The following is a 112,815-nucleotide window of genomic DNA, read 5'->3' on the forward strand; positions in this document are numbered from 1 at the left end:
AGGCCTACACCGAACTGCTGCGCGCGCAGCGCGTCGACGTGGTCAACGCCCACTACAGCCTGTTCGGCGCGGACATCTGCGCTGGCCTGGGCATTCCTTTCGTGCAGACGGTGCACAACTCGTACGTCTGGCTGGGTCCCGACGACGTGCACGCGCACCTGCAGGCGGATCCGGACACGGACTCCTATGTATGCGTTTCCGCCACGGCAGCCCGCTATGCCGACCTGGCGCTGGGCCTGGACGTGACGCGCATCAAGGTGATTCCCAACGGCATCGATCCCCGCACGATCGACCGCAGCCACGTGGCCGAGAACCGCGCCCGCCTGCGGCAGGCCTGGGGCATCGGCGACGACGTCCCCGTATACCTGAACGTCGCGGCCATCATGCGGCCCAAGGCGCAGTTGCAACTGGTACGCGCCTTTGCCGCGGTGGTCCGCCAGTCGCCGCAGGCGCGCCTGCTGCTGCTGGGGCGCGCGGTGGAAGAGGACTACCTGGCCGAGATCCAGGCGGCGATTGCCGAGAACGGCCTGCAGCAGAACGTGGTGCTGGCCGGTTTCGATCCGGACGTGGCGTCCTACTACCAGGCGGCCGACTGTTTCGTCCTGCCGTCGTTCTGGGAAGGCTGGAGCCTGTCGCTGGGCGAAGCCGTGGCCAATGGCCTGCCTTGCGTGATCACCGACGTGGGTTCCGCGTATGAGTTCTATGACCACCCGAACGTCGAGGTGGTGATTCCGCCGTTCGGCGACATCGTCGAACTGAACTGCACGAATCTGGGGGCCTACCTGGATGCGCGCGACCCGGCCTTCGAGCAACGCCTGGGCGAGGCCATGGTGCGCGTGCTGCAACGTCGCGGCTCGGGCCTGGACGAGCGCTTCCTGGAGCGCGCGGATCGCGCCGTGGCGTACCGCAGATATGCCATTCATTTCGCGGACCTGGTCAGCCGCCGCCAACGTTCGGCCGAGCGCGCACGCGCCGCCTGACTGCCATGTCCGGCTCGCGGGTGGCGCTCGCGGGCAAGGTCCGCGGGGTCGACAGGCGTTCCGGCGGGCAATGCCCGCTTCGCATTGCGCGTTGAGCGCCCGCGGCCGGATTTTCTAGAAGGTCTGGCGCAGGCGTTCCAGGATGCGGGCGCTCGCCTGCCCATCGCCGTACGGATTGTGGGCCACGCTCATACGGCGGTATTCGTCCTCGTCGGTCAGCAGCAGCGCCACCTGTGACGTGATGACGTCGACGTCGGTGCCGACCAGCCGCACCGTGCCCGCGGCGACCGCTTCGGGGCGCTCGGTGGTGTCGCGCATGACCAGCACCGGCTTGCCCAGCGAGGGTGCCTCTTCCTGGATGCCGCCGGAGTCGGTCAGGATGATGTGCGAGCGGTTCATCAGGTAGACGAACGGCAGGTAGTCCAGCGGCTCGACCAGGTGGACGTTGTCCAGGCCCTTGAGCAGGCGGTTCACCGGCTCGCGCACGTTGGGGTTCAGGTGCACGGGGTAGACGAAATCGGCGTCGGGGAACCGCGCGGCCGACTGCGCGATGGCTTGACAGATGCGCTCGAAGCCGGCGCCGAAGCTTTCGCGGCGATGGCCCGTGATGAGCACCACGCGGCGCTTCTGGTCCAGGTAGGAGAATTGCGGGGCCAGGCGATCGCGCAGGGCCGTGTCGGTGTCGAGCTTCTGCTTGACCCAGATCAGCGCGTCGATGACGGTGTTGCCGGTGACGGCGATGTCGGTGTCGGCGACGCCCTCGCGCAGCAGGTTCTGGCGCGACGTGTCGGTGGGAGCGAAGTGCAGCCGCGCCAGCGCGCCGGTCAGCTTGCGATTGGCTTCCTCGGGCCACGGGGAATACAGGTCGCCCGTGCGCAGGCCGGCCTCGACGTGGCCCACGGCCACTTTCTGGTAGTACGAGGCCAGGGTGGTCGCCAGGGTCGTGGCCGTGTCGCCGTGGACCAGGACGCAATCGGGGCGGAAGTCGCCGAACACGCCGCGCATGCCGTTCAGGATGGCGCAGGTGACGTCCGTCATGTCCTGGCCCGGCTTCATGATGTTCAGGTCGAAATCCGGCTTGATCTCGAACAGGTCCAGCACCTGGTCGAGCATCTCGCGGTGCTGGGCCGTGACGCAGACCTTGGCTTCGATATCGGCAGCCTGGGCCAGCGCGTGAACCACCGGCGCCATCTTGATTGCTTCCGGGCGCGTGCCGAATACCGTGAGGATTTTCATGTGTTCTGGGGAAAGTGTGTCAGGCCGGGGTGGCGCGGAGCAGGAGAGGGGGCCGCAGCGACGCCTCGTCCAAAACCCTGGATTTTAACGCGCGTAACCTGGGCGGCCGGCACGCAGGCGCATGTCTTGTTGTACATTCGCTGAAATTTATCGCGTTGCCGTCCCTAGATGCCTCTTCGCATTCTCATCGTCCGCACCTCTTCGCTCGGAGACCTGGTACACATGCTGCCAGCGATCTCGGACATTGCGCGTCACGTTCCGGGCGCGCAGATCGACTGGATCGTCGAAGAGGCGTTCGCCGACATCCCCGGCTGGCATCCGACCGTGAGCGGTGTCATCCAGGTGGCGCATCGCCGCTGGCGCAAGGCCTGGTGGTCGGAGCAGGTGCGGGCCGAGCGCCGCGCGCTGGCGCAGCGCCTGCGCGCCGAAACCTACGACGTCGTGCTGGACATGCAGGCGCTGATGAAGTCGGCCTGGCTGGTGCGGCAGACCCAGGGCGTGCGCCACGGGTTGGATTGGCGGTCGGCGCGCGAGCCGCTGGCCTCGCTGTTCTACAACGTGCGCCATCGCGTGGAGTTCTGGCAGCCCGCCGTCATGCGCCAGCGCAAGCTGGCCGGGCTGACGTTCGGCTACGAGCCCAGCGGCAAGCCCGACTTCGGGCTGGAGCAGTTCGCGCGCCAGGCGGCGCAGGCCCAGCAGGACGCCGGGGCCGAGGCCGCCGGCGGGCGCGTGCACCTGGGCAGCCGCGATCCGGGTTATGCGGTGATCATGCCGTCGGCCAGCCGCGACGACAAGCTGTGGCCCGAGGAAGACTGGCGCGCGGTGTTCCGCCGCCTGCGCGACGCGGGCTGCGTGCTGCGGCTACTGGCCGGCAACGAGCAGGAAGCGCAGCGCGCGCGGCTGCTGGTGGCGGGCATGGACGGCGTCGAGGTGATGCCCCGCATGGACCTGACCTCGGTGGCGCGCCTGCTGGCCGGCTCGCGCATGATGGTGGGCCTGGACAGCGGCCTGACGCACCTGGCCGCGGCGCTGGGGCGCCCGACCATCGGCATCTATCGTGCGTCCACTCCCGTGCGCACGCCGCTGGTGGGATCGAACTACACGGCCAGCCTGGGCGACCGCGGCGCCTCGCCCTCGCGCGAGGCGGTGATGGCGTCGGTGGAACAGGCCCTGGCGGCCGTCTGAGATGACCCCTCGCGCGCGCCTGTCGCCGCGCCGTGGCGCGGTTTGCTGCCGAGGGCGCGGCTGAGATGGGCCGCGGCGTCTACACACTGGTATTGCGCCTGCTGGCGCCGCTGCTGTGGCTGCTGATGTGGCGCCGCGCGCGAAAGGCCGGGGGCCAGTGGGGCATCCTGTCCGCGGGGCGGTTCGGTGGAGCGGACGCGGCGTCGGCAGGGAGCGGTCCGTCGGAGGGCGCTCTGGGTGATTCCGCGGGTGGTGCGTCGGGTGAGGCTTCGTCGGACGGCAACCCGCTGGCCGGCACTCAGGCGGCCGGTTCCGCGCCGATTGCGCCCGTCTGGGTGCACGCCGTCAGCCTGGGCGAGACACGCGCGTCCCAGCCGCTGGTGCAGGCTCTGCTGGCACGCGGCCTTCCCGTATTGCTGACGCACACCACGGCCACGGGCCGGGCCGAGGGCGCGCGCCTGTACGCCGATGCCCTGGCCAGCGGGCAACTGCGCCAGGCGTGGCTGCCCTACGACCTGCCGGGTTCCGTCGCCCGCTTCCTGGACCGTTACGCGCCGCGCTGCGGCCTGCTGGTCGAGCGCGAGGTGTGGCCCAATCTGTTGGCCGGGGCGCGCGCGCGGCGAGTGCCTATGGCACTGGTCAGCGCGCGTTTCTCCGAATCGTCGTTGCGCCAGGCGCGCTGGCTGGGCGGCGCGCTGCGCCAGGCGCTGGCAGGATTGGACGTGGTGCTGGCGCAGACCGACGACGACGCGCGCCGGCTGCGCCAGGCCGGTGCGCCGGCCGCCACCGTCACCGGCAACCTGAAATTCGATCTGGACCTGCCCGCCGCGCAGGTCGCGGCCGGCCACGCCTGGCGCCAGGCGCTGGGCCGCCCGGTGATCGCGCTGGCCAGTACGCGCGAAGGCGAGGATGCGCTGTTCATCGAGGCCTTGCTGGCGCGCGGGCTGCACCGGGCGCCGAGTGAGACCGCTGAACTGGGCGGGGCTAAGCATGTCGAGGCGGCCGCGTCGGGCGAGATCGCTGCATCTGGCGAGACCGCTGCGTCCGGCGAAACCGCTGTGCTCGGCGAGACCGTTGCATCTGGCGAGACCGCTGCGTCCGACGAAACCGCCGCGCTCGGCGACAGCGCGCCGCTGTACCTGCTGATTCCCCGCCACCCACAGCGTTTCGATCAGGCCCATGCACAGCTGCGCGCCGCGGGCCTGGCGACGGTGCGGCGTTCCGCGGGCGGTTCGCCGCCGGGCGCGGATACCGCCGTGCTGCTGGGCGACTCGCTGGGCGAGATGCCGTTCTACTACGCGGCGGCGGACGTGGCCGTGGTGGCCGGCAGTTTCGCGCCGCTGGGCGGGCAGAACCTGATCGAGGCCAGCGCCGCGGGCACGCCGGTGATCGTCGGCCCGCATACCCGCAATTTCGCGCAGGCGGTGGACGATGCGCTGGCGGCCGGCGCGGCGCTGCGTGCGCAGGACGCGGCCGAGGCCGTGGACATGGCGCTGGCCCTGCTGGCCGACGCGCCGCGTCGGCAGGCGATGCGGATCGCGGCGCGGTACTGGACCGAGGCGCACGCCGGCGCCACGCAGCGCACCATGCAGGCTTTGCAGGGCTGGTTCTAGCCGCGCCGAGGCCGCATCGGGGCTGCATCGGAGCCGCATCGGAGCGACTCGGGACCGCGTCGGAGCCTCGCCGGGCCTGGGCTACTATCGATCGGGCGGTGGCGCCTCATGCCCGCCGCGTTCGACGATGGCAGGTGTCCGGGGAGGTGCGCGTGATTTCCAGGAAGACGTGGGTTCTGGCGTATGCGGTAATGATTTCAAGCCTCGGTATGGCGGCCGGCCCGGTGTCCGCTGCGTCGGCAGCGGCATCCGGTGCAGGGCCAGCGGTCGCGCCCGCCGCCGCGCATGCGACTGAACCCGCCGCTGCCGCCGCACCCGCCGCCACGCCCGCCACCCATTGGCAACTGACCGGAGAGCAGCTCATCTCGGCAGGCATCGATGGCTCGCTGGCGCCCGAATTCCACGACGAGAAGCGGCCCGAGCTGCAGGTGATGGTCTCGGCCAGCCGCGCCGCGGCTTTCGTGCTGGGCGTGGCCAGCTATACGCACGGCACCCGCTGGTGCAAGGCGGAGGGATTGGGCCCGGACGATTTCCAGAAGGTGGTGGGCGCGCTGGGAGACCTGCCGGACGAGCGCCTGACCACGCCGGCGGCGCCGCTGATCGCGGAGGCGCTGGCCAAGTTCTTTCCCTGCAAGCGCTGAGCGCGCGTCATGGGCGACGCGTCGCGGGGTTTTCGCCCCATGGACGACGCTCGGCCCGTCAAAACCGATGCCTGAGGCCGCCCCGCGGCGAGATCGTCGGGATAGGCCGGACCGTCGCGGCGGATCGCGGATACCGTCCGTGCGGCTATTTGCCGCGCGGCAGCACCGTGACGCGGTCCGCGTTCAGTTCCTGGTCCATGCGGCTGGGCGTGCGGCCCTCGTCGTTGGGCGGCTGGCCCAGCCAGCCCTGGTTCATGGCGTAGGCCCAGAGGTTGGCCAGCAGGATCAATACGAACAGGATGCGCATGGTCGGGCCTTGTTATGCCTGGGTATCCGGTTGCGCCATCGCCCAGGCAGCCAGGCCGTCCAGCACGGGGCTTTCCAGGTAGACCGGGGTAGGCGCGGGGCCGAGCGCCGAGCAGGCCTGCGCCAGCAGGCGTTCGGTCTCGGCCTGCACTTCGGGCCAGCCGCCGCCGGCCACGTAGATGTCGGGCATGCTGCCGTAGCGGTCGCAGCCCGCCAGCCACTGGCGCACCACGGCGCCGGCCTGTGCGGCGGCGATGCCCGTGGCGATGGCCTGGTGCGTGTCGACGGGGTAGGCGCTGACCTGGCCCTCGGCCAGCGGCAGGTTGGCGGTGCCCTTGTTCAGCGCGTTGCGCATCATGGCCGGGCCGGGGAGGATCAGGCCGCCCGGGAACACGCCGTCGTCGCCCACGGTGTCTATGGTGGTGGCCGTGCCGAAGCTGGCCAGCACGAAAGGCTTGTGCGGCTGCGGCAGGCGCGTGTGGGCGCCCAGCATCGCGGCCCAGCGGTCGGCGCCCAGCTGTTGCGGGCGGGCGTAGCCGTTGACCAGGCCCAGCGCGCGCGGCTGGGCGTGCAGCCAGGTGACGGGGCAGCCGCCGGGCAGGGCCGCGGCGATGGCCTGTCCGCGCGCCTGGCCGGCCACGTTGACGCCCACCGCGCGGCGCGGCGCCTGCGGCTGGCCAGCCAGCCAGTCGCGCAGCGCGTCGGGATCCAGGTTGTCGAAGGCGACGGCCATGGGTTCGCGCCGCGGATCGGCGGGATCGAGCCAGCCGACCTTCAGGCGGCTGTTGCCGGAGTCGATGAGCAGAATCATGCTTGCGGCCGGATGGAGATTTCGCCGACCGTGATCGGCAGGAGGCCCGTCGGCGTGGCGACCAGCAGGCGGCCCTGCGCGTCGATGCCCTGCGCCACGCCGCTGTTGAGCACCGCGCCCTGGTCCAGCACGTTGACCGCGCGGCCGGCCAGCGCGTCGACGCGGCGATAGCGCTCGGCGAAGGCGCCGGCCAGGATGTCGGCCGCCTGCCCGAAGGTCTCGTGCAGGGACGACGCGACGGCGCAGACGATGTCGGCGGCCGAGGTGGCCGCGTCCGCGCCGGCCGCTTCCGAGGCCTCGGCGATCTGGCTCCAGTCGGCCACCTGGCGCTGCAGCGCCTGCGACAGCAGGGCGGCATCGTGCAGGTTCACGCCGATGCCGGCGACGACAGTGTGGCCCGCCTCGGGGCCGCCGGCGTTGCGGGAAGATTCGATCAGCACGCCGACCAGCTTGCCTTCGCGCCATTGCACGTCGTTGGGCCACTTGACGCACAGGTCCGCCGCGGCGGCGCCGGCCAGCGGGCGCAACGCCTCGCACAGGGCCATGCCGGCCAGCGGCGACAGGGCGGGCAGGGCGGCTGGCGGCAGATGCACGTCGAACGCGCACGAGAACACCAGCGTGGCGCCGGGACGGCTTTTCCAGGGGCGGCCGGCGCGGCCGCGGCCGCTTTCCTGCACGTGGGCGCCCAGCAGCCAAGGCTTGTCGATGGCCCGTGCCTGGCGCGCGCGCGCCAGCAGATCGGTGTTGGTGCTGCCGGTGCGGTCGACCCATTCGACGTGCCGGAAGGCCGTCAGGCGGTCGGACAGCGTGCGCGCGAACGCGTCGGGCGCGGGCAGGTCGGCGGGGAAAACATGGACTGACATGGCGGCGATTGTAGGCCACGCCCGCCTTGGCCAGTGCCTGTTCCGGTGCCCGTTCATACGGCGGCGTTTATCATCGGGGAATCGTCATCGTCCGGCTGCCCATGCCTCGTCCGCTTTCCACCGCCACGCACCCCCTGCCGCCCGTCCGCCTGGACGGCGGCGCCTGCTATCTGGCGGGCGACTGGAGCATGCAGGCGCTGGCCGAGCCCGGCGTGGCCACGGCGCGGCGCCAGGCGCTGGAGCGGCTGGGCACCGAGCTGCGCTGGGACCTGAGCGCCGTCGAGCGCCTGGACACCATCGGCGCCCACCTGATCTGGCATGCCTGGGGCTACCAGCTGCCCGAGCGCCTGCGCTGCACCGACGGCCAGCGCGCGGTGTTCGACGCCCTGAACGCCAACCGCGGCGAAATGCGTCCGCCCGAGCCGCCGGAGCACGACAGCCTGGAATGGGTGCGCGGCATCGGCGACGCGCTGGGCCGCGGCCTGCACAACGGCATGGCGCTGCTGACCATGCTGGGCCAGCTGGTGCTGGACGTGGGCGGCCTGCTGCGCCATCCGCGGCGCGGCCCGTGGCGCGAGATCTCGGCGCAGATCTACCGCACGGGCGCGCAGGCGCTGGGCATCACGGCGCTGGTGGGCTTCCTGATCGGGGTGGTGCTGTCCTATCTCTCGGCCCAGCAATTGCGCACCTTCGGCGCCGACCGCTTCATCGTGCAACTGCTGGGCGTGTCCATCGTGCGCGAACTGGGCCCGGTGCTGGCCGCGATCCTGGTGGCGGGCCGATCCGGCTCGGCCATCACCGCGCAGATCGGCGTCATGCGCGTCACGCAGGAACTGGACGCGATGAGCGTCATGGGCATCGCGCACGGCCAGCGGCTGATCCTGCCGCGCGTGGTGGCGCTGGCCGTGACCATGCCGCTGCTGGTGCTGTGGACGGATGCGCTGGCGCTGCTGGGCGGCATGCTGGCCGCCAAGGCGCAGCTGGGCATTTCGCTGGAATGGTTCATCGATGGCCTGTCGCGCGCGATCTCGCTGCCGAACTACGGCATCGGGCTGCTCAAGGGCGCCACCTTCGGCATGGTGATCGCGCTGGTGGCGTGCCATTTCGGGCTGCGCATCGAGCCCAACACCGAAAGCCTGGGCCGCGGCACGACCACGTCGGTGGTCACGTCCATCACCGGCGTGATCCTGGTCGACGCGGTGTACGCCATCGTCTTCAGTTCGGTGGGCATCTGATGGGCGCCCTGGCCAACGCCATGCCGCATTCCGACGTCGCCATGACGAAGGCGCCGGTCATCGCCGTCAACGGCCTGCGTACGGCCTTCGGCGACCACGTCGTGCACGACGACCTGAACCTGGCCGTGCTGCCCGGCGAGATCCTGTCGCTGGTGGGCGGGTCCGGATCGGGCAAGACCACGCTGCTGCGCCAGATCATCGGCCTGGACCGCCCGGCCGCGGGCAGCGTGCGCGTGCTGGGCCGCAACCTGCACGAGCTGTCGCCCGCCGAGTTCCACAGCCTGTCCCAGCACTGGGGCATGCTGTTCCAGGCCGGGGCATTGTTCTCCGCGCTGTCCGTGTTCGACAATGTGGCCTTGCCGCTGCGCGAATTGCGCGCCTTGCCCGACGACCTGATCTGCGACGTGGTGATGTGCCGGCTGGCCATGGTGGGCCTGACCGCCAAGGACGCCGACAAGCGGCCGTCCGACCTGTCGGGCGGCATGATCAAGCGAGTCGCCCTGGCACGCGCGCTGGCGCTCGATCCGGGCCTGCTGTTCCTGGACGAGCCCACGGCCGGGCTGGATCCCTTGCGGTCCGACGAGTTCGTGGCCCTGGTGCGCTCGCTGCACGCGCAGCTGGGCTTCACGGTGGTCATGGTCACGCACGACCTGGACACGCTGGTGGCGCTGTCCTCGCGCATCGCCGTGCTGGCCGAAAAACGGGTGATTGCCTGCGACACCATCGACCAGGTGGTGCGGGTCGATCATCCATTCATCCACGAGTTCTTCCTGGGCGAGCGGGGCCGCCGCGCGCTGGGAGACTTGGTACCGAAGGAATCGGGTCATGGAAAACCGTAGTCATGCCTTGCTGGCGGGATTGTTCACGCTGGTGCTGCTGGCCGCGGCGGCGCTGGTGGCCGTATGGCTGAGCCGCGATCGTTCGCAGCAGGCCATCTACGAGATCATCTCGTCCACGGCCGTCACCGGCCTGACGGCGCAGTCGGCCGTGCGCTACCAGGGCGTGCCGGTCGGCAAGGTGCAGGCGCTGGCGCTCAATCCCGAGCGCCCGGGCCAGGTGCGCATCCGCATCGGCGTGGCGCCGAACACGCCCATCACCGAATCGACGTGGGCCGAGCTGGGCGTGCAGGGCATCACCGGCGGCGCCAACGTCGAACTGCGCGACGATGGCATGCAGCCCACGCTGCTGACCACCTCGGCCGACCATCCCGCCGCGATCCCTTTGCGGCCGGGCTTCTTCGATCGCATCCAGCAGCGCGGCACGGCGGTGCTGGAGAACGTGGACCGCGCCACGCAGCAGCTCAGCCAGTTGCTCAGCCAGCAGAACGTGCAGGCCATGACCGCGGTGCTGCAGAATGCCGCCGACATGTCGTCGCAGTTCAAGCAGGCCAGCCAGGAGCTCGGCCCGCTGGTGCGGCGCCTGGACGCCGTGGCGGGCGAGATGAGCGGCGCGGCCAAACAGGCCAATGGCCTGATGATAGACGCCCGCCAGGCGCTGGCGCGCCTGGACGGTCCCAACGGTCCCCTGGCCGCGGCCACGCAGAGCATGCAGCAGATCACCTGGGCGGCCGCGCGCCTGGACAACGAGACATTGCCGGCGCTGTCGCGCATGGCCACCGGCGTGAACGGCGCCGCGCGCACGGCCTCGACGGCGCTGCGCCGCGTGGGCGACACGCCCCAGTCGATCCTGTTCGGCCCGCCGCCGGTGCAGGCCGGCCCGGGCGAGCCGGGATTCGCCGGATTCGGGAAGGAATGAAGATGAAACAGCCATTGCGTACCCATGCGTCCCGCGCACCCGTCTCGTTGCCCGGCGACGGCCCGGCCCGGTCCGGCGTGAAGCGGCCCCTTGCCATCCTGGCCGTGGCGCTGGCCCTGGGCGGCTGCAGCCTGGGCAAGACCGGCCCCACGCCGACGCTGTACGACCTGGGCGCCGACCAGCGCTCCGCGCCGGCGCTGGCCGCGCGCGCGCCGCTGTCGCTGGGCTTCACCGCGGTGCCCACGCTGGCGGACCCCGGCATGGTCTGGCGCATCGGCGACAGCGCCAGCCCGCGCGCCTACGCGCAGGCCCGCTGGGCGGCCGCGCCGTCCGAGCTGGTGCGGCAGCGGCTGGCCGAGCGCCTGTCGCGCCAGGGCGCCGTGCTGGCCGAGGCCTCGACGGGCGTGCCGCAGCTGCAGGTCACGCTGACCCGTTTCGAACAGGTCTTCCAGCCTGATGGCAGCGCCAGCACCGGCCAGCTGGCCCTGCAGGCGGTGCTGCTGGCTGACCGCCGCGTGGTGGCGCAGCGCCGCGTCGAACGCGCGGTGCCCGCCGCCTCGCAGGACGCCGCCGGCGGCGCGGCCGCGTTGCGCCAGGCCACCGACGAGGCGGCCGACGAGCTGGCGCAATGGCTGGCGCAGGCCATGCCGGCCTCGTCAGCCGCCGCGACGCCCGAGGCGGCCTCGGGCCGCGCCCGCCCGCGTTGACGATTTCCGTGGCCGCCGCCCTCCACGAGGCGGCGGCCGTTCCTTTTTTCCTAGCCACGCATCCATCATGTCTGCTCGTACCGAGATCGAAGGTTTCACTGGCGCCGCGGGGCGCATCGACTGCGCGCTCGACTGGCCCGAAGGCCAGCCGCGCGGCTGGGCGCTGATCCTGCACCCGCATTCGCTGCAGGGCGGCGCGCGCGACAACAAGGTCGTCACGACGCTGGCGCGCGCCTGCGTCCAGCACGGCCTGCTGGCCGTAAGGCCCAACCTGCGCGGCGTGGGCGAGTCCGCCGGCGCGTTCGACAAGGCCATCGGCGAGACCGAAGACATGCTGGCGCTGGTGGCGCAGGTGCGCGAGCGCTTTCCCGACCTGGCCGGCAAGCCCTGGGCGCTGGGCGGCTTCTCGTTCGGCACGGCGGTGGCGGCGGGCGTGCATGCGGGACTGGCGCAGGGCGGCGACACGCAGCTGCCGGCCGCGCTGATGCTGATGGGCGCCGCGGTGCAACGCTTCCAGCCGGCCGACCTGAAGGTGCCGGAAGACACGCTGCTGGTGCACGGCGAGCAGGACGAGGTCGTGCCGCTGGCCGAAACCATGGACTGGGCGCGCACGCGCGGCCTGCCCATCGTGGTGGTGCCGGACGCCTCGCATTTCTTCCACGGCAAGCTGCTGGTGCTGCGCCGCCTGGTGGCCGAGCGCCTGCAGGTGGCGCTGCCCTGACGCCGCGCCGCGCCCGCGTCGCAGGCCTTCGTATCGCCCCTACATTGCGTTGTATTTTGCGGGGCCCGGGAACATTTGGCGCCCAGGCCGATCGCATAGGCTGCCATAATTGCAGGCACTTTTGCCGCAAGGCCCGCTCTACCTCCGGATATCGTTGCCGATGAACAAACCGTCCCAGACCGCCGTTGTTTCCGTTGCATTCGCGCGCCGCGCATTGGCCGGCGCCATCGCGTCGGCCGTGCTGGCCGCCGCGCTGCCGGCCGCCGCGCAGCAACAGCAGCCGGCTGCCGCCACGCAGCAGGCCAACCCGCCGCCCGCCACGGCGTCCAAGACCACGTCGCCCACCTCGCTGCCCTTCACCGATCCGGCGGCCCCGCAGGTCGGCGACCTGGCGTCGGTGCCCGCGCCCACCATCGCGGCCAAGGCCTGGATCACGGTCGACGTCAACAGCGGCCAGACGCTGGCCTCGTCCAATCCGGACATGAAGATCGAGCCGGCCTCGCTGACCAAGATCATGACGGCCTACGTGGTGTTCAACGCGCTGGAAGAAAAGCGCCTGACGCTGCAGCAGCAGGTGCCCGTGTCCGAGCACGCGTGGCGCACCGGCGGCTCGCGCATGTTCATCGAGCCGCGCAAGCCCGTCACGGTCGACGAGCTCAACCAGGGCATGATCGTGCAGTCGGGCAACGACGCCTCGGTGGCACTGGCCGAGGCCGTGGGCGGCAGCGAAACCGCCTTCGCTGCGCTGATGAACCAGGAAGCGCAGCGCCTGGGCATGCGCAACACGCACTTCATGAACGCCACGGGCCTGCCAGACCCGCAGCACGTCACCACCGCGCGCGACCTGGCGGTGCTGGCGTCGCACCTCATCGCCGACCACCCCGATTTCTTCCACTACTACAAGCAGAAGGAATACTCGTACAACAAGATCACGCAGCCCAACCGCAACCGGCTGCTGTGGGCCGATCCGTCCGTGGACGGCATGAAGACCGGCCACACCGATTCGGCCGGCTACTGCCTGGTCACCACGGCCATGCGCGGCGACCGCCGCATCCTGACGGTGCTGGTCGGCGCCGACAGCGAGGCCACCCGCGCCGAGGAAAGCCTGAAGCTGCTGAACTGGAGCTTCCAGAACTTCGACACGGTCAAGCTGTACGGGCAGAACCAGCCCGGCCTGGATGCGCGCGTCTGGGAAGGCAAGGCCGAGTCGGTCAAGCTGGGCCCGCCCAATCCCGTGTGGCTGGCCGTGCCGCGCGGCAAGGGCGCCGAGATCAAGCCCGTGGCGCAGCGCACCGATCCGCTGGTCGCGCCCATCGCCAAGGGGCAGCAGGTCGGCACCGTGCAGCTCACGCTGGACGGCAAGACGCTGCGCACCGAGCCGCTGGTGGCCCAGGAAGACGTCGAGCGCGCCGGCTTTTTCGGCCGCATGGGCGACATGGTCAAGCGCTGGTTCCAGTAAGCGCACGGGGACACGGGTGGAGAACGCCATGATTCCGGGCATGCCGGGCGACAGCCAGGTGTATCTCAACGGCGCGTACCTGCGCGTGGACGAGGCCAAGGTCTCCGTCCTGGATCGCGGCTTCATCCTGGGCGACGGCATCTACGACGTCGTCCCCGTCTACCAGGGCAAGCCGTTCCGCATCGACGGCCACCTGGATCGCCTGCAGCGCAGCCTGGCCGCCCTGCGCATCGCCGCGCCCATGGACCGCGCCGGCTGGACCGAGGTGGTGCGCGAGCTGGCCGCGCGCTGTCCGCATCCGCATTGCATCGTCTATCTGCAGGTCACGCGCGGCGTGGCCAAGCGCGACCACGCCTTTCCGCTGGTCGCCATCGAGCCGACGGTGTTCGGCATGGCCACTCCGTTCACGCCGCCGTCGGCCGAGGTGCTGGCCCGCGGCATGCGCGCCATCAGCGTCGCCGACGAGCGCTGGCTGCACTGCGAGATCAAGTCGATCTCGCTGCTGGGCAACGTGCTGGCCAGGCAGCAGGCGGCCGAGGCCGGCGTGGACGAGGCGGTGCAGTTCCGCGACGGCTGGCTCACCGAGGGCTCGTCGTCCAACATCTGGGTGGTGGCCGGCGGCACGCTGCTGGCGCCGCCGCGCGACAACCTCATCCTGGAAGGCATCCGCTACGGCCTGCTGGCCGAGCTGGCGCAAGAGGCCGGCGTGCCGTTCGAGGCGCGCCGCATCTCGCGCGAGGAAGTCCACGCCGCCGACGAGCTGCTGGTCACCTCGGCCGCCCGTGAAGTGCAGCCGCTGCTCGAACTGGACGGCAAGCCCGTGGGCGACGGCAAACCCGGCCCTGTTTTTGCCAGGTTGCGCGCGGGTTATGATGCCCGCATCGCCGCGCTCCAGGCCACCGCGCATTAGCACCGGCCGCGTCGCGCGGCCCGCCGCGAAGGCGCCTGGGCTCTCGCCCTGGCCCGCCCCGCGGCCTCGCCAGGCAGAAGCAACATGAACATCCCCCCTGAAGATTCCCTGATCGAATATCCGTCCGACTTTCCCATCAAGGTGATGGGCAAGCAGCATCCGGAATTCGCGCAACGGCTGACCGACGTCGTGCTGCAGTACGACCCCGGCTTCGACGCCACCACCGTCGAGATGCGCCCCAGCAAGGGCGGCAACTACATGGGCCTGACCTTCACCGTGCGCGCCACCTCGCGCGAGCAGCTCGACGAGCTGTACCGCGCGCTGCATGGCCATCCGATGGTGTCGATCGTCCTGTAGGCGTCCAGGCTGTGCAAGCCGTCACCAAATGGCTGGACCGCCCGGCCGACTACCTGCCGGTGTGGCGTGCCATGCGCGACTACACCGAAGAACGCACCGCCGACGCCGCCGACCAGATCTGGCTATGCGAGCACGCGCCGGTCTACACGCTGGGCCAGGCCGGCCTGCCAGGCCACCTGCTGAACGCCAACGGCATCCCGCTGGTGCATTGCGACCGCGGCGGCCAGATCACTTATCACGGCCCCGGCCAGCTGGTGGCCTACGTGCTGCTGGACCTGCGCCGCGCGCGCCTGTACGTGCGCGAGTACGTGGCCCTGCTGGAAGACGCCGTGATCGGCACGCTGCGGGAGTTCGGCGTGCGCGAGCCCTGCAGGAAGCCCGGCGCGCCCGGCGTCTACGTGCCCGATCCGAACGGCGGCGGCGAGCTGGCCAAGATCGCGGCGCTGGGCATCAAGGTGCGCAACGGCTACGCGTACCACGGCCTGTCGATCAACGTGGACATGGACCTGGCGCCGTTCCTGGGCATCAATCCCTGTGGCTACGAGGGCCTGCGCACCGTGGACATGGCTGCCTGCGGCGTGCGCGCCGATCTGGCGGACGTGGGGAACAGCGTGGCCAGCCGGGTGGCGCCGCACATCTGCGGCGAAGGCCTGTGCGGGTGAGGCCGGGCCCGGTCCGCACGGCGCGTCATGCGCGTCCTGCGGTAAGCGGCTGAGCGCCCGCCGGCCCGCGCGGGGATGCGCCCGCCGACCCGCGTGCGTCGCGGCCGAACTCCGGTCCGCACCGCTCATCGAGGCACGTGCACCGACTCGCGCGGCGTCAGCCAGCCCCGGTAGCGCACGATCCTGCCCGTCCACGGATGCGCGATCTCCACGTCGAAGTGGAACCGGCCGTCCGCCTCGTACTCGATGGCCTTGCCGCCCGGCGCCAGGAACAGCGGCATCGGGATGCCCAGCAATGTCCAGCGCCGCACCACCAGCCTCAACCGGCCGTCTTCCACCAGCACGGCCAGCGATACCGCGACTGGCCCGAAGCGCTCGGTGACCAGATGCGCCGACGGGCCGTCGCCTTCCTCCTGCACGCTGCTGAACGTCTTGCCGCCGAAGGTGCGGCGCCATACCTCGGCCGTGCCGCGCGGCTGCAACGACACCTGCACGGGTACGTCCGCGGCCGCTTCGGGAAAGCCGTACAGCGACGCCAGCAGGCGGGCCAGCGGGCTGGCGCCGCGCTCGACGGTGGCCCGGCCCGAGGCCATCACGCCGGGGCCGATGTCGTGCATGGCGCGCAGCGTGGCGGGCAGGGCATGCCAGGCGTCGCCCAGCACGCGTCGGTACAGCGGCAGGGCGGCATCGCCCTCGCGCCGCTCGCGCCGTCCGGTGTGGATGGCCCGCGCCGCGAATTCGGTGTCGTAGTCGGACAGCGAGACCGATCCCGTGGCGGCCCGCGCGCCCACGGGCGGCACGATGCCGGCCAGGTATTTGCGCACCAGCGCCGCCACGGCCATGGCCGGAATGAAGGGGCCGTCGTTGCCTTCGGCCAGCAGATGCCATTCGCGCACGACGGCCCGGCCATCGGCATCCCGGCCCGCCAGTTGCACGAACATGCCGCCGCGGTGCTCGCCCCAGCGCAGCAGGCGGGTGGCCCGGTGGAACAGGGGGGAGGCGGGTTCCAGCGTGCGCACCAGTTTCCAGCGCACCAGCCAGGCCAGCCCGCTGAGCATGCGGTGCAGCAGCCCGGGCGCGGGGGCGGCGCTCATCCAGGCCGTGCGCAGGCCCGGATGCAGGGCCGGCAGCACCTGCAGGTCGGGCACGTCCACCAGCGTGAAGCGCCGGCTGTGCAGCGGCAGACGGCCCGGCGGCGCCACCGTGTAGCGCATGGCGTCCGTCAGGGCATGGCCCACGGCGGGCCGGCCGTCGCGCTTCATGGAGACCGGCCGGCCGGCGTAGCCGGCGATGGCCCGGATCACGTTCAGCCCCACGCCCGCGCGGGGCGACGGCGCAATGCCCGCATGCACCGCGTCCAGGTGCGCCAGGCCCTCTGACAGCGCGTCCACCACCGCGGCCGTCAGCACGGGACAACTGCTCAGCCCCGACAGCGCGAACACGCCCTGGCTGCGCGCCTGCGCATCGAAGGCCGAGATGCCGTGCACGAAGCCGCTGCCGTCGGCCAGGTCCAGATAGTGGATGCCCTGGTCGATGCAGGCGCGCACCACGCGGTACGGATCGCTGCCATAGCCCTGGAAAGGCCCCGTGGCATCGACCACGATGCCCGCCGCGGCGCCGGCCAGCTGGCGGGGCACGTCGCCGTCGCGATCGAAGCGCATCGGCACCAGCCGTGCGCGCGCCGGCAATGCATTGCAGAACGCCGCGGCCTTGGGCAGCGAACGGCCCGCGACGACGAGGGTCAGGCGGGCATCGTCGGCCAGCAATCGCGCCAGCCTGCCGCCGAAAGTGCCGTAGCCACCGATGATGAGCAGGGTCGTGCGCGGATCGTTCATGTGCATCCTTTTTTCTTGTGTGGGAACGAACGCCCGGCAGTCCGCGCCGGGCAGACGGCAATCAGGGGGCGCCGCCCGCCGGCTTGCGGCGCGCGCGGCCAAGCGCCGCGCTTTCCTTGACCAGCGGGCGCCCCACCGGACAGAAGGTGGCGATGAAGCTGTGCAGCGTGGCGATCATGTTGTCGTCGGCCAGGCTGTAGTGGACGAACTGGCCCTTCTTCTCGCTGCGCACCAGCCCGGCATGTTCCAGCACCTTCAGGTGCTTCGACAGGGCGGGCTTGCTCATGTCGAAGCGCTGCGCGATCTCGCCCGCCGTCAGCGGGCTGTTCGACAGATACGCCAGCACCTTGCGGCGCGGCGCGGACGCCAGGGCTTCGAAGACGGCATCGATCTGCATAGTTAATTAACTAATTAGCTAAATATTCACGTACTATATCACCGTGCGCGGCCATCCGGCGCCGCGCGCAGGCCCGGTTTCATGCAGGGGAGCCCCATGCAGACGCACTCGCGCGATGGCGACATCTGGCTGGTCTACGACGGCGAATGTCCGCTGTGCCGCACCTATTGCAAGGTCGTCCGCATCCGCGAGGCTGCCGGCCGCCTGCACCTGGTCGACGCGCGCCAGCCCGGCCCCCTGATGGACGAGATCACCGCCGCCGGCCTGGACATCGACCAGGGCATGGTGCTGAAGATGGGCGACCGCCTGTACTACGGGGCCGACGCGATCCACATGCTGACGCTGCTGAGCACTCCCTCGGGCCTGTTCAACCGCATCAGCTACCTGTTCTTCGGCTCGGAGCGGGCTGCCAGCATCTCCTACCCGATCAGCAAGGCGGTCCGCAATGTCGTGTTGAAGGTGATGGGGATCCGGTATATCGAGAACTTGAAGCGTTCTTGAGATTTGCTTCTGTGAGCGCCGATCTATGACGTTCAGGGTTCTTCAGCCGCCAGGGCCATGACTGCGTACTCTCGTCCTCGCGCTCTCGCGCTGCGGGCGAGAGTCCTCCGTCATGGCCCAGGCTCCCTGCAACGCCATGCCACGGCTCTTCGATCAGCCACGAATGGTTTTCGTCCGATCCACCGTTCCTGCGAGCCGCAGACGTGCCGGAGAAGTCCCGCCCGCAGCGCGAAAGCGCGAGGACGGGACTTCGCAGGTACGGCTGCGGCGTCTCAAGAACCCAAATCGCCAAAGCACTGAATCGCCAGCAAGCACCGAATGTCAGTAGCAACCCAGCCGCCAAGGACATCGCCTGTCCACCCGTAGTCCGTCCCCCATTGAAACGCCACTCAGAGCCCACCCCCGGGAAGACCCTGTAAACTCTCCTTTTTGCATGCCGGCACAGGCGCCCGCAGCGCCCGCCCTGAAGGTACACAATGTCCACGACTGGCGAATCCCCCTCTTCCGTAGATCCGCAGGCCGCCGCGCCCGCCGCCGCCTACGACGCGACCCAGAAGCAGAAGTCCCAGGCCAAGACCGCGCGCATCCCCATCAAGATCGTGCCGGCCGAGCGCCTGAAGAAGCCCGAATGGATCCGCGTGCGCGCGGCGTCGCCGGGTTCGCGGTTCTACGACATCAAGCGCATCCTGCGCGAGCACAACCTGCATACGGTCTGCGAAGAGGCCTCGTGTCCGAACATCGGCGAGTGCTTCGGCAAGGGCACCGCCACCTTCATGATCATGGGCGACAAGTGCACGCGCCGCTGCCCGTTCTGTGATGTGGGCCATGGCCGCCCCGATCCGCTGGACACCAACGAGCCCGCCAACCTGGCGCGCACCATCGCGGCGCTTAAGCTGTCCTATGTGGTCATCACCTCGGTCGACCGCGACGACCTGCGCGACGGCGGCGCGGCGCACTTCGTGGACTGCATCACGCAGATCCGCGAGCAGTCGCCCAGCACCCGCATCGAGGTGCTGGTGCCCGACTTCCGCGGCCGCCTGGACCGCGCGCTGGCCATCCTGAACAGCGGCCCGCCGGACGTGATGAACCACAACCTGGAAACCGTGCCGCGCCTGTACAAGCAGGCGCGCCCGGGGTCCGATTACGCGCATTCGCTGAAGCTGCTGGCCGAGTTCAAGCAACTGCACCCCGAGGTGCCGACCAAGTCGGGCCTGATGCTGGGCCTGGGCGAAACGGACGAAGAGATCCTGCAGGTGATGCGCGACATGCGCGCGCACAACGTCGACATGATCACCATCGGGCAGTACCTGCAGCCCTCCGAGCACCACCTGCCGGTGCTGCGCTACGTGCATCCCGACACCTTCGCGATGTTCGAGCGCGAGGCCTATGCCATGGGCTTCTCGCACGCCGCCGTGGGCGCCATGGTGCGCTCGTCGTACCACGCCGACGAACAGGCGCACGCGGCCGGGGTCAACTGAGGACTCCCACGTCGAGCGCGGCCCAGGCCACGCGGCGCATGCCTGAAAGCGCGGCCCGGCCGCGCTTTTTTGTTGCCTGCGCGCCAGCCGATGAAGGTGCCCGGACGCCGATGCCACGGGCCTGGGCCATGGTTACTGGCACGTCAGCCCGGATAGCCCTCGGCCTCGTTCAGCAGCGGCGCGACGCGGTCTTTCCCCGACAACGTAGGGGGGCCGTCCAGCGGCCATTGCACGCCGATCGCGGGGTCGTCCCAACGCACGCCCCGGTCGAATTCCGGCGCATAGTAATCGCTCACCTTGTACAGCACCTCGGCCCAGTCCGACAGCACCAGCAGTCCGTGCGCGAATCCTTCCGGGATCCACAACTGCCGCCGGTTGGCCGCGGACAGCACGGTGCCGATCCACTGACCGAAGGTATGGGAATCGCGCCGCAGGTCGACCGCCACGTCGAACACCTCCCCCGACAGCACCCGCACCAGCTTGGCCTGCGGCTTGCGGACCTGGTAGTGCAGGCCGCGCAGCACGTTGCGCGCCGAGCGCGACTGGTTGTCCTGAACGAAGCGCAACGGCCGGCCGACCGTCTCTTCGAGCGTGGCGAGTCGGAAGCTCTCGTAGAAATAGCCGCGTTCGTCCTCGTGCACCACGGGCTCGATCATCAGGACGCCGGGCAGGGTCGTAGGGGTGAATTTCATAGTCTGGGCAGAGGGACTCGAGAACTGAGTGTCCACTGTAGCGCAGCCCCGTGCGTGCCGACCGCCCGAACAGGCGTATGCTGCATGGCGATGTTTTCCTCTTCCGCCGGTCCGCGCGTACGCCGCCTTGGACCGGCGTGGCCATGCAAAAGGACGATATGCCATGAAATACCGCCGACTGGGCAGCAGCAACCTGAAGGTATCCGAACTGTGCCTGGGCACCATGATGTTCGGGGAACAGACGCCTTTCGACGAGGCCAGCGCCATCGTTGCCTCGGCGCGTGAGCACGGGCTCAATTTCATCGACACCGCCGACGTCTACAACCAGGGCCGCTCGGAAGAGGTCGTGGGCAAGCTGCTGGCGGGCCAGCGCGACCAGTGGGTGCTGGCCAGCAAGATCGGCAACGTATTCACCAAGGCGCCCAACCAGTCGCACTATTCGCGACAGTGGCTGGTGAAAGGCGTCGAGGGCAGCCTGGCGCGCCTGGACACCGACTATCTGGACATCCTGTACCTGCACCGCGATTTCCATGGCGAGAACCTGGAAGAGGCCGTCCAGGCGCTGGGCGACCTGATCCGCGCGGGCAAGCTGCGCAGCTTCGGCGTGTCCAATTTCCGCGGCTGGCGCATCGCGGAAATCATCCGCCTGTGCGAACAGCTGGGCGTGCCCAAGCCTGTGGTCTGCCAGCCGTACTACAACATGCTCAACCGCAACCCCGAGGTCGAGATCCTGCCGGCCTGCGCGCACTACGGCCTGGGCGTGGTGCCCTACAGCCCCATCGCGCGCGGCGTGCTGACGGGCAAATACCAGCCGGGCCAGGCGCCGGCCGCCGACACGCGGGCCGGACGCGGCGACAAGCGCATCCTGGATACGGAGTTCCGTGAAGAGTCGCTGCTGATCGCCAGGCAGTTGGTGGATCACTGCAAGGACCGCGGCGTGCTGCCTGGCCATTTCGCCACGGCGTGGGTGCTGGCCAATCCGGTCATCAGCGCGGTGATCGCCGGGCCACGCACGCTGGCGCAGATGGAGGATTACTACGGGGCGCTGGACGTGACGATCTCCCCGGAGGAAGAGGCCATGGTCGATGGTTGGGTCGTGCCGGGCCACGCGTCCTCGCACGGCTACAACGATCCCAGCTATCCGTTCTTCGGGCGACCGGTGCAGAAGTAGTTCCCTGGGCGCGGCGCAGGGCGTTCTTTCCAGGCAGGGGCGCCCGCGCCTCGGCCTGGAACCCATCATCGCTGCAGGCCTGGGAACGGCGAGACGGCGGTCCGTACGGCCGCCGCGCCGTCACGGCTGCGTCAAGGCATCGACGACGGCGTCCAGGTCGACCCGCCAATCCGGCAGCTCGACGGCCAGCGCCCTCGACAGGGCCGTGCTGTCCAGCACGCTGTTGCGCGGCCGGCGCGCCCGGGACGGATCTTCCGGCGTGGCGACGGGCGCTATGCGTTCGGGCGCGAGCCGCAGTGGCGTCCGGGCGCCTGCGCGCGCCACGATGCGGCAGGCCAGCGCGTGCCGGTCGACTTTCCCCGCGGCCGTCAGGTGATACAGGCCGGACGCCAGGCGGCCGGCCTGGTGGGCAGCGATGGCCTGCGCGGTGACGTCTGCGACGCGCGAGGCCGACGTGGGCGCGCCGACCTGGTCCGAGACCATCCGCAACGTGTCCTGCCGGGCGGCAAGCGCCAGCACCGTCCTGACGAAATTCTCGCCGTGCGCGGCGTAGACCCAGCTGGTACGCAGCACCAGGGCGCGGCAGCCGCTTGCGTGCACGGCCTGTTCGCCGGCCAGCTTGGAGCGGCCATAGGCATTCAAGGGGCGCGCGACGTCGTCTTCCAGATACGCGCCCGCCTTGCTGCCGTCGAACACATAGTCGGTTGAATAGTGCACCAGCAGCGCTGCGCGTTCGCGGGCAAGGTCCGCCAGCACGCCGACCGCGTCGGCATTGATGCGCTGGGCGATGGCCGGCTCGTGCTCGGCCCGGTCCACCGCGGTGTAGGCGGCGGCGTTGACGATGACGTCCGGCGCGTGGGCGCGGACGACGTCCCGCAGCGCCCCGGCATGGTCGAGGTCCGCCTGCGCGCGGTCCAGCGCCGTCACGTCGCCCAGGCTGCCCAGCGGCGCTGCCAGCGCCCGGCCCAGTTGCCCCGCGGCGCCCAGCAGCAGCAGCTTCATGGCGTGTATTGCTGCGCCACCCAGTTGCGGTACGTGCCGCTGGTGGCGCGCCGGACCCATTCGGGATGGTCCAGGTACCACTGCACCGTGCGGCGCAGGCCTCCCGCGAAATCGTAGGCAGGCGTCCAATCCAGTTCGCGCGCCATCTTGCGCATGTCGATGGCGTAGCGGCGGTCGTGGCCGGGCCGGTCTTGCACGAACGTGATGAGCCTGTGGTACGGCCGGGCTTGCGGGTCGGGACGCAGCTCGTCCAGCAGGGCACACAGGCTGTTCACGAGGTCCAGGTTGGCCTGCTCGTTGTTGCCGCCGATGTTGTAGGTCTGGCCCGGCTCGCCCGCCTCGAGCACGCGGCGCAGGCCGCTGCAATGATCGCCGACGTACAGCCAGTCGCGCACCTGCCGACCGTCGCCATAGATCGGCAGCGGCTTGCCGGCCAGCGCATTGTGGATGGCCAGCGGGATCAGCTTCTCGGGAAACTGGAACGGCCCATAGTTGTTCGAACAGTTCGTGGTGAGCACCGGCAGCCCGTACGTGTGATGGTACGCCCGGGCCAGGTGGTCGCTGGCGGCCTTGCTGGCCGAATAGGGGCTGTTCGGCTGGTAGGGATGCGCTTCGGTGAACGCCGGATCGCCGGGCAGCAGGGAGCCATACACCTCGTCCGTGGAGATGTGCACGTGGCGGAACGCGGCGCGCGGCGCGCCTTCCAGGCTGCTCCAGTACGCGCGCACGGATTCCAGCAACTGGAAGGTGCCGACGACGTTGGTTTGTATGAATTCGCCCGGGCCGAGGATCGAGCGATCCACGTGCGACTCCGCCGCGAAGTGGATCACCGCGCGGGGGCGGTGCTCCGCCAGCAGGCGCTGCAGCAGGGCGGCGTCGCAGATGTCGCCATGCACGAAGCGGTGGCGCGGATCGTCGCGCACGCTGGCCAGGTTGTCCAGGTTGCCCGCATAGGTGAGCTTGTCCAGGTTGACGAGGGGCTCATCGTTGGCCGCAAGCCAGTCCAGGATGAAATTGGAACCGATGAAGCCGGCGCCGCCGGTGACCAGGAGAGTCATGGTGTGCAAGGGAATGCGACAGGAGCCCCATTGTAAGGGGGGGGCAGGCCGGGCCATGCCCGCCGCTGGCGGCATCCCGGCCAGCCTTGGCGCCGATCTCGCAGGGAGGCCTGAGCCGGTGGGTAGCGTTCGCCGCCAGCTTCAAGCGTGGCGACGAGGTCCGCGGCGCCATCAAGTCGATCTCCGACCGCCGCCATTGCATGGCGGCGCAAGCGTGCGGTGCAGCGTGGGCGGCGGCCCCGGGCCTGTCCTGCCGGCGTTGCAGGGCTACCTTCAGTCCGCTTGGCGCGCGTTGGGGCTGGTCCACAGCACGTCGGGCTGGCCGGCCGCGCGGTTCAGGTGCCGCGCCAACACGAACATCAGGTCCGACAGGCGGTTCAGGTACTGGCGCGACGCGGCCTGCACCGGTTCGGTGTGGGCCAGCGCGACCACGGCCCGCTCGGCGCGGCGCGCCACCGTGCGGGCCACGTGGGCCAGCGCGGCGGCGCGGCTGCCGCCGGGCAGGATGAATTCGCGCAGCGGCGGCAGGGCGGCGTTGTAGTGCGCCAGCCGCGCGTCCAGGCGCGCCACCTGCGCCTGCGCCAGGGCCACGTGGCCGGGAATGCTCAGTTCGGCGCCCAGGTCGAACAGGTCGTTCTGGATGGCGCGAAGATCCGCCGCCACGTCATCGGGCAGGGTCTCGGCGCACAGCACGCCCAGCGTGCTGTTGAGTTCGTCCACGTCGCCCAGCGCGGCGATGCGCGGCGCGTCCTTGCCGGTGCGCGACCCATCGCCCAGGCCGGTGGTGCCGTCGTCGCCGGTGCGGGTGGCGATCACGGAAAGACGGTTGGCCATGCGGGTCTCCTGGTGCGGCGGGGAAGGGGGACATCCTAGCACCCGGCGATGGCCGCGCGCCGTCGCAGCGAAGTGCCCGGGCGGTCGAGGACGGAGGTGTGCCGGTTGCGTATTCAGGCGTGCGCGACCGCCCGCTGTAATCACCTGTAGCGCCAGGATCGGACCCGAAGCGGACCGCGGCGCGCAGGGTGCGCTATGCTGAATGCTGACATGCAGGAGGTATCACGCATGAAGTATTCATTCCGACAACGCGCCGCCACGGCGGCGATCCTGGCGGTCGTGGCCATGGCGCCCGCGGCCTACGCCCAGCAGGCCAGCGCCAGCGGCGAGGTGCGCCGCGTGGATCAGGCGGGCGGCAAGGTCACGCTGAAGCACGACGCCATCTCCGCGCTGGAACTGCCCGCCATGACGCTGGTATATCAGGCCGATCCGGCCATGCTGGCCGGCATCAAGCCGGGCGACAAGGTGAGCTTCACGGCCGAACGCAAGGACGGCAAGTACGTGGTCACCAAGATCTCGAAGTAGTCCGCAAGCGCCATGGCTGGCGGCCTCCCTGGCTTGCCACGCCGAGCCATCGGCCGAAGGCCGCCCGGCGACGCGCGCATTTTCGCACCGACATCGAACGGCTGACGATGCGTCCGATGCATTTCTTCTGAATGCACAACGGGCCCGGGTTTACGCCCGGGCCCGTGGTCTGTGCGGTAGATCGGCCGCCCGCCTGGGGCGACGGTGGCCTAAAGCACGTAGCGCGCCAGATCCTGGCTGCCTGCCGTCTCGGCCAGTTGCTCGTCCACGTAGGCCGCGTCGATCTTCACCGTGATCGCGCCTCGCGTGCTGGCGTCGAACGACAGGTCTTCCAGCAGCTTTTCCATCACCGTGTACAGGCGGCGCGCGCCGATGTTCTCGGTGCGCTCGTTGACCGAGAACGCGAGCTCGGCCAGGCGCGCGATGCCGTCGTCCGTGAACTCCAGCGTGACGTCTTCCGTGGCCAGCAGCGCCGTGTACTGCTTGATCAGCGACGCATCGGTGTCGGACAGGATGCTGATGAAGTCCTTGGCGGTCAGCGAATCCAATTCGACGCGGATGGGGAAGCGGCCCTGCAGTTCGGGGATCAGGTCGGACGGACGCGCCAGGTGGAACGCGCCCGAGGCGATGAACAGGATGTGGTCCGTGCGCACCATGCCGTAGCGCGTGTTGACCGTGGTGCCTTCCACCAGCGGCAGCAGGTCGCGCTGCACGCCCTGGCGCGACACGTCGGCGCCGCCCGTTTCCTGGCGCGCCGCGATCTTGTCGATCTCGTCCAGGAACACGATGCCGTTCTGCTCGACGTTGGCCACGGCCACGGCGCGCAGGTCTTCCTCGTTGACGCGCTTGGCGGCTTCTTCCTCGACCAGCAGCTTGAAGGCTTCCTTCACCTTCATCTTCTTCGGCTTTTTCTTTTCCTTGGCCAGTCCGGCGAACATGCCGCGCAGCTGCTCGGCCATCTCTTCCATGCCGGGCGGCGTCATCACGTCCATCTGCGGCATGGCCTGGGCGACCTCGATCTCGATCTCCAGGTCGTCGATCTTGCCTTCGCGCAGACGCTTGCGGAAGGTCTGGCGCGCCGTGCCGTCCTCGCCGCGTTCGGGATCGCCGGTGGCGGTGCGCGCCGGCGGCACCAGCGCGTCGAGGATGCGGTCCTCGGCGGCGTCTTCCGCGTGGCTGCGTACGCGGCGCATCTCGATCTCGCGCGTCTGCTTGATGGAGTATTCGGTCAGGTCGCGGATGATGGTGTCGACGTCGCGGCCCACGTAGCCCACCTCGGTGAACTTGGTGGCCTCGATCTTGATGAAGGGCGCGTTGGCCAGCTTGGCCAGGCGGCGCGCGATCTCGGTCTTGCCCACGCCGGTGGGGCCGATCATCAGGATGTTCTTGGGGTGGATCTCGTGGCGCAACGGCTCGGCGACCTGCTGGCGGCGCCAGCGGTTGCGCAGCGCCACCGCCACCGCGCGCTTGGCGCGGTTCTGGCCGATGATGAACTTGTCGAGTTCGGAGACGATCTCTCCGGGAGTCATGGTCGATGCGGACATGTGGAATTCCAGAGTGGCAGGCAGCGCGCGGGCATGGGCCGCGAGCCGGCGGGCGGCCGGGGCTTATTCGCCCAGCTTTTCGATCACGTGGTTCTGGTTGGTGTAGATGCAGAGGTCGCCGGCGATTTCCAGCGATTGCTTGACGATGTCCTCGGGCGACAGCTCGGTGTTGCGCAGCAGCGCCAGCGCGGCGGACTGCGCATACGCGCCGCCCGAGCCGATGGCGGCCAGGCCGTGCTCGGGTTCGAGCACGTCGCCGTTGCCGGTCAGCACCAGCGTGTGGTCGGCATCGGCCACGATCAGCATGGCTTCGAGGCGGCGCAGCACGCGGTCGGTACGCCAGTCGCGCGTGAGTTCGACGGCGGCGCGCATCAGGTGACCCTGGTGCTTCTCGAGCTTGGCCTCGAAGCGTTCCTGCAGCGTGAATGCGTCGGCGGTGGCACCGGCGAAACCCGCCAGGATCCTGTCGTGATACAGCCGGCGGATCTTGCGCGCCGTGCCCTTGATGACGATGTTGCCCAGCGTGACCTGTCCGTCACCGCCCAGCGCAACGCGATTGCCGCGGCGGACACAGACGATGGTGGTAGCGTGAAATTGTTCCATGCGCTTTCCTTCCTATGAGGGAAGTACGTGGGGATGGCGCGGGGGATTTCAAGCGCTTGCGCCGGTGAACGCCATCCGCGCTGCAATGACGAACGTGGCAAGCTCGCGGGAGGCCGTATCCGGGGATTCGGCGACCCCGGGCGCCCCTGGTCTAACGGAACCGACGGGAAGGATTGCCGAGGATGTCGCGAATCTTCGCCATGATCTGCTCACGGCTCGCGTCGGAGTTATTCAACGCCGCTTCCAGATCGAGTGATTCCTGGACCCGACGAGCGGGCTGCTCGGGACCCACGAAGCCTTCCGGCACGTGGCGGGCGGAGACGGCAAAGCCGAGGTTCGACTGGCGCCAATCGCCGGTCTCGACCGTCCTGGTGCCGTGCTTGTCATGGATTCTTATAGCCATGAGAATGCCCTCCGGGCCAGATTGCCCAAATCGTTCCTGCTGATGAAGTTTAACGCAGATCGATGTATGCCGTCGGCCAGCATCCTGAGCTGAATTTCGTTACTGATCAACGCCTTATCCAATTCTATGGGCGAGTCGATGATGGCGACCACCGCCAGGTTGGCGTCGACCTCATCATGCACGCCGCCGGCATCCGTCATGGCTTCGACAGGCAGCAGGATCATCCATTTGCTGTCTGGATACAGTCTGTCGTTCGACGCGGCGTCGTCCCGGAAAATTTCCATGTTCGTGTCTTTTGCCGCGCGTTCTTGCCATGCCAGGCCGACGCCCGATTGCAGCGCCAGGTGAAAGGATGAAGGCTGACCCGTATGGCCGACTTCATAGGCGATGGTCAGAGTCATCTTGCTCGTCGGCTTTTGTATGGCCAGCGCGATGCGCAGTTCCCAGTCGCGGTTCAAGGGCGCGGGGGCGATTCGGGCGGCGACGTGCTCCAGGGTTTTTTCGAGCAGTGCCCGCATCCGTCGTGGAATCTCCGTCATTTCCAGCGCCAGGCGATAACTGGCTGTCTGGCGAGCCAGTTCGATGTTCTCGCTGAAGCGGGCAAATCCCGCGTCGAAGTCCAGCAGGTGCAAGGCGCTGGGCAGCCGGATGTGCACGAGCCGGTTTACGCCTCTCATGTGCAATTCCGGAGGACCGGCAACCACCGTGTTGATCGCTGCCAGCAGCCAATGTCGTGAATGTGCATCGCGGGCGGCAGGCGGCTCCAGGCCGAAGGCAATGGTGGCTGCGCCAGGATCCAGCAAACGCTCCTCGTCGAATGGCCAGACCGGGAGGTTGGACATCACGCCGCCGTCGAGGTAACTGCGCATGGCAGCCTGGCCGTGCGCCATGGAATGAAAGCGCCAGATCCTGAAAATGAACGGCAGGCAGATGGAAGCCGCTACCGCATCGGCAACGGCGACACCGGGAGTGGTTTCATGGCAAAAGAGCGCCAACGATTGATCGCTCAGGTTGGTGGCGACCAATTTGAGCGGCAGTTTGCCGTGGTCCGTCAATTGCTTGAATGTGATGTCGCGCTGGTTCGGCGTGCCGATCGCCTCCGCCAGGGCCTCATCCACGAGGTTGCGTATCCTGTCCAGGGGAGCAAGACCGGAATGGATCCGGGCGATCACGAGCCCGGTGGTGCCCATGATGCCCAGCAATAGCGCGAAGGAGGTGCTTGGCGCCCAGTGACCGCCGGCCAACACGATGACGGCGGCCAACAGGCGTCCGCAGATGCGTAGGCATCGCGGCAGCAGGCGCCAGGTATTCAGCGCGATCGATGAGCAATGTCCCATCGTGCGCAGGCTGGATATCGTCCACTAGCCCCGACGCGTGAACAATCTGGTCGGGTTTCGATATCGGCCGCCAGCGATCCGCTGCAACAGGTGCGACTTTTCTGCGATGTTCAGCATCTGGCAGCTGCTGTATCCCGCGGCGACCAAGGCTGCCACCAGAGCGCCAGCCGAGGTGCCTGACACGCCCTTGATCGGCAAGCCGAGGGATTCGACCGCGGCCAGACCGCCCACGTGTGCGATGCCGCGTGCGCCGCCTCCCTGGAAGGCGAGATAAACCGGTGTCATGGCGGGCATGCCGTTTCCTTGAGATGAGGCGTCCCGATGCTACCTGCTGCAAGTACGACGCACATGTCGCAAGTGCCGGTTTTCTCACGGTCACGCCCGCGCCTCATGGAGGCTGCCGCCAAACAAAAGGCCATGCAAAAAGGCCATGCCGATGCGGCATGGCCTTTCAGGGGCGTAGGGCAGCGGATACGGCGATCAGTCGCCGTACAGCTTCTGGCGCATTTCGCGGCGTTCCTGGGCTTCCAGCGACAGGGTGGCCGTGGGGCGGGCCAGCAGGCGCGGAATGCCGATGGGTTCGCCGGTTTCTTCGCACCAGCCGTATTCGCCGCTGTCGATACGGGCGATGGCCTGCTGCACCTTTTTCAGCAGCTTGCGTTCGCGGTCGCGCGTGCGCAGTTCCAGCGCGTGTTCTTCCTCGATGGTGGCGCGGTCGGCCGGATCGGGGACGAATTGCGTTTCGCGCAAGTGTTCCGTGGTTTCGCCGGCGTTGGCCAGGATGTCTTGCTCGAGTTGCTTGAGCCGTTCCTTGAAGAACGCCAATTGGCGGTCGTTCATGTAATCGGCCTCGGTCATGGCCAGCAATTCTTCTTCGCTGGGCAGATCAATCGCCGTTTCGTTCGCCGACTTGCTTGATTTCTTGGTTGCTGCCTTGGTAGCCATGAAAACACTCCAAATGAGCGGTCCGGGCGCGGCGCTGATGTTGCACCGGCTGGACCGTATAACCTGTTGTAGCGGCGCTAAGCGATCCTCGCACTACGTTCTTGTACTTTGCGTTGCGGTGTTCGCAATGCATGCCCGGGCGGGATCAGCCGGCCAGGCACTGCTCCAGGCCACGGGTGAAGATTTCCTGGGGCAGCTTGCGACCGATGAAGACCATCTTGGTATTGGGCTTCTCGGAAGACGTCCAGGGTTTGCCGGGTTCGGCGCCCATCATCATGTGCACACCCTGGAACAACATGCGGCGGTTGATGCCCTTCATGTACAGGATGCCCTTGTAGCGCAGCAGGTCGGGGCCGTAGACCTGCACCACGCCGCCCAGGAATTCCTCGAGGCGGGCCGGATCGAACGGTTTGTTCGAGCGGAACACGAACGCGCCGATGTCGTCGCTGTGATGATGGTGGTGCTGGTGATGCGCGTGATCGCAATCCTCGCCATGTTCATGGTCGTGATCGTGGTCATGCGCGGCGTCGGGGTGTTCGTCGGCCAGGAAGTCGGGGTCGATGTCCAGGATCGAGTTCAGGTTGAAGCCGCTGATGTCGATGATGGACTTGAGGTCGGCTTCGCCGAAATGGACCGGCGTGATCGGCGCGCGCGGGTTGATCTTCACCAGGCGCGCGCGCAGCGCTTCGTAGTCGACGTCGTTGACCAGGTCCTTCTTGGAGACCAGGATGCGGTCGGCGAAACCGACCTGCTTCTGGGCCTCGTCCTGCTCGTCCAGCGTGGCCATGCCGTGCTTGGCGTCGACCACCGTGACGACCGCGTCCAGGCGGTAGTACTCGGCGATGTCGTCGTCCATGAAGAACGTCTGGCACACCGGGCCCGGGTTGGCCATGCCGGTGGTTTCGATGATGACGCGCTCGAACGTGAGTTCGCCGGCCTGGCGCTTGGCGCGCAGGTCGGACAGCGTGCGCATCAGGTCGCCGCGCACGGTGCAGCAGACGCAGCCGTTGGACAGCTCGATGATTTCCTCGTCGCGCTCTTGCACGAGCAGGTCGTTGTCGATGCTTTCCGGCCCGAATTCGTTCTCGATCACCGCGATGCGGCGACCGTGGTATTCGGTGAGGATGCGTTTGAGCAGGGTCGTCTTGCCGGCACCGAGAAAGCCGGTGAGGATGGTGACGGGAACCATTTTGTCCACACTGCGCGGGGTATTCATGGCGAAGCTGCAAGCTAGTGTCGGAAGCACGCGGGAAAGGCGTGCCGCCGAGTGGTGGGACCGACTAATCGCCGACCGGACGCAGGATTACAGCACAGTCGGGGGCACTGGGCAAACCCCTGGAAGACCCTGCAAGGCCAGACGGCAAATTGCGGCAATATCCGGCCACATTTAGCGCCGGATGCCGGGAGAACACGGCAAATGGGGGCGGAGTGCGAGAATTCAAGAGTGACGTTTTCCCCGCTTCTCACCCATCCGGCGGTAGCCGTTCGGGCAGTAACGGCAAGCACCGTGCCTGGACCGGCCGCAGCGGGATTACGCCACCTGCGCCGCGGCGGAAGGCGGCGCTCAGTGCGCGTGGGCGTGGCCGTGGTGATGGCCGTGATCGGCCGCCGCCTCTTTCTGGCATTGGGGGCACAGGGCGCGGATCTCGGTCTCGTGCGTGGCCAGGGCGTAGCCGGTCTGCGCCACGCGTTCGGCCAGCTGGCGGCTCATGGCGGGGTCGCTCAGTTCGGCCACGGCGCCGCAGCGCGTGCATACCACCAGCAAGTCGTGCGGCGCGCCGGCCGCGTCGTGACAGGCGCTCCAGGCATTGACCGCGTCCAGCCGGTGCACCAGGCCTTCCTCCATCAGGAAGTCGAGGGCGCGGTAGACCGTGGGTGGGGCGGCGCCGGGATGCACCGCGCGCATGGCCTCCAGCAGTTCGTAGGCCTTCAGGCTGCGGCCATGGCGCAGCAGCAGCTCGAGCACCTTGCGGCGGATGGGCGTCAGGCGGCGGCCCCGTTCGGCGCACAGGGTCTCGGCCAGCGCGAGCTGGTCGCTGACGGCATCGGGCCGGGTGGTATCGGACGGGGCTGACATGGCTGAATGAGTGGCGTGAAGGTGCGGCGCGGAGGGCGCCGCCAAAGCCGGACGGTAGCAGAAATACCGGGGTGGCGGGAAGCGGGCCACGCCGCTAACTTGTTATGATATAACATAAAATTCCCTGCCAATACTTTCTTCGCCGTCCTTGCTCATGGCCCTGGCTTCGTTCATTTCCTATTCGGCGCTGGCGGACGCGGGACGTCCCTGCCGTTCCTTGGAGCGGGTCGGCGGCATGATGCGCCGCCGCCTGGCCGCCCTGGCTGCCGCCCTGTGCGCCGCGCTGGCCGCGCCCGCCGTGTCGGCGCATCCCCACATGTGGATCGACGGCCGCGCCAGCGTGGTATTCGACGCGCAGGGCCGGATGTCGGCCGTGCGGCAGCAGTGGCGCTTCGACGAGATGTTCGCCGCCTACGCCGCGCAGGGACTGCCCACGGAACCCGACGGCAGCCTGTCGGCCAAGACCATGCAGGCCATGGCCGACGACTGGATGCAGGCGCTGGGCGCGCCGATATCGCATTACTTCACCACCGTCGAGGTGGACGGCCGCAAGCAGGCATTCGGCAAGCCGCGCGATGCCCGCGTCACGCGCGATGCCAAGGGGTTGCTGACGCTGTCCTTCGTGCTGCCGCTGGCCAAGCCCGCGGCGCCGGGCGCGCAGGGCGTGAAGGTTGACGTGTTCGACCCCACGTATTTCGTGGCCTACGCCTTCGACCAGCCCGATGCCGTCTCGCTTCAGGCTGCGCCGGCGGGCTGCAGGCCGTCCTATCGGCCGCCCAGGCCGCTGGATTGGAAGACCATGCAGGAATTGGCCGCCATTCCCGCCGACGCCGACGGGTTGCCCGAAGAGCTGATGGCGATCACCAAGGGCCTGACGCATCGCATCGAGGTCGCATGTCCGTAGGCCGCCGCGGTCGTGCCGGCGCATGGGTGGCCGGCCTGGCTCTGGCGTGGCTGGCCGCATGGCCGCTGGTCGCGCTGGCCGCGCATCCCTTCGGCGTGCCGGAGGCGGGCGGCGCGGGCGGGGGCGGGCCGGGATGGCTGTCGGGCGTGTTCGCGCAGGTGGCCATTTGGCAATCCCATTTCTACCGCCAGCTGACCGGCGCGCTGCGCGCCTGGCAGGCCGAGGGCGGCGCGGGATGGACGCTGGTCGGGCTGTCTTTCGCCTACGGCGTCTTCCACGCGCTGGGGCCGGGGCATGGCAAGGCGGTGATCTCGGCCTACGTGCTGGCCAATCGGCAGACCGCCCGCAACGGCGCGGTGCTGGCGATGATCTCGGCGCTGATCCAGGCGCTGGTGGCGATCGCGGCGGTGGCGGTGCTGGCCTGGCTGCTGAACGTCACCGCGGCCACGATGAACCGCGCCACGCAGTGGCTGGAGACCGCGTCGTTTTCGCTGATCGTGGCGCTGGGGGGCTGGCTGGTGTGGCGCAAGGCCGTGCGGCCGTTGCTGGCGGGACGGCGGTGGGGGCACGGGGAGCATGGCCGCCATGATGCGTCCCCCGACTCTTTCCGCCATGCGCAGGGGCACGGAGGCTCGCGGGACCATGCGCACGATGGGCGCGTGCACGGCCATGCGCACGATCACGCTCATGGTCACGCGCCGGGGCAGGCGCGCATGCACGATCGCGGCCACGGCCACGATCGCGGCCTTGCCCACGAAGACGTTCGTGGCCACGATCACGGCCCGGCCCATGTGCCCCTCGTGCATGCGCACGATCATGCCCACGTCCACGTCCACGACGACGACTGCGGCTGCGGCCATGCCCACGTGCCCGATCCTCGCGACGTCGAGGGCAAGCCCACGCTGCGCCGTTCCCTAGCGGCATTGCTTGCCGTGGGCTTGCGGCCCTGCAGCGGGGCGCTGATCGTGCTGGTGTTCTCGCTGTCGCAGAATTTCTTCGGCGCCGGCATGGCGTCGGCCCTGGCGATGGGGCTGGGCACCGGACTGACGGTGGCCGCGCTGGTGATGCTGGCCGTCCTTGCACGCGATACGGCCGGGCGATTCGGTTCGGCCCTGTCGGCCGCATGGGCGGCGCGCCTGCGATATTTCATCGAGGCGGCCGCCGCGTTCGCCGTGCTTGCCCTGGGGGCGCTGCTGTTGGGTGGGCAACTGGCCGCGGCCTGATTTGCCGCGATCAAGGCCCACCGATGGCCTGTGATGACATTCCGGCCATTGTTTCAGAGTCAGTATGTTATATCATTACTTAAATTGACCTGAAACAACATAACAGAAAGAGGAATCCCCATGCATCGCAGTCCCCAACGCTTCGGTCTGGCGCTGGCCGTGGCGCTCAGCGCCCCGCTGGCCGACGCCCAGACGGTCGACAGCGCGGAAGCGGCCGGTGGCGCAGCTGCCCGCCGCCCGTCCGAAGTCATCGAACCGGACGGTCGGGCCGCGATCGGTCGGGCCGCGATCGGTCGGGCCGCGAACGGTCGGGCCGCGGACGGCCGGGCCGCGGACGGCCTGCGCACCACTACGCTGGCGCCGGTCACCGTCTCGGCCAATCCGCTGGGGCAGGACGCGGACAGCATGGCGCAGCCGGCACTGGTGCTGGATGCGGCCGAGCTGGCGGTGCGGCGCCAGGGCACGCTGGGCGGCACGCTCGACGGTTTGCCGGGCGTCCATGCCGACACGTTCGGCGCGGGAGCGGGGCGTCCGGTGGTGCGCGGGCAGACCGCGCCGCGCGTGAAGGTGCTGTCCGACGGCAGCGAGGTGATGGACGCGTCGGGCATCTCGCCCGACCATGCCGTCACCGTCGAGCCCCTGCTGTCCGAGCGCATCGAAGTGCTGCGCGGCCCGTCGACACTGCTGTACGGCGGCGGCGCCATCGGCGGCGTGGTGAACGTGATCGACCGCAAGATCCCGACCGAGGTGCCGGCCAAGGGCATCGACGCGGAAGTCGAGGTGCGCGGCGCCACCGGCACCAAGGAACGCGCCGGCGCGGCCGGCATCACCGCGGGCGCGGGCGATTTCGCGGTGCGGGTCGAAGGCCTGAAGCGCCGCACCAGCGACTACCGCGTGCCGGACTGGTCGGACAGCAAGGTGCTGGGCTCGTACAGCGAATCGTCGCAGGGCTCGGTGGGCATGTCCTGGATCCGGCCGCGCGGCTACATCGGCGTGGCCTTCACCGCGCTGGACAGCAAGTACGGCCTGCCCGGCCACAGCCACGAGTACGAAGGCTGCCATCCGCACGGCACGCACCTGCATTGCGGCGGCCATGATGACCACTACCATGGCGAGGAAGAGGAAGGCCACGAAGGGCACGACCACGACCACGACCACGCGCATGAAGACGCGCCCTACGCCAAGCTGCGCAGCCGCCGCGTCGACCTGCGCGGCGAATACCTCGATCCGTTCGCCGGCTTCGAGAAGGTGCGCTTCCGCGGCGGCCTGACCGATTACCAGCACGACGAGATCGAGGGCGGCACGGTCGGCACGCGCTTCAAGAACCGCGGCTACGATGCGCGCCTGGAGCTGACGCACAAGCCGTGGATGGGCCTGCACGGCGTGGTCGGCCTGCAGTCGTCGTACAGCGACTTCCGCGCCGAAGGCGAGGAGGCCTTCCTGCCGCGCAGCAAGACGCGCAGCACCGGCCTGTTCGTGCTGGAGGAGTACCGCATCGGCCAATGGCGCTTCGAGGGCGGCGCCCGCCAGGACTGGCAGCGCGTCAAGCCGGATGGCGACCTGTCCCACTCCGACAAGTCGGCCACCTCGCTGTCGGCCGCGGCCATCTGGGACTTCGCGCCGCAGTACTCGCTGGCCCTGTCCGTGTCGCGCTCGCAGCGCCTGCCGTCGGCACAGGAGCTGTATGCCGACGGCGTGCACCTGGCCACCAACACCTATGAGCTGGGCAATGCGGACCTGAAGAAGGAGACCTCGCGCAACATCGACCTGACGCTGCGCAAGCATGCGGGCGACACCACCTTCACCCTGAGCGCCTTCCACAACCGGGTGCGCAACTACATTTATGCCAACACGTTGGACCGCTACGAGGACTTCCGCCTGATCGAGTACACGCAGCGCGACGCCGAGTTCGTCGGGGTCGAGGGCGAGGTGCGGCATCGCTTCACCAACGTGCTGTCGGCGGCCGTGTTCGGCGACTACGTGCGCGGCAAGCTGACCAGCGGCGGCGGCAACCTGCCGCGCATTCCGGCGGCCCGCCTGGGCGCGCGGGCCGATGCGCACTGGCAGCAGTGGTCGGGTGGGGTCGAGTACTACCACGTGTTCCGCCAGGACGACATCGCGTCGTATGAGTCGGATACGCCGGGGTACGACATGGTGAATGCCTCGCTGGCCTACCGCACCAGGCTGGGCGCGGTGGACTACGAGATCTACCTGCGCGGCAACAACCTGCTGGACAAGCTGGCGTACAACCACGCGTCGTTCATCTCGCGCGCGGCGCCGCTGGCGGGCCGCAGCGTGCTGCTGGGCGTGCGCGCGACGTACTGATCAGGACTTGCGGCCGGCGCGCGGATGCGCCTGGTCGTAGGCGCGGGCCAGGTGCTGGAAATCGAGCCGCGTGTAGATCTGGGTGGTGGAAATGTTGGCGTGGCCCAGCATCTCCTGCACCGCGCGCAGGTCCTGCGCGGATTGCAGCACGTGGCTGGCGAAGCTATGGCGCAGCACGTGGGGATGCACATGCGCGGGCAGTCCGGCGGCCTGCGCCAGCGCGGCCAGGCGTGCCTGCACCACACGCGGCGAAATGCGCTTGCCGCGCGCGCCCACGAACAGCGCCGCCGCGTCGTCCGGCGTGCCGCCGGCGGCCAGCTGGCCGCGCACGTCCAGCCATTTGCGCAGCGCGTCCAGCGCGGCGCGCCCCACCGGCACCGAGCGGCGCTTGCCGCCCTTGCCCAGCACGATGACTTCGGCCGAGGCGGCGTCGAGCCAGCCTGAGGATTCGTAGCCGGCATCGCGCGTGTACTGCAGGTCCAGTCCGGTGAGTTCGGACAGGCGCAGGCCGCTGGAATAGAAGAGTTCGAACATGGCCGTGTCGCGCGCCGCCGCCGGATCGTTGGACGGATGGGTGGCGGCGTGGTCGAGCAGGCCCTGGGCCTGTTCGACCGACAGTGCCTTGGGCAGGCCGCGCGGCGCCTTGGGCGCACGCACGCCCGCGGCAGGATTGCCGGGCAGGTTCGCCTGGGGCGCCCACCATTGATAGAAGCCGCGCCACGCGGCCAGCAGGCGCGCCAGGCTGCGCGGACCGAGGCCCTGGGCATGCAGGCGCGCCACGAACTGGCGGATGTGGCCGTTGGACAGGTGTTCGATGGGCTGGTTGGCCTGCCGGGCCAAGTCGGCCAGGCGGCGCAGGTCGCGCGCGTAGCCGTCCAGCGTGTGGGCGGCATAGCGGCGGTTGGCCTGCAGGTGGCGCAGCCACGCCTGCATGGGATCGGCCAGGGCGGCGGACGGTTCGGTCGTCATGGGCGCGCCCGGCGGTCGGGCATTCAGTCGGCGGGCGCGGCCAGGCGGTTCAGCGCGGCCGACGCCAATTGGCCGATGGATTCGAGAAAGGCCGTGCCCATCTCGGGGTCGAAGCGTGCGGGGTCGTCGGCGCCCAGCACCAGCAGGCCCACGCTGGCCGCGTCCTCGGACTGGCGCAGCGCCACCAGCGCCAGCGAGCGCGGCTTGGCGGGCAGCCATGCGGCAGCCTCGAATTCGGCGTCGTTGCCGCAGTAGGGCGTCTTCAGGCTGTCGGCGAACGTGCGTACGTCGGCGGAGACGGCCTCGGCATAGCCGTTGTCCTGCGCCAGGCCGGGCAGGTTCCAGAGCCGCAGCGCGATGTGGTCGACGTCGAACTGTTCGGCCAGGCCCATGGCGATGGCGCCGGGCAGCAGCTGCGCGTCGCGCTCGGCCAGCAGCCGCTGGCTCCAGCGTGTGATGCGCGTGCCGATGGATTCGTTGGCGGTGGCGTTGCGCACCAGTTCGTTGATGCGCCATTCGAGGTCGCGCACGCGTTCGCGTAGCGTGAGGATCTGCCGTTCGCCCAGCGATATGGTCTGCGTGCCGTGCGGATGCGGCACGCGCAGCAGGGCGAAGACCTCTGGGTGCTGGTCGGGGAAGTCGGGATGCTCGCGCAGGAAATCGGCGACGTCCTGGGCGGAAAACGTGGATGAGGTCATGGGTGCCGGGTCAGCGGTTCAGGGCCAGGGAGAAGACCAGCTTGTCGATGTCGACCTGGCCGGCGAAGACGGATTCGGCGGGGCCGGTCATGCGCAGCTGCGCGCCGTCCCAGGCCACGGTGAGCACGCCGCCGCGGGTCTGCACGCGCACCGGGCTGGCCAGCAGGCCGCGGCGGATGCCGGCGGCCACCGCCGCGCAGGCGCCCGTGCCGCAGGCCAGGGTTTCGCCGGCGCCGCGCTCGTACACGCGCAGGCGGATGCTGTGCGGATCGACCACCTGCATGAAGCCCGCGTTGACGCGCCTGGCGAAGCGCGGATGCGACTCGACCAGCGGACCGATGATGCCCACCGGGGCGGTGTCGACGTCGTCGACCACCTGCACCGCATGGGGGTTGGAGATGGCCACCAGCGACAGGTCCACCTGGCGCGGCAGGCCGGCCGGCGTGTCCAGGTCGAGTTGCCACAGCGTGTCGTGGTGCTGCCGGCGCGAGGCCAGGCCGGCCGTGTCGAATGGCAGCGCGGGCGCGTCGAAGCGGGTGGTGCCCATCTCGACCGTGACCTGCGCGTCGTCGCCCTCGTCCAGCACGATGATGCCGGTGGCGATCTCGGCGCGCAGCGGGTTGCGGTCGGACAGGCCCTGTTCGTGCACGAAGCGCACGAAGCAGCGCGCGCCGTTGCCGCAGTGCTCGACTTCGCTGCCGTCGGCGTTGAAGATGCGGTAGCGGAAATCGGCGTCGGGACGCGTGGCGGGCTCGACCAGCAGGATCTGGTCGGCGCCCACGCCGAAATGGCGGTCGGCCAGGGCGCGGGCGCGCTCGGGCGTCATGGCTATGGTTTGACGCACGCCGTCGAGCACGACGAAGTCGTTGCCCGCGCCATGCATCTTGGTGAAGTTCCAGATCATCGCAGGATTATCGCTCAATCCGGCCGGGGGGATGCCGGCTGGCGGCCAGTCAGTACAGCTTGGGTTCGCCTTCGGGACGCGTCTTGAAGCGCCGATGCACCCAATAATATTGGGACGGGCATTCGCGGACCCACGATTCGATCTCGCGGTTCAGGCGCGCGGTGGCCTCCTCAAGCGAGCCCTCACCAGGGAAATCGGCCAGCGCCGGCAAGACGCGCACCTTGTACTTGCCAGTGGCGGGGTCCCAGAAATCGACGATGGGCAGCACGGCCGCATTCCACTTGCGCGCCAGTTGCGCGGTGGCCAGCAGCGTGGCGGCCGGCACGCCGAAGAACGGCGCGAACACCGAGCCCGCGCGGCCGAAGTCCATGTCGGGCAGGTAATACACCGGACGCAGTTCGCGCAGGTGGCGGATCAGGTCGCGCACGCCATCCTTGCGGTTGACCAGGTGCACCTCGTTGAAGCGGGCCCGACCCAGGCGCACGATGGCGTCGATGGCCGGGTCGCGCTGCGGGGTGTACATGGTGGCGCCCGAAGGCACGACCATGGTCAGCCGCGTGGCGGCGGCGTCCAGCGAGGTGAAGTGCGGCGCCAGCAGGATGACCGAGCGGCCCTGCGCATGCAGGTCGGCGATCTGCGCTTCGCCTTCCAGCGCCACGGTGTCGCGGATGACGGCAGGGTCGCCGTACCACAACAGGCCGCGGTCGACGATGGACTGGCACAGTGCGCGGAAGTGATCGCGCAGCCATTGCTCGCGCACGGCGTCGGGCTGCTCGGGAAAGCACAGCTGGAGATTGCGGCGCACGATGCCGGCGCGCCGGCCGGCCAGGCGCAGCGCGGTCCAGGTCAGCACCGCGCCGGCGCGCTGTCGGCCGGCGGGGCTCATGCGGCCGAACCAGCGGAACAGGGCGGTCAGCGCCCAGGTCTTGAATGCGGTCATGGGATCAGGAGGCGTCGGGCGCAGAGGCGGCGGGCGTCGACACGCCGGGCGTCGATACGCCGGGCGTCGCTGCGTCGGGGGCGGGCGGCGCGCCGCGCGGGGTCTTGTAGCGGTTGTAGCCCCACAGGTATTGGTGCGGGAAGCGGCGGATCAGCTGTTCCATCACGCTGTTGAACAGCGCGGCCTGCGCGGCGGGGTCGGCGGGCAGCGGCTCGGGCACGCGCATGTGGTGCACGCGCCAGCCGCGGCCGCCGGGCAGGCGTTCGCCGGCCGACAGGATCACCGCCACGCCGGTCTGCGCGGCCAGCTTGCCCGGCAGCGTCATGGTGTAGGCGGGGCGGTCGAAGAAGGGCACCCACACGCCGTCGCCCACGCCGGGGGCCTGGTCGGGCAGCAGGCCCACGGCCTCGCCGCGGCGCAGGGTGCGCACGAACTCGCGCACGCCCTGCATGGTGGCGGGCACGGCCTTGATGCTGGACGTGTTGCGGGCGGTCTCCAGCACGGGGGCCAGGATGGCCTTGCGCGGCGGGCGGAACATGACCGTCAGCGGCAGCAGCTGCGCGGTGTGGCGCGCCGCGATGTCGAAGCTGCCCAGGTGGGGCGTCAGGAACAGGATGCCGCGGCCTTCGGCCAGCGCGTCGCGCACGACGTGGTCGTCGTCCGACACGACCTGCCGCATGCTGGCGTCGTGGCGGAACCAGACGCGTGGCAGCTCCAGCATCATGGCGCCGATCTCGCCCGCGGCGCGGCGCGCGAAGGCGGGGTCGGGATAACCGGCCTGCGCGGCGTTGGCGCGCAGGCGCGCGCGGTATTTGCCGGGCCAGGCGTAGATCAGCCGTCCGGCCAGGCGGCCCGCGGCATGCAGGACGGGCAAGGGCAGGGCGGCGATCAGGCGGACCAGGGAGAGCAGCATGCGGACAAGGGCAATCGGGTAAAAGAATGACCCACCGCCGCGCGCGGGGCGCGGGCGGCGGTGGCGACAAGCATGAGACTGTCATTTTCGCCTAAAATGCCCAGTAGTCGCCGAGTTAACCGACAACTTGCGGAGCGACGGCAGGCCCTGCTTCGGCGCGGCCGGCCAAAATCCGCTAAAGCGTCGCGCCCAGATCGATGTCGTCGCAGGTAGCGGTCCGGGGCGCAGCGCGCCTCGTTCAACCTGCAAGCGCCGGTGCCGCATCGGCCGCTTCAAAGGAATATCTGTGGCCAACAACGATTTTCTCTTCACCTCCGAATCCGTCTCTGAAGGGCACCCCGACAAGGTCGCCGACCAGATCTCCGATTCCATCCTCGACGCCATCTTCACGCAGGACCCCAACGCCCGCGTCGCGGCCGAGACGCTGTGCAACACCGGCCTGGTCGTGCTGGCCGGCGAGATCACCACGACCGCCAACGTCGACTACATCCAGGTCGCGCGCGACACGATCCGCCGCATCGGCTACGACAACACCGAATACGGCATCGACTACAAGGGTTGCGCGGTGCTGGTCGCCTACGACAAGCAGTCGCCCGACATCGCCCAGGGCGTGGACCGTACGTCCGAGGACTACCTGAACCAGGGCGCCGGCGACCAGGGCCTGATGTTCGGCTATGCCTGCGACGAGACGCCCGACCTGATGCCCGCCCCGATCTGGTATTCGCACCGCCTGGTGCAGCGCCAGAGCGAACTGCGCAAGGACGGCCGCCTGCCGTGGCTGCGCCCCGACGCCAAGTCGCAGGTCACGTTCCGCTACGTCAACGGCCGCCCGGTCGAGGTCGACACGGTGGTGCTGTCCACGCAGCACGCGCCCGAGATCAGCCAGGCCGAGATCCGCGAAGCGGTCATCGAGGAGATCATCAAGCCTTGCTTCCCCGAAGGCCTGGTCACGTCCTCGACCAAGTTCCTGGTGAACCCCACCGGCCGCTTCGTCATCGGCGGCCCGCAGGGCGATTGCGGCCTGACCGGCCGCAAGATCATCGTCGACACCTACGGCGGCGCGTGCCCGCACGGCGGCGGCGCGTTCTCGGGCAAGGACCCCTCGAAGGTCGACCGCTCGGCGGCCTACGCCGCCCGCTACGTGGCCAAGAACGTCGTGGCCGCCGGCCTGGCGCGGCAGTGCCAGGTGCAGGTCAGCTACGCCATCGGCGTGGCCGAGCCCATCAACATCACGGTCTACACCGAAGGCACCGGCGTCATCCCCGACGACGAGATCGCCAAGCTGGTGCGCGAGCACTTCGACCTGCGTCCGAAGGGCATCGTCAACATGCTGGACCTGCTGCGCCCCATCTACGCCAAGACCGCCGCCTACGGCCACTTCGGCCGCAGCGAGCCCGAGTTCTCGTGGGAAGCCACGGACAAGGTGCAGGTGCTCAAGCGCGCGGCGTGATGCCGGCTGCATGAGCAGGCCCGCCGTGCAATGCGGCGGGTGTAGGGGGGCGGACCTTTTGGGGTTCGCCCTTTTTTGATTTTTATTGCATGGGCGGGGTTGTCTACCTACCAGAATTGCTAGCTGTCATGTGTTGACGGCGATGGATATGCTTATGTGTTCTATATCACTAAGTGGCATAATGATCCGTCGATGCGACCCGTCATGCGTATCTACAAAACCCGGCCATTCGCCAGATGGGCGCGCCAGGAAGGATTGAGGGATTCCGCGCTGGCTGCCGCGGCGGCTGAAATACAGGCTGGATTGATCGACGCCGAATTGGGTGGGCACGTGGTGAAGAAGCGTGTGGCGCTACCGGGCCGTGGCAAGCGCAGCGGTGCGCGCACCTTATTGGCCTATCAGCGCGACGATCGTTTTTTCTTCCTTTATGGCTTCGCCAAGAATGAAAAGGACAACATCGACGAACGCGAGTTGCAGGCTTTGAAGCGGTTATCAGGAATCTTGTTGGGATGGGAGCCAGCACAATTGCGGCTTGCCGTCGCCGCAGGCAGATTGATCGAGGTGAACAACGATGGCTAGTCGACTGTTGAAGACGCTGCAGGAGACGGCACAGGATTTTGCGGACGTAGGCCTTATCGACGCACAGACCATGCGCGAATTCGATCCCGCCACCCTGCCTCCCGTTCCGTCCTACTCCGCAGCGGAAATCAAAGCATTGCGGTTGCGGCATCGAGCCAGCCAGGCCGTGTTCGCGGCCTATTTGAATACCAGTGCGTCGACTGTCCAGAAGTGGGAGCGCGGGGACAAGCATCCCAATGGCCCCTCGTTGAAGCTGCTCGACCTGGTCTGCCGCAAGGGCCTCGACGTCCTGCTTTGACGCCTGCCCCTCACCACGCCGCGCTGCCCGCCACGCGGCGCAGGTGGCCGGCCAGGCGCTGCGACAGGAAGTCCACGAAGGCGATGGTCTTGGCGGGCAGGTTCAGGCGCTCGGGGTACAGCGCGTAGATGTCGGCGGGCGGCGTGGCCCAATCGGGCAGCACTTCCTGCAACTGCCCGCCGCGCAGGTACGCGGCCGTTTCCCATTCCGAGCGCATCACGATGCCGTGGCCGTCCAGCGCCCATTGCAGGGCGCTCTGGCCGTCGTTGGCGCTGAGCGCGCCGCGCACCTTCACCGCTTCGCTGCGCTGGCCCGATTGCAGGTGCCAGGTGCCATAGGCCACGTTGTCCTCGCGCACCACGATGCAGCGGTGGCGTGCCAGGTCGCCCGGCGCGCGCGGCTCGCCGTGGGCGCGCACGTAGGCAGGCGAGGCGCACAGCAGGCGGCGGTTGGAGGCCAGCTTGCGCGCGGTGAGCCGCGCGTCGGGCATCTCGCCGAAGCGCACGCCGACGTCGTAGCGCTCGTCCAGCAAGTTGATGGGACGGTCCGTCAGCTGCATCTGCACCTCGACCTCGGGATACTGCCGCACGAAATCCGACACGGCCGGCACGACGTACGCGCGGCCGAAGCCGAACGTGGCGTTCAGCCGCAGCAGGCCCTTGGGTTGGGCGCGCGTGCTGGCCACGCTGCGCTCCAGCGCCTCGAGCTCGGCCAGGATGCGGCCGCCGCCGGCCAGGTAGATTTCGCCCTCGTGCGTGACGCTGGCGCGCCGCGTGGTGCGGTTCAAGAGCCGCACGCCCAGCCGCCGTTCCAGGTTGGCCAGCCGGGTGCTGACGGCGGGCGGCGTAACGCCCAGCTCGCGCGCAGTGGCGGAGAGGCTGCCGTGGCGCACCAGCAAGGAAAAGAACGCGAGATCGGAGAGACCGTCCATGCCCGGGATTCCTGTGCGCGGATTATTAAATTGGATTGAATAAAGGTTTATTCAAGCATTAATTATAAGAATCCACTACGCCTATACACTGCCCTGGACCACCCAAGCCGCCGGAAGAACAGGCGGTCCATCGAAGAGGAGACAACGTATGGCCCCCGCTTTCCTGCCGTCCCGTCGCATCCTGGCATCGACCGCCTGTGCGGTCTCCACCGCGGCCGCGTTGGCCGCCGCGCCCGCGCAAGCCGCCGAGGCCTTTCCGCAACGTCCCATCACGCTGGTCGCGCCGTTCGCGCCTGGCGGCAGCGTCGATATCGCCGCGCGCCTGATCGCGGATGCATGGGGCAAGGCGCTGGGGCAGTCCGTCGTGGTGGAAAACCGCGCCGGCGCCTCGGGCAACATCGGCATGGCCGCGGTGGCGCGGGCCAGGCCGGATGGCTACACGCTGGCCATCAACACCATGTCGCTGGCGATAAATCCCTCGCTGTTCAAGGACATGCCGTTCGACACGCTGAAGGACCTGCGTTCGGTCGGCACGGTGGCCACCTCGCAGCACGTGCTGACGGTGACCAACAGCCTGCCCGTCTCCAACGTGGCGGAGTTGCTGGCCTATGTGCGGGCGCGGCCGGACAACGAACTGAGCTTCGGCTCGGCGGGCTCGGGCAGCACCTTCCACATGGCCGCCGAGCTGTTCAAGTCGGTATCGAAGACGCAGATCCTGCACGTGCCCTACAAGGGCGGCGGCCCCGCCATGGTGGACACCATCAGCGGGCAGGTGCAGATGAGCTTTCCGGTGCTGTCGGCCGCCAAGCCGCAGGTCGACGGCGGCAAGCTGAAGGCGCTGGGGGTGACCGGCAAGACGCGCTCGCCGCTGCTGCCCGAGGTGCCCACCATCGCCGAGTCCGGCCTGCCGGGCTACGAGTTCAACACCTGGTTCGTCGTCAGCGCCCCGGCCGGCACGCCTCAGGCGGTGGTGGACACGCTGAACGCCAAGCTGGCGCAGGCGCTGCGCACGTCCGAGATGACGCAGCGGCTGGGCAAGGAAGGTTTCGAGGCCTGGATCTCGACGCCGTCGCAGACCGACCAGATGGTGGCCGGCGAGCTGACGCGCTGGGCCGGCGTCATCAAGGACGCCGGCATCACGCCCAACTGATGGGCATCCGCCCGCCGCGCGGCACGGCCGCGCGCGGGCCGCACGAAGGAATCGATCATGCCCGCCATGACCCTGTACGACAAACTGGTGGCCAGCCACACCGTGGCCCGGCTGGATGCGGAGCACGTGCTGCTGTACGTGGACCTGCACATCATGAACGAATACACCAGCCCCCAGGCCTTCAGCGGCCTGGCGGCGCGCGGCCGGCGCACGCTGCGGCCGGGCCAGCAGATGGCGGTGGTCGATCACATCATCCCCACGCATCCCGTGCCGGCAGCCCTGCGCACCATCCAGGACGAGGCGTCTGCATTGCAGGCCACCAACCTGGCGCGCAATTGCCGCGAACACGGCGTGGCGCTGTTCGACACCAACGATCCGCTGCAGGGCATCGAGCACGTGATCGCGCCGGAGCACGGCATGATCCGGCCTGGCATGGTGGTGCTGTGCGGTGACAGCCACACCACCACCTACGGCGCGCTGGGCGCGCTGGGATTCGGCATCGGCACGTCCGAGGTCGAGCACATCCTGGCCACGCAGACGCTGGTGTACCGCGTGGCGCGCAACCTGCGCATCCGCGTGGACGGCCGGCTGGGCGCGGGCGTCACGGCCAAGGATCTGGTGATCCACGTGGTGCATCGCATCGGCGCCCAGGGCGCGCGCGGCCACGCGGTGGAGTACAGCGGCACGGCCATCGACGCGCTGTCGGCCGAGGCGCGCATGACCCTGTGCAACATGACGGTGGAAGCCGGCGCGCGCGCCGCGCTGATCGCGCCGGATGCCACCACCGTGGACTACGTCTGTGCGCATGCCCCCGACCTGCGGGGCGCAGCCGGCGAGGATGCGCGCCGATACTGGCAGTCGCTGCATTCCGACGACGAGGCCCGTTTCGACGTCGAACACCGCATCGACGCCGCGGGCATCGCGCCTTACGTCACCTGGGGCACCAGCCCCGACCAGGCCATGCCGGTGGACGGCAGCGTGCCCGATCCGCAGGCGGCGGCCGACGCGCTGGCGCGCATCGCCTTGCAGAAGGCGGTGGACTACATCGGGTTGGCTCCCGGCACGCCCATCGCCGGGGTGCCGGTGGACCGGGTGTTCATCGGCTCGTGCACCAATGGCCGCATCGAGGACCTGCGTGCCGTGGCCGACGTGGTGCGCGGCCGCAAGGTGGCGGACGGCGTGCGCGCGATGGTGGTGCCCGGCTCGGGCGCGGTGCGCAGGCAGGCCGAGGAAGAGGGCATCGCCGCGCTGCTGGTCGAGGCCGGCTTCGAGTGGCGCCAGCCGGGCTGTTCGATGTGCCTGGCGATGAACGACGACGTGCTGCGCCCCGGCGAGCGTTGCGCATCGACCACCAACCGCAATTTCGAGGGACGGCAGGGGCGGGGCGGACGCACCCACCTGATGAGCCCGGCCATGGCGGCGGCGGCCGCGCTGACGGGCCGCATCGTCGACGTGCGCGAGTTGCGGACGGACGCGTAGTCGATCCGGGCCCCGCCGGCGCGACGCATCGCGGCATGCACGACCCTACACTGAACACCATCGAGGCATATCCATGAACAACCCTGCCCGCATCGAGGCCGTGGCCGCGCCGCTGCCCTACAGCAATCTTGATACCGACCAGATCATGCCCAAGCAGTTCCTGCGCATCATCGACAAGGCCGGGCTGGACCGCGGCCTGCTGTACGACCTGCGATTCGACGAGACCGGCGCGCCGCGCGCCGACTTCGTGCTGAACCAGCCCGCGTGGCGCGACGCCGGCATCCTGGTGACCGGTCCGAACTTCGGCTGCGGCTCCAGCCGCGAGCATGCCGTGTGGGGCTTGCAGCAGTCCGGCATCCGCGCCATCATCGCGGCGAGCTACGGCGAGATCTTCTACTTCAATGCCTTGAACAACGGCCTCTTGCTGATCACGCTGGAGCCGGCGGAAGTGGATGCCCTGCTGGAGCAGGTCGGCGACCCCGCGCGCAACCGCATCGCCATCGACGTGGCGGCCGGCCAGGTGCACGGCGCCGACGGCTGGCAAGCGGGTTTCACGCTGGCCGAACGCCACCGCCGCATGTTCGCCGAAGGCCAGGACATGGTGGGCGCCACGTTGGCGCAGCTGGCCGACATCGAGGCTTTCGAGACCGCGCATTGGCGGCGCCACCCCTGGATGAAGGACGTGGCCGCGCAGGTGCGCCATCGTTTGGATCAACAGATTTTTGCATGAGCCCGCCGGGCCGCCCCAAGGGCGAATACCGCAGTGCGGAGCACGGAGGTGCAGTATCAGCCCGCCGGGCCGCCCCAAGGGCGAATACCGCAGTGCGGAGCACGAAGGTGCAGTATCACCCGCCGGACCGATTACCGCAGTGCGAAGCACGAAGGAACACCAATGACCTCGCTTTTCGATCTGCCCCTGCAACGCCTGCGCGCCAACGGCATCGAGCTGGCCGCGCGCATCGGGGGCGAAGGCCCGCCGATGCTGCTGCTGCACGGCCATCCGCAGACGCACGTCATCTGGCATCGCATGTGGCCGACGCTGACGCGGCACCGTACCTGCGTCGCCGTGGACCTGCGCGGCTACGGCGACAGCGCCAAGCCGGCGGCCTCGGCGGACCACGCCGCGCATTCCAAGCGGGAGATGGCGCGCGACGTGGCCGAGCTGATGCGCGGTCTGGGCCACGAGCGCTACGACGTGCTGGCGCATGACCGCGGCGCGCGCGTGGCGCATCGCCTGGCGCTGGACCACGCGGACAGCGTCGATCGCATGATGCTGCTGGACATCGCGCCCACGCTGGACATGTACGAAGGCACCACGCGGGCCTTCGCGCAGGCGTACTACCACTGGTTCTGGCTGATCCAGCCCGCGCCGCTGCCCGAGACCATGATCGAGCGCGACGGCGAATTCTACGTGCGGTCCATCATGGGCGGCCGGCCCGGCGGCCTGGCGCACTTCACGGACCAGGCGCTGGCCGAGTACACGCGTTGCGCGCAACTGCCCGGCTGGGCCACCGGCATCTGCGAAGACTATCGCGCGTCGGCCACCATCGACCTGGAGCACGATCGCGCGGGGCGGCAGGCCGGCGAACGCATCCGCGCGCCGCTGCGCGTGCTGTGGGGCGAGCGCGGCGCGGTGGGCAGGAATTTCGACGTGGTTGGCCTGTGGGCGGCCGTGGCCGATACGGTGTCCGGCCGGGCGCTGCCCTCGGCCCATTACCTGCCCGAGGAAGTGCCCGACGCGGTGCTGGCCGAGGCGGGCGAATTCTTCGGATGGCCCGCCTCGTCGTGATCACCCCGGCCGGCCGGCGCAATACCCGTCGCGCGGCTACTGCAGCGACACCCCCGCGTCCTTCACCACCGTGCCCCACCGCTGCGTCTGATCGCGCATCCATTGGGCCAGTTCCGCCGGCGTCCGGCTGACGGGTTCCGAGCCCAGGTCGGACAGCTGTTTCCTGAGTTCGGGACGGCTCAGCACCGCGTTGACGTCGCGGTTGATCTGCGCCACGACGTCGGGCGGCGTGCCGCCGGTGGTCATCAACCCTTGCCACGAGCCGGATTCGAAGCCTGCCGTGGTCTCGCCCACCGTGGGCGTATCCGGGATCAGCCCGAAGCGCTGGGCGCTGCCCACGGCCAGCAGTTTGATCTTGCCCGCCTTCACCAGCGGATAGGTGGCCAGGAAGCTGTTCATGGTGGCGTCGATCTGGCCGCCCGTCAGGTCGGACAGCACCTGCGCGCCGCCCTTGTAGCCGATGTAGTTCCAGCTGTAGCCCATGCGGCGCGCCAGGTCGATGCCGGCCAGGTGCGTGATGGCGCCGGTGGTCTCGCCGTAGTTCAGTTTGTTCGGATGGGCCTTGGCATAGGCGGCCAGCTCTTTCACGTTGGACACCGGCAGGTCATTGCGCACCACCAGGATGTGCGGCGAGTAGGCCACGAAGGACACGGGCGACAGGTCCTTCTCGGGGTCGTAGCCCAGCTTGGGATACAGCGCGGGCGAGATCGCCAGGCTGCTCAGGTCCATCAGCAGCAGGGTGTGGCCGTCGGCCTCCGAACGCGCCACCAGGGTGGCGCCGATGTTGCCATTGGCGCCGGGCTTGTTCTCGACCACCACGGGCTGGCCCCACAGCGTGCCGAGCTCCTTGCCCAGCAGGCGCGCCAGCACGTCGGAGGCGCCGCCGGCCGGATTGGGCACGATCAGGCGCACGGGCTTGTCGGGCCAGCCGGCCGCGGCCGCCAGCGAGGGAACGGCGCCGCACAGCAGCGCCAGCGTGGTCGCGGCCAGTGCGCGCAAGGCGGCACGCCGCATGGCGCGCGGGGCGCCAGCAGGAAGGGTACGCATCGGTGTTGTCTCCAGGATTGTTCGAATGTTCGTCGCCCGTGCTGCCGGGCTGCGCACCGCGTGTCGTCAGTGACCCGCGCGCACGACGTTCTCCAGGGGTTCGCCGGACTGCAATCGGCGGATGTTTTCAGCCATGAAGCGATAGCGGCGGTCCAGCAGGCCCGGCGTCATGGCGGAAATGTGGGGCGTGCCGCGTACGTTCGGCAGGCTGTGCAGGGGCAGGCTCGCCGGCGCGGTGGGGGCGCCGCCGGGGGCGGGGTATCGGTACCAGACGTCCAGCGCGGCGCGGCCCAGCCGCCGCTCGCGCAAGGCGTCGTACAAGGCCTGTTCGTCGACCACCTCGGCGCGCGCGACGTTGACCAGCAGCGCGTCCGGCGGCATCCGGGCCAGCGCCTCGTGGCCGATCAGGCCGCGCGTGGCGTCGTTCAACGGGCAGCACAGCACCAGCACGTCGGCCGAGGGCAGCACGTCGTGCAGCGCCGCGACCGGGCGGTGCCGCACGCCGTGGGCCGGGTCGCCCTGGCCGCCGCGGGTCAGCGCCACCACGTTCATGTCCAGTGCGCGCGCGCGGCGCGCCACTTCCTGGCCGATGTGGCCGTAGCCGACGATGACCACGGTGCGGCCGGCGGCCTCGCCGTGCATCGCCCGCCTCGCATAGGCGCGCGGCCAGGCGTCCTCGTCCAGCACGGCGGGGTACGCCCACGGCGTCAGCGCGTGTTCCAGGATGGCGTGGATGACGAACTCGGCGATGGGCACTTCGTGGCCGTGCACGTTGCACACCCAGCTGGAGGAGGGCAGGTCCGCCACCGCAACCTGATCGACGCCAGCGCCGGGCACCTGCACCAGGCGGCCGCGGATGCGCCGCGCGTCGCGCGGCGCGATGCTGTTGGCGATGACGACGTCCGCGCCGATGTCGCCCGTGGCGGCGAAGGCCGCGCGGCCCTCGACCTGATAGTCATTGCCCAGCAGCTGCTGCAGCCGCGGGGCGTGTCCTGCATGCAGGCCGACGATTTCGATGCGCATGTGCGTTCTCCGGGATCAGGCCTTGCGGCTTTCGCGTACGGTGGTGTCGGCCGCCAGCCGGAAGGCGGGTATGAGCGCCGTGCCCAGCCCGGCGGCCGTGGGCGCCAGGGCGCGGCCGTCTTTCAGCACCGGCAGGTCGGTGACCAGGTCGCGATACCAGGTGGCCAGGGTGGCGCGCACCACTTCCTGGAAGATGGCGGTGGGCGCATGCAGGGCCATGTGCAGGCCGGCCATCAGCGTCACGGGGCCGGTGCAGTCGTGCGGCGCCAGCGGCCTGTTGTAGGCCTGCGCGAAGGCGGCGATCTTGCGGCCTTCGGTCACGCCGCCGCACCAGGCCAGGTCCAGCATCACCACGTCCAGCGCGTCGGCGGCCAGCAGGTCGCGGAACTGCCGCACGCCGCCCAGGGTCTCGCTGCCGCAGATCTGCGTACGTGTCTGGCGGCGCAGGTCGGCCAGGCCATGCGCGTCGTCCATCTTCGACAGCGGGTCCTCGGCCCAGAACACGCCGTAGTCTTCCAGCGCGCGGCAGATGCGCAGCGCGGCGTGGCTGCCCCACAGGCTGTGCAGCTCGCACATGATCTCGATGCGCTCGCCCACCGCCGCGCGGATCCTGCGAAACGGCTCCAGGCCCGCCTTCAGGTCGGCCAGGCCGATGGTGTGTCCGCCCGTGGCCGGCGCATAGATGTCGAACGGCCAGATCTTCATCGCGCCATAGCCTTCGGCCAGCAGGCTTTCGGCCAGCGCGCCCGCGTCGCGCATGAAGGCGACCTGGTCGTCGTACGGCCCGGCGCTGCGGTCCTCGCTGCCGATGTCGCGCCTCGTGCCCGTGGTGTTGTAGGCATAGCCGGCGCAGGTGTTGTAGACGGGCACCGTCTGCCGCGCGCCGCCGCCCAGGGCCACGTAAAGCGGCACCTGGGCGCGCTTGCCGGCCAGGTCCCACAGGGCGATGTCGACGGCGCTGGCGGCGCGCACCTCGGCGCTGGAGCCGCTGAAGCCCACGTAGGGGTTCAGCAGATGGCGCGAGATGGCCTCGATGTGTTCGGCGTCGCGGCCCAGCAGCCACGGCGCGATCTCGTCGTGCAGCAGGGTCTCGACCGTGGCCGCGCCGCGGAAGGTCTCGCCCAGCCCGACCAGGCCGTCCTCGGTTTCCAGTTCCACCCAGACCAGGCTGGGACGTTGCGGCGTGCGCAGGGTGCGCAGGCAGGTGATCTTGGGCATCGTGTCGTCGTTGTGGGCGCGACAGCCGGAGGGCCGCCGCCTTGGACCGCATCATGGCCCCGAGCTGTAAGCGCTGTCAATATCTGTGAGACAGATATCTGTTATTCTGCCAATGCTGTCATACAGCATTGTTTGTGCAGCCACCTGGCTTGCGGCCCTCCGTCCCTTTGACGCACACTGCGCCCCATGAAAACTTCTCCTGCCGACCGGCTGTTAAGCGACAGGGCGTACGAAGAACTCCTGGCCCTGCTGGGCACCGACGAGTTCGCGGTGGGCGCGCGCCTGCCGGCGGAGAACGCCCTGGCCGAACGCTTCGCCGTGTCGCGCCCGGTGCTGCGCCAGGCGCTGGCCCGGCTGCGTGCCGAGGGCCGCATCCAGTCGCGCAAGGGGTCGGGCCATTTCGTGGACCAGCCCCGGCCGCAGGCCAGCATGGTCAGCTTCGGACACCTGACCAGCATCCCCGACGTGCGCAGCTTCCTGGAGTTCCGCTGCAGCGTGGAGGGCGAGATCGCCGCCCGCGCTGCCCTGCACCATACGGAAGACGACCTGGCGCGGATCGCCGGGCGGCGCCAGGATTTCGAGCGCGCCCTGCTGGCCGGCGCGTCGGGCGTCGACGAGGACATCGCCTTCCACCTGGCCATCGCCCAGGCCAGCGGCAACCGCTTCTTTTCCATGACCATGCAGGCGCTGGTGGCGCAGACGCGCTTCAGTATCGAACTGGTGCGCAGCCTGTCCGGCCGGCCGACGGCGGAGCGGTTTGACGAAGTCTGCCGCGAACACGCCGCCATCGAGTCCGCCATCGCCACGCGCGATGCGCGCGTGGCCCGTGATGCGATGCTGGCGCACCTGCATGGCGGCATTTCGCGGCTGTTCGGGTCGCCAGCGCAGCCCTCGGCCTGAGGCCGGGCCGGAGGCGGCGTTCCCCAACTTGAAAGCGGCGCTTTCAAGTGATCGTACAACTTGTTGTGCGAAAGCCCTGCGATGTACAGGTGATGGACGGGACGCGTTGGATTTTTGAAATTTAAGTTGTATGATGACTGACAGATCGCCGTGCCACAGTCAGTGGTGGACGGCGAGCCTCACCCGTCTTCCGGCATCGCCCCCTGGCGCGGTCCCCACCTCCGAATCCGATCCTCCCCTGGAGACTGAATTGACCACCCCGATTGAACTTCGCGAAATCCTGTCCGATGGTCTGCTGTCGTTCCCCGTGACCGACTTCGATGCCGAGGGCCGCTTCAATGCGCGCACCTACGCCCAGCGCCTGGAATGGCTGGCTCCGTACGGCGCCAGCGCGCTGTTCGCCGCCGGCGGCACGGGCGAGGTCTTCTCGCTGTCGGGCAGCGAATACGGCGACGTGATCCGCACCGCGGTGCAGGGCGCGCGCGGCCAGGTGCCGATCCTGGCAGGCGCGGGCGGCCCCACCAACACGGCCATCGCCATGGCTCAGGAAGCCGAGGCCGCGGGCGCCGCGGGCCTGCTGCTGCTGCCGCACTACCTGACCGAAGCCAGCGAAGAGGGCATCGCCGCCCACGTGTCGCAGGTCTGCCAGTCCACCAAGCTGGGCGTGGTGTTCTACGCGCGCGCCAACTCGCAGCTCAACGCCGAGACGCTGGCCCGCCTGGCCGACAGGCATCCCAACCTGATCGGCTTCAAGGACGGCCTGGGCGACATCGAGAAGATGGTCCGCATCCGCCGCAAGCTGGGCGACCGCTTCTCGTACCTGGGCGGCCTGCCCACCGCCGAGGTCTACGCCGAGGCCTACCGCGCCCTGGGCGTGCCGGTGTACTCGTCGGCCGTGTTCAACTTCATCCCCAAGACCGCCGTCGAGTTCTTCCGCGCCGTGTCGACGGGCGACACCGCCACCACGGGCCGCCTGCTGGACACGTTCTTCCTGCCCTACCTGGACATCCGCAACCGCCGCAAGGGCTACGCGGTCAGCATCGTCAAGGCCGGCGCCAAGCTGGTCGGCCACGACGCCGGCCCGGTCCGCGCCCCGCTGACCGACCTGACGGGCGAAGAGATGGAGCAGCTCAAGGCCCTGATCGACAAGCTCGGCCCGCAGTAACCCACCCCGCGGATTCGCGGGAATGCAAGCCCTGTCTGCCGTATGCATGCGGCAAGCAGGGCTTTGTCATTGGGGGCGGCCCCCCGGTGGTAAGCTGCGGAAATGCCTGACGTTTTCTCGCCCGACGACGCCGCCGACGCGTCGTCCCGCGCCTTCACCGCCTCCGATTCCCCCTGCGTGGCCATCTGCTCGACCCTGTTCGACGAGGTCTGCCGGGGTTGCGGCCGTACGGCCATGGAGGTCGCGAATTGGGTCTTCCTGGACGAGCAGGAGAAGCGCGTGATCTGGGCGCGCATCAAGTCGCAGGGCTACCCCCGGCGCGGCTGACGCCGCGTTGCGCGGCCTCCATTGCGGATGGGCCCGCTGTGGGCGGCCCCACCTAGGCGGCCCCGTGCCAACCCTGTCTTGGACATGTCATGTAATGCAGGCTTAATGCGGGCATTGTTCATCGCCGGGGCCCTGCCATGCAGATCGTTCTCGTCACGGACGCCTGGCGTCCTCAGGTAAACGGGGTGGTCCGCACCTGGACCACGATGCTGCAACTGCTGCGCGAATGGGGCCACGAAGTCATCGTGATCAGCCCGGAAGGCGGCCGCACCATTCCCGCGCCCTCCGAACCCGATCTGCGCCTGTGCCTGCAACCCGGCCGCCAGTTGCGCCGCCTGCTGGGCGACGTGGTACCCGACGTGCTGCACATCGCCACCGAGGGCCCGCTGGGCCTGGCGGCGCGCCGCATGGCCCTGCGGCGCGGCTGGCGCTTCACCACGGGGTTCCACACCATGTTCCCCGACTATCTCGAAGCGCGCATGGGCATCCCGGCCTCGCTGCCGTGGCGCTTCATGCGCTGGTTCCATCGTCCCTCGCAATGCGTGCTGGTGCCCACCCCCACGGTGCGCGACATCGTGGCCAGCCGCGGCCTGAAGAACCTGCGCGTGTGGTCGCGCGGCGTGGACGGCAGGAAGTTCCAGCCGGGCCCGCGCGATTTCCTGGCCGACCTGCCGCGCCCGATCTTCCTGTCGGTGGGCCGCGTGGCCAAGGAAAAGAACCTGGACGCGTTCCTCGAGCTGGACCTGCCCGGCAGCAAGGTGGTGGTGGGCGCTGGGCCCGACGAGGCCCGCCTGCGCCGCAAGTTCCCGAACGCGCACTTCGCCGGCCCGCAGCCGGACGACATGCTGCCCAAGTACTACTCGGCGGCCGACGTGTTCGTCTTTCCCAGCCTGACCGACACTTTCGGCCTGGTGATGCTGGAGGCCATGGCCTGCGGCACGCCGGTAGCGGCGTTCCGCAGCGAGGCGCCGCTGGCCGTGGTGCAGCAGGGCCTGACGGGCTGCCTGGACGACGACCTGGCGCGCGCCTGCCGCGGCGCGCTCGAACTGGACTGCGGCGCCGTGCGCGATCACGCCGTCACGCGCACCTGGGACGCCATCGCGCACGACCTGCTGGCGGCATTCGTGCCGCTGACGCCCGCCACGGTGTTCGCCGATCCCAAGCCGCACAACGCCACCTGACGGCAGGCCGCCGCGGCAGGACGCGCGTCCGCCGCCGGTGTCGCCCGGCGCGCGGGAAAACAGGGAATTTTGCCCAGCACGCCTTGCCGCGTTTACAATACCTTCCAATCCTGAGGAGCGCTGCGACGATGCCGCCCCGCGGCCCTTGCGCCGCACGGTTCGCCAGGCTCAGGAATCCTTGTCTCAGGCGTTGCGTTCGCGCGGCGCCCAGCAACGGCGCTCACCTCTGTCGCATCGGACGGCAAGGTGGGCACCTATCTCCCCCATGGTGTTCCGCGCGTCCGGCCGGTTGCGCGCCGTTCGTTTTTTCCCGTCGCCGGGCCGCCCCCAGGCACACGCGCTTCTCAGCGAAGCAGCATGCCGAAGGCGCGGCTGGGTGGCCAAATCTGGAGCCATGACACCATGAACGCAATTACCGAAAAACCCGCCGATGCCATCGTCGCCGACATGTCGCTGGCCGGCTGGGGCCGCCGCGAGCTGGCCATCGCCGAAACCGAGATGCCCGGCCTGATGGCCATCCGCGAAGAGTTCGCCGCCAGCCAGCCGCTGAAGGGCGCGCGCATCGCCGGCAGCCTGCACATGACCATCCAGACCGGCGTGCTGATCGAGACGCTGGTGGCCCTGGGCGCCGAAGTGCGCTGGGCTTCGTGCAACATCTTCTCGACCCAGGACCACGCCGCCGCCGCCATCGCCGCGGCCGGCGTGCCGGTATTCGCCATCAAGGGCGAGACCCTGGCCGAATACTGGCAGTACACCCACAAGATCTTCGAATGGCCGGGCGAGCAGGCCAACATGATCCTGGACGACGGCGGCGACGCCACGCTGCTGCTGCACCTGGGCGCCCGTGCCGAGAAGGACATCTCGGTGCTGGCCAAGCCGGGCAGCGAGGAAGAGCGCGTGCTGTTCGCGGCCATCAAGGAAACGCTGCAGCGCGACCCCAAGTGGTACTCGACCCGCCTGGCGCAGATCAAGGGCGTGACCGAAGAGACCACCACCGGCGTTCACCGCCTGTACCAGATGTCGCAGAAGGGCGAGCTGGCCTTCGCCGCCATCAACGTCAACGACTCGGTCACCAAGTCCAAGTTCGACAACCTGTACGGCTGCCGCGAATCGCTGGTCGACGGCATCAAGCGCGCCACCGACGTGATGGTCGCCGGCAAGATCGCCGTGGTCGCCGGCTACGGCGACGTGGGCAAGGGCTGCGCCCAGGCGCTGGTCGCGCTGCGCGCCCAGGTGTGGGTCACCGAGATCGACCCCATCTGCGCCCTGCAGGCCGCCATGGAAGGCTACCGGGTCGTCACGATGGACGAAGCCGCCAAGCACGCCGACATCTTCGTCACCGCCACCGGCAACTACAACGTCATCACGCGCGCCCACATGGACGCCATGAAGGACCAGGCCATCGTCTGCAACATCGGCCACTTCGACAACGAGATCGACGTCGCCGGCATCGAAGACCTGCAGTGGGAAGAGATCAAGCCGCAGGTCGACCACGTGATCTTCCCCGACGGCAAGCGCATCATCCTGCTGGCCAAGGGCCGCCTGGTGAACCTGGGCTGCGCCACCGGCCACCCGTCGTTCGTGATGTCGTCGTCGTTCGCCAACCAGACCATCGCGCAGATCGAGCTGTACACGCGCAACGACGCCTACACCAGCGGCCAGGTCTACGTGCTGCCCAAGCACCTGGACGAGAAGGTGGCGCGCCTGCACCTGAAGAAGCTGGGCGCCAACCTGACCACGCTGAGCAAGCAGCAGGCCGACTACATCGGCGTGTCGGTAGAAGGTCCTTTCAAGTCGAACCACTACCGTTACTGATCGTCGCCGCGCCCTGTAGCAAAATAGGGGAACGTACCCGCGCCGTGCCTGGCGCGGGCGTTCTACCGATGACTGGAGCCCGCTCATGCTGACCTTGATACTCGTCTGGATCCTGAATGCCGTCGCGCTGCTGGCGGTGGCCTATCTGCTGCCGGGCGTCACGGTGGCCAGCTTCGGTTCGGCGCTGGTCGCGGCCGTGGTGCTGGGCCTGCTCAACATGCTGGTCAAGCCGGTGCTGACGCTGCTGACCCTGCCCATCACCATCGTCACGCTGGGCCTCTTCCTCATCGTGCTCAATGCCCTGCTGTTCTGGTTCGCCGGCTCCATCCTGCGCGGCTTCCAGGTCAACGGCTTCTGGTGGGCGGTGGCGGGCGCGATCCTGTACAGCCTCATCTCCGGCCTGCTCTCCAGGCTGATTCCCTCCTGATGAACGACAACACTACCCCGGCATTCAGCCTGGAGTTCTTCCCGCCGCGCGACATCGCGGCGCAGGAACGCCTGGTGCGCGCGGCCAAGCAGATGCTGGCCATCCAGCCGCGCTACGTCAGCGTCACCTTCGGCGCGGGCGGCTCGACCCGCGAAGGCACCGCCGACACCGTCCGCACGCTGCGCAACCTCGGTTGCGACGCGGCGCCGCACCTGTCGTGCGTGGGCGCCTCGCGCGAGCAACTGCGCGAGATCCTGCAAGCCTACCGCGACGAAGGCGTGCGCCGCGTCGTGGCCCTGCGCGGCGACCTGCCGTCCGGCATGGGCGGCGGCGCGGGCGAACTGCGCTACGCGCGCGATCTGGTCGAATTCATCCGCGCCGAAACCGGCGACTGGTTCCACATCGAAGTCGCGGCCTACCCCGAGATGCATCCGCAATCGGGCAGCGTGCGCGCCGACATGCAGCACTTCGTCGACAAGGTCTCGGCCGGCGCCGATGCGGCCATTACCCAGTACTTCTTCAACGCGGATTCGTACTTCGACTTCGTCGACCGCGCGCAGGACAAGGGCGTCACCATCCCCATCGTGCCGGGCATCATGCCCATCACCAACCACAGCCAGTTGCTGCGCTTCTCGGAAATGTGCGGCGCCGAAGTGCCGCGCTGGATCCGCCTGCGGCTGGCCGAATACGGCGACGACAAGGCGTCCATCCGTGCCTTCGGCATCGACGTCGTCACCCGCCTGTGCGAAACCCTGCTGGAAGGCGGCGCCCCGGGCCTGCACTTCTACACCCTGAACTCGGCGGAAGCGCCGATGGGCATCTGGCAGTCGCTGGGCCGCTGACCCCCGCTTTTTCTCTCCAAAAATAGGCCTGCTGACGCAGGCCTATTTTTTTCGGAGAACGATAATGAGCCCGACGACTTGGCCGGCGCGGCCACTGGGCACGGATCGGGGCGACTCAAGAACCCCCCACATCCGCCAACAGAAACCTCAGATCTCCTTCAACAACACGTCGGTGGTCCGTAACGTCACCGCCACCCCCGTCAGCGTAGGATTCACGCACCCCATCGCCGGCATCACGTTCGTTCCCACGATGAACAGATTGCCGTGGTCATGCGCGCGTCCGCCCTTGTCCACCACCGAGTTCGCCGGATCGGCTCCCATGATCGTCGTGCCCATGATGTGCTGACGGTCTTGGTGTCCCGTGTCCATCTTGTCGATGCGGCCGTTGATCAGTCCCGCCATCTTCTGCAGGTCCTTCACCGCGAAGTCGCGCCCCGCGTTCCAGTAGTCGTCCACGCTGTAGTAGATCTCGGGCAGCGGCAAGCCCAGCGCATCCCGCCTCGTCTTGCTGGGCGTGACGCGGTTCTGCGGCAGCGGGTTCGTCTCGAAGTCCACCGCGAAGTTCAGCGAACGCGCCGATTGCAGGCGGATCTGCTCGTCCAGCTTCGAGCCGTAGATGCCCTTGCCCATCAGGCTGGAGGCGATCGACGACGTGGCGACCGTGTTGCGCAGCTTGGTCTTGTAGCTGGGGATGGTCTTGCGGAACTCGCCGTCGCGGTAGTTCATGTACACCAGCAGCTCGGTCGGGCCCTGGCCGGGCCACAGGTCTTCCGACGCCATCACATTCATGGCGATGCCGGTGTGGCCCATCAAGTTGCGGCCCACCTGGTCCGAGGAGTTGGCGATGCCGTTGGGGTACTTCTCCGACGTCGACATCAGCAGCAGCTTCGGGCTTTCGATGCCGTAGGCGGCCAGCACGAAATAGCGCGCCGTCATGCGATGTTCCGAACCGTCGGGCTTCTTGTAGCGCACCGCCACGATCTTGCCGCGGTCATCGGCCTCGATCCGGTAGACCACGCTGTTGTCCAGTACGCGCGCGCCGTGGCGCTCGGCCTCGTCCACGTGGCGGGTGCCGTCGTACTTGGCGCCGCTGGGGCAGACCGGGTTGCAGTTATTGTTGCCCGAGCAGATCGGACGGTCCTTGTAGGCGCGGGTGGCGCGGCCGTTCGGCTCGTAGATCGGGTGGTAGCCGCCGACCTTCAACTGCTCGGCCAGGCGCGTCTGGAAGTACGGGATCGGCAGGCCTTCCATGGGAAAGGGCCTCGAGCGCGGTGGAAACTGTTCGTCGCGGCCCCAGCCGCCTTCGTCCTGGCCGTCCATGCCCGAGACGCCCAGTTCCTCTTCGGCCTGGCAATAGTAGGGCTCCAGTTCATCGTACGTCATGGGCCAGTCGCGGCCCTGGCCATACAGCGTCTGGATCCTGAAGTCGTTGGGGATCATGCGCCACAGCGCCGAACCGAAGTGCCAGGTGGTGCCGCCGACCACGCGCAGGTACTTGGTCGGGTATTTCACCGGGCCGCTTTGCTGCAGGTAGTCGCCGTAGGTGGAGGGGATGTGCGGCGGGTTCGGGAAGGGCGAGCCCGCGCCCTGCAGCTTGATGTTGGTCAGCGACAGCTTGATCGGGGCGTTGCGGAAACGCTCGACGATCTCGCCGCGCGTGACGCGCGGGCCGGCTTCGAGGATGGTGACGGATTTTCCGGCTTTCGCGACGCGCGCGGCGAGCACGGCGCCCATCACGCCGGAACCGATGACCAGCAGATCAGTATCGTAGTCCATTATTTTTCAACCTTGACAGTGACGGACACGGGTTTTGGACCCCAGCTGTTGGGGCCGCGTCCGTACGTCGGCACGACCAGGACGTCCCGGGTCGGGTCGTACATCAGCGCCTCTTCGTAGGCGAACAGTTCGGCCTTCTCGTCCTGGCCCACCACGCCCAGGTACAGGGCCTGCACGATGTCCTTGGCCTTGGCGTCCAGGTCCTTGTCCAGGCCCTCCAGTGCCAGGTAGTCGTCCATGTGGTGCAGTTGCCGGTCGGCCACCAGTTCGTTGATGGCGGCCGCGACCTGGTCCAGGTCCGGGATGCGCTTTTTCAGCGCGTCGTGGCAGCGCTGCGCCAGCATCGGGCTGACCTCCTTGGACGTCAGGAAGCGCGAGGCCCGCAGGAAGGCCGCGGCTTCGGGCGTCGCGGCGGCGGCGCCGACAGGCGCGCTGGCCGGCGCGGCGGCCATGAGGCGGCGCATCGGCACGCTGGCCAGCGCGCCGCCGAGCACGCTCCAGGCGATGGTGTACTTGACCAGCGCGCGGCGCCGGGCGTTGCTCGGGGTCTCGCTCTCGGCGAACCCGTTCCGGGTGAAATCTTTCATGGTTCAGGCCTTCTTGTGCGTACGGCGATGGCGGGCGATGAGCAGGATCACGATCAGCAGCAGGACCACGGCGGCGGCCGGCACGCCGATGCGCGCGATCCCCAGCAGCGGCGAGGCAGGACCGCCGGCACGCGAGGTGGCGACGTCCTGCGCGGTGACCGGCTTCTGGCCGGGCTGGCCGAAGCTGGCCAGCACGTAGTTGCTGACGTCCGCGATCTGCTGGTCGGTCAGGCGTTCGGTGTAGGACGCCTGCGGGCCGAAGCCCGGCATCTCGATGTCGCTCTGGCCTTCGATCTTGCGGTGCACGCCGTACAGGATCGTGGCGACCAGGTTGTCGGGCCGCGCCGCGCCGACCGCGCTGTTGCGATACAGCGAGGGGTAGGAACCGGTGCCTTCGCCGCGCGCGCCGTGGCAGGTCGCGCAGGTGGCGGTGTAGACCTTCCAGCCCGGGTTCGCGTCCTGCACCATGTTGCCGCGCATGCGGGTCTCGGCGTCCGACGGCTGGCCGAGGCTGTCGCGCGCCGGCGCGTCGTCCGTCTTGATGGGTTGCGTGTCCTTCAGGTAGGCCACGATGGCGCGCAAGTCGCCGTCGGACAGGAACTGCAGGCTGTTCTCGACGGCCTCGGCCATGGGACCGGCGGCCTGGCCGCGGCCTTCGGCGTGGCCGGTGCGCAGGTACTGGTACAGCTCCTGGTCGCTCCAGCCGCCAATGCCGGCGGTCTTGTCCGACGTGATGTTGAGCGCGTACCAGGCGCCCACCGGGCCGCCGGCCAGCGGCAGCGAGGTGTCGGGCCCCATCAGCGCGGTGCGAGGCGTATGGCACTCGGCGCAGTGCGCCAGCGCATTGGCCAGGTAATTGCCGCGGTTGATCTCCTGCGGCTTCGACGGGTCGGGCGTGAACGGCTTGACCGAGTTGTAGACGAGGTTCCAGCCCACCATCGACGCGCGCATGCTGAACGGGAACGGCAGGTCCGTCCTGGGCGTCGCCTTCTCGACCGGCTTCACGTCGTTCATGAAGTAGGCGTACAGGGCCGAAACGTCCTTGTCCGTCAGTTGCGCGTACGAGGTGTACGGCATGGCCGGATACAGGTGATGGCCGTCGCGCGCGATGCCTTCGCGCAGGGCGCGGGCGAATTCACGCTCGGTGTAGTCGCCGATGCCGAATCGTTTGGAGGGCGTGATGTTGGTCGACCAGATCTGCCCCATCGGCGATTCGATGGCATAGCCGCCCGCGTAGGGCGCGCCGCCCTTTGCGGTGTGGCAAGCCACGCAGTCAGCCGCGATGGAAAGATACTTGCCGTCCAGGAGTTTCTGCTGGCTGGCCGGTGCGGGCGCATCGGCGGCCGCGGCCAGCGGACCGGCGGCCAACGCCAGCAGCGCACAGGAAATATTGAGGATTTGCCGTTTGGACTTCCACATGGGATAGACAACCAATCTTGGTGGTAAGGCAACGGGCGAAGCGTTACAGCAGGCAGGGCTTGCCGGCGATGGGGCGCTACACCGGTGCACGAAGAGGGCGCAAAATGTTTGGCATGTCAATTATTAGCATGCGATGCATTTTGTCGTGAGGGGAGTCTATCGGGGGAAGCTGACGGGTTCCCTAAAAGGCGTTTCTATTTATAAGTTGTCAATACGTGAATCCATATATCTCGGGATTCACGCCTGGGGTGGGGGGATTGCGACGTGGGGTGTCTGCCGCTGACGATTCGAGCTCTCGAGCGTCGGTGCCATGACCGCGAATTCCCGCCCTCGCGCTGCGGGCGGATTCCGCCGTCATGGCGCCGACTCAAGGTGTCTCGGTTGGGCGGTGGGACGAAAACAGGCCGGAGTGGGTTGCGACCCACGCCGGCCTTCGATGACTGCGAAAGACGTAGAACCGCGCCCGGTTCAGCGGATCAGTCCGCGTAGACCCCCGCCTTGCGGATCAGCGGGCCCCACTTGTCGATTTCCGACTTCAGCCAGGTCTGCAGGCCTTGCGGGGTCTGTTTCTGGGCCGGCACGATCTCGGCGCCCAGGTCGGCCATGCGCGTGGCGAACGGGGGATCCTTCAGGGCGGTGCGCAGGGCTTCGTTGAACTTGGCGATGACCGGCTCGGGCGTGTTCTTGGGGGCGTACACCCCGTGCCACACCTTCATCTCGAAGCCCTTCAGACCCTTTTCGTTCAGGGTGGGAGCATCGGGCAGGGCCTTGATGCGATCCAGCGTGGTGACGCCGTAGAAACGGACCTTGTTGGCCTGGATGTGCGGGATGGTCTGCGTGGTCTGGTCGCACAGCACGTCGACCTGGCCGCCCAGCAGCGCGGTCAGCGCCGGCGCCGTGCCGGAATAGGGCACCGTGGTGAACTGCGTGCCCAGGGACTCCTGCAGCAGCATGCCGCACAGCTGCGAGACCGCGCCCAGGCCGGCATTGGCCAGGTTCAGCTTGTTGCCTTGTTCCTTGGCGTAGGCCATGAAGGCGGGCAGGTCGTTGGGCGGCAGGTCCTTGCGGCCCAGCAGCGTCATCGGCACGTCGGCCACCTGGCCCACGTATTCGAAGTCCTTCAATGGGTCGTACGGCAGCTTGCGGTACAGGGCGGGCGCGGTGGCCATGCCGTTGTGGTGGATGAGGAAGGTGTAGCCGTCGGGCGCGGCCTTGGCCACATAGCTGGCGGCCAGGGTGCCGCCGGCGCCCGTGCGGTTCTCCACCACGATGGGCTGGCCCAGCGTCTTGGACATGGAGGCGCCCAGCGTGCGCGCCACGACGTCGGTGGGGCCGCCCGCCGCGAACGGCACGACCAGCGTGATGGCATGGTTGGGATAGTTTTGCGCGGAGGCCTGGAAGGCCACTGCGCAGCCGGCGGCCAGCAGTGCGGCGCGCAAGGTTGCGCCGCGGAAGGGAAAGCCCATGTCTCGCTCCTGTTGTTGATCGTGGCCGAAGGACACGGCGGCGTCGTGATCCGCGGCCGTGTGGCGCTGCACCAAGTCTAGGGGCTGCAGGGGCGGTGGTGGAATTCGGCGCTTTCTAAGCCCGTCTTCGGTTCCGGATAATCGGGGAAAACGACTAGGACGCGGGCCGCTGCGGCCCGGTGCCGCGATGGCGAGGGCGCCGCGCCGGGGTCATTGCGCCTGCGGATGCCCCGCGTCGTCCTGCGCCAGCACCTGCGGCGCCTGGTAGGCGGCTACGGCCTGCGGCGCGGGGGCGACGCGCACCGGCTGGTGCACGCGGTCGGCGGGCGCCAGCGAGTCGGGGCCGCTGGGCGAGGTCCAGGCCGGATCGGGGATTTCCGCGAACACCTGGCGCAGCCGGTCGCCCCAGGTCGAGCGGATCATGTCGAAGTACTCGTTGTCCTCGTCGATGTTGGCGAAGTGCGTGACGCGCAGCGCGCCGGTCTCGTACACCAGCAGGTCCAGCGGCAGCCCCACCGAGATGTTCGAGCGCAACGTGGAATCCATCGAGATCAGCAGGCACTTGGCGGCCTCGTCCAGCGAAGTGTCGGGGTCGAGCACGCGGTCCATGATGGGCTTGCCGTACTTGGCCTCGCCGATCTGGAAGTACGGGCATTCGGGGCTGGCCTCGATGAAATTGCCCGCGGCGTAGATCTGGAACAGGCGGCAGGGTTCGTTGCCGATCTGGCCGCCGAAGATGATGTGCACGTTGAATTCGACGCCCTGGCCGGCCAGCGCCTCGGCGTCGCGCCTGTGGACCTCGCGCACGGCCAGACCCACGCGGCGCGCTGCCTCGAACATCGTGGGCGCCTGCCACAGCGAGTCGGGGTGGCTGCCGTCGAACTGCGCCAGCGTGCTCAGCACCGCCTGGCTGATGGCCAGGTTGCCCGAGGTCATCAGCACCATGACGCGTTCGCCCGGCTGCTCGAAGACCTTCATCTTGCGGTAGACGCTGATCTGGTCCACCCCCGCGTTGGTGCGCGAGTCGGAAAGGAATACCAGGCCGGAATTCAGGCGGGCGGCGACGCAGTAGGTCATGGCGGCACGTAAGCAGGGCTCGAAAATGCCGCCATTTTAGGCACAAGGGACTAAGCAGTCGTGACGCTGTTGCATGGGCGTCACGGCGCGGCGGGCATGCGGGCCCGGGCAGGCCGGGCCCGCAGGTCAGGAAGCCCCGGGCGGGTTCGTGGCGTCCTGGTCCGGCGATCTCTGCCCGGATGCCGGCGGCTCGGGCGCGGCTGCCGGGTTGGACGCGATGGCCGGGTCGGCCGGCACAGGCTGGTCGGGCGCGGCCGGCGCGGGCGCCGCCACATTGACCGTCGACGCCGCCTTCACCACCCGATGCACGAACTGCAGCTTGCCCACCACCACGGCGGGCAGCACGAAGGGATAGAAGTCGCGCTGGCCCATGCTGCGCGCCAGCTCGTTCATCACGGCGGTCAGCTCCACCCAGGCGTTGACCAGGCCGAGGAACTGCTCGCCGCCCGGATCGGTGGGGTCGTACAGCGCGCCCTCGGTGAAGGGCTCGTAGGGCAGCTCGACCGTGTTGCGCGCCACGCCGAAGCTCAGCGCGGTGTCCAGCGTGTCCATCATGTGCAGGTAGTGCGCCCACGTCTCGGCCCAGTCTTCCCAGGGGTGCGCCGATGCGTAGGTGCTGATGAAGCGCGTGTCCCAGTCGGCGGGCGGGCCCTGGTCGTAATGCACCTTCAGCGCTTCGCCGTAGTCGGCGCGTTCGTCGCCGAACACCTGGCGGAAGCTGTCCAGCCACGGCGTGCCCGCCACCAGGCGGTCCCAGTAGTAATGGCCGATCTCGTGGCGGAAGTGCCCGACCAGCGTGCGGTAGGGTTCGTGCATCTGCTCGCGCACGCGCACGCGATAGGCGTCGTCGGCTTCCAGGATGTTCAGCGTGATCAGGCCGTTGGCGTGGCCCGTCATGGGCGGCTTGCCGTCGGCATCGGGCGCCAGGAAATCGAACATCACGCCGCCGTCGCCCTGCTCGACGCCGCGCTGCACGGGCAGGCCCAGCGTCAGCAGCTGTGCGACCAGGCGGCGCTTGGCCGCCTCGATCTTGAACCACAGCAGCCCGTTGTCGCCCTCGGACAGATTGGGGATGGTGCGGTTCAGCACGCAGGCGGCGCACAGCGTGTCGGGCGATTCCGCCGGTACCAGCCAGTTGCACAACGCGGGACTGGCGAAGTTGGCGCAGCGGCGGTAGGCCTTGCCGCGCTGGCGGTTGGCCGGCCGCCAGGTGTCGGGCCTGGCGCCGGGCGCCAGCGCCAGCACGCGGCCGCGCTCGGGCTCGTAGCCCAGCTGGTTGTGGCAGTTCAGGCACTCGGTGTTGTCGAAGAACACGGGCTGCCCGCACGTGCATTGGTACAGCCGCGAGCGCGTGGGACGGCCCTGTCCGCGCCGCCCGCCGGCCAGCTGCTGGCTGATGGAGTCGAAGAAGCTGATCATGATGCCGCCTGGGCCTCCGGTGCGCCGCGGCCACGGGACGTGTGCCGGCAGGAGCACTGTATCGCAGCGCCGGAAAAATTCAGGTGACGGCTGTAGTCAACTCGTGATCGACGGTGACCGCGGCCGGCAGATCCAGGCCCTCGGGCAGGTCGTCCCACGGGGCCACGGTGACGCGCACCGCGAGCTCGTGGCCGCCGCCGCCGTGGATGACCCCGCGCATGGGCGTGACGTCGCCGTAGTCGCGGCCCAGGGCCAGGATGACGTGGTCGAAGTCCGGCACCACGTCGTTGGTGGGGTCGAGATCGAGCCAGCCGCCGTTGACGGCCAGGCCCGGGCAATGCACCGACACCCACGCATGCGACGCGTCGGCGCCCACCAGGCGGGGCTTGCCCGGCGGCGGCCGGGACACCAGATAGCCGCTGACGTAGCGCGCGGCCAGGCCCAGCGCGCGCAGGCAGCCGATCATCACGTGGGCGAAGTCCTGGCACACGCCGGTGCGCTGCGTATAGGCGTCGAGCACCGGGGTGCTGATCTGCGTGCTGGCGGGCACGTAGGCGAAGTCGGCGTGGATGCGATGCATCAGGTCCAGCGCGGCCTCGGCCACCGGACGGCCCGGCGTGAAAGAAGGCAGGGCGTACTCGCGCAGCTCGGCGTGCAGCGGCACGAAGGGCGAGGGGAAGGAGAATTCGGCCTCGGCCGCATAGGGCGCGCCGGCCAGATAGCGCAGCCGCAGCGCCGCCTCTTCCCACGAGGCGCAGCCCCGGGCATCCAGGCCGGCGTGGCGGTCGGCCACGGTGACGCGGCTGCAGGCGCGCACCAGCAGCGCCTCGTGGGGCGCGTACAGGGCGAAGACGTTGCGCCAGTTGCCGAAGGCGTCGGGTCCCGCCTGCGGACGGCCGGGCTCGGGTTCGACGCGCAGCAGGTGGCTGTCCAGCGACTGCCAGGCGTCGTGCCGCGGGCGCAGGTAAGCCAGGTGATGGGCCAGCTCGACCGGCGCCTCGTAGCGGTAGGCGGTTTCATGCACCACGGCCAGGGTGCGGGAAGCGGCGGATGGAGAAGTCATGGGTGTTTCATGCCGACAAGGACTGCACCGCCTCGGCCGAGTGGCTGAAATACCGCCGGCCAATCTCATCCGACAGCAGACTCGACGCCACCTCCAGCTGGTGCGCCAGCGTCAGCACGGTGTCGTAGCGGCCGTCGTCGCCGCGTTGGCATAGCGCGGCCAGCGTACAGCCGGTGTCGGGCGGCGGCAGCAGGCCCAGCAGGTCTTCCGCAGGCCCCGCCGCGCTGGCGGGCAGCCGTGGCAAGTGGTCGTGCAGGCGGCCCAGCGTGCAGGCGGCCGAGCGCGGGTTGGCGGGATCGAGCACCAGCAGGTTCAGCAGCGCCGGAATCTCGTGGCGGCCCTGGTAATAGGCCCGGTATGTGATGGCGCTGTCGTACAGGTTCAGCAGCAGGCTGAAGCCGCCTTCGCGCAGCACGGCGTTCTGCACGAACAGGGCCTTGAGCACGCCGGCCATGACGCCCAGCCGCTCGGTGTGGCGGCCGATGGTCAGCAGGCGCCAGCCGTCGTCGCGCGTCATGTGGTCGCTCTGCGCGCCGGTGATGGCCGACAGCTGGCGGCTCAGGCGCCGCAGGCCGCGCATCACATCCGAGGCGGTGCGCTGCGGCTGCATCGGCGCCGCGTCGTCGCCCGCTTCGGGCTCCACGCCGTCGGCCGGCGCGTCCTCCTCGGTCAGGCGGCTGCGGTAGCGCTCTCCCGCCTTCATGATCAGGTTCCAGTGTTCCGGCGACAGGCGGTCGCGGATCTGGCTGGCGGCATGGCCCATTGCCGCCAGGTTGCGGCCGAAGCCGCGTTGCGGGTCTTCCGAGGCCAGTTCGGCCACCAGCGTGTGCTCGAACACGCGCAGCGACCGCGGCAGCGCCGCCGGCACCAGTCCGCCCCGCACGCACAGGCCGGCCAGCGCGTCGAAGACCGGCTCGGGATTGTCCAGGTCGCCGTTGATCCAGGTCAGCGTCTGCGCGGCCAGCCGCACATCGCATTCGATGCGCTCGGCATAGCGGCCCATCCAGAACAGGTTCTCGGCCGCGCGGCTGGAGACCGGACGGCGCGCGTGCACGATGTCCTCGGGATGCATGCGCGCCGGCAGCATCGAGAACAGGTCGACCGTGCCCGACGTGGTGACCCAGGTGTCCAGGCTGCTGCCGCCGCGCTGCATCGACACCACCTGCTGCTGGCGGCTGGCGATGCGCGTCAGCCCGCCGGGCAGCACGCGCCAGCCGCCTTCGCCGTCGGCGATGGCGAACACGCGCACCATGGCCGCGCGCGGCACGATGTGGCCGGCCGTCCAGGTGGGCGCCTGCGACAGCGGCAGGTAGTCCTGCACGGTGTAGGCGTCGGGATCGAGTTCGATGCGGGCGCGCAGCGCTGCCAGTTCCGCCGCGTTGGCATCGCTGCCGATCAGCGGTTCGAAGGCAGCGCGCTGGCGGCTGCCGGGATACGAGGCCTTGATGACGCTGCGCCCCAGCAGCGGCAGGGCCTGTTCGCGTGCGGCCGTCTCGCCGCACCACCATGACGGCAGCGAGGGCAGCAGCGGCTCCTCGCCCAGCAGGCGGCGGCCGATGGCGGGCAGGAAGCCGTTGATGGCGGGCGATTCCAGGAAGCCCGTGCCCAGCGAATTGGCCACCAGCACGTTGCCCGCGCGCATGACCTGCAGGAGGCCGGGCACGCCCAGCGCCGAATCGCTGCGCAGTTCCAGCGGATCGCAGAAGTCGTCGTCCAGCCGGCGCACGAGCGCGTGCACCCGTTCCAGGCCGTGCAGCGTCTTCAGGAACAGCTGGTCGTCGCGCACCGTCAGGTCGCTGCCCTCGACCAGCGTCAGGCCCAGGTAGCGTGCCAGGTAGGTCTGCTCGAAATAGGTTTCGTTGTAGGGGCCGGGCGTCAGCAGGACGATGCGCGGCGGGGTGCGGTCCGCGGGACTCAGCCGGTGCAGCATGTCGACCAGGCCGCGATAGCTGGCCGCCAGGTGCTGCACGCGCAGTTCCTTGAAGGCGTCGGGAAACTGGCTGGAAATGCTCAGGCGGTTTTCCAGCAGGTAGCCCAGGCCGGACGGCGCCTGCGTGCGCTGCGACACCACCCACCAGCCGCCGTCGTGGGCGCGTGCCACGTCGAAGGCGGCGATGTGCAGGTAGATGCCGCCCGGCGGCAGGTGGCCGCGCAGCGGGCGCAGGTAGCCGGGATGGCCGTGCACCAGCGCGGGCGGCAGCAGGCCTTCTTCCAGCAGGGTCTGCGGGCCGTACACGTCGGCCATCAGGCGGTTCAGCAGGCGCGCGCGCTGCGCCAGGCCCTGTTCGATGACGCGCCAGTCGGCGTCGTCGATGATGAAGGGCAACAGGTTCAGCGACCACGGCCGCGCGCGGCCGTTGGCGTCGGCATACACGTTGTAGGTGATGCCGTTCTCGCGGATCTGGCGGGCGACGCTGTCGGCGCGATGGTCCAGCTGGCCGAAGCCGTCGGTGCCCAGCAGCTCGAAGAAGAGCGCCCAGGGGGCGCGCAGCCGCGTGGCGCCGCCGCTTTCCGCGTCCAGGGGCGCGCGCAGTTCGTCGTAGTGGCCGGGGCGCGGCGGCAGAGCCGCGTGCGCCGCCAGGGAGGCGACGTCGCGCGAGGGATCGGTCTGGAAAAGCAACTGCGGCATGGGCGGTACGTAAGTCGTCAGGCCGGGCGTATCGGGCCCGGCCCGGATCAGTCGTGCCGCAAGTCCAGCGTGAAGGGAAACTCGCGGCCCGCTACGGCCGGCTCGGGGTTCAGGCGTCCCGGCGTGTGGCCCATTCTCTGGAACCGCGCCAGCCGCCGGCTTTCCGCCTCGTAGGCGTTGATCGGCAGCACGCCCGGGTTCAGCCCGCCCGGATGTTCGACATGATACTGGCAACCGCCCAGGGAGCGCTGCGACCAGGTGTCGACGATGTCGAAGGTCAGCGGCACGTGCACGGGCACGGTGGGATGCAGCGCCGAGGGCGGCGACCAGGCCTTGTAGCGCACCCCGGCGACGAATTCGCCCGCGCGGCCGGTGGGCTGCAGGGGCAGCGCGCGGCCATTGGCGGTGACCACGTAGCGGCTGTCGTTCAGGCCCGTCACGCGCACTTCCACGCGTTCCGCGGACGAATCCACGTAGCGCACGGTGCCGCCGATCATGCCTTCCTCGCCCATCACGTGCCAGGGTTCCAGCGCGCCGCGCAGTTCCAGCTGGATGCCGCGCGCCGCGATGTCGCCATACAGCGGGAAGCGGAACTCGAAGTGCGGCGCGAACCAGGCCGCGTCGAAGGCGTAGCCGGCCTCGTTCAGGTCAGCGATGACGTCCTCGAAGTCCATGCGCACGAAGGCCGGCAGCATGAAGCGGTCGTGCAGCGCCGTGTTCCAGCGCGACAGCTTGGCCGTATAAGGCGTCTTCCAGAAATGCGCCAGCAGGCCGCGCAGCAGCAGTTGCTGCGCCAGGCTCATCTGGGCGTGCGGCGGCATCTCGAAGGCGCGCAGTTCCAGCAGACCCAGGCGGCCCGTGGGGCCGTCCGGCGAATACAGCTTGTCGATGCAGAACTCGGCGCGGTGCGTGTTGCCCGTGACGTCGATCAGCACGTTGCGCAGCGCCCGGTCGATCATCCAGGGCGGCACCTGGCCGCCGTTGCCGTCGAGCTGCTTGCGGATCTCCTGGATGGCGATCTCCAGCTCCAGGACCTGGTCGTTGCGCGCCTCGTCGATGCGCGGCGCCTGGCTGCTGGGCCCGATGAACAGGCCTGAGAACAGGTACGACAGCGAGGGATGGTTGATCCAGTAGGTCAGCAGGCTGACCAGCACGTCGGGCCGGCGCAGGAAGGGGCTGTCGGCCGGCGTCTTGCCGCCCAGCACGAAGTGGTTGCCGCCGCCGGTGCCGGTGTGCTTGCCGTCCACCATGAACTTCTCGGGGCACAGGCGCGTCTGGAAGGCGGCCTCGTACAGGAACTCGGTGTGGTCGACCAGCTCGTCCCAGTTGGACGCGGGATGGATGTTGACCTCGATGACGCCGGGGTCGGGCGTGACCTGCAGCACCTTCAGGCGCGGGTCGCGCGGCGGCTGGTAGCCCTCGAGCACGATGCGCAGGTCCAGCGCGGCCGCGGTGGCCTCGATGGCCGCCAGCAGCTCCAGGTAGTCTTCCAGGCGCTGCAGGGGTGGCATGAAGATGTACAGCACGCCGTTGCGCGCCTCGGCGCACAGGGCGGTGCGGGTGATCCACGAGGCGGACTCGAAGCGGTCGGGGCGGCGCTCCAGGGGGATGTCGCTGCCCGCCGCCGGGCCCGGGCCGTTGCCCGGATTGTGGCCGTTGCCCGTCCGCGCGCCGCGTCCGGCCGCCGCGCCAGCCGCCGCGCCGCCCGGCATGCCGCCGTTGCCCGGCCTGACGGCGGTGGACGCGCTGTCGCGGCCCGCGCCCGCCGCCATGCCGCGCTGCTGGGGCCGCAGTTCCGCGGGACCCGGCAGGCCGCGCCGCGCGTCGAAGGGATCGCGTTCCAGCACCATCGGGCGGTCGGTGTCCGACACCCAAGGCAGAGAATCCAGCGGCAGGCGGTACCCCATGGGCGAATCGCCCGGAAACAGGTACATGCGCTCGTCGCGGAAGAACCACGGGCCCGTCACCCACGAAGGGCCGCCCAGCGCCGGGCCGTCGCCGCGCTTGAGTGGCAGGGCATACCCCACCACCTTGTCCAGCTTCTGCTCGAACACGCGGCGCAGGCGGTCGCGCTCCAGTTCGTCGTCCAGGCGGGCGTCGAAGGGGTCGACGTTGACCGGCAGGCGGCGCTCGCGCCACAGGAAATAGAAGACGTCCTCGTAGCCGGGCTGCACGTGGTCGGCCGGCAGCCCCAGCTGCGCGCACAGTTCCTGGATGAAGCGGCGCGCGTCGGCCTCGGTGTGGCGGCCTGGCTTGCGCTCGTCGGCGAACAGCGAGGGATCGGTCCAGCAGGCCTGGCCGTCCTCGCGCCAGTACACCGACAGCGCCCAGCGCGGCAGCTGCTCGCCCGGATACCACTTGCCCTGGCCGAAGTGCAGGAAGCCGTTGCTGCCGTAGCGTTCGCGCAGCCGCTGCACCAGTTCGGTGGCGTAGCCGCGCTTGGTGGGGCCCAGCGCGGCGGTGTTCCACTCGGCCGCGTCGCGGTCGGTGGTGGCCACGAACGTGGGCTCGCCGCCCTGGGTCAGGCGCACGTCCTGGCGGTCCAGGTCGTCGTCGATGCGATGGCCCAGGTCCTTGATGGCCTGCCATTGGTCGGCGGTATACGGCTTGGTGACGCGCGGCGACTCGAAGATGCGCGTCACTTCCATCGTATGGTCGAATTCGACCTCGCATTCGTCCACCGCGCCGGTGACGGGCGCGGCGCTGCCCGGCTCGGGCGTGGCCGCCAGCGGAATGTGGCCTTCGCCCGCCAGCAGGCCCGAGGTCGGGTCCAGCCCGATCCAGCCCGCGCCCGGCAGGAATACCTCGCACCAGGCGTGCAGGTCGGTGAAGTCGGCCTCGGCGCCGCTGGGGCCGTCCAGCGATTTCACGTCGGGCGTCAGCTGGATCAGGTAGCCCGACACGAAGCGCGCCGCCAGCCCCAGGTGGCGCAGCGCCTGCACCAGCAGCCAGCCCGAGTCGCGGCACGAGCCCGCGCCGCGGGCCAGGGTTTCCTCCGGCGTCTGCACGCCGGGCTCCATGCGGATCAGGTAGCGGATTTCCTTGTGGACCTGCTGGTTCAACGCGACCAGGAAATCGACCGTGCGCTGTTCGCCGACGTCGACCCGCGACAGGAAATCGGCCAGGCGCGGCGTGACCGGATCCGGCGTGAGATAGGGCGCCAGGTCGCGCGCCAGGGCATCGTCGTAGATGAACGGATAGTTCTCGGCCGACGACTCCAGGAAGAAGTCGAACGGGTTGTACACCGCCATCTCGGCCACCAGGTCGACCGTGATCCTGAATTCGCGCGTCTTGCCCGGGAAATTCAGCCGCGCCAGGTAGTTGGCGTAGGGGTCCTGCTGCCAGTTCAGGAAGTATTCCTCCGGCTCGATCTTCACCGAGTACGACAGGATGGGCGTGCGGCAATGCGGGGCGGGGCGCAGGCGCAGCACCTGCGGCGACAGTCCGACCAGCCGGTCGTACCGGTATTGCGTCACATGCTTCAGCGCTACGTGGATCGTCACAAGGCTCTCCGGGCCGGGGGGGCGGTGCGAAGGATTGGATACCAGGGGTTTGACGGCGTTATTGCTGCCGCACGTCGATCTGTACGGACACGCTCATGGACTCTTCGCCGCCGCCGTTGCGCACGCCGCGCACGGGCGAAGCCGAGTCGTAGTCGCGCGCCACGGCCAACCGGCAATGGCGGTCCGACGCGAAGGCGCGGTTGGTGATGTCCAGGCTGGTCCAGCCGGCCTCGGGCAGCCACACGTCGGCCCAGGCATGGCTGGCGGCCACGTCGCCCGCCGTGTAGTAGTAGCCGCTGACGTAGCGGCCCGGCACGCCCAGGCCGCGCACGCAGGCCAGGAACAGGTGCACGTGGTCCTGGCACACGCCGTGGCCCAGTGCCAGCACCTCGCCCGCGGCCGTGGTCACGTCGGTGATGCCCGGCTCGTAGGCCACCCGGTCGCAGATGGCCTCGGCCAGCGTCATCAGGTCGGCGGGCCTGGACAGCCCGGCGGGCACGGTGTCGCGGCAGAACTGCGCGATGGTTTCGTCGCTCCTGGTCAGCCGGGTCGGCACGCAATAGGCATGCAGCGGCAGGCGGCTTTCCTCGCCGCCGTGTATCTGGCCGCCCTGCAGCGGATCGATCTCGACCTGGCCGGTGACGCGGATCTCGATCTCGCTGTGCGGCTTGTTCAGCACCAGCGTGTGCGTGACATTGCCGTAGGCGTCCACCTGGGCTTCGAGCGGGCCGGGCGCCGCGATGTGCCAGCGCAGCGCGCGCTGGTGGTCGTCGGGCCGCGGCGTCAGGCGCAGCGTCTGGATGCTGTAGCTGACCGGCGAGGTGTAGCGGTAGCGGGTGGTGTGCTTGATCAGATGCTTCATGGGGCTCTCCGGTCAGGCCGACAGCGGCACCAGGAAATCCTGGCTGATGCGGTTGCCCAGGTCATTGATGCGGGCCAGGAACCGTTCCAGGAAGCGATGCAGGCCGCCGCGCAGGATGTCCTCGACCCGGCCGTATTCCAGCTCCGCGCACATCATGCCGGCGCGCCGCTGCGTCTCGGCCGAGCGGCCGTTGGCCACCTGCGCCAGGTCTGCTGCCACTGCGCTGACCGAGGCCAGCAGCGAGCGCGGCATGTCGCCGCGCAGGATCAGCAGCTCGGCCACGCGGTCGGGCGTGATGACGTCGCGGTAGACCTTGCGGTAGATCTCCAGGCCCGACACCGAACTGAGCAGCGCCGACCAGCGGTAGAACTCGCTGTACAGGCCGCTGTCGGGCAGCGGCTCGGCGCGCGTGCCGGCATCCTCGTCGCGTTCGTGGAACTTCACGTCCAGCATGCGCGCGGTGTTGTCGGCACGCTCCAGGTTCATGCCGATGCGCAGGAAATGCAGGGCCTCGTCGTCCAGCATGGTGCCCAGCGTGACGCCGCGCGCCAGGTGCGAGCGGAACTTCACCCATTCGAAGAACTCGCCCGGATTGCGCTCGGGCAGGCCGTGGTCCAGGTGTTTGAGCAGGTCCAGCCAGGTGGTGTTGTAGGTCTCCCAGACCTCTGTGGTCAGGCTGCCGCGGACCGCGCGGGCGTTCTCGCGCGCGGCGCGCAGGCACGAGTAGATGGACGAGGGATTCTGCGCCTCGCGCACCATGTAGTGCAGCACGTCCTGCGGGGTGACGCCGCCGTAGCGCGCGTCGTAGCCGCCCTGCAGCTCGGAGATGCGCAGCACGGCGCGCCACGACCCTTCGAGGGTCTGCGCGTCCTGCGGCAGCAGCGACATCTGCAGGTTCACGTCCAGCATGCGCGCGGTGTTCTCCGCGCGCTCGATGTGGCGGCACATCCAGAAAAGGTTGTCGGCGGTGCGGCTCAGCATGGGAATCTCCAGCCTGCGAATATATTGAGCATGGATTCGGTCATCACTCTTCCAGCACCCAGGTGTCCTTGGTGCCGCCGCCCTGGCTGCTGTTGACCACCAGCGAGCCCTCGACCAGCGCCACGCGGCACAGGCCGCCTGGCACGGTGCGGATCTCCTTGCCGCACAGCACGTAGGGCCGCAGGTCGACGTGGCGCGGCGCCACGCCCGATTCCACGTAGGTGGGTATGGTGGACAGCGCCAGCGTGGGCTGCGCGATGTAGTTGGCGGGATTGGCCCGTACGCGGTCCTTGAAGGCCTCGACCTGCGCCTTCGTGGCGGACGGTCCGACCAGCATGCCGTAGCCGCCCGCGCCGTGGACTTCCTTCACCACCAGCTCGTGCATGTTGGCCAGCACGTGCGACAGCTCGCTGGGCCGCGAGCACTGCCAGGTGGGCACGTTGGACAGGATCGGCTCTTCGTTCAGGTAGAAGCGGATCATGTCGGGCACGTACAGGTACGTGGACTTGTCGTCGGCGATGCCGGTGCCGATGGCGTTGGCCAGCGTGATGCGGCCGGCGCGATACACCGACAGCAGGCCCGGCACGCCCAGTACCGAGTCGGCGCGGAACGACAGCGGGTCCATGAAGTCGTCGTCCAGGCGGCGGTAGATCACGTCGACCCGCTTGGGGCCGCGCGTGGTGCGCATGTAGACGGTGTTCTGCTCGACGAACAGGTCTTGTCCCTCGACCAGTTCCACGCCCATCTGCTGGGCCAGGAAGGCGTGCTCGAAGTACGCCGAGTTGTACATGCCCGGAGTCAGCACGACCACGGTCGGGTCTTCGATGCTGCGCGGCGCGACCTCGCGCAGGTTGTCCAGCAGCAGGTCGGGATAATGGGCGACCGGCTCGACCTTCACGCCCGAGAACACGTCGGGCATCAGCCGCATCGACATCTTGCGGTTCTCCAGCATGTACGACACGCCGGAGGGCACGCGCAGGTTGTCCTCCAGCACGTAGAACTCGCCCTGGCCGGCGCGCACGATGTCCACCCCGGCCACGTGGCAGTAGATGTCCTCGGCCACGTCGATGTCCTGCATCTCGGGGCGATACTGGGCGTTCAGGAAGACCTGCTCGGCCGGCACCACGCCCGCGCGCACGATGTCGTGCCCGTGGTAGATGTCGTGGATGAACATGTTGAGCGCGCGCACGCGCTGCTTCAGCCCCTGGTCCAGGCGCCGCCATTCGTCGGCGGGGATGATGCGGGGGATGAGGTCGAACGGGATGAGCCGCTCGGTGCCGGCCGCGTCGCCGGCCACCGAGAAGGTGATGCCCACGCGCCGGAAGCTGAGGTCCGCCTCGAGCTGGCGGGCCGCCATGACGTCGGCGGGCTGCTGCGCCAGCCATTCGGCATAGGCGCGGTAGTGCTGGCGCACGTTGCCCTGGCCGTCGAGCATTTCGTCGTAGGCCGCGGGGGGGCGGGGTGCAGCGTCGTGCATGGCTCCTCCTTGATGCGCGCCAGGCGACGCCCGGCCGCGCCCGTCCCTTGCCGGGGACGGTACATGATGCATGCATTATGCCTAGCAACACGTATGCCAGCTATGACTGGATGTTGGCGTGCATGACAGGGGTGCAGGAGGGAGCGGGAGGGGGCTTTTTTGCACCGTTTTGGGGAGCCGGCCCCGGGATGGTGCCCGTCGGCCGGGACGTGCGCACGTGGCGCGGGACGGTCGCCTTGCAACGCCGATCCGCCGCTCGCGGTCGGGCGGGCCTGGCCCACCGCGCCGATATAATCTCAAGCCCGCCGGCCTGCGTCCGGCAACGGCCAGCCCGCTGCCAGGGCTGCCTTCGCGGCTCATCAACGACAAGGCATCAGTCATGAGCGGAACTGCCCGCGTGGAACGGCCTAGGGACGGCATCCTCGACAGCGCCCGGGCGCCCCGGATCCTCTATCTCAACTGCACCGCCCAGACCGCCCATATCGGCTGCCTGGCGGTCACCTATGCGCATTTCAAGATGTTCGCCAGGCGGCAGCTGGACGTGGACGTGCGCGGCCTGCAGGAACTCAGGGAGTTGTGGACGGGAACGCGGGAGGCGTCCCGGGACGCGGTCGCCGCCCACGCCGTGGCCGGAGCGATCGATGCCGCGGACGCGGTGGTCATCAATGGCGAGGGCACGATCCATCATGGCCGGGGGCTGCACCTGCTGGCGGTCGCCGAATACTGCCAGGCCATACGCATGCCGGTGCTGCTGGTCAATTGCACGCTGGAAGACGTCGACGGGTTCGACGACGTGCTCGCCGGCATGAGCGACCTGGCCGTGCGCGAGTTCCGTTCGTTCCAGTACCTGAAGCGCAAAGGCATCCGGGCGCGGCTGGTGCTGGACGACTTCATCAACGCCGATTTCGCCGACACCGGGCATCTCGATTTCGGCGGAGCGACGGTCACCACGGACTGGCATCCGCACGTGGAAGACATCGTGGCGCCCATCATGCAGGGGCTGGGCAAGGCCGTCCATTGCCCGATGGCCGTGGGCGACGCGTTCGACCACTGGAGCGGGATCGTCGCCAATTACCGGACGGCATCGCTGGTGGTGGCCGCGCGCTACCACAGCGTCTATGCCGCGGGGCTGGCAGGCGTGCCCTTCGTGGCCTTGCCCTCCAATTCGCACAAGATCCTTGGGCTGATCAAATACTCGAAGCTGCCGTTGCCCTATTGCGCGAAGGCATCGCACTTCGAGGCGTCCAGGAAATCCGCATTGGACAATCCCGGGCTGTTCGAGGAATTCAGGGACTTCCTGGGCGAGCAGCGCGGCGAAGGGGCGATGGCCGGCCTCGACAGGGTGCTTGGCGCCCGTCCGGCGGCCAGCGATGCGCAGGCCGCCCAGGCGGCCGCCGAGGGCTTGCGGGCCATGCGGCAGGACGCTCTGACGCGGCAATATGCGCGGGAGCGCCAGCAGGCGCTGAAAGCCGCGGGCGCGAGCATCGCCGCCACGCGTCAGCTGATCGGCCAGCATGACTATGAGGGCTACCTGAGGCGCCATCCCACGATCTATGCCGAGAGTGCGGAGAACCTCATGCAGCGCGGCCTGGCCCTGTACGGCACGGGCGATCTGCAGGAGGCGGAGGCGCTGTTCCGGCGGGTGCTGCCGCTCAATCCGAAGCAGGCCCGGAAGTACCTCGGACAGCTGTATGCGGACCTGGGCGATGCCGGGCAGCTCGGCGCCCTGTCGGCGGAAGACGCGCCGACGGCGCTGCACATGGACAAGCTGCTCTTCGAGTTGGACCAGCGGCGGTTCGATGCCTTCTGGCAGCTGTGCCTGCTGGACCCGGTGTCTCAGGCGCTGTTCGAGTCGGGCCGGCATTTCCTGCTGAATCCGGACGCCGACGGGATCGTGCTGCAGCTGGAGGGCGGCGTCGGCGACCAGCTGCGGCAAAGCTCCATCTTCGGCCACCTGCGCGAAACCTATGCCAGGGTAACGGTGGCATGCGACCGGCGGCTGCATCCGATACTGAGCCGCAGCGCACCCGATTTCCATTTCGTGGTGCAGACCGATGGCCTGTCGAACGTCTGCCCGGCCCAGGATTTCTTCTCGCTGCGGCATCCGTATCCGGCCCGGCCCTCGCTGGCGGCCAGCGAGCTCCTGCAACGCCACTGGCAGGAGCAGCTGGCGCAGCGGGCGGCGGGACGGCGCATCGTGGGCGTCTGCCAGGGGTCCCACATCCATTCGTGCGAACGGCTGGCCAACGTGTTCCGCTTCGAGCAGTGGCGGCCCTGGCTGCAGGCCAGGCAGGACAGCCACCTGTTCGTCAACCTGTCGCACGATGCCGCGGCGCCGGACGACCTCATCGCGACGCTGCCCGTGCATCTGCGCGACGATTTCGAAGGCGTGGGCGCCCTGATCCTGGGTTGCGACGCCGTCATCACTCCCGCGAACACCATCCTGGATTTCGCCGGCGCGCTGGGGGCCAGGACCATCGGCATGTCGACCGGACACCGGCACCGATGGCGGCAGGGCGACGACGGCCAGGACCTCGTCCATCCCAATACCCGGTGGGCCGGGTCGCCGGCGCCGCTGCAGCACGACGTGGCGCTGGAGCGCGCCTTCGAATTGCTGGACCGGATCGGCTAGCGCTTCAGACGGCCTAGCGCAAAATGAAGCGGGCCGATGCGTCCGGGCCGCGCGCGGGCTCGGTGTCCAGCGGCGCGCGCGGCAGCCAGCCATCGGGAGTCAGCACGGCGTCGAGCCGCACGTCGTGGCTGGCCGCGAGGTAGTCCGCCGGCAGCCGCCCTTCGGTCCAGGCGATGCCGATGGTGACGTAGTCGTGGCCGGCGGCCGTCAGGGCGGCCAGGGTGCGGTCGTAGTAGCCGCCGCCGTAGCCCAGGCGGTCGGCCGCGTCGGTGTAGCCCAGCGTGGGCACCAGGATGACGTCGGGCGTGCAGGGTTCGCCTTCGGATTCGGGGATGCCGAAATGCCCTGGACGCATCGGCGTATCGGGTGTCCAGTTGCGGAATTCCAACGGCTGGCCCAGCGCCGCGATGCGCGGCAGGCAGACGCGCACCCCCGACGCCTCCCATTGTTCCAGCAGCGGCCGCAGGTCGGGCTCGTCGGCCATCGGCCAGTAGGCCGCCACGGATTGCAGGCGGCGTCCCGAGGCGGCGGCTGCGTCGCGGGCCGCGTTGAACCAGCTGAACAGCCTGCCCCGCAACAGCAGTCCTCCGCGCGAACGGGCGGCCTCGGGCATTTCGGCCCGGGCCTGCCGCAATCGCGTGCGTAGCGGGACTGCTGTATTCTGTTCGGGGTTTTGAATCGGCATGCGGGGCGTGGCGGTTCGATGCGCAAACGCCGTCGCGGGCGTTCGGCAAAAGATTTACGGGATGGGCTATGCAGCGGGATCGTCAATCGGGACCTTATCAGAAATCCGCAATGACGGTCCTGCGACCGCAGGGCGCGCCATTCTTCCAGCCGCACGCCTTGCTGCGCTGGCTGCCCGCGCTGGCGCTGGTGTCCACCGCCTGTTCGTCGGTCGATGCGCAGCAGCCCGCGCCGGCCCCGAAGTCCCTGGCCACGGTATCGCCCGCAGCCAACGCCGGCGTGCTGGAACAGCAGGCGCAGATCCAGGCCCAGCAGCCCCAACGTCCCATTTCCGTGCCGCGCGTCGAGCTGGCCGGCCTGCCGCCGTCGCCCGACGACGGCGCGCGCCAGGCCGTGGTGGCCGCGCGCGAGGCAATGACGCGCAAGCAATGGTCGGCCCTGGGCCTGTCCGCGGGCCAGGCCGGCAACGATCCGCTGGCCGTCTACGCTCAATACTGGCTGCTGCGCTACCAGCTCTGGAGCCCGCCCGGCGGCCAGCGCCCCGTGGCGGCGCTCAACCGCTTCATGCAGGCCAACGCGGGCAGCTACCTGGAAGACAAGCTGCGTTCCGACTGGATCATCGTCGCCGGCCGCAGCGGCGACTTCGCCACCGTGCAGGCGCTGGGCGAGCCCAAGGTGTCCAACACCCAGGTCGGCTGCACCCGGGTCGACGCGCAGCACATGACCGGCAAGCGCGCCACCGCGGCGCAGGCGCTGGCGGTGTTCCAGCCTGCCACGGCGTGCTGGGCGCTGTTCGACCAGTTGGTGGCCGACCGCGTGCTGGGCTGGGACCAGATCCAGCCCATGGTGCGCGACGCTGTCGAAGACAACAACCTGACCGACGCCAACAAGCTGGGCGCCTACATCTTCGAGACCAATGACCAGAAGGCGCTGGCCACCCTGCTGAAGGACCCCATGAAGTGGCTGGTCCGGCAGAGCAAGTCGCCGGTCGGCCGCAACGAGAAAGAGCTGGTCACGCTGGCGCTGGCCCGCCTGGCGCGTTCCGACATCGGCGTGGCCGATTCCTACCTGCGCCGCGAATGGGAAAGCCACCTGCCCAAGGCCGACGTAGCCTGGGTGCGCAGCCAGTACGCGCTCATCGCCGCGCTCAACCTGGACGAGCGCGCCCACCGCTGGTATCGCGAGGCCGGCGAGTCGGTGCGCATGACGCCGTACAACCACGCCTGGCGCGTGCGCGCCGCGCTGCGCGAGGCCAAGGTCGACTGGAAATGGGTGCTGGCCTCCATCGGCCAGATGTCGGCCACGCAGCAGGCCGAGCCCGCGTGGGTCTACTGGAAGGCGCGCGGCCAGGCCGCGCAGGGTCAGGGCGAGCAGGCGCGCGCGCTGTATGCGTCCATCGCAGACCAGTTCAACTTCTACGGCCAACTGTCCTCCGAAGAGCTGGGCCGCAGGATCGTGCTGCCGCCGCAACCGCTGCCCGTCACCGATGCCGAGATGGCGCAGGCCCGCGCCAACCCCGGCCTGGTGCGCGCGGTGCACCTTTTCCGCCTGGGCTGGCGCGCCGAGGCCGTGCCCGAGTGGAACTACACGCTGCGCGGCATGAGCGACCGCCAGCTGATGGCCGCGGCCGAGCTGGCCCGCGCCGAAGGCATCTTCGACCGCGTGGTCAACACGTCCGACCGCACGGCCGCCGAATTCGATTTCACGCAGCGCTACATCGCGCCCTTCGAGGGCCGCGTCAGCGCCAAGGCGCGCGCCATCGAACTCGATCCGGCCTGGGTCTACGGCCTGATCCGGCAGGAGTCGCGCTTCGTGATGGAGGCGCGCTCGCACGTGGGCGCCTCGGGCCTGATGCAGCTGATGCCGGCCACCGCCAAGTGGGTGGCGCGCAAGATCGGCATGGAAGACTTCACCCCGGCCAAGGTGCACGACTTCGACGTCAACACCGAGCTGGGCACGAACTACCTGAACATGGTGCTGCGCGACCTGGACAATTCGCAGCTGCTGGCCAGCGCCGGCTACAACGCCGGGCCGCGCCGGCCACTGAACTGGCGCGCCACGTTCTCGCAGCCGGTCGAGGGCGCCATCTTCGCCGAGACCATCCCCTTCACCGAGACCCGCAATTACGTGCAGAACGTCATGTCCAACGCCACGTACTACGCGGCGCTGTTCACCGGCCAGCCGCAATCGCTGAAGGAGCGCCTGGGCAAGGTGTCGCCGACCGGATCGATGGCGGCGGCGGAACTGCCTTGATGCCGTGGGCGTACCGGACATCGGCTCCAGGGGCGAATACCGGCGTGTTCAGCACGACGGTATTCCAGTGATCACGTCGGCACACCCATGAGCGCCGCGAAAGACCCCGCCGTCGACGGCCTGCAGGCCTACGTCGTGGGCGGCGCCGTGCGCGACGAGATGCTGGGCCTGCCCGCCGGCGACCGCGACTGGGTGGTGGTGGGCAGCACGCCCGAAGAGATGTCGCGCCGCGGCTTCGTGCCCGTGGGCGGCGACTTCCCGGTGTTCCTGCATCCGCGCACCAAGGAGGAATATGCGCTGGCGCGCACCGAACGCAAGTCCGGGCGCGGCTACCAGGGCTTCACGTTCTACACGGGCGCCGATGTCACGCTGGAACAGGACCTGCTGCGCCGCGACCTGACCGTCAATGCCATGGCGCGCACGCCCGAGGGCGCGCTGGTCGATCCGCTGGACGGCGCGGCCGACCTGCGTGCCCGCGTGTTCCGCCACGTCGGCGAGGCGTTCTCCGAAGACCCCGTGCGCATCCTGCGGCTGGCGCGGTTCGCGGCCCGGTTCGGCGATTTCACCGTGGCCGACGACACGTTGCGGCTGTGCCGCGACATGGTCGAGGCCGGCGAGGCCGATGCGCTGGTGCCTGAGCGCGTCTGGAAGGAAATGTCGCGCGGCCTCATGGCCGAGACGCCCTCGCGCATGCTGGACGTGCTGGGGCAGGCGGGGGCGCTGGCGCGGGTGGCGCCCGGATTGCAATGGACCGATGCGCATGGCTCGGCGCTGGACGAGGCCGCGCGGGCGGGATTGCCGCTGGCCAGCCGCTATGCCGTGCTGGCGCGCACGGCCGACGATGCGCCCGCGCTGGGACGGCGCTGGCGCGTGCCGGCCGAGTGCGCGGACTACGCCCGCCTGCTGCAGCCCATGCTGGCCTACGCCAGGCAGTGCGACGCGCCCGATGCCGAACGGGCATTGGCGTTGATCGAAACCTGCGACGGCCTGCGCAAGCCGGAGCGCTTCGCCGAACTGGTGCGCGCCGCCGCCTTGCTGCACCCGTTCGACGCGGCGGCGCTGATGGATGCGCTGGCCCGCGTGCGCGCCGTCGACGCGGGCGAGATCGCGCGCGGCCTGGCCGGCGATCCCTCGCGGATCAAGGAAGCGGTGCGCGCGGCGCGCCTGCGCAGCCTGTCGTCCCCGGCCTGAGGTGGGGCCCGAGGGCCCGCCCGGCTAGCCTTCCGAATCCCGGTACAGCAGCAGCTCCACGTTGCCCACTTCCTGTTCCAGCAGCGGCAGGATTTCGCGCCGCCGGGCGGGCGTCATGCGGTTGGAGGTGGCGGCGATGGTCATGGCCGCGGCCGGAATGCCGAATCCATTGCGCACCGGCAGGCCGATGGCGGTCACGCCCGGCACCGCCGTTTCGCCGATCGCGGCATAGCCCTGCGCGCGCGACGCCTGCACGACCTGCGCCAGGTGCAGGCCGTCCAGCTCGCCATACGCGCCCAGGCGGGCGTCGACCGCGTTGACGATGGCATCCACCGCCTGTTCCGGCAAGGCCAGCAGGATCGCCAATCCGCCGGCGTTCACCCCCAGCGGCTGCCGGCTGCCCACTGTGACCACGGGCGTCTGGATGGGATAGTGCCCCTGGACGCGATCAATGCACACGGCGTCGTTGCCGCGCCGGATGAACAGGAAGGCCGTATCGCCCGTGGCATCGGCCAGCCGGCGCAGCGAAGGGCGGCACAGCTCCACCAGGTTGAACTGCGGGGCGGCCGCCAGGCCCAGTTCGAACACCAGTGGTCCCAGCCGATAGCGGCGGGTCGCGGCGTCGCGCGCCGCCAGTGCGTCCTTCTCCATTGCCTTCAACAGGCGATGCGCGGTCGGGGGCGTCAGGCCGGCCAGCCGGGCCACGTCGACGAAGCGCAGTCCCGTCTCCTGATGCTCGGCCAGCAGTTTCAGCAGCCCGGCGATGCGGGACACGGCCTGTGCGCCGGTGATCGACGCTGCGCGGTCGTTCATGGGGTACGTCACTTATATCCAAATAGTGGAATTAATGAGGCTGGCGATTGACGCCTCATTTGCGGGTAAATAGATTGAAAACCTGTGTTGCGGCTATGCCAAAACCCCCAAGGAGATTTCACTATATGGATATTATGACCCCGCGCGACCGGTTGCCGTATTCGGCCATCGTCGACCGCGCTCCGCTGGCTGCGCCCAAGGGTGCCCGTGTGATCGTATGGCCCATCGTCAACGTCGAGGACTGGGACATCGCGCGCGCCATGCCGCGCCAGGTGCTGCCCGCGCCCACCGGCGTGTCGGTCGCGCCTGACGTGCCCAACTGGGCCTGGCACGAATACGGCATGCGCGTGGGCTTCTGGCGCCTGTTCGACGCGTTCAAGCGATTCGGCGTGCGTCCCACGCTGTCCATCAACGGCCGGGTGTGCCGCACCTATCCCCGCATCGCCGAGGCCGCCCGCGACGCGGACTGGGAGTTCATGGGCCACGGCTACATCCAGATGCCGATGCACCAGGTCGAGGACCCGGCCGGCATGATCGCCCAGACGGTGCAGGAGCTGTCGGCCTTCACCGGCCGCAAGGTGGTGGGCTGGCTCGGGCCGGGCCTGACGCAAAAGCTGGACACGGTCGACCTGCTGCACGCGGCCGGCATCCGCTACATCGGCGACTGGGTGCTGGACGACCAGCCCTGCAGGCTGCGCACCGCCAGCGGCCCGATGGTGGCGATGCCCTATTCCGTTGAGTTGAACGACATCCCCATGATGGCCGTGCAGCATCACGAGGCCGGCGAATTCCTGCGCCGCGTGACCGACACGTTCGACCGGCTCTACGAAGAGGGCACCGAGCACGTGCGCATCATGGGCATCGCCGTGCACCCCTTCCTGAGCGGCGTGCCGCATCGCATCAAGTACTTCGAGCAGGCGTTCGAATACATGCTGGGCCGCGAAGGCGTGCACTTCATGACGGGCGAAGAAATCCTGGCCTGGTACGACCAGGCGGCTCCGGCGGGAGACGCGGCATGATCAAGGCACACTATCCGCAGCAGTCCCGCATGCGGCTGCTGTCGCAGCACGACCTGGGCGGCTTCGGCGGCGTGGGCGAAGGCATCGCGCTGCAACTGGCGCCGGACGGCCGCCGCATCCTGTGGATGGCGCACGAAAGCGCGCCCAAGAACTTCACCGGCGTGGACGTCTCCGACCCGCGTGCGCCGCGCGTCGTGGTGCAGACCGAGCTGCCGCACGCGTCGGTCCGCTCCAATTCGCTGGAGGTCTCGGGCAACCTGATGGCCGTGGCCTACCAGGTCAGCCGCCCCGGCCTGGCGCCGGCCGGCTTCGACCTCTTCGACATCAGCGTGCCCGAGCAGCCGCGCCTGCTGTCGCATTTCGACGCGTCGGCGCCGCATTCGCGCGGCGCGCACTGCCTGTGGTTCGTCGATGGCCAGACCGTGCACATGGCCTGCGGCGATCCCGCGCGCGTGCCGCGCAATCCCAAGGACGACCAGGTCTATCGCATCGTCGACGTCAGTTCGCCGACCCAGCCGCGCGCGGTGGGCGCATGGCACCTGCCCGGCACGATGGAGGGCGACGCCGAGGAGCCGCCCAAGCGCCTGCCGGCGGCCTTCGATTCGGGCTTCCGCGCCCACAACACCAACGTCTTCCCGCAACGGCCCGACCGCTGCTACCTGGGCTACCTGGACGCGGGCGCGTTCATCATGGACATCTCGGACCTGTCCAATCCGAAGCCCGTCTCGCGCTTCATGAACTCGCCGCCGTTCAAGGGTTTCACGCACACGGCCCTGCCGCTGTTCAACCGCAATCTGCTGGTGGTCAGCGACGAGACCGTGCAGGACGATGCCGGGGACTGGCCCAAGCTGGTGTGGATGGTGGACATGACCGACGAATCGAACCTGGTGTCGATTTCCACGTTCCCGATGCCGCCCGTCGAGGTGCACAAGCATCGCGGCGGCCGCTTCGGCGCCCACAATGTGCACGAGAACACGCCGGTACCCGGCTCGTGGCAGTCGGAGGACTACATCGTCTGCACGTTCTTCAACGGCGGCGTGCGGGTCTACGACATCCGCGATCCCTATGCGCCGGTGGAGGCCGCGTATTTCGTGCCCGAGGCGCCGGCGGGGTCTCCGGTGGGCTCGATCCAGTTCAACGACGTGTTCGTGGACGACCGCGGCATCGTCTTCGCGGTGGACCGCCACGCTGGCGGACTGTACGCGCTCGAGATGGATCTATGAGCGCAGCCGTCGCTTCCGGCCCTCGCGATCCCCGCCTGCCGGTGATCGTGGTGTCCGGCTTCCTGGGCAGCGGCAAGACCACGTTGCTGCGCCAGGTGTTGTCCAGCCCGGAGCTGGCGGGTTCGATGCTGATCGTCAACGAGATCGGCGAGATCGGCATCGACCATCATCTGCTGGAGCGCTCGGACGAACAGACCGTGCTGCTGGACAACGGCTGCATGTGCTGCCAGCTGCGCACCGACCTGCAGACCCTGCTGGTGGACCTGTCGATGCGGCGCCGGCGCGGCGAACTGCCCAGCTTCGAGCGCATCATCGTCGAGACCAGCGGCATGGCCGATCCCGGCCCGGTGGCACAGACGCTGTATGGCGACGGCCCGCTGGCGCGGCAGTACCGCCTGGCCCACGTCGTGACGCTCGTCGACGCCACGCAGCCGCAGGCCCGCGCCGCCGCGCCCCGCATGGCCGAGCGCCAGGTGGCGGCGGCGGACCTGGTGCTCATCACCAAGGCCGACCGGGCGACGCCCGCGCAGTGCGAAGACGCCTTGCAGTGGGCGCGCGGCATCAACGCCCAGGCTCGCTGCGAGACGACCTCGATGGGCGACCTGGACGTGTCCCTGCTGGTGGCGGCGTCGCCCTTCGCGCGCTGGGACGACGCGATCGGCGGCGCCGGCCAGGAGGCCGAGGGCAGCTACCTGGGCCGCCACGCGGCGCTGCATCCGCGCGGCGTCGCAAGCTTCGTCTACACCTTCGCGAAGCGGCCCGAGCGCGCGGTGTTCCAGCTCTTCCTGGAGACGCTGACCCGGCTGCGCGGCCCGGATCTGCTGCGTACCAAGGGCATTCTGTATTTCGAAGGCGAGCAGGCTCCCGCGTTGATCCAGGGGGTCTGCCACGTGTTCGACAAACCGGTGGCGCTTGCGCCGGGCGCGGCCGCGCCCGAGCAGTCGTCGCTGGTCTTCATCGCGCGGGGCGTGACTCGGGACGACATCGAGGCGCTCTGGTCCGCGTTCATCCGGCTTGCCGCGGGTCCTCGGGACTGAGGTCCGGCAGCCATTTCAAGCACGTCAAATTACATACAAGGGTTGATCATCATGTTGCGTCGTTCCTTTCTTTCTTTCTGCTGCGTACTGGCTCTCGGTGCCACGGGCGCCGCGCAGGCCCAGTCCAACTATCCCAGCCGGCCGATCCGGATGGTGGTGGGTTTCCCGCCCGGCGGCATTTCCGACGTGCTGGCGCGCACGGTCGCCGCCGAGGCGTCCGCCGTGCTGGGCCAGAGCATCGTGGTCGAGAACCGGCCGGGGGCCGGCACCACCATCGCGTCGGACACGGTGGCGCGCTCCGCGGCCGATGGCTACACGCTGCTGTTCCAGGACCTGACCACCCATGCCATCAACGCCAGCCTGTACAAGAAGCTGCCGTTCGATACGCTGGAGGACTTCACGCCGGTGGCGCTGGTGTCCTCGTCGCCCCTGATGCTGGTGGTCAACGCCAATTCGCCGGCCAAGACCGTGGCCGACCTGATGGCGCGCGGCAAGGGCAAGGAAGGAGCCTTGACTTACGGCTCGTCGGGCAACGGCACGATCATCCACCTGGCCAGCGAAATGATGGATCGCGCGTCCGGGGTGAAGTCGCTGCACGTGCCCTACAAGGGCAGCGCGCCGCTGGTGCAGGCCTTGTTCTCCGGCGAGATCGACTTCGCCTTCAGCAGCATGCCGCCGGCGGTGTCGCAAGTCGCGGCAGGACGCCTGCGCGCGCTGGCGGTCAGCACGCCCGACCGCGTCGACGTGCTGCCCGACGTGCCCACCATCGCCCAGGCGGGCGTGCCGGCTGCCGAAGTCGTGCTGTACAACGGCGTGCTGGCGCCGCGCGATCTGCCCGCCGACGTGCTGGCCAAGCTGAGCGACGCGTTCTCCAGGGCCGTGCAGAGCGAGAAGCTGAAGGCCACGTACAAAGGGCTGGGCGCCAAGCCCATGGCCGTCAGCCCCGAGAAAGTCCGCGAGCAGATCCGCGAGGACGTGACGCGCTATGCCAAGGTCGTCAAAGAGGTCGGCGTCCAGATCGATTGAGCTGACAGCAGAAGCAGGCCGGGCGCGGAGCACTCGTACACCGGTGCCGGGCGCGGCTTCGCGCTTCCTCGCTTTCCACCAGGAGTTGTTGATGACAAATGATTCTTCCGTGTCCAGGGCCGCGTCGCCGGACGAGACCGTGGGCGCCTTGCTGGCCCTGGCCGGCTATGCCGCGGACCCCGCGCGCCAGGCGCGCGTGGCTGCCGAATTCGCGCGTTTCGCCGCCATGGCCAGGTCGCTGGAGGCCGCTGTGGCCGATCGCGACCAGGCGCCCCTGCCGGTGTTCCGGCCATGAGCGGCGACTGGATCGGCAAGGGCGTCGGTGCCGTCGAGCTGGCGCGCCGCGTCCGCGACGGCCAGTGCCGCGCGGTGGACCTGCTGGACGCCTGCCTGGCGGCCATCGAGGCGCGCGAGCCCACCCTGAATGCGTTCACGCACGTGACGCACCAGCGGGCCCGCCGCGAGGCCGAGGACGTCGACGCCCGGCGCGCGCGGGGCGACACCCTGCCGCCCCTGGCGGGGGTGCCCTACGCGGCGAAGAATCTGTTCGACGTCACGGGCGTCGCCACGCTGGCGGGCGGGCGCGTCAACGCGTCCGATCCGCCGGCGGCCGATGACGCCACCGCCGTCGCGCGCCTGCGCCAGGCGGGCGCGGTGCTGGTGGGCCTGCTCAACATGGACGAGCACGCCTATGGCTTCACCACCGAGAACTCGCACTATGGCGCCACGCGCAATCCGCATGATGCATCGCGCGTGGCGGGCGGGTCGTCCGGCGGCTCGGGCGCCGCAGTCGGCGCGGGACTGGTGCCGTTCGCGCTGGGAACCGATACCAACGGCTCCGTGCGCGTGCCGGCGTCGCTGTGCGGCATCTATGGCCACAAGCCGACGTATGGGCGGCTGCCGCGTGGCGGGGTGTTTCCCTTCGCGTACAGCCTCGACCACGTGGGCGTGCTGGCGTCGAGCCCGGCGGACGTGGCGTTGACGTGCGACGTGATGCAGGGCGCGGACCCGCGCGACCCGGCGGCGGTGGCCGCGCCGGGCAGCCTGGCCCGGCCCGCGTTGCCCGATGGCCTGCGGGTCGGCGTGCTGGGCGGCTGGTTCGAACGCTGGGCGGGCTTGGCCGCGCGCCAGGCGCTGGGCATGGCGGCCGACGCGTTGCAGGCCCGCGGGCATGCGGTGCTGGAAGGCGCCGAGTCGGCGCGTTCCGCGGCCTTCGTCATCACCGGCGCCGAGGGCGGCGCGTTGCATCGCGCGCGGCTGCGCACGCACTACGACCAGTACGAACCGCATTCGCGCGACCGCCTCATCGCGGGCTCGCTGTTGCCGGCGGCGTGGGTGCAGGCCGCGCAACAAGTGCGACGCCAGGTCTATGAAGAGGCCATGCGCCTGTTCGAGCACTATGACTTGCTGCTGGCGCCGGCCACGCCGGTGGAAGCCCCGCCCATCGGCGCGGCGGAGTTCGACATGGATGGAGAGCGCCTGCCGGCGCGCGCCAGCCTGGGCCTGCTGACGCAGCCCCTGTCGTGCATCGGCCTGCCCGTATGCACCGCGCCGGTCTGGCCGGCGGGCGCGGGCGGCCTGCCCATCGGCGTGCAGCTGATCGCCGCGCCCTGGCGGGACGACCTATGCCTGGCCGCCGCGATGGAGCTGGAACGCCTGGGCGTGGCCCGCTGCGCGCCCTGAGGGCGCATGGCCGCGCTGGCGGTGCAAGGCCGGCCGCGCGGCGGCCGCTACAGCGCGTCCAGCCGGTCTCCGCGCATGAAGCCCAGCAACGGGCCGGGCATGTCCCGGCCCACGGCGAGCACCTTGAACAGTTCGCCCATCTCGGCCTCGGACAGCAGCCGCTGCACCGGCGCCAGCATGGCCGCGTACTGGCGCGCGTCTTCGGGGTCCTGCAGGGCCATCAGGTCGAGCAGGCCGGCATTCATCAGGAAGCGCGCCTGCGAGGTGTAGCCCAGCACCTGCAGGTCCGCCGCCAGCGCGGCGTCCGCCATCGCGGTGAAGTCCACGTGCGCGGTGATGTCCTGCAGCCCCGGCGCGGCGAAGGGATCGGCATGCGCGTGGTGCCGCAGGTGGCACATCAGCGTGCCGCCCGCGCGTTGCGGGTGGTAGTACTCGTGGCGCGGAAAGCCGTAGTCCAGCAGCAGCGCGGCGCCCCGCTTCAGCCAGCCGCCCAGTTCGCGCATCCAGGCCTCGGCCTGCGGATTGATCTCGGAGACATAGCCCGGCAACGGGGGCATGCGCGCGGTGACGGCCTGGCTCAGCGCCGCATCGGCGGGCCTGTCCGCCCAGGCGAATCCGCCTGCGTCGTCCAGCGTCACGCCGCGCTCGAGCACCGTGGCCTGTTCGCTCCAGCGGAACAGGGTGACGGGCATGGCGTCCAGCACTTCGTTGGCCAGCACGCAGCCCTCGAAGGCCTGGGGCAGCGCATCGAGCCACTGCACGCGTTGCCCGTAGGCAGCCAGGCGTTGCCGCTGGCGGCCGCGCAGGTCGGCCGACACCTCCACGATGCGGTATTGCGCGGAGACGCCCAGCCGGTCGAGTTCGGCCAGCACGCCCTCGGCCAGCGCGCCGCTGCCCGCGCCGAACTCCAGCACGGTCGACGTGCCGGAGTCTTCCAGCACCTGACGCACCTGGCGCGCCACGGTATGGGCGAACAAGGGCGTCAGTTCCGGGCCGGTGACGAAGTCGCCCGACGGCAGGCCGCCTGCCTTGTCCTGGGCCGATTCGGCCAGCTTGACCGCGCCCGCGGTGTAGTAGCCCAGGCCCGGCGCGTACAGCGCCTGGGCCATGAAAGCCTCGAAGGGCAGCCAGCCGCCCGCGGCGCGCACGGCTTCGCGCAAAGCCTGCGCCACGCGCGCGCTGTGCGCCAGGGCATCGGGGTCCAGGGGAGGCAGGTTGGCGGTGGTGCGGGTCATCAGGGAAGGCGGTCGAGTATCTCGCGCGCGCTGGCGCGGTCCTGCCAGGCTTCATAGGCCTGGCTGCCCAGTTGGACGGACAGCGTGGCGGCATGCCGTTGCAGTGTCTGGACCTGCGCGCGCAGCGGCGGGTTGGGAATGTTCTGGATCGAGCCCACGATGGCCAGCACGCCGGCCAGGTGGTCGCCGTGCCGGAAGATCGGCGCGGCCAGGGTATTCACGCCCAGCATCATCTCGCCGTCGGACACCTCGTACATCTGGTGGCGGATCAGGTCCAGCCGCTTGCGGATCTCGCGCGGATCGATGATGGATCGTTCGGTCTCCGGGCGCAGCTCTTCGGCCAGCCGCGCTTCCTGGATGGGCTGCGGCGCGAAGGCCAGCGTCAGCCGGCCCAGCGCCGAGCAATGGGGCAGAGGGCGATTGCCAGGCTTCACGCTGATCAGGATGCGCGCGTAGATGTTGTCCACCGTGGCGATGACCATGGGAGTGCCGTTGATCGGCACGGCCAGCACCGCGGTTTCCTTCAGCTCGTCGCGGATCTGCACCATGTACGGCGTGGCGCGCGCGCGCAGGTCGAATTGGTTGCCGGCGGCCTCGCCCAACTGGAACACGCGCCAGCCCAGGTGATAGCGGTCGGTGGCCTGTTCCTGTTCGATCAGGCCCATTTCTTTCAGCGTGGACAGGTGCCGGTGCACGCGCGGCTTGGTCTCGCCCAGCGCGTCGGCCAGTTCGGTCACGCCCATGGGGCGCTGCTGGACCGCCAGTTCGTCCAGCAGCCGCACGGTGACTTTTACCGCTTCAACGGAATTGGGGTTTTTTTCGGCCATGGCGCCGGGGCGGACGTATGCAGGGGTATGAGCGGGAAGCCTTGCATTCTGCCGCATTTCATTCGAGTTCATGGACCAGGCAGTCCTTTGGTGGAAGGCAAAATATCTACAGTAACGTCAGAAGATACGTTATTTCGACTAGCGTAATACATGGGCTGTTGATATGCTATACGAAATCGAATTACGGCTAACGTAACAACACAAGGAGAATCCGTCGCGTTGACGGCATCGCCCATGCGTCCATCCATCGATTGCGATTTGCTGACCGGCTTCCTGGGCAGCGGCAAGACCACGCTGCTCAATGCCTGGCTGCGCGCGCCGCAGGCCGCCGGCACCGCCGTGGTCGTCAACGAGGTGGGTGACATCGGCATCGACCAGCTGGTGCTGGCCCAGGTGGCCGAGAACCTGACGCTGCTGGAATCGGGCTGCCTGTGCTGCACGCTGAACGGCAGCCTGCGTGAAACCCTGCTGGACCTGTGCGCCAACGCCGAACGGGCAGGCCGGCCGCTGTCGCGCATCGTGGTCGAGACCACGGGGCTGGCCGAGCCGCTGCCCATCCTGCATACGCTGCTGGGCGATCGCTCGCTGGCCGGCGTGGTGCGGCTGAACCAGGTGGTGGTCACGGTGGACGGCGGGCAGGGCATGCGCCAGCTGGACACCCAGCCCGAGTCCGTGCGGCAACTGGCCGCGGCCGAGGTCGTGGTGCTGACCAAGACGGACCTGGCCGAAGCCGAGGGGCTGCGTGAACTGGAAGCCCGCATCGCCGCCGCGAATCCGCTGGCGGACGTCGTGCGGTCCAAGGGGGGCAGCGCGGCAGTGCCGGTGTTCACGCGGCAAGGGGGCGACCCGCAGCGTGTGGCGGTACGCGAGGCGGCCCGGGTGGCGGCGCGGCCGGGCGCGCATGGGCATGGCGGACCGGGTCACGATCACGGCCATGGACATGATCATGGTCATGCCGATTGCACTGGCGGCGATTGCGCGCACGCGAGCCACGAGCGCGGTCATGCCGTCGCCCATGACCACGGCGCGGGCCACGACCACGCCGGCCCGCATGACCCCGACGCCGCGCACGCCCACCCGCCCGGCGTCTTCCACGACCGCGTCGGCACCCACGGTTTCTATATCGACCATCCCACCACCTGGGCCGGCATCGCCGCCTGGTGGCACCTGGTCAGCCGGCATTACGGCGACGACCTGCTGCGTTGCAAGGGCCTGCTGCGCCTGTCCGATGCCCGGCCGCCGCAGATCTTCGTGCAGACCGTCGGCAAGGTCTTCCATCCGCCCGAGGCCGTCGCCCAGTGGCCCGATGCCGATCCGCGTTCGCGGCTGGTGTGCATCGGCGCGGGCCTGGATCGCGCATGGCTGGTCCGGAGCCTGGCCGCGCTGCGCATCGACGAGCCCGGCCTGCTGCCCTCGACGCTGGGCGAGCTGGCCAGCCTGAACCTAGTTCAATCCCCCAAGCAATCGGAGAACCCTTGATGTCCACGGATTTTGTCCTGCGCGGCGGCCTGGCCGTCGATGCGCAGACCGACGGCCAACCCCTGGATCTGCTGGTGCAGAACGGCAAGATCGCCGCCCACCTGGCCCCCGGCACACCCGTGCAGGAAGGCCTGCCCGAGATCTCGGCCGCCGGCCTGCACGTCTTTCCGGGCCTGATCGACGCCCACGTGCACTTCGGCTTCGGCGAGAAGATCACCGAGTACGCCACCGAGACCATCTACGCGGCGCAGGGCGGCTTCACCACCGTGCTGGGCTACTTCCTGAACAACGAGGCCTACACCGACGTGTATCGCCGCGAGCAGGAGTACGCGCGCACGCGGGCCTACGTCGACTACGGCTTCCATTTCAGCGTGGCCAACGAGCAGCACGTGCGGGAACTGGCCGAGTACGTGCGCGACTACGGCGTCACCTCGTTCAAGTACTTCATGAATTTCAAGGGCGAGGAAGGCCGCTACCTGGGGCTGGACGGCACCGACGACGGCTATTTTTACGACCTGCTGGCGCAGGCCGCCAAGCTGGGCGACGTGAAGATCGTCTGCCACACCGAGAACATCGAGATCGTCAATCGCGTGCGCCGCCGCATGCAGGCCGAGGGCCGCGACACGCTGAAGGACTGGTCGCTGTCCAAGCCCGCCTTCACCGAATCGGAAAGCTGTGTGCGCGCGATGTACTTCGCCGAGCACCTGGGGGCGCGCATCTACATTCCGCACCTGAGCACCCGCATGGCGCTGGACGAGGTGCGGCGTTGGCGCCAGCGCTACGAACACGTGCACGTCGAGACCTGCCCGCACTACCTGACGCACGACCAGGACGTGGACCTGGGCCCGCTGGGCAAGGCCAATCCGCCGTTCCGCAGCAAGGACGACGTCGAGGCCATGTGGGAGGGCCTGCGCGACGGCAGCATCGAGGTGGTCGCCTCCGATCACGTACCGCGCAAGAAGGCCACGAAGGAACGGCCGCTGTGGCTGGCGTCGCAGGGCTTCCCGGGCACGGCCACCATCCTGCCGGTGCTGCTGTCCGAGGGCTATCACAAGGGCCGGCTGGGCCTTTCGCGCATCGCCGAGGTGCTGACGCGCGGACCGGCGCGCATCTTCAACCTCGATCCGCTGAAGGGTTCGCTGGCCGTGGGCGCCGACGCGGACCTCACCCTGGTCGACATCGACAAATCCCGCGTGGTGCGCGCCGAGGAACTGGGCTCCTATTCGGACTACAGCCTGTACGACGGCTGGGACCTGAAGGGCTGGCCCGTGCGCACCATCGTGCGTGGCAAGACCGTGATGCAGGACGGCAGGATCACCGGCGAGCCGGGCCACGGCCGCTATCTGTCGCGCACCGCCGCCGCGCAATGAACATGAAGGAGCATGCAGACATGAAGCCTTGGGACGACATCATCAGCGACGAGGAACAGCGCGCCTACCGGGCCGCCGGCTTCGGCCGGCCCAGCGGGCTGGGCAAGCGGCCGGCGCTGCTGATCATCGACGTGCAGTACCGCACGGTCGGGACGAAGCCGCGGCCGTTCTGGGAGTCGATCGAGGAGTTCCCCACCAGCTGCGGCGAGGTGGGCTGGCAGGCCGTGGGCCACATCGCGCGCCTGCTGGCGGTGTTCCGCGAGCGCGGCTGGCCCGTGCTCTATCCGCACGTCGCGCCCAAGAAGGCGACCGACGGCGGCCGCCTGGCCGAGAAGGTGCCGGCCATCATGAACATTCCCGCGCACGGCTACGAGTTCGTGGCCGAGGTCGCGCCGCGCGAGGGCGACGTGCTGTTGCCCAAGAAGCATCCCAGCGCGTTCTTCGGCACCGCGCTGGCCAGCCACCTGATCGACCTGCAGGCCGACACGCTGGTGGTCACCGGATGCACTACCAGCGGCTGCGTGCGCGGCAGCGTGGTCGACGCTTTCTCGCTGAACTTCAAGGTTTTCGTGCCGCAGGACGCGGTGTACGACCGCAGCCAGGTGTCGCATGCGGTGAACCTGTTCGACATGTCGGAGAAATACGCCGACGTCGGGACCACCGACGCGCTCATCGGCAAGCTGGAAACGGTAGGCAGATAAGAACCTCAACGCACACAAGTGGGAAAACGATCATGAAACTGTTGCGACGCAAACTCATTGCCTCGGCCGCCGCGCTGGCCGCCTGCGTGGGCCTGGCCGGACCGGCCCAGGCCCAGTCCAAGGAGCCGCTGCGCTTCGGCCTGGCCATGCCGCTGACCGGCTCGCAGGCCTTGTTCGGCGCGGACCAGGCCAAGGCGGCCCAGTGGGCGGTGCAGGACATCAACGCCAAGGGCGGGGTGGACGGCCGTCCGCTGGAGATGATCCTGCTGGATACCCAGGCCGACCCGCGCCTGGGGATCAATGCGGTCAACCGCCTGGTCAACGTGGACAAGGTGCCCGTGTTCGGCACCGCCTGGAGCGCGGTCGTGAAGGCAGTGGCGCCCATCGCCAATCGCAGCAAGGTGCTGGGCCTGAGCGTGGGCGCCAACTCGCCCGAGATCGCCAAGCTGGGCGACTACGTGTACACCACCTATCCGCTGGCCGACGTGGACGTGGTCGCGCAGGCCCGCTATGCGCGCCAGACGCTGAAGAAGGAAAAGGCCGCGGTGCTGTACATCCACAACGACAGCGGCGTGGAAGGCGCGCGCATCTATCGCCAGGCCTTCGAGGAGCTGGGCGGCAAGGTGGTGGCGTACGAAGCCTACGACGCGCAGTCCACCGACTACACCGGCGCGCTGCTGAAACTGCGCACGGCCAACCCCGACATCATCCACGTGCAGGGCCTGGTGTCCGACCTGCCGCAGGTGATCGCGCAGCTGCGCCAGCTGGGCCTCTCGCAGCCCATCTCCACCTATTCCGCGGGCTACAACCCCAAGGTGGTGCAGCAGCTGGGCGCGGCGGCCGAGGGCCTGCTGGTGTCCGCCCTGGCGCCGTCGGCCGAGCAGAACCCCCAGGTGGCCGAGTTCGTCGAGCGCTGGAAGAAGACCGAGAACCGCATTCCCAACGGCCTGCCGTACACGCAGTACCTGTACGACATGCCCTACCTGATCGCGGATCTCTACCGGCACCTGCTGAAGGAAGGCAAGCCGCTGACCGGCGAGAACATGCGCGCCGCGCTGGTGCAGGTCGGCAGCTTCGACCTGCCCATGACGGGCAAGCTGGAGGTCAGCGCCGACCATCGCGTCAAGAAGCCGGTCTACCTGTTCGAGGTGAAGAACGGCCAGTTCACGCCCATCGCAACCGTGCAGTAAAGACCGCCGCGGGCGCGGTGGATCGGCCGCGCCCCGGCAACGGGGATAGATATGCTGGACTTCCAGACACTGCTGCAAATCGGCTGGACCGGGTTGGCCAACGCCAGCTACGCGGTCCTGCTGGCCGCGGCGTTCTCATTGGTGCTGCGCGTCGTGAAGGTATGGAACTTCGCGCAGGCCGGCCTGATGGGAATCGCCTATTACACGATGTATGCCGCCATCAACAAGCTGGGCCTGCCCACCTGGGCGGTGCTGGCGTGCGGCGCGGCCTCGGCCATCATCGCCGCGCTGGCCATGGAAACGCTGGGCCTGCAGACCTTCCGGCGGCGCAACTCGCCGCCGCTGACCTTCTTCATCTTCACGCTGGTGATCTCGGAGTTCGTGCAGTACGCGCTGGCGATGGTCGCCGGCACCGAGCCGGTGTCGCTGGCCAAGACCATCATCTCGCCTTCGTTCATGGCGGGCGGCGTGATCGTCAGCCACTGGGACGTCACGGCCATCGGGGTCACGCTGGCGCTGATGATCGTGCTGTACGTGCTGCTGAAGCATTCGCGGCTGGGCCAGGTGATGATGGCCGCCGCGGACAATCCGCACCTGTCGCGGCTTTATGGCATCAACGTGCGGCGCGTCTATGCCTGGACCTTCGTGATCGCGGCGATCCTCATCGTGGCGGGCATGTACCTGTTCGGTACGCGCGCGTCCATGGTGCCCAACACGCCGCTCGAGATGATGCTGTTCGCCGTGATCGCGGCCCTGCTGGGCGGCATGGGCAACGTGTTCGGCGCCGCCGTGGCGGCGGTGTTCCTGGGCCTGCTGCGCGCCTTCAGCATCCTGGTGATCCCGTCGGCCTGGCAGAGCCTGATCCTGTATGCGCTGCTGTTCATCACCATCCTGTTCTTCCCGCAAGGCGTGAAGATCGTCCGCAAGCGCCGCAGGCCGGCGTCCGCGGCGGCCTCGCCCGGCGCGGCCACGACGGCCTGATCCGCCCGGAGACCTCATGGAATACCTCACTGCATTGCTGGTGCTGATCGGGCTGTACGTGATCCTCGCCTCCAGCTTCAACCTGATCATCGGCTATGGCGGCCTGATCAGCATCGCGCATCCGATCTTCTTCGCGCTGGGCGCCTACACCGTGGGCGTGCTGTCCACGCAATGGGAGGCGCAGCCGGCGCTGGCCATCGTCGCCGCGTTCGGCGTGGCGATGGCGGCGTCGTTCATGCTGTCGCTGCCGTCGCTGCGCATCTCGGGAGACTACCTGCTGATCACCAGCATCGGCTTCCAGCTGGGCCTGCTGGAAATCATCAAGAACCTGGATTTCGTGGGCGGCGCAAGCGGCCTGGGCGGCATTCCAAACATCATCGACGGCCAGCGCAACCTGATCTTCGCCGGCATCTCGCTGGCGCTGGCGGCCACCACGGTGCTGGGCCTGCGCATGCTGGTGCGCGGGCCCTATGGCCGCGCGATCCAGGCCATGCGCGACGACGAACTGGCCTTCCAGGCGTTGGGCCGCAACGCGATGAACATCAAGATCGCCATCTTCGCGCTGGGCTCCGGCCTGGCCGGCCTGGCGGGCGGGCTGTATGCCTACTACTACCAGTACGTCACGCCCGACCAGTTCCAGATCCTGCAATCGGCCATGATCCTGACCATGGTGGTGGTGGGCGGCATGGGCTCGGTGATGGGGCCGGTGGTGGGCGCGGTGCTGTTGCTGCTGCTGCCCGAGGCCATCACGTTCCTGAACCTGCCGTCCTCGGTGATGGGGCCGCTGCAGGGCCTGATCTTCACGTCGCTGGTGATCCTGTTCCTGTTCCTGCGTCCGCAGGGGTTGGTGGCGCCCGCGCGCGGCGGCCTCACGCAGGGAGAGCATTGATGAGCAGTCCCATCCTGTCCCTGCGCGGGCTGTGCAAGCGCTTCGGCGGCGTGGTCGTGGCCGACCGCATCGACCTGGACATCGGGCCGGGCGAGATCCTGGGCCTGATCGGACCCAACGGCGCGGGCAAGACCTCGCTGTTCAACCTCGTGTCCGGTGTGGTGGCGGCGGATGCCGGCACCATCGCGCTGTCGGGCACGCCGCTGGCGGGGCAGCCGCTGCATCGCCGCGCGCGCGCCGGCGTGGCGCGCACCTGGCAGCACATGCGGCTGTTCGGATCGCTGAGCGTGATGGAGAACCTGATGGTGGCGCCCACCGAGTATCCGGGCGAATCGATCTGGCGGCTGGTCACGGCCGGCCCCGCTGTGCGGCGCGCCGAGCAGCGCTCGCGCGAACGGGCCAGGCAGGTCCTGGCGCGCATGAAGCTCGACAAGCTCGCGGACGCCAACGTCAACGACATCACCTTCGGCCAGCAGAAGCTGGTGGGCCTGGCGCGCGCGCTGATGAGCGAAGGCCCGTGCCTGCTGCTGGACGAACCCATGGCGGGCGTGGAGGGCGCGGCCTACGAGACCATGCGCGACATCGTGCGCGAAGAGGCGCAGGCGGGCCGCGCGGTGTGCGTGGTGGAGCACAACGTGTCCTTCATCCAGGACCTGTGCAACAGCGCGGTGTTCATGGCGCAGGGCCGCATCCTCGAGCGGGGCGACGTGGCCACCCTGCTGCGCAGCAAGACGCTGGCCGAACTCTATTTCGGCAAGTGATGCCGACGGGAAGGAACCATCATGCTCGAACTCAATGGCGTGAACGCCCGCTACGGCAAGCTGCACGTGCTGCATGACCTGTCGCTGCAGGTGCCGGAAGGCCAGCGCCTGGGCATATTCGGCCACAACGGCGCGGGCAAGACCACGCTGCTGCGCGCCTGCCTGGGCGACCTGGAGTCGGTGTCCGGCCAGATCCGGTACGGTCAGCACGACATCCAGCCCAACGGCGTGCACCACAACGTGCTGCACGGCATGGCCTTCGTGCCGCAGGGGCACAACGTGTTCCGGGAGCTGCCCGTGGCGCAGAACCTGGACATCGCAGGCCTGCGCCTGCAGGGCAAGGCGCGCCAGCAGGCGCGCGACGAGGTTTATGGCCTGTTTCCGCTGCTGGCCGAGCGCAGCGACCAGATCGCGGGATCGCTGTCGGGTGGACAGCAGCAGATGCTGGCGCTGGGCATGGCGCTGATGACCCAGCCCTCGATCCTGCTGCTGGATGAACCCACCATCGGCCTGGCGCCGGTGATCGTGCGCGACGTGCTGGCCAGCGTCACCGAGATCAACCGCGCCCGCAGGACCACGGTGGTGATCGTGGAGCAGAACGTGCCCGCCACGCTGGCCAACGTCGACCGCGCGGTGGTGCTGAAGTCCGGCCGCATCATCCATGACGGGCCGGCCGACCAACTGCTGCAGCAGGAAAGCCTATGGCATCTGTTCTGAACGGTGCGGACGACGCGCGCGCCGCGCTGGCGCGGGCCTTTTCGGACTGCGCGCGCCGCCTGCACGCGGTGTCGTTCGCGTCGCTGCCCGCGCAGGTTCGGGCCCGCGCCGCGGCCATCCTGGCCGACGACCTGGGCGCGGCCTTCAGCGCCGTGCGCGAACCCGAAGTGGCGCGGGCGCGCGCGCTGGCGCTGGCCCACGCGCCGGCCGGACCGGTGTCGCTGCTGGCGCCGGGCCGCCCTCGGCTGTCGCTGCACGCCGCGGCCCGCCTGAACGGGCTGGCCATGGGCTGGAACGAACTGGACGAAGGCTATCGGCGCGCCGTCTGCCATGGCGGCCTGTACGTGCTGCCCGCGCTGCTGGCGCAGGCGGAGGCCGACGGCGCCAGCGCGGCGGAGGTGCTGCGCGCGCTGGTGCTGGGCTATGAGCTGGCGGCGCGTACCGCCGCGGCCTTCCGCTTTCCGGTCATGCGCATCCATCCGCATGCCCTGCTGGCGCCCGTGGGCGCGGCGGCTGGCGTGGCCTTCCTGCGGCGCGTGCCGGCCGAGCAATTGATCGCCGCGGTAGCGGGTGCAACGGCGCTGGGCATGGCGGGCCCGTTCAACCAGGCCGTGCGGGGCGCGCTGGTGCGCAATGCCTGGGCCGCGCACGGCGCGGTGGCCGGCCTGGCCGCGGTGGACGACGCCGCCTGCGGCATTGGCGGACAACCCGGCACGCCGCACGACGTGTACGTCACCGCGCTGGACGCGCAGTGCCATCCGGATGCCTATGCCGACGACGGCCAGTGGGCCGTGCTGTCGGGCTACCAGAAGATCAATGCCTGCTGCCAGTACGCGCACTCCGCCATCGAGGCGGTGCAGGCGCTGCTGCGGCGCCATCCCGGCTGGCTGGGCGGCGAGGCCGTGCGATCGGTGCGCGTGCAGGCGCATCCGCTGGCGCTGGGGCTGGACAACCGCGAGCCGGCCACCACGCTGGCCGGCAAGTTCTCGTTGCCGCATGCCGTGGCCACCGCGCTGGTGCACGGACATGGCGGCGCCGAGGCCTTCGCCGCCGGGTCGTTGGCCGAGCCGCGCGTGGCCCGGCTGCGCCAGGCCCTGGTGGTGGAGCCTTTTCCCGAACCGCGTGCCGCGCCGCATGACCGGCCGGCCCGCGTGTTCATCGCCGCGGACGACGGCCAGGACGAGGAAACCTGCTTGAGTGCGCAGGGCGGGCCCGACAAGCCGTTCGACGCCGTGCAGATCGAGGACAAGCTGCGCGCGCTGTGCCGGCCCGTGGCGCCCGCGGCGCCCGGCTGCCTGCGCCGCCTGGCCGAGTGCGCCCGGCGCGACGACCCCGGATCGGCCGCCGCGCTGGCGCGGCCCTGGGCCGCCTGGCTGGACGAGATGTACCAGGGCGCACCCGACGCCTGAACCCCATAGAGGAAGTCATGAACGCAGCAATCGAGAGGGTGGGCGGTTCCGTGCAATGGGACCTGGAAGTGGACGTGCTGGTGGTGGGCGCCGGCGGCTGCGGGCTGGCCGCGGCCATTGCCGCGCACGACGAGGGCGCGCAGGTCGCCATCCTGGAAAAGCGCGAGCGTCCGGGCGGCAATTCGTCGCTGAGCACCGGCTCCGTGCCAGGCGCGGGCAGCCGCTTCCAGCGCGAGGCGGGCATCGAGGACTCGCCCGCCCGCATGATCGAGGACCTGATCCGCCAGGCCGGCGACGGCGAACTGCCCGGGTTGACGCGGCTGATGGCCGAAACCTCGGCGCCGCTGTGCGAATGGCTGGTCGACAAGGTGGGCGCACGCATGGCGCTGATCACCGACTATTGCCACGTCGGCCATACCGTGCCGCGCCTGCATGCGCCGGTGTCGCGCCGCGGGCAGGACCTGGTGGACGACCTGCTGGCCGCCGTGCAGAGGCGCGAGATCCCGCTGGCCACGAACAACCCCGTGACGACGCTTTATGTGGACGAGGCGGGCGCCGTGATCGGCGCGCAGGTGGCGGGGGCGGGGGTGGACACCACGCGCATCGGCGCGCGCGCCGTCATCCTGGCCTCCAACGGCTTCGCGGCCAACCGTGAGCTGGTGCGCCGCTACTGCAGCGAGATCGCCGGCGCCGAGTACTTCGGCGCGCTGGGCAGCGAGGGCGAGGCCGTGGCCTGGGGCGAGCAGTTGGGCGCGCGGCTGGCCAACATGCAGGCCTACCAGGGCTACGCGGCCGTGGCCTATCCGCATGGTTCGCTGCTGTCGTGGACCACGATCGAGAAGGGCGGCATCCTGGTCAACGCGAACGGCGAGCGCTTCGGCAACGAAGACCTGGGCTATTCCGCCTATGCGCGCCACGTGCTGGAGCAGAGCATGCCGGTGTACGCCATCTTCGACGACCGCATCAAGGCCCTGGCCAGCAAGGAAGAAGAGTTCCAGGAACTGGTCGACCATGGCGGCGTGAAGGGCGGCGACGATGCCGCGCAGCTGGCCGCGCCCTTCGCATTGCCGGCCGAGGTCCTGGCCGCGACGCTGGCGGACTATCGCGCGGCCGCCGGGCGGGGCGGCGGCGATGCGCAGGGCCGTCGCCATTTCGGCCTGGCGCCGCTGCAGGGCCGGTTGTGGATCTGCAGGGTCACGCCCGGTCTGTTCCATACCCAAGGCGGCCTGGCGGTGGATGCGCATGGCCGCGTGCTGCGGTCCGATGGCCGACCCATCACCGGCCTGTATGCGGGCGGCGGCGCGGCGGCGGGCATCAGCGGCGCGGCGGGGGCCGGCGGGTATTGTTCGGGCAATGGATTGCTGACGGCCATCGGGCTGGGGTATCTGGCCGGGCGCCACGCGGCGGGGGCGGCATGACCGCCGCGCAGCCGCCGCTGTCCCTGCGCATGGCCGAGTACGCGCAGTCGCTGCGCTTGGCCGACGTGCCGTCCGAGGTGGCGGCGCTGGCACGGTTGCACGTGGCCGATGCGTTGGGCGTGGGGCTGGGGGCGGCCAGCGTGCCCGTGCATCGCCGCATGCTGCAAGGCCTGATCGCCGGCCAGCCAGCCGCGTCCGGCGCCACGGTCCTGGGATTTTCCACCGCCGTGCCCGCGGCGACGGCGGCCTTGTTCAACGGCATGTCCATCCACTCGCTGGAGTACGACGACACGCACATGGGCTCCATCGTGCATGGCAGCGCCGTCGTGGTGGCGGCCGTGCTGGCCGCGGCGGAAGAGGCCGGGCGCGACATGGACGAGGTGGTGCGCCTGGTGGTGGCGGGCTGGGAACTGCTGGTGCGGTTGGGCGAAGCCGCACCCGGCGATTTTCAGCGCCGCGGCTTCCAGGTCACGTCGGTGGGCGGCGTGGTGGTGGCGGCGCTGCTGGCCGCGCTGGCGCGCGGCGCGTCCGCCGAAACCGCGGTGCAGGCCATGGGCATCGCCGGCAGCCAGGGGGGCGGTATCTTTGAATTCCTCAGCAACGGGTCGCGCGTCAAGGCCATGCATCCGGGCTGGGCGGCGCACGGCGGGCTATGGGCGGCCAGCCTGGCGCAGGCGGGCCTGACCGGCCCGCTGACGGTGCTGGAAGGCAGGCACGGCGTATTCCGCGCCTATGCCGATGCGCCCGAGGCCGGCGCGCGGCTGGCGCAGTCGCTGGATACGCTGGGCAGCCGCTGGGCGCTGGCCGAGGCTGCCTTCAAGTTCCACCCATGCTGCCATTACATCCATCCCTACCTGGAGTGCGCGCAGCAGCTGCATGCGCAGGCACAGGGCCAGGAGATCGTCGCGGCGCACTGCAAGGTCGCGGCCGGCGCGGCGCTGGTCATCGCCGAGCCCTGGGCGACCAAGCAGGCGCCGCGCGACAGCAACGACGCCAAGTACAGCCTGCCCTATTGCGTGGCGCTGGCCCTGCTGGGGCGGCCTGTGGACCTGGCCGCGATGACGGGCTCCGGCCTGGACGCGGACGCCGTGGCGCTGGCCGCGCGCATCGATGCCGAGCCTTGGAGGGACAGCGGTTTTCCCCAGCGCTTCGCGGCGGACCTGTCGGTGCGGCTGGCCGACGGGCGCCGCCTGCAGGCCGGCGTGCCCCAGGTGCGTGGCAGCGCCGAGCGGCCCGCGGATGCGGATCAGGTGCGGGCGAAGTTCATGGCCAATGCGGCGGGCGTGCTGCCGCCCGATGCCTGCGAACGGGCGTGGGTGCTGGTGACCGAGGGCAGTGCGTCGCTCGTGGAGCTGGCGGGCTGCCTGCGGGCGGGGCAGCTTAAGGACTGAAGCGGGCTGCGCGGCTGCACGCGGGTGCAGGCAGGGGCGGCCGCTCCCGTCCGGAGCCGGGACCGGGCATCGGTCCACGTACGGACCCTGTGCGCCTTTGCCGCGCCCCGGGGGGCAACCGGCTGTTCGGCGCCGTGTCCTGACGGCCCGTCCGGGTCGCCCTCGGCCGAGGCTCGGCGACAGGTGGCGCGCATGACGAAGCCCCCTGGGCGTCACCGCGCCAGGGGGCTCGTTGTACATCCATCCGGGCGGCGTGTCAGCCGGTCCGGCAATCAGTCTCAGGCAAAGTCGCGGCGGCCGCCGGGCTTGCCGGGACGGGCGCCAGCCGGCTTGTCGCCGCGCGGCTTGAAGCCTTCACCGCTGCGCTTGAAGCCGTCCGCACGCGGGGCAAAGCCTTCGCGCTTGAAGCCTTCGCCGCGCGGGGCGAAACCGCCTTCACGGCGCTCGCCGAAACCGCCTTCGCGCTTGAAGCCATCGCCACGCGGGGCGTAGCCGCCTTCGCGCTTGAAGCCGTCACCGCGAGGAGCGAAGCCGCCTTCGCGACGATCGCCAAAGGATTTGCGTTCGCCGAAACCGCCTTCGCGCTTGAAGCCATCGCCGCGAGGAGCGAAACCGCCTTCGCGCTTGAAGCCGTCGCCGCGAGGAGCGAAACCGCCTTCGCGCTTGAAGCCATCACCGCGCGGGGCGTAGCCGCCTTCGCGGCGATCGCCGAAAGATTTGCGCTCGCTGAAACCACCTTCGCGCTTGAAGCCGTCGCCGCGCGCAGCGTAGCCACCCTCGCGACGCTCGCCGCCGAAGTCGCGGGCCGGACGGTCGCCGAAGTCGCGCTGGGGACGATCGCCACCGAATTCACGCGGGGCACGCGGCGCGCCTTCGCGCGGGGCCCAGCCGCCCTCACGGCGCTGGCCGCCGAAGCCGCCGGGGCGCTTGCCGGCACCGCCGGGCTTGCCGTGGCGCGAGAAACCGCCACTGCCGCCCGCGGAGGGACGCGGCGTGCGCTTGGGCTCCAGGCCGGCGATGGTCTCGGAGTTGATCGACTGGCCGATGTACGACTCGATGCGGCGGATCTTGTGGCGCTCGGAATGCACGGCCAGCGTGTAGGCGAGGCCGTCGCGGCCGGCGCGGCCGGTGCGGCCGATACGGTGCACGTAGTCCTCGGCCTGCATCGGCAGGTCGAAGTTCACGGCGTGGCTGATGCCTTGCACGTCGATGCCACGCGCGGCCACGTCGGTGGCCACCAGCACGCGGACCTGGCCGCGTTGCAGCTGGGTGAGCGTGCGGGTGCGCTGGCGCTGGTTCATGTCGCCGTGCAGGGCGGCCGCGGCGAAACCTTGCTCGGCCAGGCGGTCGGCCAGGTCGTCGGCGCCGCGCTTGGTCGACGTGAAGACGATGGCCTGGTCCAGGCGCGTGTCGCGCAGCACGTGATCCAGCAGCTGCATCTTGTGCGCGGCGTCGTCGGCGTACAGCAGGCTTTGCGTGATGTTGGCGTGCTTTTCCTTGGCGCCAGCCACTTCGATGCGCTGGGGATCGCGCATCATCTTGGCGGCCAGCTTGGCCACCGTGCCGTCCAGCGTGGCCGAGAACAGCAGCGTCTGGCGCGTCTCGGGCAGGCGGCTGATGATGGTCTCGATGTCCTCGATGAAGCCCATGTCCAGCATGCGGTCGGCTTCGTCCAGCACCAGCGTGTGCACGGTGTTGAGCTTGACGCGGCCGGCCTGCAGGTGATCCAGCAGGCGGCCGGGCGTGGCGACCAGCACGTCGACGCGGCGCGACAGCGCCTTCAGCTGCGCGCCGTAGGGCATGCCGCCCACGACGGTGGCCGTGCGCAGGCCCGGCAGGTTGCGGCCGTAGTTCTGGGTGGCTTCGGTGACTTGCAGGGCCAGCTCACGCGTCGGAGCCAGCACCAGCACCTGCACGCCCACGCCGCCGTTGCCGGGCTGCTGGGCGATGCGGTTCAGGGCGGGCAGCATGAAGGCGGCGGTCTTGCCGCTGCCGGTCTGCGAAGAGACCATCAGGTCGTGGCCGGCCAGCGCCTGGGGGATGGCGGAGGCTTGCACGCTGGTGGGAGTAGTGAAACCGGCGTCCGACAGGGCCGACAGAAGAGTGGACGCTAGGCCCAGTTCAGCGAAAGACATAACTTTCCCTTGCCGCGAGAAGCAGCATATGCGCCGGGCCGGCCGATATAGGGTAGGGGGCCGGGATCCAGGCAGCGGTTGACGGAGCATCGTGCCGACCGAATCAACCGTGCGCGGATTGCGTTCCAGTGTGGCGAACGCGGGGCGAAAGGAAAGAGGTCAGGAATCGATGTTGTTCGGCATCGGGCCTTGTTTGGCAGTCGTGCCGGCCCATGGAGGGGTGCCGGTCTTGGGCCAATCTGGCTGTCTGCTGGCAAGTTGCGCGCCGTTGCGCGAACTAAAAATAGATGCCGAATCTTTTGTGCAGTGCCACAATCATAACCCGAATTCTTCGTGCTTGTCATCTGTTCGCAGTAATTGCAACTGGAACAACCCCGGATTGTTGTTTTGCCGCCCGTTGGACTAAGGGGGCGGGTCGACAGGCGCCGCGATGGCAAGGTGGGCGGGAATGTCACCGTCGGTTTGCCGGCTGCTCAGCCTCGCATCAGTATGGGCGCCTCGCCCGCCCGGCCGTGCGCGGCAGGCGGTCATCCCCCGGACCGGCCGGTCTTCATCGACCCTTGGAGTCACGCATGTCTCTTCCCAACACCCTGTTTCTCGCCCGCCGCGGCGACGCGATCGACCATGTCGGCGGGCAGGGCGGCACCGTCCGCGACCTGTTCGAGTTCGGCGGCATCACCGACCTGGACCTGAGCAATCTCTACGCCATCGTCACCGGCGAGGAATTCGACTTCGACCGGCACGAGCTGGCGCCGCTGGAAGCCGATGCGGACGGCGAACTGTTCGAGCTGCCGCAGGACCTGGTGGCCGCGCTGGCGCAGAGGGACGAGGCCGACATCCAGCGCATCGCGCTGGAATGGTCACGAACCGAGGAATTGAACTGCGATGCGCAGGACCTGGTTCCGCTGCTCCTGGCCCTGGCCGCCCTGGCCCGTGGGGCCGGCGGCGAAGACAGGGTCTATTTCACGCAGTAGGCCCGGAGGGGAACAGGAGCAGCGAGCCCGTGTCCGGCTCGGCCGGCGACTCGCCCTGCATGCCGCCGCGGCCGGTCGACCAGTCGATGGGCGCCTGCCCGCGCTCGCGCAGCCAGGCATTGGCGCGACCGAAATGGCCGCATCCCACGAAGGGCTCGGGTCCGCGCGTGGCCGACAGCGGCGAGGGATGGTTGGACGCCAGCACCAGATGGCCGCCTTCGGGCGGCAGCAATCCGCGCTTGGCCTGCGCATGCGCGCCCCACAGCATGAATACCTTGGGTGCGGGGTCGGCGGCGACCGCGGCGATCAGCGCGTCGGTCACGCGCTCCCAGCCGCGCTTGGCGTGCGCGCCGGCCTGGCCGTCTTCCACCGTCAACGAGGTGTTCAGCAGCAACACGCCCTGCGCCAGCCAGCCCGACAGGTCGTTTCCCGAGACCGCGCTGCCCGGCTCGTCGCGGGCGATCTCCTTGCGCATGTTGCGCAGGCTGGGAGGCGTCTTGCAGTCGTCCGGCACTGAGAAGGCCAGGCCCTGCGCCTGGCCGGGGCCGTGATAGGGGTCCTGCCCCAGGATCACCACCCGCACCTGGTGCGGCGCCAGGTCTTCCAGCGCGCGCAGCGGCCGGGTGGGATACACCGTGGCGCCGTCGGCCAGGCGTTGCTCGACGTAGGCGATGACGTCCCGCAGGGCCTGCGCGGCGCTGGGCGCGGCCAGCGCCTGTTTCCACGCATCGGGAAGCTGCGCCGCGTGCGCGGCCAGCGTGTGGGGGACGAGTCGGTTGTCGGTCGGCATGCAAGGATTTTGGCACAGGCGGTTCGGGTCGGCCTGCGAGGCGCCCGGCAGAGCCGGCGCGGCCACCGGTCCGCGCCATGCGGCCGGCGGCCCGGCGCCTACCGCGGCAACTCCGCCAGGAACCGCCGCAGGATCCCTGCCGAATACACGCTGGCCACCTCGCGCAGGAACGTGGCGAAGTCCACCGGCGCGTCCCGGTCGGCGCAATCGGAGATCGTGCGCAGCACCGCGCAGGGCACGCCGAACTCGTGGCACACCTGCGCCACCGCCGCGCCTTCCATTTCCACGCACAACGCGTCGGGCAGCGCGCCGCGCAGCTCGCGCACCACCGCGGCATCGTTCACGAAGCGGTCGCCGGTGGCGATCAGCCCGCGATGCAGGCCGGCCGTGCCGCCGCGCAGCGTCAGGAATTCGGCCGCGCACCGATGCAGCAGCGCGGCCAGTGCTTCGTCCGCCACGAAGCGGGAGGTCTGCAACAGCGGCACTTCGTAGCGCGGAAACAGCGGGCTGGCGTCCAGGTCGTGCTGCACCAGCGCGCTGCCGACCACCACGTCGCCCACGCGCACGTCGGCGCCCACGCCGCCCGCGACGCCCGTGAACACCACGCGGTCCACTTCGAACTCGCGCAGCAGCGTGGCGGTGGTGGCCGCGGCCGCCACCTTGCCGATGCGCGTCAGCGCCAGCACGCAGGGCTGGCCATGCAGCATGCCGTGGTGATAGTCGCGCATGCCCACGCGGCGCGTGCGGGCGGCTGGGCCCATGTCATGCAGCAGGTCACGGATTTCATCGGGCAGGGCGGCCAGGATGCCGAGCATGGCGGATTCCGGTGGGAAGAAACGCCGCATTATCCCGCAGGCGGCGGATGGCTCGGGCGGTTTCCGGCGCTGGCCGGCGCGCCCATCGGGTGGCGCGCCGGTCAGCGCCGCAGCGGCGAATGCATCGGCGCCGTTGGCGCCGGCGCGCTGCCCAACGCAGGCGCGGCCGTCAGCGCATCACCAGCCCGCCATCCACGAACAGCACCTGTCCGGTCATGAATCCACTCCAGTCCGACGCCAGGAACAGCACCGGGCCGGCCACGTCCTCGGGCCGCGCGATGCGGCGCAGCGGCGTGGCGGCGGCCAGGGCGTCGCGGAACGACTGCTGCGTGGCGGCGCTGGCCGAGGTCGGATAGACCAGGCCCGGCGCGACGCAGTTCACGCGGATGCCGAAAGGCCCCAGTTCCGTCGCCAGGTTGCGGCTGAACGCGACCAGCGCCGCCTTGGATGTGGTGTAGTCGTGGTACGGCACGACCGGGTGTTCGACCAGGTTCGTGGCGATGTTGACGATGCAGCCCTGCGCGCGCTGCTTGAAATGCGGCAGCGCGGCGCGGCACACGTGGAAGGCCGCGCCGACCGCGCCGTCGAACTGCGACTGGTAGTCGCCCCATTGCAGCGCGTCGAACGCGGTGCGTTGGCGAGGATCGAAGGCGTAGGCCCGGAACGCGTTGTTGACCACCACGTCCAGGCGGCCGGTCTCCTGCACGATGCCGTCGACCATGGCTTGCACGGCCTGCGGATCGTTCACGTCGGCCTGCGCGGCCCAGGCGTCGCCCCCCGCGGCCCGGCACTGTGCGACCACTTCATCGGCCGCCGCCACGTTGCTCAGGTAATTCACCACTACCGTCGCGCCCTCGCGCGCGAAGGCGCGCGCGATCCCGGCGCCGATGCCGCGGCTGGCGCCGGTCACCAGCACTACCTTGCCCGCGAATGTCGAAGTGTTCATGCCGCCTCCATCGGGCTGTGCTGCAAGCAGGGCGCGCGCGGCAACGATCCATTCATCGTCAGGCTCCCGGCAGCAGGCTGGCGTCGACCACGCCCGCCACGTCGATGGGGTGCTGGATCAGGCCCAGCGCGCGATAGGCGTCGGCCGCCTTCTGCAGCGACGGCAGGTCGAATGCGCCCAGCGCGCGTCCCGCGGCCTGCGCCGAGGCGTTACGCAGGCGGATGACCTCCAGGTTCACCTCGGGATCGGTGCCGTCGATGGCCCGCTTCGACGCGATGGCCGCGGCCTGTTCCGGCCGCGCGATCATCCAGGCCGCGCTGTCGCGATAGGCCTTCAGGAACGCGCGCAGCATGGGCTGGCGCTGCTGGTAGACCTGCTCGCGCACCACGAACAGGTCGCTGGAGACGTTGAGCGTATCGCGGATTTCCATGACGTCGACTTCGCCCAGCCCGCGGCGCCGGCCCACCAGCAGGCCGGTGTCGGTGGCGGCGGTGGCGTCGACCTGGCCTTGCAGCAGCGGCGCGAAGTTCAGCACGCCGGTCACCACGATCTGCACGTCGCGCTCGGTCAGCCCGGCCTGGTGCAGCAGCACCAGCAGATTCTGGCGCGTGCCGCTGGAGAGGCTGTAGACGCCGATGCGCTTGCCCTTCAGGTCGGCCGGCCGCGTGATGTTGGCCGACTTGCGGGACACCACGTTGAAGACGTTCTGCGGATAGATGTCGTAGATGGCGCGCAGCTTCTCGCCCTTGTCCAGTGCCAAGAACAACGAGCCGGGATCGGTGAAGGCCACGTCGGCCTGGCCGCTCAGGATGTTGCGGATGGCATCGCCGCCCCCGGCGCCCGGCAGATAGGCCAGCTCCAGCCCCTGCGCCTTGAAGAAACCCTGGTCGGGCTCTGCCAGCAGGTTGGTGATCTCGGAGATGGGCTTGCTCCAGCCGGCCACGGTGGCCTTGACGAGCGTGGCGGCCTGGGCGCGCGCCGCGGCGGGCGCCAGCGACGCGGCGGCAAGGCTCGCGGCCGCGGCCAGCAGCGCGCGGCGGGTGGGAGACGACGGCATGGCGGAGATCCTGTAAGTCATGGTTGATTCGCGTAGGAGCGCAGCAGGCGCCGTTCCAGCAGGAGGACGGCCTGGTAGCCCAGCAGCCCGATGGCGGCGATGGCCGCCAGCGCCGCGAACATCAGGGGCGTGTCCATCATGCCTTGCGCGGCGATGATGACCGCGCCCAGGCCCTGGCTGGCGCCGATGAACTCGCCGACGACCGCGCCGACCAGCGCCAGCACCAGCGCCACCCTCAGGCCCGCCAGGATGCCGGGCAGGCCGGCGGGCAGCTTCAGGCGCAGCAGGGTCTGCAGGCGCGTGGCGCCCAGCATGCGGAACAGCTGCAGGCGGTCGGGATCGACCTGCCGCAGGCTGGTCAGGGTGTTTTCCATCAGGGGAAAGAAGCAGATCAGCGCGGTCATCACCACCGTGGGCGCCAGGCCGAAGCCGAACCACAGCACGAACAGCGGCGCCAGCGCCAGCTTGGGCACGACCTGGCTGACGATGACGTAGGGCTTGAGCATGCGGTCCAGCACGGCGGATTCCGCCAGCGCCACGCCCATGGCCAGGCCGGCCGCGCCGCCCAGCGCCAGGCCCAGCAGCATCTCGGCAACCGTCGCGCCGATGTGCGGCCACAGGTAGCCGGTGGCCAGGCTGGTCCACAGCGTGCGCGCCACGGCCGACGGCGCGGGCAGCACCAGCGCCGAGATGCCCGTCTGCCGCGCGACGATCTCCCAGGCTGCGACCAGCGCCACCAGCAGCGCCGCCGGCAGCAGGCGGGATTGCAGCACGGGCTTCATGGGCGGCCTCCCGTCATGGCGTCGTGGACCCGTGCGCAATAGCGATTGAAGGCGGGCTCGTGGCGCATGGCCTGCGTGCGCGGCCCCGGCAGGTCCACGGCGATGTCGGCCGTCAGTCGGCCATGCTGCATCACGCCCACGCGATCGCCCAGGTATACGGCCTCGCCGATGTCATGCGTGACGAACAGGACGGTGGTGCCGCGCGCGCGGCACATGCGCATCAGGTCGTCCTGCAGCTCGCCGCGCGTGATGGCGTCCAGCGCGGCGAAGGGTTCGTCCAGCAGCAGCAGCGCCGGGTCCAGGATCAGGGCGCGCGCGAGCGCCACGCGGCTCTGCTGGCCGCCGGACAGCTGGCGGGGATGATGGCGGGCATGCGCGGACAGGCCCAGCAGCGCCAGCAGGGCCTGCGCGCGTTCGTGGTCGGCGTCCCGCGGCTTGCGTTGCAGCGATACCGGCAGCAGCACGTTGTCGATGACGTGGCGCCATTCCAGCAGCGTGGGCGCCTGGAACACATAGCCCAGTTGCGGTCCGGCGGCTGCGGGCGAGCCGTCGGCGGTCTCGATGCGGCCCGACCGTGGCGCCAGCAGGCCCGCGGCCAGCTTCAGCAACGTGGTCTTGCCGCAGCCGCTGCGTCCCACCAGGCAATGGAAGGCGCCGGCGTCCAGCCGCCAGTCCACGCCGTCCACGATGGGCGGATGGCCGGGGTAGCCGTAGGTGACCTGCCGCAGGTCCAGGAAGGGCGAGGTCATGTCGGAATGCATTCCTGCGGCGAGCTGCGGAACGCATCG

At 69.4% G+C, this 112,815-nt stretch carries 105 protein-coding genes and 1 riboswitch (1 of these 106 cut by a window edge); of the genes, 55 read left to right on the forward strand and 50 right to left on the reverse strand.

The window, feature by feature from the left end; all coding sequences use genetic code 11:
* Positions 1-980, forward strand: partial view of a glycosyltransferase gene (locus tag FS845_RS06105; protein WP_186332181.1) — the end only. The gene continues 1,618 nt to the left of window position 1, outside the view; 980 of the gene's 2,598 nt are visible here — the last part of the coding sequence; its start codon lies beyond the left edge, outside the window; the stop codon is at positions 978-980.
* A gap of 114 nt (positions 981-1,094) precedes the next feature.
* Here the strand turns inward: FS845_RS06105 and wecB are convergent, their stop codons facing one another.
* Positions 1,095-2,216 (reverse strand): non-hydrolyzing UDP-N-acetylglucosamine 2-epimerase, encoded by a 1,122-nt coding sequence (wecB, locus tag FS845_RS06110; protein ID WP_144631446.1) that lies wholly within the window; start codon positions 2,214-2,216, stop codon positions 1,095-1,097.
* A gap of 168 nt (positions 2,217-2,384) precedes the next feature.
* On the opposite strand from wecB, the gene waaC reads away from it, so the two are divergent.
* The 3 genes from waaC to FS845_RS06125 all read left to right on the forward strand — a co-directional run bounded on the left by waaC (position 2,385) and on the right by FS845_RS06125 (position 5,655).
* Positions 2,385-3,401, forward strand: coding sequence for a lipopolysaccharide heptosyltransferase I (gene waaC / locus FS845_RS06115; protein ID WP_144631448.1), 1,017 nt, complete (start codon positions 2,385-2,387; stop codon positions 3,399-3,401).
* A gap of 65 nt (positions 3,402-3,466) precedes the next feature.
* Positions 3,467-5,014: a 3-deoxy-D-manno-octulosonic acid transferase gene (locus tag FS845_RS06120; RefSeq protein WP_144632762.1), complete on the forward strand. Its 1,548-nt coding sequence runs from the start codon at positions 3,467-3,469 to the stop codon at positions 5,012-5,014.
* A 191-nt stretch (positions 5,015-5,205) separates the two neighbouring features.
* Positions 5,206-5,655: a Rap1a/Tai family immunity protein gene (locus FS845_RS06125; RefSeq protein WP_144631450.1), complete on the forward strand. Its 450-nt coding sequence runs from the start codon at positions 5,206-5,208 to the stop codon at positions 5,653-5,655.
* A 145-nt stretch (positions 5,656-5,800) separates the two neighbouring features.
* Here FS845_RS06125 and FS845_RS26455 read toward each other — a convergent pair whose 3' ends face one another.
* From FS845_RS26455 to FS845_RS06135, 3 genes are read right to left on the reverse strand one after another with little or no spacing between them, the layout of a single operon-like run.
* Positions 5,801-5,962, reverse strand: a complete 162-nt coding sequence (locus FS845_RS26455; RefSeq protein ID WP_186332182.1) for a hypothetical protein — start codon at positions 5,960-5,962, stop codon at positions 5,801-5,803.
* Positions 5,963-5,974: 12 nt separating this feature from the next.
* Positions 5,975-6,772 (reverse strand): type III pantothenate kinase, encoded by a 798-nt coding sequence (locus tag FS845_RS06130; protein WP_144631452.1) that lies wholly within the window; start codon positions 6,770-6,772, stop codon positions 5,975-5,977.
* Complete coding sequence (locus FS845_RS06135) at positions 6,769-7,635, reverse strand: biotin--[acetyl-CoA-carboxylase] ligase (RefSeq protein WP_144631454.1); 867 nt, start codon at positions 7,633-7,635, stop codon at positions 6,769-6,771. The genes FS845_RS06130 and FS845_RS06135 overlap by 4 nt, the downstream gene beginning before the upstream one ends.
* Before the next feature lie 101 nt (positions 7,636-7,736).
* Between FS845_RS06135 and FS845_RS06140 the strand changes: the two genes are divergently transcribed.
* The 9 genes from FS845_RS06140 to lipB all read left to right on the forward strand — a co-directional run bounded on the left by FS845_RS06140 (position 7,737) and on the right by lipB (position 15,441).
* Entirely contained in the window at positions 7,737-8,870 is a 1,134-nt protein-coding gene (locus FS845_RS06140; protein ID WP_144631456.1) for an MlaE family ABC transporter permease, read from the forward strand.
* 20 nt (positions 8,871-8,890) lie between these two features.
* The gene (locus FS845_RS06145; protein WP_260986186.1) at positions 8,891-9,709 is read left to right on the forward strand and encodes an ABC transporter ATP-binding protein; all 819 of its coding nucleotides are present in this window, start codon (positions 8,891-8,893) and stop codon (positions 9,707-9,709) included.
* Positions 9,696-10,625: an MlaD family protein gene (locus FS845_RS06150; RefSeq protein ID WP_144631459.1), complete on the forward strand. Its 930-nt coding sequence runs from the start codon at positions 9,696-9,698 to the stop codon at positions 10,623-10,625. The genes FS845_RS06145 and FS845_RS06150 overlap by 14 nt, the downstream gene beginning before the upstream one ends.
* 2 nt (positions 10,626-10,627) lie before the next feature.
* The gene (locus FS845_RS06155; protein ID WP_144631462.1) at positions 10,628-11,332 is read left to right on the forward strand and encodes an ABC-type transport auxiliary lipoprotein family protein; all 705 of its coding nucleotides are present in this window, start codon (positions 10,628-10,630) and stop codon (positions 11,330-11,332) included.
* Between the two features lie 67 nt (positions 11,333-11,399).
* Positions 11,400-12,053 (forward strand): alpha/beta hydrolase, encoded by a 654-nt coding sequence (locus tag FS845_RS06160; protein ID WP_144631464.1) that lies wholly within the window; start codon positions 11,400-11,402, stop codon positions 12,051-12,053.
* A 160-nt stretch (positions 12,054-12,213) separates the two neighbouring features.
* Positions 12,214-13,512, forward strand: coding sequence for a D-alanyl-D-alanine carboxypeptidase family protein (locus tag FS845_RS06165; protein ID WP_144631466.1), 1,299 nt, complete (start codon positions 12,214-12,216; stop codon positions 13,510-13,512).
* A 28-nt stretch (positions 13,513-13,540) separates the two neighbouring features.
* Positions 13,541-14,422, forward strand: a complete 882-nt coding sequence (locus FS845_RS06170; RefSeq protein WP_144631468.1) for a D-amino acid aminotransferase — start codon at positions 13,541-13,543, stop codon at positions 14,420-14,422.
* Between the two features lie 84 nt (positions 14,423-14,506).
* On the forward strand, positions 14,507-14,779 hold the full coding sequence (locus tag FS845_RS06175; protein WP_144631470.1) for a DUF493 family protein: 273 nt from the start codon (positions 14,507-14,509) through the stop codon (positions 14,777-14,779).
* An 11-nt stretch (positions 14,780-14,790) separates the two neighbouring features.
* Entirely contained in the window at positions 14,791-15,441 is a 651-nt protein-coding gene (gene lipB / locus FS845_RS06180; RefSeq protein WP_144631472.1) for a lipoyl(octanoyl) transferase LipB, read from the forward strand.
* A gap of 125 nt (positions 15,442-15,566) precedes the next feature.
* Here lipB and FS845_RS06185 read toward each other — a convergent pair whose 3' ends face one another.
* The gene (locus tag FS845_RS06185; protein ID WP_144631475.1) at positions 15,567-17,276 is read right to left on the reverse strand and encodes a DUF4166 domain-containing protein; all 1,710 of its coding nucleotides are present in this window, start codon (positions 17,274-17,276) and stop codon (positions 15,567-15,569) included.
* Positions 17,277-17,337: 61 nt separating this feature from the next.
* A complete protein-coding gene (locus FS845_RS06190) occupies positions 17,338-17,673 on the reverse strand; it encodes a metalloregulator ArsR/SmtB family transcription factor (RefSeq protein ID WP_144631477.1) in 336 nt (111 codons plus the stop codon).
* Between the two features lie 96 nt (positions 17,674-17,769).
* Between FS845_RS06190 and FS845_RS06195 the strand changes: the two genes are divergently transcribed.
* Both FS845_RS06195 and lipA read left to right on the forward strand, forming a co-directional pair.
* Positions 17,770-18,174, forward strand: a complete 405-nt coding sequence (locus tag FS845_RS06195) for a DCC1-like thiol-disulfide oxidoreductase family protein (protein ID WP_144631479.1) — start codon at positions 17,770-17,772, stop codon at positions 18,172-18,174.
* Between the two features lie 476 nt (positions 18,175-18,650).
* Positions 18,651-19,652 (forward strand): lipoyl synthase, encoded by a 1,002-nt coding sequence (gene lipA, locus FS845_RS06200; RefSeq protein WP_144631481.1) that lies wholly within the window; start codon positions 18,651-18,653, stop codon positions 19,650-19,652.
* A 143-nt stretch (positions 19,653-19,795) separates the two neighbouring features.
* Here lipA and rfbC read toward each other — a convergent pair whose 3' ends face one another.
* Entirely contained in the window at positions 19,796-20,344 is a 549-nt protein-coding gene (gene rfbC, locus FS845_RS06205) for a dTDP-4-dehydrorhamnose 3,5-epimerase (protein ID WP_144631483.1), read from the reverse strand.
* Positions 20,345-20,507: 163 nt separating this feature from the next.
* Here rfbC and FS845_RS06210 point away from each other — a divergent pair, with 163 nt between their 5' ends.
* Positions 20,508-21,515: an aldo/keto reductase gene (locus FS845_RS06210; protein WP_144631485.1), complete on the forward strand. Its 1,008-nt coding sequence runs from the start codon at positions 20,508-20,510 to the stop codon at positions 21,513-21,515.
* 120 nt (positions 21,516-21,635) lie between these two features.
* Here the strand turns inward: FS845_RS06210 and rfbD are convergent, their stop codons facing one another.
* From rfbD to FS845_RS06225, 3 genes are all read right to left on the reverse strand, one after another.
* Entirely contained in the window at positions 21,636-22,517 is an 882-nt protein-coding gene (gene rfbD / locus FS845_RS06215) for a dTDP-4-dehydrorhamnose reductase (protein WP_144631487.1), read from the reverse strand.
* Complete coding sequence (gene rfbB / locus FS845_RS06220; protein WP_144631490.1) at positions 22,514-23,575, reverse strand: dTDP-glucose 4,6-dehydratase; 1,062 nt, start codon at positions 23,573-23,575, stop codon at positions 22,514-22,516. The genes rfbD and rfbB overlap by 4 nt, the downstream gene beginning before the upstream one ends.
* A 273-nt stretch (positions 23,576-23,848) precedes the next feature.
* Positions 23,849-24,409 (reverse strand): cob(I)yrinic acid a,c-diamide adenosyltransferase, encoded by a 561-nt coding sequence (locus FS845_RS06225; RefSeq protein ID WP_144631492.1) that lies wholly within the window; start codon positions 24,407-24,409, stop codon positions 23,849-23,851.
* Between the two features lie 228 nt (positions 24,410-24,637).
* Here FS845_RS06225 and FS845_RS06230 point away from each other — a divergent pair, with 228 nt between their 5' ends.
* Entirely contained in the window at positions 24,638-24,934 is a 297-nt protein-coding gene (locus FS845_RS06230) for a copper-binding protein (protein WP_260986187.1), read from the forward strand.
* A 209-nt stretch (positions 24,935-25,143) separates the two neighbouring features.
* Here the strand turns inward: FS845_RS06230 and hslU are convergent, their stop codons facing one another.
* The 8 genes from hslU to FS845_RS06270 all read right to left on the reverse strand — a co-directional run bounded on the left by hslU (position 25,144) and on the right by FS845_RS06270 (position 31,843).
* A complete protein-coding gene (hslU, locus tag FS845_RS06235) occupies positions 25,144-26,478 on the reverse strand; it encodes an ATP-dependent protease ATPase subunit HslU (RefSeq protein WP_144631496.1) in 1,335 nt (444 codons plus the stop codon).
* A 63-nt stretch (positions 26,479-26,541) separates the two neighbouring features.
* Positions 26,542-27,081 (reverse strand): ATP-dependent protease subunit HslV, encoded by a 540-nt coding sequence (hslV, locus tag FS845_RS06240; protein WP_144631498.1) that lies wholly within the window; start codon positions 27,079-27,081, stop codon positions 26,542-26,544.
* Positions 27,082-27,232: 151 nt separating this feature from the next.
* Entirely contained in the window at positions 27,233-27,484 is a 252-nt protein-coding gene (locus FS845_RS06245; RefSeq protein WP_144631500.1) for a hypothetical protein, read from the reverse strand.
* Positions 27,475-28,746, reverse strand: coding sequence for a patatin-like phospholipase family protein (locus FS845_RS06250; protein WP_186332183.1), 1,272 nt, complete (start codon positions 28,744-28,746; stop codon positions 27,475-27,477). The genes FS845_RS06245 and FS845_RS06250 overlap by 10 nt, the downstream gene beginning before the upstream one ends.
* Before the next feature lie 99 nt (positions 28,747-28,845).
* Positions 28,846-29,115, reverse strand: coding sequence for a patatin-like phospholipase family protein (locus FS845_RS06255; RefSeq protein ID WP_144631504.1), 270 nt, complete (start codon positions 29,113-29,115; stop codon positions 28,846-28,848).
* Between the two features lie 186 nt (positions 29,116-29,301).
* Positions 29,302-29,766: an RNA polymerase-binding protein DksA gene (dksA, locus tag FS845_RS06260; protein WP_086080601.1), complete on the reverse strand. Its 465-nt coding sequence runs from the start codon at positions 29,764-29,766 to the stop codon at positions 29,302-29,304.
* 145 nt (positions 29,767-29,911) lie between these two features.
* The gene (locus tag FS845_RS06265; RefSeq protein WP_144631506.1) at positions 29,912-30,982 is read right to left on the reverse strand and encodes a CobW family GTP-binding protein; all 1,071 of its coding nucleotides are present in this window, start codon (positions 30,980-30,982) and stop codon (positions 29,912-29,914) included.
* A gap of 348 nt (positions 30,983-31,330) precedes the next feature.
* On the reverse strand, positions 31,331-31,843 hold the full coding sequence (locus FS845_RS06270) for a Fur family transcriptional regulator (protein ID WP_144631508.1): 513 nt from the start codon (positions 31,841-31,843) through the stop codon (positions 31,331-31,333).
* Between the two features lie 316 nt (positions 31,844-32,159).
* Here FS845_RS06270 and FS845_RS06275 point away from each other — a divergent pair, with 316 nt between their 5' ends.
* The 3 genes from FS845_RS06275 (at position 32,160) to FS845_RS06285 (ending at position 36,295) form a co-directional block, all read left to right on the forward strand.
* Positions 32,160-32,747 carry a DUF1007 family protein gene (locus FS845_RS06275; protein ID WP_260986217.1) on the forward strand — a complete coding sequence of 196 codons (588 nt, stop codon included), beginning with the start codon at positions 32,160-32,162 and terminating at the stop codon, positions 32,745-32,747.
* The gene (locus FS845_RS06280) at positions 32,738-33,970 is read left to right on the forward strand and encodes a nickel/cobalt transporter (RefSeq protein ID WP_144631513.1); all 1,233 of its coding nucleotides are present in this window, start codon (positions 32,738-32,740) and stop codon (positions 33,968-33,970) included. Before FS845_RS06275 ends, FS845_RS06280 begins: the two co-directional genes overlap by 10 nt.
* A 120-nt stretch (positions 33,971-34,090) precedes the next feature.
* Positions 34,091-36,295: a TonB-dependent receptor domain-containing protein gene (locus tag FS845_RS06285; protein ID WP_144631515.1), complete on the forward strand. Its 2,205-nt coding sequence runs from the start codon at positions 34,091-34,093 to the stop codon at positions 36,293-36,295.
* Here FS845_RS06285 and xerC read toward each other — a convergent pair whose 3' ends face one another.
* Genes xerC through FS845_RS06310 form a run of 5 tightly spaced genes read right to left on the reverse strand, consistent with a single transcriptional unit; the run spans position 36,296 to position 40,719 of the window.
* Positions 36,296-37,264 carry a tyrosine recombinase XerC gene (gene xerC, locus FS845_RS06290; RefSeq protein WP_144631517.1) on the reverse strand — a complete coding sequence of 323 codons (969 nt, stop codon included), beginning with the start codon at positions 37,262-37,264 and terminating at the stop codon, positions 36,296-36,298.
* Between the two features lie 23 nt (positions 37,265-37,287).
* A complete protein-coding gene (locus FS845_RS06295) occupies positions 37,288-37,962 on the reverse strand; it encodes a DUF484 family protein (RefSeq protein ID WP_144631519.1) in 675 nt (224 codons plus the stop codon).
* A 10-nt stretch (positions 37,963-37,972) separates the two neighbouring features.
* The gene (gene dapF / locus FS845_RS06300; protein WP_144631522.1) at positions 37,973-38,884 is read right to left on the reverse strand and encodes a diaminopimelate epimerase; all 912 of its coding nucleotides are present in this window, start codon (positions 38,882-38,884) and stop codon (positions 37,973-37,975) included.
* Positions 38,885-38,915: 31 nt separating this feature from the next.
* Entirely contained in the window at positions 38,916-39,806 is an 891-nt protein-coding gene (locus tag FS845_RS06305) for a lysophospholipid acyltransferase family protein (protein ID WP_144631524.1), read from the reverse strand.
* A gap of 4 nt (positions 39,807-39,810) precedes the next feature.
* A complete protein-coding gene (locus FS845_RS06310) occupies positions 39,811-40,719 on the reverse strand; it encodes a lysophospholipid acyltransferase family protein (protein ID WP_144631526.1) in 909 nt (302 codons plus the stop codon).
* A gap of 286 nt (positions 40,720-41,005) precedes the next feature.
* On the opposite strand from FS845_RS06310, the gene metK reads away from it, so the two are divergent.
* The 3 genes from metK (at position 41,006) to FS845_RS06325 (ending at position 43,046) form a co-directional block, all read left to right on the forward strand.
* Positions 41,006-42,169, forward strand: a complete 1,164-nt coding sequence (metK, locus tag FS845_RS06315; RefSeq protein WP_144631528.1) for a methionine adenosyltransferase — start codon at positions 41,006-41,008, stop codon at positions 42,167-42,169.
* A gap of 204 nt (positions 42,170-42,373) precedes the next feature.
* Entirely contained in the window at positions 42,374-42,748 is a 375-nt protein-coding gene (locus tag FS845_RS06320) for a type II toxin-antitoxin system RelE/ParE family toxin (RefSeq protein ID WP_144631529.1), read from the forward strand.
* 7 nt (positions 42,749-42,755) lie between these two features.
* Complete coding sequence (locus FS845_RS06325; RefSeq protein WP_260986188.1) at positions 42,756-43,046, forward strand: helix-turn-helix domain-containing protein; 291 nt, start codon at positions 42,756-42,758, stop codon at positions 43,044-43,046.
* Between the two features lie 10 nt (positions 43,047-43,056).
* Here FS845_RS06325 and FS845_RS06330 read toward each other — a convergent pair whose 3' ends face one another.
* Positions 43,057-43,977, reverse strand: a complete 921-nt coding sequence (locus FS845_RS06330; RefSeq protein ID WP_144631533.1) for a LysR family transcriptional regulator — start codon at positions 43,975-43,977, stop codon at positions 43,057-43,059.
* A gap of 148 nt (positions 43,978-44,125) precedes the next feature.
* Between FS845_RS06330 and FS845_RS06335 the strand changes: the two genes are divergently transcribed.
* The 4 genes from FS845_RS06335 to FS845_RS06350 all read left to right on the forward strand — a co-directional run bounded on the left by FS845_RS06335 (position 44,126) and on the right by FS845_RS06350 (position 48,395).
* Entirely contained in the window at positions 44,126-45,127 is a 1,002-nt protein-coding gene (locus FS845_RS06335) for a tripartite tricarboxylate transporter substrate binding protein (RefSeq protein WP_144631535.1), read from the forward strand.
* A gap of 57 nt (positions 45,128-45,184) precedes the next feature.
* On the forward strand, positions 45,185-46,606 hold the full coding sequence (leuC, locus tag FS845_RS06340) for a 3-isopropylmalate dehydratase large subunit (protein ID WP_144631537.1): 1,422 nt from the start codon (positions 45,185-45,187) through the stop codon (positions 46,604-46,606).
* Positions 46,607-46,679: 73 nt separating this feature from the next.
* On the forward strand, positions 46,680-47,336 hold the full coding sequence (leuD, locus tag FS845_RS06345) for a 3-isopropylmalate dehydratase small subunit (RefSeq protein ID WP_144631539.1): 657 nt from the start codon (positions 46,680-46,682) through the stop codon (positions 47,334-47,336).
* A 162-nt stretch (positions 47,337-47,498) separates the two neighbouring features.
* Positions 47,499-48,395, forward strand: a complete 897-nt coding sequence (locus FS845_RS06350) for an alpha/beta fold hydrolase (RefSeq protein WP_144631541.1) — start codon at positions 47,499-47,501, stop codon at positions 48,393-48,395.
* Between the two features lie 36 nt (positions 48,396-48,431).
* On the opposite strand, the gene FS845_RS06355 is transcribed toward FS845_RS06350, so the two are convergent.
* The 3 genes from FS845_RS06355 to FS845_RS06365 all read right to left on the reverse strand — a co-directional run bounded on the left by FS845_RS06355 (position 48,432) and on the right by FS845_RS06365 (position 51,683).
* On the reverse strand, positions 48,432-49,442 hold the full coding sequence (locus FS845_RS06355) for a Bug family tripartite tricarboxylate transporter substrate binding protein (RefSeq protein ID WP_144631543.1): 1,011 nt from the start codon (positions 49,440-49,442) through the stop codon (positions 48,432-48,434).
* 66 nt (positions 49,443-49,508) lie between these two features.
* Positions 49,509-50,465, reverse strand: a complete 957-nt coding sequence (locus FS845_RS06360) for a 2-hydroxyacid dehydrogenase (RefSeq protein WP_144631545.1) — start codon at positions 50,463-50,465, stop codon at positions 49,509-49,511.
* Between the two features lie 15 nt (positions 50,466-50,480).
* Positions 50,481-51,683, reverse strand: a complete 1,203-nt coding sequence (locus tag FS845_RS06365; RefSeq protein WP_144631547.1) for a mandelate racemase/muconate lactonizing enzyme family protein — start codon at positions 51,681-51,683, stop codon at positions 50,481-50,483.
* 186 nt (positions 51,684-51,869) lie between these two features.
* Here FS845_RS06365 and FS845_RS06370 point away from each other — a divergent pair, with 186 nt between their 5' ends.
* From FS845_RS06370 to metF, 7 genes are all read left to right on the forward strand, one after another.
* Entirely contained in the window at positions 51,870-52,583 is a 714-nt protein-coding gene (locus FS845_RS06370; protein WP_144631549.1) for a FadR/GntR family transcriptional regulator, read from the forward strand.
* Positions 52,584-52,833: 250 nt separating this feature from the next.
* A complete protein-coding gene (gene kdgD / locus FS845_RS06375) occupies positions 52,834-53,748 on the forward strand; it encodes a 5-dehydro-4-deoxyglucarate dehydratase (protein ID WP_144631551.1) in 915 nt (304 codons plus the stop codon).
* 102 nt (positions 53,749-53,850) lie between these two features.
* Positions 53,851-54,075: a DUF1289 domain-containing protein gene (locus FS845_RS06380; RefSeq protein WP_144631553.1), complete on the forward strand. Its 225-nt coding sequence runs from the start codon at positions 53,851-53,853 to the stop codon at positions 54,073-54,075.
* A 137-nt stretch (positions 54,076-54,212) separates the two neighbouring features.
* A complete protein-coding gene (locus FS845_RS06385; protein ID WP_144631555.1) occupies positions 54,213-55,256 on the forward strand; it encodes a glycosyltransferase family 4 protein in 1,044 nt (347 codons plus the stop codon).
* A 106-nt stretch (positions 55,257-55,362) separates the two neighbouring features.
* Positions 55,363-55,485: riboswitch (S-adenosyl-L-homocysteine riboswitch) on the forward strand.
* 173 nt (positions 55,486-55,658) lie between these two features.
* Positions 55,659-57,071, forward strand: a complete 1,413-nt coding sequence (gene ahcY / locus FS845_RS06390) for an adenosylhomocysteinase (RefSeq protein WP_144631557.1) — start codon at positions 55,659-55,661, stop codon at positions 57,069-57,071.
* A gap of 88 nt (positions 57,072-57,159) precedes the next feature.
* On the forward strand, positions 57,160-57,498 hold the full coding sequence (locus tag FS845_RS06395; RefSeq protein WP_144632765.1) for a phage holin family protein: 339 nt from the start codon (positions 57,160-57,162) through the stop codon (positions 57,496-57,498).
* Positions 57,498-58,340 carry a methylenetetrahydrofolate reductase [NAD(P)H] gene (gene metF, locus FS845_RS06400; RefSeq protein WP_144631559.1) on the forward strand — a complete coding sequence of 281 codons (843 nt, stop codon included), beginning with the start codon at positions 57,498-57,500 and terminating at the stop codon, positions 58,338-58,340. Before FS845_RS06395 ends, metF begins: the two co-directional genes overlap by 1 nt.
* A 147-nt stretch (positions 58,341-58,487) precedes the next feature.
* On the opposite strand, the gene FS845_RS06405 is transcribed toward metF, so the two are convergent.
* The 12 genes from FS845_RS06405 to FS845_RS06460 all read right to left on the reverse strand — a co-directional run bounded on the left by FS845_RS06405 (position 58,488) and on the right by FS845_RS06460 (position 76,557).
* A complete protein-coding gene (locus tag FS845_RS06405; protein ID WP_144631561.1) occupies positions 58,488-60,116 on the reverse strand; it encodes a GMC family oxidoreductase in 1,629 nt (542 codons plus the stop codon).
* Positions 60,116-60,703 carry a sugar dehydrogenase complex small subunit gene (locus FS845_RS06410; protein WP_144631563.1) on the reverse strand — a complete coding sequence of 196 codons (588 nt, stop codon included), beginning with the start codon at positions 60,701-60,703 and terminating at the stop codon, positions 60,116-60,118. The genes FS845_RS06405 and FS845_RS06410 overlap by 1 nt, the downstream gene beginning before the upstream one ends.
* Positions 60,704-60,706: 3 nt before the next feature.
* A complete protein-coding gene (locus FS845_RS06415; protein ID WP_144631565.1) occupies positions 60,707-62,122 on the reverse strand; it encodes a cytochrome c in 1,416 nt (471 codons plus the stop codon).
* A 476-nt stretch (positions 62,123-62,598) separates the two neighbouring features.
* On the reverse strand, positions 62,599-63,588 hold the full coding sequence (locus FS845_RS06420) for a tripartite tricarboxylate transporter substrate-binding protein (RefSeq protein WP_144631567.1): 990 nt from the start codon (positions 63,586-63,588) through the stop codon (positions 62,599-62,601).
* Positions 63,589-63,798: 210 nt separating this feature from the next.
* Positions 63,799-64,665 carry a proteasome-type protease gene (locus FS845_RS06425; RefSeq protein ID WP_144631569.1) on the reverse strand — a complete coding sequence of 289 codons (867 nt, stop codon included), beginning with the start codon at positions 64,663-64,665 and terminating at the stop codon, positions 63,799-63,801.
* Positions 64,666-64,791: 126 nt separating this feature from the next.
* Entirely contained in the window at positions 64,792-66,084 is a 1,293-nt protein-coding gene (locus tag FS845_RS06430; protein ID WP_144631571.1) for a putative zinc-binding metallopeptidase, read from the reverse strand.
* A 79-nt stretch (positions 66,085-66,163) separates the two neighbouring features.
* A complete protein-coding gene (locus FS845_RS06435; RefSeq protein WP_144631573.1) occupies positions 66,164-67,147 on the reverse strand; it encodes a transglutaminase N-terminal domain-containing protein in 984 nt (327 codons plus the stop codon).
* Positions 67,148-67,154: 7 nt separating this feature from the next.
* The gene (locus FS845_RS06440; RefSeq protein WP_144631575.1) at positions 67,155-69,776 is read right to left on the reverse strand and encodes a circularly permuted type 2 ATP-grasp protein; all 2,622 of its coding nucleotides are present in this window, start codon (positions 69,774-69,776) and stop codon (positions 67,155-67,157) included.
* A gap of 47 nt (positions 69,777-69,823) precedes the next feature.
* A complete protein-coding gene (locus FS845_RS06445; RefSeq protein WP_144631577.1) occupies positions 69,824-73,279 on the reverse strand; it encodes a DUF2126 domain-containing protein in 3,456 nt (1,151 codons plus the stop codon).
* Between the two features lie 58 nt (positions 73,280-73,337).
* Positions 73,338-74,141 carry a transglutaminase N-terminal domain-containing protein gene (locus tag FS845_RS06450; RefSeq protein WP_144631579.1) on the reverse strand — a complete coding sequence of 268 codons (804 nt, stop codon included), beginning with the start codon at positions 74,139-74,141 and terminating at the stop codon, positions 73,338-73,340.
* A 12-nt stretch (positions 74,142-74,153) separates the two neighbouring features.
* A complete protein-coding gene (locus FS845_RS06455) occupies positions 74,154-75,122 on the reverse strand; it encodes an alpha-E domain-containing protein (protein ID WP_144631581.1) in 969 nt (322 codons plus the stop codon).
* Between the two features lie 43 nt (positions 75,123-75,165).
* Positions 75,166-76,557, reverse strand: a complete 1,392-nt coding sequence (locus tag FS845_RS06460; protein ID WP_409929272.1) for a circularly permuted type 2 ATP-grasp protein — start codon at positions 76,555-76,557, stop codon at positions 75,166-75,168.
* Positions 76,558-76,978: 421 nt separating this feature from the next.
* Between FS845_RS06460 and FS845_RS06465 the strand changes: the two genes are divergently transcribed.
* Complete coding sequence (locus tag FS845_RS06465; protein WP_144631585.1) at positions 76,979-79,231, forward strand: polysaccharide pyruvyl transferase family protein; 2,253 nt, start codon at positions 76,979-76,981, stop codon at positions 79,229-79,231.
* 13 nt (positions 79,232-79,244) lie between these two features.
* Here FS845_RS06465 and FS845_RS06470 read toward each other — a convergent pair whose 3' ends face one another.
* Positions 79,245-79,916, reverse strand: a complete 672-nt coding sequence (locus FS845_RS06470) for a 5-formyltetrahydrofolate cyclo-ligase (RefSeq protein ID WP_144631587.1) — start codon at positions 79,914-79,916, stop codon at positions 79,245-79,247.
* A 110-nt stretch (positions 79,917-80,026) separates the two neighbouring features.
* Here FS845_RS06470 and FS845_RS06475 point away from each other — a divergent pair, with 110 nt between their 5' ends.
* Entirely contained in the window at positions 80,027-82,168 is a 2,142-nt protein-coding gene (locus FS845_RS06475; protein ID WP_260986189.1) for a lytic transglycosylase domain-containing protein, read from the forward strand.
* 87 nt (positions 82,169-82,255) lie between these two features.
* The gene (locus tag FS845_RS06480; protein ID WP_313960316.1) at positions 82,256-83,359 is read left to right on the forward strand and encodes a CCA tRNA nucleotidyltransferase; all 1,104 of its coding nucleotides are present in this window, start codon (positions 82,256-82,258) and stop codon (positions 83,357-83,359) included.
* A 24-nt stretch (positions 83,360-83,383) separates the two neighbouring features.
* On the opposite strand, the gene FS845_RS06485 is transcribed toward FS845_RS06480, so the two are convergent.
* A complete protein-coding gene (locus tag FS845_RS06485) occupies positions 83,384-84,172 on the reverse strand; it encodes an IclR family transcriptional regulator (RefSeq protein ID WP_144631592.1) in 789 nt (262 codons plus the stop codon).
* 125 nt (positions 84,173-84,297) lie between these two features.
* On the opposite strand from FS845_RS06485, the gene FS845_RS06490 reads away from it, so the two are divergent.
* The 6 genes from FS845_RS06490 to FS845_RS06515 all read left to right on the forward strand — a co-directional run bounded on the left by FS845_RS06490 (position 84,298) and on the right by FS845_RS06515 (position 90,160).
* Positions 84,298-85,191: a polysaccharide deacetylase family protein gene (locus tag FS845_RS06490; RefSeq protein ID WP_260986190.1), complete on the forward strand. Its 894-nt coding sequence runs from the start codon at positions 84,298-84,300 to the stop codon at positions 85,189-85,191.
* Positions 85,188-86,414, forward strand: coding sequence for an LVIVD repeat-containing protein (locus FS845_RS06495; RefSeq protein WP_222129973.1), 1,227 nt, complete (start codon positions 85,188-85,190; stop codon positions 86,412-86,414). Before FS845_RS06490 ends, FS845_RS06495 begins: the two co-directional genes overlap by 4 nt.
* The gene (locus tag FS845_RS06500; RefSeq protein ID WP_144631594.1) at positions 86,411-87,451 is read left to right on the forward strand and encodes a CobW family GTP-binding protein; all 1,041 of its coding nucleotides are present in this window, start codon (positions 86,411-86,413) and stop codon (positions 87,449-87,451) included. Before FS845_RS06495 ends, FS845_RS06500 begins: the two co-directional genes overlap by 4 nt.
* A 51-nt stretch (positions 87,452-87,502) precedes the next feature.
* On the forward strand, positions 87,503-88,477 hold the full coding sequence (locus FS845_RS06505) for a Bug family tripartite tricarboxylate transporter substrate binding protein (protein ID WP_144631596.1): 975 nt from the start codon (positions 87,503-87,505) through the stop codon (positions 88,475-88,477).
* Positions 88,478-88,568: 91 nt separating this feature from the next.
* Positions 88,569-88,772, forward strand: a complete 204-nt coding sequence (locus tag FS845_RS26460; protein WP_186332184.1) for an AtzG-like protein — start codon at positions 88,569-88,571, stop codon at positions 88,770-88,772.
* Positions 88,769-90,160: an AtzE family amidohydrolase gene (locus FS845_RS06515; protein WP_144631600.1), complete on the forward strand. Its 1,392-nt coding sequence runs from the start codon at positions 88,769-88,771 to the stop codon at positions 90,158-90,160. Before FS845_RS26460 ends, FS845_RS06515 begins: the two co-directional genes overlap by 4 nt.
* Positions 90,161-90,207: 47 nt before the next feature.
* Here FS845_RS06515 and FS845_RS06520 read toward each other — a convergent pair whose 3' ends face one another.
* Positions 90,208-91,395 (reverse strand): class I SAM-dependent methyltransferase, encoded by a 1,188-nt coding sequence (locus FS845_RS06520; protein ID WP_144631602.1) that lies wholly within the window; start codon positions 91,393-91,395, stop codon positions 90,208-90,210.
* The gene (locus FS845_RS06525; protein ID WP_186332185.1) at positions 91,395-92,222 is read right to left on the reverse strand and encodes an IclR family transcriptional regulator; all 828 of its coding nucleotides are present in this window, start codon (positions 92,220-92,222) and stop codon (positions 91,395-91,397) included. The genes FS845_RS06520 and FS845_RS06525 overlap by 1 nt, the downstream gene beginning before the upstream one ends.
* Before the next feature lie 234 nt (positions 92,223-92,456).
* Between FS845_RS06525 and FS845_RS06530 the strand changes: the two genes are divergently transcribed.
* The 11 genes from FS845_RS06530 to FS845_RS06580 are packed head-to-tail and all read left to right on the forward strand — an operon-like array spanning position 92,457 to position 104,528.
* Positions 92,457-93,701, forward strand: a complete 1,245-nt coding sequence (locus FS845_RS06530) for a CobW family GTP-binding protein (protein ID WP_144631606.1) — start codon at positions 92,457-92,459, stop codon at positions 93,699-93,701.
* Positions 93,701-95,071, forward strand: coding sequence for a dihydroorotase (locus tag FS845_RS06535; RefSeq protein ID WP_186332186.1), 1,371 nt, complete (start codon positions 93,701-93,703; stop codon positions 95,069-95,071). Before FS845_RS06530 ends, FS845_RS06535 begins: the two co-directional genes overlap by 1 nt.
* Before the next feature lie 20 nt (positions 95,072-95,091).
* Entirely contained in the window at positions 95,092-95,772 is a 681-nt protein-coding gene (locus tag FS845_RS06540) for an isochorismatase family protein (RefSeq protein WP_144631610.1), read from the forward strand.
* A gap of 32 nt (positions 95,773-95,804) precedes the next feature.
* A complete protein-coding gene (locus tag FS845_RS06545) occupies positions 95,805-96,962 on the forward strand; it encodes an ABC transporter substrate-binding protein (RefSeq protein ID WP_144631612.1) in 1,158 nt (385 codons plus the stop codon).
* A 51-nt stretch (positions 96,963-97,013) separates the two neighbouring features.
* Positions 97,014-97,943 carry a branched-chain amino acid ABC transporter permease gene (locus tag FS845_RS06550; RefSeq protein ID WP_144631614.1) on the forward strand — a complete coding sequence of 310 codons (930 nt, stop codon included), beginning with the start codon at positions 97,014-97,016 and terminating at the stop codon, positions 97,941-97,943.
* A 16-nt stretch (positions 97,944-97,959) separates the two neighbouring features.
* Entirely contained in the window at positions 97,960-98,832 is an 873-nt protein-coding gene (locus FS845_RS06555; RefSeq protein ID WP_144631617.1) for a branched-chain amino acid ABC transporter permease, read from the forward strand.
* Entirely contained in the window at positions 98,832-99,593 is a 762-nt protein-coding gene (locus FS845_RS06560; RefSeq protein ID WP_144631618.1) for an ABC transporter ATP-binding protein, read from the forward strand. Before FS845_RS06555 ends, FS845_RS06560 begins: the two co-directional genes overlap by 1 nt.
* 21 nt (positions 99,594-99,614) lie before the next feature.
* Positions 99,615-100,310 carry an ABC transporter ATP-binding protein gene (locus tag FS845_RS06565; protein WP_144631620.1) on the forward strand — a complete coding sequence of 232 codons (696 nt, stop codon included), beginning with the start codon at positions 99,615-99,617 and terminating at the stop codon, positions 100,308-100,310.
* Positions 100,295-101,719, forward strand: a complete 1,425-nt coding sequence (locus FS845_RS06570) for an MmgE/PrpD family protein (RefSeq protein WP_144631622.1) — start codon at positions 100,295-100,297, stop codon at positions 101,717-101,719. The genes FS845_RS06565 and FS845_RS06570 overlap by 16 nt, the downstream gene beginning before the upstream one ends.
* Before the next feature lie 17 nt (positions 101,720-101,736).
* A complete protein-coding gene (locus FS845_RS06575; protein WP_260986191.1) occupies positions 101,737-103,137 on the forward strand; it encodes an FAD-dependent oxidoreductase in 1,401 nt (466 codons plus the stop codon).
* Positions 103,134-104,528 (forward strand): MmgE/PrpD family protein, encoded by a 1,395-nt coding sequence (locus FS845_RS06580; protein WP_144631625.1) that lies wholly within the window; start codon positions 103,134-103,136, stop codon positions 104,526-104,528. Before FS845_RS06575 ends, FS845_RS06580 begins: the two co-directional genes overlap by 4 nt.
* A gap of 278 nt (positions 104,529-104,806) precedes the next feature.
* Here the strand turns inward: FS845_RS06580 and FS845_RS06585 are convergent, their stop codons facing one another.
* On the reverse strand, positions 104,807-106,663 hold the full coding sequence (locus tag FS845_RS06585) for a DEAD/DEAH box helicase (RefSeq protein ID WP_186332187.1): 1,857 nt from the start codon (positions 106,661-106,663) through the stop codon (positions 104,807-104,809).
* Positions 106,664-107,235: 572 nt separating this feature from the next.
* Between FS845_RS06585 and FS845_RS06590 the strand changes: the two genes are divergently transcribed.
* On the forward strand, positions 107,236-107,637 hold the full coding sequence (locus FS845_RS06590) for a hypothetical protein (protein WP_144631630.1): 402 nt from the start codon (positions 107,236-107,238) through the stop codon (positions 107,635-107,637).
* Here the strand turns inward: FS845_RS06590 and FS845_RS06595 are convergent.
* From FS845_RS06595 to FS845_RS06620, 6 genes are all read right to left on the reverse strand, one after another.
* Positions 107,627-108,427: a uracil-DNA glycosylase gene (locus tag FS845_RS06595; protein WP_144631633.1), complete on the reverse strand. Its 801-nt coding sequence runs from the start codon at positions 108,425-108,427 to the stop codon at positions 107,627-107,629. The genes FS845_RS06590 and FS845_RS06595 overlap by 11 nt on opposite strands.
* A 98-nt stretch (positions 108,428-108,525) precedes the next feature.
* A complete protein-coding gene (locus FS845_RS06600; protein ID WP_144631635.1) occupies positions 108,526-109,242 on the reverse strand; it encodes a 5'-methylthioadenosine/adenosylhomocysteine nucleosidase in 717 nt (238 codons plus the stop codon).
* A 169-nt stretch (positions 109,243-109,411) separates the two neighbouring features.
* Complete coding sequence (locus FS845_RS06605; RefSeq protein WP_144631638.1) at positions 109,412-110,188, reverse strand: 3-oxoacyl-ACP reductase; 777 nt, start codon at positions 110,186-110,188, stop codon at positions 109,412-109,414.
* Positions 110,189-110,246: 58 nt separating this feature from the next.
* Positions 110,247-111,245 carry an ABC transporter substrate-binding protein gene (locus FS845_RS06610; protein ID WP_144631641.1) on the reverse strand — a complete coding sequence of 333 codons (999 nt, stop codon included), beginning with the start codon at positions 111,243-111,245 and terminating at the stop codon, positions 110,247-110,249.
* 17 nt (positions 111,246-111,262) lie between these two features.
* Positions 111,263-112,027: an ABC transporter permease gene (locus FS845_RS06615; RefSeq protein ID WP_144631644.1), complete on the reverse strand. Its 765-nt coding sequence runs from the start codon at positions 112,025-112,027 to the stop codon at positions 111,263-111,265.
* A complete protein-coding gene (locus tag FS845_RS06620) occupies positions 112,024-112,776 on the reverse strand; it encodes an ABC transporter ATP-binding protein (protein WP_260986192.1) in 753 nt (250 codons plus the stop codon). Before FS845_RS06620 ends, FS845_RS06615 begins: the two co-directional genes overlap by 4 nt.
* Positions 112,777-112,815 lie beyond the last annotated feature (39 nt).

It is taken from the genome of Bordetella genomosp. 13 (assembly GCF_007679965.1).
Classification (GTDB): Bacteria; Pseudomonadota; Gammaproteobacteria; order Burkholderiales; family Burkholderiaceae_B; genus Bordetella.

Coding starts and splice junctions, on each gene's coding strand:
- wecB (WP_144631446.1), bottom strand. CDS start 2,216: ATGAAAATCCTCACGGTATTCGGCACGCGCCCGGAAGCAATCAAGATG.
- waaC (WP_144631448.1), top strand. CDS start 2,385: ATGCCTCTTCGCATTCTCATCGTCCGCACCTCTTCGCTCGGAGACCTG.
- FS845_RS06120 (WP_144632762.1), top strand. CDS start 3,467: ATGGGCCGCGGCGTCTACACACTGGTATTGCGCCTGCTGGCGCCGCTG.
- FS845_RS06125 (WP_144631450.1), top strand. CDS start 5,206: ATGATTTCAAGCCTCGGTATGGCGGCCGGCCCGGTGTCCGCTGCGTCG.
- FS845_RS26455 (WP_186332182.1), bottom strand. CDS start 5,962: ATGCGCATCCTGTTCGTATTGATCCTGCTGGCCAACCTCTGGGCCTAC.
- FS845_RS06130 (WP_144631452.1), bottom strand. CDS start 6,772: ATGATTCTGCTCATCGACTCCGGCAACAGCCGCCTGAAGGTCGGCTGG.
- FS845_RS06135 (WP_144631454.1), bottom strand. CDS start 7,635: ATGTCAGTCCATGTTTTCCCCGCCGACCTGCCCGCGCCCGACGCGTTC.
- FS845_RS06140 (WP_144631456.1), top strand. CDS start 7,737: ATGCCTCGTCCGCTTTCCACCGCCACGCACCCCCTGCCGCCCGTCCGC.
- FS845_RS06145 (WP_260986186.1), top strand. CDS start 8,891: ATGCCGCATTCCGACGTCGCCATGACGAAGGCGCCGGTCATCGCCGTC.
- FS845_RS06150 (WP_144631459.1), top strand. CDS start 9,696: ATGGAAAACCGTAGTCATGCCTTGCTGGCGGGATTGTTCACGCTGGTG.
- FS845_RS06155 (WP_144631462.1), top strand. CDS start 10,628: ATGAAACAGCCATTGCGTACCCATGCGTCCCGCGCACCCGTCTCGTTG.
- FS845_RS06160 (WP_144631464.1), top strand. CDS start 11,400: ATGTCTGCTCGTACCGAGATCGAAGGTTTCACTGGCGCCGCGGGGCGC.
- FS845_RS06165 (WP_144631466.1), top strand. CDS start 12,214: ATGAACAAACCGTCCCAGACCGCCGTTGTTTCCGTTGCATTCGCGCGC.
- FS845_RS06170 (WP_144631468.1), top strand. CDS start 13,541: ATGATTCCGGGCATGCCGGGCGACAGCCAGGTGTATCTCAACGGCGCG.
- FS845_RS06175 (WP_144631470.1), top strand. CDS start 14,507: ATGAACATCCCCCCTGAAGATTCCCTGATCGAATATCCGTCCGACTTT.
- FS845_RS06185 (WP_144631475.1), bottom strand. CDS start 17,276: ATGAACGATCCGCGCACGACCCTGCTCATCATCGGTGGCTACGGCACT.
- FS845_RS06190 (WP_144631477.1), bottom strand. CDS start 17,673: ATGCAGATCGATGCCGTCTTCGAAGCCCTGGCGTCCGCGCCGCGCCGC.
- FS845_RS06195 (WP_144631479.1), top strand. CDS start 17,770: ATGCAGACGCACTCGCGCGATGGCGACATCTGGCTGGTCTACGACGGC.
- lipA (WP_144631481.1), top strand. CDS start 18,651: ATGTCCACGACTGGCGAATCCCCCTCTTCCGTAGATCCGCAGGCCGCC.
- rfbC (WP_144631483.1), bottom strand. CDS start 20,344: ATGAAATTCACCCCTACGACCCTGCCCGGCGTCCTGATGATCGAGCCC.
- FS845_RS06210 (WP_144631485.1), top strand. CDS start 20,508: ATGAAATACCGCCGACTGGGCAGCAGCAACCTGAAGGTATCCGAACTG.
- rfbD (WP_144631487.1), bottom strand. CDS start 22,517: ATGAAGCTGCTGCTGCTGGGCGCCGCGGGGCAACTGGGCCGGGCGCTG.
- rfbB (WP_144631490.1), bottom strand. CDS start 23,575: ATGACTCTCCTGGTCACCGGCGGCGCCGGCTTCATCGGTTCCAATTTC.
- FS845_RS06225 (WP_144631492.1), bottom strand. CDS start 24,409: ATGGCCAACCGTCTTTCCGTGATCGCCACCCGCACCGGCGACGACGGC.
- FS845_RS06230 (WP_260986187.1), top strand. CDS start 24,638: ATGAAGTATTCATTCCGACAACGCGCCGCCACGGCGGCGATCCTGGCG.
- hslU (WP_144631496.1), bottom strand. CDS start 26,478: ATGTCCGCATCGACCATGACTCCCGGAGAGATCGTCTCCGAACTCGAC.
- hslV (WP_144631498.1), bottom strand. CDS start 27,081: ATGGAACAATTTCACGCTACCACCATCGTCTGTGTCCGCCGCGGCAAT.
- FS845_RS06245 (WP_144631500.1), bottom strand. CDS start 27,484: ATGGCTATAAGAATCCATGACAAGCACGGCACCAGGACGGTCGAGACC.
- FS845_RS06255 (WP_144631504.1), bottom strand. CDS start 29,115: ATGCCCGCCATGACACCGGTTTATCTCGCCTTCCAGGGAGGCGGCGCA.
- dksA (WP_086080601.1), bottom strand. CDS start 29,766: ATGGCTACCAAGGCAGCAACCAAGAAATCAAGCAAGTCGGCGAACGAA.
- FS845_RS06265 (WP_144631506.1), bottom strand. CDS start 30,982: ATGAATACCCCGCGCAGTGTGGACAAAATGGTTCCCGTCACCATCCTC.
- FS845_RS06270 (WP_144631508.1), bottom strand. CDS start 31,843: ATGTCAGCCCCGTCCGATACCACCCGGCCCGATGCCGTCAGCGACCAG.
- FS845_RS06275 (WP_260986217.1), top strand. CDS start 32,160: ATGTGGATCGACGGCCGCGCCAGCGTGGTATTCGACGCGCAGGGCCGG.
- FS845_RS06280 (WP_144631513.1), top strand. CDS start 32,738: ATGTCCGTAGGCCGCCGCGGTCGTGCCGGCGCATGGGTGGCCGGCCTG.
- FS845_RS06285 (WP_144631515.1), top strand. CDS start 34,091: ATGCATCGCAGTCCCCAACGCTTCGGTCTGGCGCTGGCCGTGGCGCTC.
- xerC (WP_144631517.1), bottom strand. CDS start 37,264: ATGACGACCGAACCGTCCGCCGCCCTGGCCGATCCCATGCAGGCGTGG.
- FS845_RS06295 (WP_144631519.1), bottom strand. CDS start 37,962: ATGACCTCATCCACGTTTTCCGCCCAGGACGTCGCCGATTTCCTGCGC.
- FS845_RS06305 (WP_144631524.1), bottom strand. CDS start 39,806: ATGACCGCATTCAAGACCTGGGCGCTGACCGCCCTGTTCCGCTGGTTC.
- FS845_RS06310 (WP_144631526.1), bottom strand. CDS start 40,719: ATGCTGCTCTCCCTGGTCCGCCTGATCGCCGCCCTGCCCTTGCCCGTC.
- FS845_RS06320 (WP_144631529.1), top strand. CDS start 42,374: ATGCGTATCTACAAAACCCGGCCATTCGCCAGATGGGCGCGCCAGGAA.
- FS845_RS06330 (WP_144631533.1), bottom strand. CDS start 43,977: ATGGACGGTCTCTCCGATCTCGCGTTCTTTTCCTTGCTGGTGCGCCAC.
- FS845_RS06335 (WP_144631535.1), top strand. CDS start 44,126: ATGGCCCCCGCTTTCCTGCCGTCCCGTCGCATCCTGGCATCGACCGCC.
- leuC (WP_144631537.1), top strand. CDS start 45,185: ATGCCCGCCATGACCCTGTACGACAAACTGGTGGCCAGCCACACCGTG.
- leuD (WP_144631539.1), top strand. CDS start 46,680: ATGAACAACCCTGCCCGCATCGAGGCCGTGGCCGCGCCGCTGCCCTAC.
- FS845_RS06350 (WP_144631541.1), top strand. CDS start 47,499: ATGACCTCGCTTTTCGATCTGCCCCTGCAACGCCTGCGCGCCAACGGC.
- FS845_RS06355 (WP_144631543.1), bottom strand. CDS start 49,442: ATGCGTACCCTTCCTGCTGGCGCCCCGCGCGCCATGCGGCGTGCCGCC.
- FS845_RS06360 (WP_144631545.1), bottom strand. CDS start 50,465: ATGCGCATCGAAATCGTCGGCCTGCATGCAGGACACGCCCCGCGGCTG.
- FS845_RS06365 (WP_144631547.1), bottom strand. CDS start 51,683: ATGCCCAAGATCACCTGCCTGCGCACCCTGCGCACGCCGCAACGTCCC.
- FS845_RS06370 (WP_144631549.1), top strand. CDS start 51,870: ATGAAAACTTCTCCTGCCGACCGGCTGTTAAGCGACAGGGCGTACGAA.
- FS845_RS06380 (WP_144631553.1), top strand. CDS start 53,851: ATGCCTGACGTTTTCTCGCCCGACGACGCCGCCGACGCGTCGTCCCGC.
- FS845_RS06385 (WP_144631555.1), top strand. CDS start 54,213: ATGCAGATCGTTCTCGTCACGGACGCCTGGCGTCCTCAGGTAAACGGG.
- ahcY (WP_144631557.1), top strand. CDS start 55,659: ATGAACGCAATTACCGAAAAACCCGCCGATGCCATCGTCGCCGACATG.
- metF (WP_144631559.1), top strand. CDS start 57,498: ATGAACGACAACACTACCCCGGCATTCAGCCTGGAGTTCTTCCCGCCG.
- FS845_RS06405 (WP_144631561.1), bottom strand. CDS start 60,116: ATGGACTACGATACTGATCTGCTGGTCATCGGTTCCGGCGTGATGGGC.
- FS845_RS06410 (WP_144631563.1), bottom strand. CDS start 60,703: ATGAAAGATTTCACCCGGAACGGGTTCGCCGAGAGCGAGACCCCGAGC.
- FS845_RS06415 (WP_144631565.1), bottom strand. CDS start 62,122: ATGTGGAAGTCCAAACGGCAAATCCTCAATATTTCCTGTGCGCTGCTG.
- FS845_RS06420 (WP_144631567.1), bottom strand. CDS start 63,588: ATGGGCTTTCCCTTCCGCGGCGCAACCTTGCGCGCCGCACTGCTGGCC.
- FS845_RS06425 (WP_144631569.1), bottom strand. CDS start 64,665: ATGACCTACTGCGTCGCCGCCCGCCTGAATTCCGGCCTGGTATTCCTT.
- FS845_RS06430 (WP_144631571.1), bottom strand. CDS start 66,084: ATGATCAGCTTCTTCGACTCCATCAGCCAGCAGCTGGCCGGCGGGCGG.
- FS845_RS06435 (WP_144631573.1), bottom strand. CDS start 67,147: ATGACTTCTCCATCCGCCGCTTCCCGCACCCTGGCCGTGGTGCATGAA.
- FS845_RS06440 (WP_144631575.1), bottom strand. CDS start 69,776: ATGCCGCAGTTGCTTTTCCAGACCGATCCCTCGCGCGACGTCGCCTCC.
- FS845_RS06450 (WP_144631579.1), bottom strand. CDS start 74,141: ATGAAGCATCTGATCAAGCACACCACCCGCTACCGCTACACCTCGCCG.
- FS845_RS06455 (WP_144631581.1), bottom strand. CDS start 75,122: ATGCTGAGCCGCACCGCCGACAACCTTTTCTGGATGTGCCGCCACATC.
- FS845_RS06460 (WP_409929272.1), bottom strand. CDS start 76,557: ATGCTCGACGGCCAGGGCAACGTGCGCCAGCACTACCGCGCCTATGCC.
- FS845_RS06465 (WP_144631585.1), top strand. CDS start 76,979: ATGAGCGGAACTGCCCGCGTGGAACGGCCTAGGGACGGCATCCTCGAC.
- FS845_RS06470 (WP_144631587.1), bottom strand. CDS start 79,916: ATGCCGATTCAAAACCCCGAACAGAATACAGCAGTCCCGCTACGCACG.
- FS845_RS06475 (WP_260986189.1), top strand. CDS start 80,027: ATGACGGTCCTGCGACCGCAGGGCGCGCCATTCTTCCAGCCGCACGCC.
- FS845_RS06480 (WP_313960316.1), top strand. CDS start 82,256: ATGAGCGCCGCGAAAGACCCCGCCGTCGACGGCCTGCAGGCCTACGTC.
- FS845_RS06485 (WP_144631592.1), bottom strand. CDS start 84,172: ATGAACGACCGCGCAGCGTCGATCACCGGCGCACAGGCCGTGTCCCGC.
- FS845_RS06490 (WP_260986190.1), top strand. CDS start 84,298: ATGGATATTATGACCCCGCGCGACCGGTTGCCGTATTCGGCCATCGTC.
- FS845_RS06495 (WP_222129973.1), top strand. CDS start 85,188: ATGATCAAGGCACACTATCCGCAGCAGTCCCGCATGCGGCTGCTGTCG.
- FS845_RS06500 (WP_144631594.1), top strand. CDS start 86,411: ATGAGCGCAGCCGTCGCTTCCGGCCCTCGCGATCCCCGCCTGCCGGTG.
- FS845_RS06505 (WP_144631596.1), top strand. CDS start 87,503: ATGTTGCGTCGTTCCTTTCTTTCTTTCTGCTGCGTACTGGCTCTCGGT.
- FS845_RS26460 (WP_186332184.1), top strand. CDS start 88,569: ATGACAAATGATTCTTCCGTGTCCAGGGCCGCGTCGCCGGACGAGACC.
- FS845_RS06515 (WP_144631600.1), top strand. CDS start 88,769: ATGAGCGGCGACTGGATCGGCAAGGGCGTCGGTGCCGTCGAGCTGGCG.
- FS845_RS06520 (WP_144631602.1), bottom strand. CDS start 91,395: ATGACCCGCACCACCGCCAACCTGCCTCCCCTGGACCCCGATGCCCTG.
- FS845_RS06525 (WP_186332185.1), bottom strand. CDS start 92,222: ATGGCCGAAAAAAACCCCAATTCCGTTGAAGCGGTAAAAGTCACCGTG.
- FS845_RS06530 (WP_144631606.1), top strand. CDS start 92,457: ATGCGTCCATCCATCGATTGCGATTTGCTGACCGGCTTCCTGGGCAGC.
- FS845_RS06535 (WP_186332186.1), top strand. CDS start 93,701: ATGTCCACGGATTTTGTCCTGCGCGGCGGCCTGGCCGTCGATGCGCAG.
- FS845_RS06540 (WP_144631610.1), top strand. CDS start 95,092: ATGAAGCCTTGGGACGACATCATCAGCGACGAGGAACAGCGCGCCTAC.
- FS845_RS06545 (WP_144631612.1), top strand. CDS start 95,805: ATGAAACTGTTGCGACGCAAACTCATTGCCTCGGCCGCCGCGCTGGCC.
- FS845_RS06550 (WP_144631614.1), top strand. CDS start 97,014: ATGCTGGACTTCCAGACACTGCTGCAAATCGGCTGGACCGGGTTGGCC.
- FS845_RS06555 (WP_144631617.1), top strand. CDS start 97,960: ATGGAATACCTCACTGCATTGCTGGTGCTGATCGGGCTGTACGTGATC.
- FS845_RS06560 (WP_144631618.1), top strand. CDS start 98,832: ATGAGCAGTCCCATCCTGTCCCTGCGCGGGCTGTGCAAGCGCTTCGGC.
- FS845_RS06565 (WP_144631620.1), top strand. CDS start 99,615: ATGCTCGAACTCAATGGCGTGAACGCCCGCTACGGCAAGCTGCACGTG.
- FS845_RS06570 (WP_144631622.1), top strand. CDS start 100,295: ATGGCATCTGTTCTGAACGGTGCGGACGACGCGCGCGCCGCGCTGGCG.
- FS845_RS06575 (WP_260986191.1), top strand. CDS start 101,737: ATGAACGCAGCAATCGAGAGGGTGGGCGGTTCCGTGCAATGGGACCTG.
- FS845_RS06580 (WP_144631625.1), top strand. CDS start 103,134: ATGACCGCCGCGCAGCCGCCGCTGTCCCTGCGCATGGCCGAGTACGCG.
- FS845_RS06585 (WP_186332187.1), bottom strand. CDS start 106,663: ATGTCTTTCGCTGAACTGGGCCTAGCGTCCACTCTTCTGTCGGCCCTG.
- FS845_RS06590 (WP_144631630.1), top strand. CDS start 107,236: ATGTCTCTTCCCAACACCCTGTTTCTCGCCCGCCGCGGCGACGCGATC.
- FS845_RS06595 (WP_144631633.1), bottom strand. CDS start 108,427: ATGCCGACCGACAACCGACTCGTCCCCCACACGCTGGCCGCGCACGCG.
- FS845_RS06600 (WP_144631635.1), bottom strand. CDS start 109,242: ATGCTCGGCATCCTGGCCGCCCTGCCCGATGAAATCCGTGACCTGCTG.
- FS845_RS06605 (WP_144631638.1), bottom strand. CDS start 110,188: ATGAACACTTCGACATTCGCGGGCAAGGTAGTGCTGGTGACCGGCGCC.
- FS845_RS06610 (WP_144631641.1), bottom strand. CDS start 111,245: ATGCCGTCGTCTCCCACCCGCCGCGCGCTGCTGGCCGCGGCCGCGAGC.
- FS845_RS06615 (WP_144631644.1), bottom strand. CDS start 112,027: ATGAAGCCCGTGCTGCAATCCCGCCTGCTGCCGGCGGCGCTGCTGGTG.
- FS845_RS06620 (WP_260986192.1), bottom strand. CDS start 112,776: ATGACCTCGCCCTTCCTGGACCTGCGGCAGGTCACCTACGGCTACCCC.